Source organism: Halomonas sp. HAL1, from assembly GCF_030544485.1.
Classification (GTDB): domain Bacteria; phylum Pseudomonadota; class Gammaproteobacteria; order Pseudomonadales; family Halomonadaceae; genus Vreelandella; species Vreelandella arctica.
The window spans coordinates 1085171-1200513 of the sequence record NZ_CP130610.1; the positions used below are offsets into that span (position 1 = coordinate 1085171).

General features: G+C 55.3%; 102 protein-coding genes, 2 tRNA genes and 7 pseudogenes (2 of these 111 running past the window's edge). 75 read left to right on the forward strand and 36 right to left on the reverse strand.

Annotation, left to right across the window (positions count from 1 at the left end):
• From Q3Y66_RS05160 to Q3Y66_RS05190, 7 genes are all read left to right on the forward strand, one after another.
• Positions 1–315: the 3' portion of a glutathione S-transferase family protein gene (locus Q3Y66_RS05160; protein ID WP_008958225.1), read on the forward strand. It extends 381 nt beyond the left edge of the window; the window shows 315 of its 696 coding nt (coding positions 382–696); the start codon falls outside the window, past its left edge; it ends in the stop codon at positions 313–315.
• A 69-nt stretch (positions 316–384) separates the two neighbouring features.
• A complete protein-coding gene (locus Q3Y66_RS05165) occupies positions 385–924 on the forward strand; it encodes a YaeQ family protein (RefSeq protein ID WP_008958224.1) in 540 nt (179 codons plus the stop codon).
• 176 nt (positions 925–1100) lie between these two features.
• Complete coding sequence (locus Q3Y66_RS05170) at positions 1101–2090, forward strand: lipid A deacylase LpxR family protein (protein WP_008958223.1); 990 nt, start codon at positions 1101–1103, stop codon at positions 2088–2090.
• A 24-nt stretch (positions 2091–2114) separates the two neighbouring features.
• Positions 2115–2678: a sugar O-acetyltransferase gene (locus Q3Y66_RS05175; protein ID WP_008958222.1), complete on the forward strand. Its 564-nt coding sequence runs from the start codon at positions 2115–2117 to the stop codon at positions 2676–2678.
• A 10-nt stretch (positions 2679–2688) separates the two neighbouring features.
• Entirely contained in the window at positions 2689–3009 is a 321-nt protein-coding gene (locus Q3Y66_RS05180) for a hypothetical protein (protein WP_008958221.1), read from the forward strand.
• A 97-nt stretch (positions 3010–3106) separates the two neighbouring features.
• Positions 3107–3628 (forward strand): DUF421 domain-containing protein, encoded by a 522-nt coding sequence (locus Q3Y66_RS05185; protein ID WP_008958220.1) that lies wholly within the window; start codon positions 3107–3109, stop codon positions 3626–3628.
• Between the two features lie 130 nt (positions 3629–3758).
• Positions 3759–5870: a TonB-dependent siderophore receptor gene (locus Q3Y66_RS05190; protein WP_008958219.1), complete on the forward strand. Its 2112-nt coding sequence runs from the start codon at positions 3759–3761 to the stop codon at positions 5868–5870.
• Between the two features lie 103 nt (positions 5871–5973).
• On the opposite strand, the gene yghU is transcribed toward Q3Y66_RS05190, so the two are convergent.
• Positions 5974–6843, reverse strand: a complete 870-nt coding sequence (yghU, locus tag Q3Y66_RS05195) for a glutathione-dependent disulfide-bond oxidoreductase (RefSeq protein ID WP_008958218.1) — start codon at positions 6841–6843, stop codon at positions 5974–5976.
• A 164-nt stretch (positions 6844–7007) separates the two neighbouring features.
• Here yghU and Q3Y66_RS05200 point away from each other — a divergent pair, with 164 nt between their 5' ends.
• Complete coding sequence (locus Q3Y66_RS05200) at positions 7008–7700, forward strand: aspartate/glutamate racemase family protein (RefSeq protein WP_008958217.1); 693 nt, start codon at positions 7008–7010, stop codon at positions 7698–7700.
• 23 nt (positions 7701–7723) lie between these two features.
• Here Q3Y66_RS05200 and Q3Y66_RS05205 read toward each other — a convergent pair whose 3' ends face one another.
• The gene (locus Q3Y66_RS05205; protein WP_008958216.1) at positions 7724–8155 is read right to left on the reverse strand and encodes an organic hydroperoxide resistance protein; all 432 of its coding nucleotides are present in this window, start codon (positions 8153–8155) and stop codon (positions 7724–7726) included.
• Between the two features lie 148 nt (positions 8156–8303).
• Complete coding sequence (locus Q3Y66_RS05210; RefSeq protein WP_008958215.1) at positions 8304–8747, reverse strand: MarR family winged helix-turn-helix transcriptional regulator; 444 nt, start codon at positions 8745–8747, stop codon at positions 8304–8306.
• Positions 8748–8982: 235 nt separating this feature from the next.
• Here Q3Y66_RS05210 and Q3Y66_RS05215 point away from each other — a divergent pair, with 235 nt between their 5' ends.
• The 6 genes from Q3Y66_RS05215 (at position 8983) to Q3Y66_RS05240 (ending at position 14581) form a co-directional block, all read left to right on the forward strand.
• Positions 8983–10056 (forward strand): TRAP transporter substrate-binding protein, encoded by a 1074-nt coding sequence (locus Q3Y66_RS05215; protein WP_008958214.1) that lies wholly within the window; start codon positions 8983–8985, stop codon positions 10054–10056.
• Positions 10057–10125: 69 nt separating this feature from the next.
• Positions 10126–10719: a TRAP transporter small permease gene (locus Q3Y66_RS05220; RefSeq protein WP_035586904.1), complete on the forward strand. Its 594-nt coding sequence runs from the start codon at positions 10126–10128 to the stop codon at positions 10717–10719.
• A 2-nt stretch (positions 10720–10721) separates the two neighbouring features.
• Complete coding sequence (locus Q3Y66_RS05225) at positions 10722–12002, forward strand: TRAP transporter large permease (protein ID WP_008958212.1); 1281 nt, start codon at positions 10722–10724, stop codon at positions 12000–12002.
• 29 nt (positions 12003–12031) lie between these two features.
• Positions 12032–12559: a gluconokinase gene (locus tag Q3Y66_RS05230; RefSeq protein ID WP_008958211.1), complete on the forward strand. Its 528-nt coding sequence runs from the start codon at positions 12032–12034 to the stop codon at positions 12557–12559.
• A 93-nt stretch (positions 12560–12652) separates the two neighbouring features.
• Positions 12653–13648, forward strand: a complete 996-nt coding sequence (gene gntR / locus Q3Y66_RS05235) for a gluconate operon transcriptional repressor GntR (RefSeq protein WP_035586901.1) — start codon at positions 12653–12655, stop codon at positions 13646–13648.
• 84 nt (positions 13649–13732) lie between these two features.
• Positions 13733–14581, forward strand: coding sequence for an MOSC domain-containing protein (locus Q3Y66_RS05240; RefSeq protein WP_008958209.1), 849 nt, complete (start codon positions 13733–13735; stop codon positions 14579–14581).
• Here Q3Y66_RS05240 and Q3Y66_RS05245 read toward each other — a convergent pair.
• Positions 14535–15440 (reverse strand): DMT family transporter, encoded by a 906-nt coding sequence (locus tag Q3Y66_RS05245; protein WP_008958208.1) that lies wholly within the window; start codon positions 15438–15440, stop codon positions 14535–14537. The two genes, Q3Y66_RS05240 and Q3Y66_RS05245, sit on opposite strands and share 47 nt — an antisense overlap.
• 216 nt (positions 15441–15656) lie before the next feature.
• On the opposite strand from Q3Y66_RS05245, the gene Q3Y66_RS05250 reads away from it, so the two are divergent.
• On the forward strand, positions 15657–16079 hold the full coding sequence (locus Q3Y66_RS05250) for an OsmC family protein (protein ID WP_008958207.1): 423 nt from the start codon (positions 15657–15659) through the stop codon (positions 16077–16079).
• Positions 16080–16247: 168 nt separating this feature from the next.
• Here the strand turns inward: Q3Y66_RS05250 and Q3Y66_RS05255 are convergent, their stop codons facing one another.
• Positions 16248–16676, reverse strand: a complete 429-nt coding sequence (locus Q3Y66_RS05255) for a PRC-barrel domain-containing protein (RefSeq protein WP_008958206.1) — start codon at positions 16674–16676, stop codon at positions 16248–16250.
• A gap of 358 nt (positions 16677–17034) precedes the next feature.
• Here Q3Y66_RS05255 and Q3Y66_RS05260 point away from each other — a divergent pair, with 358 nt between their 5' ends.
• Complete coding sequence (locus tag Q3Y66_RS05260; RefSeq protein WP_008958205.1) at positions 17035–17994, forward strand: L,D-transpeptidase family protein; 960 nt, start codon at positions 17035–17037, stop codon at positions 17992–17994.
• A gap of 15 nt (positions 17995–18009) precedes the next feature.
• Here Q3Y66_RS05260 and Q3Y66_RS05265 read toward each other — a convergent pair whose 3' ends face one another.
• Positions 18010–18678 (reverse strand): 2OG-Fe(II) oxygenase, encoded by a 669-nt coding sequence (locus tag Q3Y66_RS05265; RefSeq protein ID WP_008958204.1) that lies wholly within the window; start codon positions 18676–18678, stop codon positions 18010–18012.
• The gene (locus Q3Y66_RS05270) at positions 18675–19346 is read right to left on the reverse strand and encodes a CoA pyrophosphatase (protein WP_008958203.1); all 672 of its coding nucleotides are present in this window, start codon (positions 19344–19346) and stop codon (positions 18675–18677) included. The genes Q3Y66_RS05265 and Q3Y66_RS05270 overlap by 4 nt, the downstream gene beginning before the upstream one ends.
• 94 nt (positions 19347–19440) lie before the next feature.
• Here Q3Y66_RS05270 and Q3Y66_RS05275 point away from each other — a divergent pair, with 94 nt between their 5' ends.
• A complete protein-coding gene (locus Q3Y66_RS05275; protein ID WP_008958202.1) occupies positions 19441–19998 on the forward strand; it encodes an NUDIX hydrolase in 558 nt (185 codons plus the stop codon).
• Between the two features lie 25 nt (positions 19999–20023).
• On the opposite strand, the gene Q3Y66_RS05280 is transcribed toward Q3Y66_RS05275, so the two are convergent.
• Positions 20024–20335, reverse strand: a complete 312-nt coding sequence (locus Q3Y66_RS05280) for an NIF3 1 (protein WP_008958201.1) — start codon at positions 20333–20335, stop codon at positions 20024–20026.
• 128 nt (positions 20336–20463) lie between these two features.
• Between Q3Y66_RS05280 and Q3Y66_RS05285 the strand changes: the two are divergent.
• Positions 20464–21048: pseudogene (locus tag Q3Y66_RS05285) on the forward strand (sugar-binding transcriptional regulator); the annotation flags it as partial.
• Between the two features lie 243 nt (positions 21049–21291).
• Here Q3Y66_RS05285 and arsB read toward each other — a convergent pair.
• The 4 genes and pseudogenes from arsB to Q3Y66_RS05305 all read right to left on the reverse strand — a co-directional run bounded on the left by arsB (position 21292) and on the right by Q3Y66_RS05305 (position 23912).
• Positions 21292–22407, reverse strand: a pseudogene (arsB, locus tag Q3Y66_RS05290) (ACR3 family arsenite efflux transporter).
• Between the two features lie 13 nt (positions 22408–22420).
• A pseudogene (arsH, locus tag Q3Y66_RS05295) lies at positions 22421–23132 on the reverse strand (arsenical resistance protein ArsH).
• Positions 23133–23143: 11 nt separating this feature from the next.
• Positions 23144–23555, reverse strand: a pseudogene (gene arsC, locus Q3Y66_RS05300) (arsenate reductase (glutaredoxin)).
• A 6-nt stretch (positions 23556–23561) separates the two neighbouring features.
• A complete protein-coding gene (locus Q3Y66_RS05305; RefSeq protein ID WP_008958326.1) occupies positions 23562–23912 on the reverse strand; it encodes a helix-turn-helix transcriptional regulator in 351 nt (116 codons plus the stop codon).
• A gap of 131 nt (positions 23913–24043) precedes the next feature.
• Between Q3Y66_RS05305 and Q3Y66_RS05310 the strand changes: the two genes are divergently transcribed.
• The 16 genes and pseudogenes from Q3Y66_RS05310 (at position 24044) to Q3Y66_RS05385 (ending at position 40430) form a co-directional block, all read left to right on the forward strand.
• Positions 24044–24469 (forward strand): arsenate reductase ArsC, encoded by a 426-nt coding sequence (locus Q3Y66_RS05310; protein WP_008958325.1) that lies wholly within the window; start codon positions 24044–24046, stop codon positions 24467–24469.
• Between the two features lie 46 nt (positions 24470–24515).
• A pseudogene (locus tag Q3Y66_RS05315) lies at positions 24516–25546 on the forward strand (ArsJ-associated glyceraldehyde-3-phosphate dehydrogenase).
• Positions 25539–26773, forward strand: a pseudogene (arsJ, locus tag Q3Y66_RS05320) (organoarsenical effux MFS transporter ArsJ). The pseudogenes Q3Y66_RS05315 and arsJ overlap by 8 nt, the downstream one beginning before the upstream one ends.
• A 311-nt stretch (positions 26774–27084) precedes the next feature.
• Positions 27085–28386 carry an ISL3 family transposase gene (locus Q3Y66_RS05325; RefSeq protein ID WP_008958322.1) on the forward strand — a complete coding sequence of 434 codons (1302 nt, stop codon included), beginning with the start codon at positions 27085–27087 and terminating at the stop codon, positions 28384–28386.
• A 55-nt stretch (positions 28387–28441) separates the two neighbouring features.
• Positions 28442–28801 (forward strand): annotated as a pseudogene (locus Q3Y66_RS05330) (sugar-binding domain-containing protein); the annotation flags it as partial.
• A gap of 174 nt (positions 28802–28975) precedes the next feature.
• Complete coding sequence (locus Q3Y66_RS05335; protein WP_008958199.1) at positions 28976–30298, forward strand: sugar ABC transporter substrate-binding protein; 1323 nt, start codon at positions 28976–28978, stop codon at positions 30296–30298.
• A gap of 110 nt (positions 30299–30408) precedes the next feature.
• The gene (locus tag Q3Y66_RS05340) at positions 30409–31299 is read left to right on the forward strand and encodes a carbohydrate ABC transporter permease (protein WP_008958198.1); all 891 of its coding nucleotides are present in this window, start codon (positions 30409–30411) and stop codon (positions 31297–31299) included.
• 104 nt (positions 31300–31403) lie between these two features.
• Positions 31404–32195: a carbohydrate ABC transporter permease gene (locus tag Q3Y66_RS05345; RefSeq protein ID WP_238528542.1), complete on the forward strand. Its 792-nt coding sequence runs from the start codon at positions 31404–31406 to the stop codon at positions 32193–32195.
• Positions 32196–32207: 12 nt separating this feature from the next.
• Entirely contained in the window at positions 32208–33359 is a 1152-nt protein-coding gene (locus Q3Y66_RS05350) for an ABC transporter ATP-binding protein (RefSeq protein WP_008958196.1), read from the forward strand.
• Positions 33356–34066 carry an HAD family phosphatase gene (locus Q3Y66_RS05355; protein WP_008958195.1) on the forward strand — a complete coding sequence of 237 codons (711 nt, stop codon included), beginning with the start codon at positions 33356–33358 and terminating at the stop codon, positions 34064–34066. Before Q3Y66_RS05350 ends, Q3Y66_RS05355 begins: the two co-directional genes overlap by 4 nt.
• A gap of 2 nt (positions 34067–34068) precedes the next feature.
• Positions 34069–34854 (forward strand): L-iditol 2-dehydrogenase, encoded by a 786-nt coding sequence (locus tag Q3Y66_RS05360; RefSeq protein WP_008958194.1) that lies wholly within the window; start codon positions 34069–34071, stop codon positions 34852–34854.
• Between the two features lie 7 nt (positions 34855–34861).
• Positions 34862–35482 (forward strand): fructose transporter, encoded by a 621-nt coding sequence (locus tag Q3Y66_RS05365; RefSeq protein ID WP_008958193.1) that lies wholly within the window; start codon positions 34862–34864, stop codon positions 35480–35482.
• A 71-nt stretch (positions 35483–35553) separates the two neighbouring features.
• The gene (locus tag Q3Y66_RS05370) at positions 35554–37041 is read left to right on the forward strand and encodes a mannitol dehydrogenase family protein (RefSeq protein WP_008958192.1); all 1488 of its coding nucleotides are present in this window, start codon (positions 35554–35556) and stop codon (positions 37039–37041) included.
• Positions 37041–38528 (forward strand): xylulokinase, encoded by a 1488-nt coding sequence (xylB, locus tag Q3Y66_RS05375; protein WP_008958191.1) that lies wholly within the window; start codon positions 37041–37043, stop codon positions 38526–38528. The genes Q3Y66_RS05370 and xylB overlap by 1 nt, the downstream gene beginning before the upstream one ends.
• Before the next feature lie 20 nt (positions 38529–38548).
• Positions 38549–39502 carry a transaldolase gene (tal, locus tag Q3Y66_RS05380; RefSeq protein ID WP_008958190.1) on the forward strand — a complete coding sequence of 318 codons (954 nt, stop codon included), beginning with the start codon at positions 38549–38551 and terminating at the stop codon, positions 39500–39502.
• Positions 39503–39590: 88 nt separating this feature from the next.
• Positions 39591–40430: a fructosamine kinase family protein gene (locus tag Q3Y66_RS05385; protein WP_008958189.1), complete on the forward strand. Its 840-nt coding sequence runs from the start codon at positions 39591–39593 to the stop codon at positions 40428–40430.
• A gap of 1 nt (position 40431) precedes the next feature.
• Here the strand turns inward: Q3Y66_RS05385 and cynS are convergent, their stop codons facing one another.
• Positions 40432–40872: a cyanase gene (cynS, locus tag Q3Y66_RS05390; protein WP_008958188.1), complete on the reverse strand. Its 441-nt coding sequence runs from the start codon at positions 40870–40872 to the stop codon at positions 40432–40434.
• A 58-nt stretch (positions 40873–40930) separates the two neighbouring features.
• Entirely contained in the window at positions 40931–41743 is an 813-nt protein-coding gene (locus tag Q3Y66_RS05395) for a formate/nitrite transporter family protein (protein WP_008958187.1), read from the reverse strand.
• Positions 41744–42123: 380 nt separating this feature from the next.
• Here Q3Y66_RS05395 and Q3Y66_RS05400 point away from each other — a divergent pair, with 380 nt between their 5' ends.
• The 5 genes from Q3Y66_RS05400 (at position 42124) to Q3Y66_RS05420 (ending at position 51197) form a co-directional block, all read left to right on the forward strand.
• Positions 42124–44112 carry a sigma-54-dependent Fis family transcriptional regulator gene (locus Q3Y66_RS05400; protein WP_035586918.1) on the forward strand — a complete coding sequence of 663 codons (1989 nt, stop codon included), beginning with the start codon at positions 42124–42126 and terminating at the stop codon, positions 44110–44112.
• A gap of 218 nt (positions 44113–44330) precedes the next feature.
• A complete protein-coding gene (locus Q3Y66_RS05405) occupies positions 44331–45794 on the forward strand; it encodes a TolC family outer membrane protein (protein ID WP_008958185.1) in 1464 nt (487 codons plus the stop codon).
• A 78-nt stretch (positions 45795–45872) separates the two neighbouring features.
• Positions 45873–47147 (forward strand): efflux RND transporter periplasmic adaptor subunit, encoded by a 1275-nt coding sequence (locus Q3Y66_RS05410; protein ID WP_008958184.1) that lies wholly within the window; start codon positions 45873–45875, stop codon positions 47145–47147.
• Positions 47147–50335 carry an efflux RND transporter permease subunit gene (locus tag Q3Y66_RS05415; RefSeq protein WP_008958183.1) on the forward strand — a complete coding sequence of 1063 codons (3189 nt, stop codon included), beginning with the start codon at positions 47147–47149 and terminating at the stop codon, positions 50333–50335. The genes Q3Y66_RS05410 and Q3Y66_RS05415 overlap by 1 nt, the downstream gene beginning before the upstream one ends.
• Before the next feature lie 175 nt (positions 50336–50510).
• Positions 50511–51197 carry a hypothetical protein gene (locus Q3Y66_RS05420; RefSeq protein WP_008958182.1) on the forward strand — a complete coding sequence of 229 codons (687 nt, stop codon included), beginning with the start codon at positions 50511–50513 and terminating at the stop codon, positions 51195–51197.
• Between the two features lie 56 nt (positions 51198–51253).
• Here the strand turns inward: Q3Y66_RS05420 and Q3Y66_RS05425 are convergent, their stop codons facing one another.
• Entirely contained in the window at positions 51254–52198 is a 945-nt protein-coding gene (locus Q3Y66_RS05425; protein WP_303319539.1) for an alpha/beta fold hydrolase, read from the reverse strand.
• 75 nt (positions 52199–52273) lie between these two features.
• The gene (locus Q3Y66_RS05430; RefSeq protein WP_008958577.1) at positions 52274–52885 is read right to left on the reverse strand and encodes a TetR family transcriptional regulator; all 612 of its coding nucleotides are present in this window, start codon (positions 52883–52885) and stop codon (positions 52274–52276) included.
• A 214-nt stretch (positions 52886–53099) separates the two neighbouring features.
• On the opposite strand from Q3Y66_RS05430, the gene Q3Y66_RS05435 reads away from it, so the two are divergent.
• Both Q3Y66_RS05435 and Q3Y66_RS05440 read left to right on the forward strand, forming a co-directional pair.
• A complete protein-coding gene (locus Q3Y66_RS05435) occupies positions 53100–54131 on the forward strand; it encodes a succinylglutamate desuccinylase/aspartoacylase family protein (RefSeq protein ID WP_008958576.1) in 1032 nt (343 codons plus the stop codon).
• 207 nt (positions 54132–54338) lie between these two features.
• Positions 54339–55811, forward strand: a complete 1473-nt coding sequence (locus tag Q3Y66_RS05440; protein WP_008958575.1) for a catalase — start codon at positions 54339–54341, stop codon at positions 55809–55811.
• A 50-nt stretch (positions 55812–55861) separates the two neighbouring features.
• On the opposite strand, the gene dusA is transcribed toward Q3Y66_RS05440, so the two are convergent.
• A complete protein-coding gene (dusA, locus tag Q3Y66_RS05445) occupies positions 55862–56875 on the reverse strand; it encodes a tRNA dihydrouridine(20/20a) synthase DusA (protein ID WP_008958574.1) in 1014 nt (337 codons plus the stop codon).
• 345 nt (positions 56876–57220) lie between these two features.
• Between dusA and Q3Y66_RS05450 the strand changes: the two genes are divergently transcribed.
• Positions 57221–57490: a hypothetical protein gene (locus Q3Y66_RS05450; protein WP_008958573.1), complete on the forward strand. Its 270-nt coding sequence runs from the start codon at positions 57221–57223 to the stop codon at positions 57488–57490.
• A gap of 143 nt (positions 57491–57633) precedes the next feature.
• Here the strand turns inward: Q3Y66_RS05450 and Q3Y66_RS05455 are convergent, their stop codons facing one another.
• On the reverse strand, positions 57634–58440 hold the full coding sequence (locus Q3Y66_RS05455) for a sulfite exporter TauE/SafE family protein (protein ID WP_008958572.1): 807 nt from the start codon (positions 58438–58440) through the stop codon (positions 57634–57636).
• Positions 58441–58586: 146 nt separating this feature from the next.
• On the opposite strand from Q3Y66_RS05455, the gene Q3Y66_RS05460 reads away from it, so the two are divergent.
• Positions 58587–59183 (forward strand): hypothetical protein, encoded by a 597-nt coding sequence (locus tag Q3Y66_RS05460; protein WP_008958571.1) that lies wholly within the window; start codon positions 58587–58589, stop codon positions 59181–59183.
• A gap of 5 nt (positions 59184–59188) precedes the next feature.
• On the opposite strand, the gene Q3Y66_RS05465 is transcribed toward Q3Y66_RS05460, so the two are convergent.
• Complete coding sequence (locus Q3Y66_RS05465; RefSeq protein WP_008958570.1) at positions 59189–59713, reverse strand: helix-turn-helix domain-containing protein; 525 nt, start codon at positions 59711–59713, stop codon at positions 59189–59191.
• Positions 59714–60015: 302 nt separating this feature from the next.
• On the opposite strand from Q3Y66_RS05465, the gene gltX reads away from it, so the two are divergent.
• From gltX to Q3Y66_RS05480, 3 genes are all read left to right on the forward strand, one after another.
• Entirely contained in the window at positions 60016–61518 is a 1503-nt protein-coding gene (gene gltX, locus Q3Y66_RS05470) for a glutamate--tRNA ligase (protein ID WP_008958569.1), read from the forward strand.
• A gap of 129 nt (positions 61519–61647) precedes the next feature.
• A tRNA-Ala gene (locus Q3Y66_RS05475) sits at positions 61648–61723 on the forward strand.
• Between the two features lie 66 nt (positions 61724–61789).
• A tRNA-Glu gene (locus tag Q3Y66_RS05480) sits at positions 61790–61865 on the forward strand.
• A 671-nt stretch (positions 61866–62536) separates the two neighbouring features.
• On the opposite strand, the gene gltA is transcribed toward Q3Y66_RS05480, so the two are convergent.
• Positions 62537–63823 carry a citrate synthase gene (gene gltA / locus Q3Y66_RS05485; RefSeq protein WP_008958568.1) on the reverse strand — a complete coding sequence of 429 codons (1287 nt, stop codon included), beginning with the start codon at positions 63821–63823 and terminating at the stop codon, positions 62537–62539.
• A gap of 500 nt (positions 63824–64323) precedes the next feature.
• On the opposite strand from gltA, the gene sdhC reads away from it, so the two are divergent.
• From sdhC to sucD, 9 genes are all read left to right on the forward strand, one after another.
• Positions 64324–64701, forward strand: coding sequence for a succinate dehydrogenase, cytochrome b556 subunit (sdhC, locus tag Q3Y66_RS05490; RefSeq protein WP_202945549.1), 378 nt, complete (start codon positions 64324–64326; stop codon positions 64699–64701).
• Complete coding sequence (gene sdhD, locus Q3Y66_RS05495) at positions 64695–65042, forward strand: succinate dehydrogenase, hydrophobic membrane anchor protein (RefSeq protein ID WP_008958566.1); 348 nt, start codon at positions 64695–64697, stop codon at positions 65040–65042. Before sdhC ends, sdhD begins: the two co-directional genes overlap by 7 nt.
• A 4-nt stretch (positions 65043–65046) precedes the next feature.
• Complete coding sequence (gene sdhA / locus Q3Y66_RS05500) at positions 65047–66819, forward strand: succinate dehydrogenase flavoprotein subunit (protein WP_008958565.1); 1773 nt, start codon at positions 65047–65049, stop codon at positions 66817–66819.
• A gap of 27 nt (positions 66820–66846) precedes the next feature.
• The gene (locus Q3Y66_RS05505; RefSeq protein ID WP_008958564.1) at positions 66847–67557 is read left to right on the forward strand and encodes a succinate dehydrogenase iron-sulfur subunit; all 711 of its coding nucleotides are present in this window, start codon (positions 66847–66849) and stop codon (positions 67555–67557) included.
• Between the two features lie 365 nt (positions 67558–67922).
• Positions 67923–70757, forward strand: coding sequence for a 2-oxoglutarate dehydrogenase E1 component (locus Q3Y66_RS05510; RefSeq protein ID WP_008958563.1), 2835 nt, complete (start codon positions 67923–67925; stop codon positions 70755–70757).
• Between the two features lie 38 nt (positions 70758–70795).
• On the forward strand, positions 70796–72397 hold the full coding sequence (odhB, locus tag Q3Y66_RS05515; protein WP_008958562.1) for a 2-oxoglutarate dehydrogenase complex dihydrolipoyllysine-residue succinyltransferase: 1602 nt from the start codon (positions 70796–70798) through the stop codon (positions 72395–72397).
• A 128-nt stretch (positions 72398–72525) separates the two neighbouring features.
• On the forward strand, positions 72526–73965 hold the full coding sequence (gene lpdA, locus Q3Y66_RS05520; RefSeq protein WP_008958561.1) for a dihydrolipoyl dehydrogenase: 1440 nt from the start codon (positions 72526–72528) through the stop codon (positions 73963–73965).
• A gap of 180 nt (positions 73966–74145) precedes the next feature.
• On the forward strand, positions 74146–75312 hold the full coding sequence (gene sucC / locus Q3Y66_RS05525) for an ADP-forming succinate--CoA ligase subunit beta (protein WP_008958560.1): 1167 nt from the start codon (positions 74146–74148) through the stop codon (positions 75310–75312).
• On the forward strand, positions 75312–76184 hold the full coding sequence (gene sucD, locus Q3Y66_RS05530; protein ID WP_008958559.1) for a succinate--CoA ligase subunit alpha: 873 nt from the start codon (positions 75312–75314) through the stop codon (positions 76182–76184). Before sucC ends, sucD begins: the two co-directional genes overlap by 1 nt.
• A gap of 80 nt (positions 76185–76264) precedes the next feature.
• Here sucD and Q3Y66_RS05535 read toward each other — a convergent pair whose 3' ends face one another.
• On the reverse strand, positions 76265–77290 hold the full coding sequence (locus Q3Y66_RS05535) for a lysylphosphatidylglycerol synthase transmembrane domain-containing protein (RefSeq protein ID WP_008958558.1): 1026 nt from the start codon (positions 77288–77290) through the stop codon (positions 76265–76267).
• Positions 77268–78386, reverse strand: a complete 1119-nt coding sequence (locus Q3Y66_RS05540; protein WP_008958557.1) for a glycosyltransferase family 1 protein — start codon at positions 78384–78386, stop codon at positions 77268–77270. The genes Q3Y66_RS05535 and Q3Y66_RS05540 overlap by 23 nt, the downstream gene beginning before the upstream one ends.
• A gap of 316 nt (positions 78387–78702) precedes the next feature.
• Here Q3Y66_RS05540 and Q3Y66_RS05545 point away from each other — a divergent pair, with 316 nt between their 5' ends.
• The 7 genes from Q3Y66_RS05545 (at position 78703) to Q3Y66_RS05575 (ending at position 86665) form a co-directional block, all read left to right on the forward strand.
• The gene (locus Q3Y66_RS05545; protein ID WP_008958556.1) at positions 78703–79119 is read left to right on the forward strand and encodes a CopG family transcriptional regulator; all 417 of its coding nucleotides are present in this window, start codon (positions 78703–78705) and stop codon (positions 79117–79119) included.
• A gap of 53 nt (positions 79120–79172) precedes the next feature.
• Positions 79173–80396: a PHB depolymerase family esterase gene (locus Q3Y66_RS05550; RefSeq protein WP_008958555.1), complete on the forward strand. Its 1224-nt coding sequence runs from the start codon at positions 79173–79175 to the stop codon at positions 80394–80396.
• Positions 80397–80650: 254 nt separating this feature from the next.
• On the forward strand, positions 80651–81496 hold the full coding sequence (locus Q3Y66_RS05555; protein WP_008958554.1) for an ABC transporter ATP-binding protein: 846 nt from the start codon (positions 80651–80653) through the stop codon (positions 81494–81496).
• Positions 81493–82329: an ABC transporter permease gene (locus Q3Y66_RS05560; RefSeq protein ID WP_008958553.1), complete on the forward strand. Its 837-nt coding sequence runs from the start codon at positions 81493–81495 to the stop codon at positions 82327–82329. The genes Q3Y66_RS05555 and Q3Y66_RS05560 overlap by 4 nt, the downstream gene beginning before the upstream one ends.
• A gap of 64 nt (positions 82330–82393) precedes the next feature.
• Positions 82394–83374, forward strand: coding sequence for an ABC transporter substrate-binding protein (locus Q3Y66_RS05565; RefSeq protein WP_008958552.1), 981 nt, complete (start codon positions 82394–82396; stop codon positions 83372–83374).
• A gap of 111 nt (positions 83375–83485) precedes the next feature.
• A complete protein-coding gene (locus Q3Y66_RS05570) occupies positions 83486–84757 on the forward strand; it encodes an amidase (protein ID WP_008958551.1) in 1272 nt (423 codons plus the stop codon).
• 282 nt (positions 84758–85039) lie between these two features.
• The gene (locus tag Q3Y66_RS05575) at positions 85040–86665 is read left to right on the forward strand and encodes a methyl-accepting chemotaxis protein (protein ID WP_008958550.1); all 1626 of its coding nucleotides are present in this window, start codon (positions 85040–85042) and stop codon (positions 86663–86665) included.
• Positions 86666–86796: 131 nt separating this feature from the next.
• On the opposite strand, the gene Q3Y66_RS05580 is transcribed toward Q3Y66_RS05575, so the two are convergent.
• On the reverse strand, positions 86797–88737 hold the full coding sequence (locus tag Q3Y66_RS05580; RefSeq protein WP_008958549.1) for an exoribonuclease II: 1941 nt from the start codon (positions 88735–88737) through the stop codon (positions 86797–86799).
• A gap of 173 nt (positions 88738–88910) precedes the next feature.
• Here Q3Y66_RS05580 and Q3Y66_RS05585 point away from each other — a divergent pair, with 173 nt between their 5' ends.
• The 7 genes from Q3Y66_RS05585 to Q3Y66_RS05615 all read left to right on the forward strand — a co-directional run bounded on the left by Q3Y66_RS05585 (position 88911) and on the right by Q3Y66_RS05615 (position 96718).
• Complete coding sequence (locus Q3Y66_RS05585; protein WP_008958548.1) at positions 88911–89708, forward strand: Cof-type HAD-IIB family hydrolase; 798 nt, start codon at positions 88911–88913, stop codon at positions 89706–89708.
• A 115-nt stretch (positions 89709–89823) separates the two neighbouring features.
• Complete coding sequence (locus Q3Y66_RS05590; RefSeq protein ID WP_008958547.1) at positions 89824–90549, forward strand: response regulator; 726 nt, start codon at positions 89824–89826, stop codon at positions 90547–90549.
• Positions 90546–92057, forward strand: coding sequence for an ATP-binding protein (locus Q3Y66_RS05595; protein WP_008958546.1), 1512 nt, complete (start codon positions 90546–90548; stop codon positions 92055–92057). The genes Q3Y66_RS05590 and Q3Y66_RS05595 overlap by 4 nt, the downstream gene beginning before the upstream one ends.
• A 111-nt stretch (positions 92058–92168) precedes the next feature.
• Positions 92169–93428, forward strand: a complete 1260-nt coding sequence (locus tag Q3Y66_RS05600; protein WP_008958545.1) for an ABC transporter substrate-binding protein — start codon at positions 92169–92171, stop codon at positions 93426–93428.
• A 135-nt stretch (positions 93429–93563) separates the two neighbouring features.
• Positions 93564–94490, forward strand: a complete 927-nt coding sequence (locus Q3Y66_RS05605; RefSeq protein WP_008958544.1) for a carbohydrate ABC transporter permease — start codon at positions 93564–93566, stop codon at positions 94488–94490.
• A complete protein-coding gene (locus Q3Y66_RS05610; RefSeq protein ID WP_008958543.1) occupies positions 94483–95361 on the forward strand; it encodes a carbohydrate ABC transporter permease in 879 nt (292 codons plus the stop codon). The genes Q3Y66_RS05605 and Q3Y66_RS05610 overlap by 8 nt, the downstream gene beginning before the upstream one ends.
• Positions 95362–95596: 235 nt before the next feature.
• Positions 95597–96718 (forward strand): ABC transporter ATP-binding protein, encoded by a 1122-nt coding sequence (locus Q3Y66_RS05615; RefSeq protein WP_008958542.1) that lies wholly within the window; start codon positions 95597–95599, stop codon positions 96716–96718.
• 97 nt (positions 96719–96815) lie between these two features.
• On the opposite strand, the gene Q3Y66_RS05620 is transcribed toward Q3Y66_RS05615, so the two are convergent.
• From Q3Y66_RS05620 to Q3Y66_RS05640, 5 genes are all read right to left on the reverse strand, one after another.
• Positions 96816–98456: a BCCT family transporter gene (locus tag Q3Y66_RS05620; RefSeq protein WP_008958541.1), complete on the reverse strand. Its 1641-nt coding sequence runs from the start codon at positions 98454–98456 to the stop codon at positions 96816–96818.
• Between the two features lie 105 nt (positions 98457–98561).
• On the reverse strand, positions 98562–99602 hold the full coding sequence (locus Q3Y66_RS05625) for a YcjF family protein (protein ID WP_008958540.1): 1041 nt from the start codon (positions 99600–99602) through the stop codon (positions 98562–98564).
• Positions 99599–101002, reverse strand: a complete 1404-nt coding sequence (locus Q3Y66_RS05630) for a YcjX family protein (RefSeq protein WP_008958539.1) — start codon at positions 101000–101002, stop codon at positions 99599–99601. Before Q3Y66_RS05630 ends, Q3Y66_RS05625 begins: the two co-directional genes overlap by 4 nt.
• A gap of 77 nt (positions 101003–101079) precedes the next feature.
• Positions 101080–101271: a hypothetical protein gene (locus Q3Y66_RS05635; protein ID WP_008958538.1), complete on the reverse strand. Its 192-nt coding sequence runs from the start codon at positions 101269–101271 to the stop codon at positions 101080–101082.
• A gap of 61 nt (positions 101272–101332) precedes the next feature.
• Positions 101333–102202: a D-hexose-6-phosphate mutarotase gene (locus Q3Y66_RS05640; protein WP_008958537.1), complete on the reverse strand. Its 870-nt coding sequence runs from the start codon at positions 102200–102202 to the stop codon at positions 101333–101335.
• A gap of 172 nt (positions 102203–102374) precedes the next feature.
• Here Q3Y66_RS05640 and Q3Y66_RS05645 point away from each other — a divergent pair, with 172 nt between their 5' ends.
• The 4 genes from Q3Y66_RS05645 (at position 102375) to Q3Y66_RS05660 (ending at position 107187) form a co-directional block, all read left to right on the forward strand.
• Positions 102375–102617 (forward strand): GlsB/YeaQ/YmgE family stress response membrane protein, encoded by a 243-nt coding sequence (locus Q3Y66_RS05645; protein WP_008958536.1) that lies wholly within the window; start codon positions 102375–102377, stop codon positions 102615–102617.
• A gap of 155 nt (positions 102618–102772) precedes the next feature.
• Positions 102773–105238, forward strand: a complete 2466-nt coding sequence (locus tag Q3Y66_RS05650; RefSeq protein WP_008958535.1) for a YbeU/YbeR family protein — start codon at positions 102773–102775, stop codon at positions 105236–105238.
• A 199-nt stretch (positions 105239–105437) separates the two neighbouring features.
• Entirely contained in the window at positions 105438–105962 is a 525-nt protein-coding gene (locus tag Q3Y66_RS05655) for a C40 family peptidase (RefSeq protein WP_008958534.1), read from the forward strand.
• Between the two features lie 34 nt (positions 105963–105996).
• Positions 105997–107187 carry an MFS transporter gene (locus Q3Y66_RS05660; protein WP_008958533.1) on the forward strand — a complete coding sequence of 397 codons (1191 nt, stop codon included), beginning with the start codon at positions 105997–105999 and terminating at the stop codon, positions 107185–107187.
• Positions 107188–107197: 10 nt separating this feature from the next.
• Here Q3Y66_RS05660 and Q3Y66_RS05665 read toward each other — a convergent pair whose 3' ends face one another.
• From Q3Y66_RS05665 to Q3Y66_RS05685, 5 genes are read right to left on the reverse strand one after another with little or no spacing between them, the layout of a single operon-like run.
• Positions 107198–107812, reverse strand: coding sequence for an ABC transporter ATP-binding protein (locus Q3Y66_RS05665; RefSeq protein WP_008958532.1), 615 nt, complete (start codon positions 107810–107812; stop codon positions 107198–107200).
• A complete protein-coding gene (locus tag Q3Y66_RS05670; protein ID WP_008958531.1) occupies positions 107805–108638 on the reverse strand; it encodes an ATP-binding cassette domain-containing protein in 834 nt (277 codons plus the stop codon). The genes Q3Y66_RS05665 and Q3Y66_RS05670 overlap by 8 nt, the downstream gene beginning before the upstream one ends.
• 33 nt (positions 108639–108671) lie before the next feature.
• Positions 108672–109508 (reverse strand): ABC transporter permease, encoded by an 837-nt coding sequence (locus tag Q3Y66_RS05675; RefSeq protein ID WP_008958530.1) that lies wholly within the window; start codon positions 109506–109508, stop codon positions 108672–108674.
• Positions 109505–110485 (reverse strand): ABC transporter permease, encoded by a 981-nt coding sequence (locus Q3Y66_RS05680; protein ID WP_008958529.1) that lies wholly within the window; start codon positions 110483–110485, stop codon positions 109505–109507. The genes Q3Y66_RS05675 and Q3Y66_RS05680 overlap by 4 nt, the downstream gene beginning before the upstream one ends.
• Entirely contained in the window at positions 110476–112065 is a 1590-nt protein-coding gene (locus Q3Y66_RS05685; RefSeq protein ID WP_008958528.1) for an ABC transporter substrate-binding protein, read from the reverse strand. The genes Q3Y66_RS05680 and Q3Y66_RS05685 overlap by 10 nt, the downstream gene beginning before the upstream one ends.
• Positions 112066–112166: 101 nt before the next feature.
• Here Q3Y66_RS05685 and nikR point away from each other — a divergent pair, with 101 nt between their 5' ends.
• A complete protein-coding gene (gene nikR / locus Q3Y66_RS05690) occupies positions 112167–112568 on the forward strand; it encodes a nickel-responsive transcriptional regulator NikR (protein WP_008958527.1) in 402 nt (133 codons plus the stop codon).
• Positions 112569–112636: 68 nt separating this feature from the next.
• On the opposite strand, the gene Q3Y66_RS05695 is transcribed toward nikR, so the two are convergent.
• Complete coding sequence (locus Q3Y66_RS05695; protein ID WP_008958526.1) at positions 112637–113119, reverse strand: peptidylprolyl isomerase; 483 nt, start codon at positions 113117–113119, stop codon at positions 112637–112639.
• Between the two features lie 175 nt (positions 113120–113294).
• On the opposite strand from Q3Y66_RS05695, the gene Q3Y66_RS05700 reads away from it, so the two are divergent.
• Positions 113295–113576 (forward strand): hypothetical protein, encoded by a 282-nt coding sequence (locus Q3Y66_RS05700; protein WP_008958525.1) that lies wholly within the window; start codon positions 113295–113297, stop codon positions 113574–113576.
• Between the two features lie 101 nt (positions 113577–113677).
• Here Q3Y66_RS05700 and Q3Y66_RS05705 read toward each other — a convergent pair whose 3' ends face one another.
• The gene (locus tag Q3Y66_RS05705) at positions 113678–114148 is read right to left on the reverse strand and encodes a glycine zipper 2TM domain-containing protein (protein WP_008958443.1); all 471 of its coding nucleotides are present in this window, start codon (positions 114146–114148) and stop codon (positions 113678–113680) included.
• 293 nt (positions 114149–114441) lie between these two features.
• A protein-coding gene (locus Q3Y66_RS05710) for an isocitrate lyase (protein ID WP_008958442.1) crosses the window boundary here: on the reverse strand, positions 114442–115343 show its 3' portion. Its footprint extends 697 nt past the window's final position; 902 of the gene's 1599 nt are visible here — the last part of the coding sequence; its start codon lies beyond the right edge, outside the window; the stop codon is at positions 114442–114444.

Here is a 115343-nt window from a genome sequence, read left to right on the forward strand (position 1 = left end):
TCAACTAAACTCAAGGCCGATGTGGCCCGCTTAGATGCGTTGTGGCAACAGGGGCTTGAGCGCTTTGGTGGGCCGTTTTTAGCGGGTGAACACTTCTCAGCGGTAGACGCGTTTTATGCCCCAGTGGCCTTTCGCGTACAGACATTCAACCTACCGGTGAGTGAGGAATCCCAAGCCTATCTCGAGCGTCTACTAGCGCTACCTGCCATGCAGGCGTGGTATCAGGCCGCGCTAGAAGAGACATGGCGCGAGCCTATGCACGAAGCTGAAACGCTAAAGAATGGCACGCTGGAAGTTGATTACCGCACATCTTAACCTTGTGACAACTCACCAGGGACACCCGGCATCGGGTACACTGGCGCAAATTTTCGTTTGGAAACGTCCATGGCTCTTAGTGCAACGCCTTACAAAGTTGATATTAATCTGACGGACCTGGATCGCGGGGTGTATGAAACATTGCGCTTTACCGTGGCCCGCCACCCATCAGAAACCGAGGAGCGCATGACTGCGCGCTTACTCGCCTATGTACTGTGGTACAGCGAGACGCTGGCTTTCGGGCGTGGGCTTTCCGATGTAGACGAGCCAGCGCTGTGGGAGAAGAGTTTAGACGGTCGCTTGCTGCACTGGATTGAAGTCGGCCTGCCGGATGCCGAGCGTATCACCTGGTGTTCACGGCGGGCGGAGCGCGTGTCATTACTCGCCTACGGTCGGGTAGACCAGTGGGAGAGTAAGGTGCTGCCCAGTGTGGCGTCGCTGAAAAATGTGCATGTAGCGGGGTTGCCACAAGAAGCCCTTGCGACCATTGCGAAAGACCTGCCACGAGCGATTAATTGGGCCGTTATGATCAGCGAAGGGTCGCTGTTTATTACCGATGAACAGGGGCAGCATGAAATTACGCCCCAGTGGTTGTTGCGCGATCGCTAGAAATCATCAGACTTTCGTCTATCCTTTTATGCTAGAGGATTAAGCGATAGATAGATAAAGGGATGGCCAATGGGTCATCCCTTATTTTTTAAAAGTATGCTTGCTATCTTTTTGCACAATTACATACAATCAACAATGTTTGTTGTTGATCTAAAGTCTATCTCAAGGAACGAGTAATGAACGGAAATAACCCTTCGCGCTGGCAATTGCTCCCGCTGATAGCTGCTATTACTCTGATGTCTTCGCTGGCGCACGCCGACGATAGTGTGCTCTCGATTAAGCATGAAAATGATGGCTTGGCCAGCAGTGATGATGGCCACTTTACCAGTGGTTTTGAGCTTAATTGGGCGTTTGAACCCGAAGCGAAAAGCTGGACACAGCGGTTAGCCACTGTATTGCCGGATAGCATTATTGGTAACGCTGATATGGCAGCTTTCCGGCTGGTGCATCAAATTTATACGCCCAACAATATTGAGCAGCGCGGGCTAATTGAAGATGATCGCCCCTACGCCGGGATCGTTTATGGTGGGCTCTCGCTTTATGAAGATGTGCCAATGGGCAACTGGCGCCAAGCGACCGATCTGCATCTCGATATTGGTTTGGTAGGGCCGTCGTCACTGGCTGACAGCATTCAACGCGAAGTACACCGCATTACTGAGAGTGAACGCCCCAGTGGTTGGAACAACCAGCTGGGTGATGAAGCCATTGTGAATGTCGCAATGCGTCGCCAGTGGTGGCATAGCTCCCCATTTATCGGTAAGCAGTTTGCCCACGGCCCTAGCGTTAGCGCCGCTTTGGGGAACTTTTATACCTATGCAAGCGCTGGATATAGTGTGCGCTGGGGCGACGAGGCATCCGGCATCCCTACGCTAACGCCCAACCCCGGTAGCCGCCACCACATGACCGGAAAAGAGGGGTGGCAGTGGTACTTGTTTGCGAGTGTGGATGGTTACTACATGGCGCAAAACCTGACATTGGATGGCAACAGCTTCAGAAATAGCCACTCGGTTGACCGCAAAGAGTGGGTGGGTGACATTTCCGCAGGGCTGGCGCTGGCCTGGGAAGAGTGGCAAGTTACTTACGCCGCTGTTCAACGTTCTCGTGAGTTCGATGGCCAGGAAGAGCAAGACAAGTTTGGGGCCATTACGCTATCCCGGCGTTTTTAGGCACGGTTACCAAAAGGCTCAATCATGACTGAGCGTGAAAAAATGCTGGCGGGGGAGTGGTACAACGCCCAGGACGAAGAGTTACTAACGCTGCGCCGAAAGGCGCGGCTGACCATGCAAGCATTTAACGCTACCCGTGATGACGCTTGCGCTGAACGTACATCTCTCTTGCAGCAGCTGTTGCCTAATGCGGGCAGCAAATTATGGATAGAGCCACCATTCTACTGCGATTATGGTGAGCACATCGCCTTAGGTAATAACGTTTTCTTCAATTTTAACTGTGTGGTACTTGATGTTGCCTGGGTAACTATTGGCAATAATGTTCTATTCGGTCCTAACGTCCAACTTTACACCGCTACTCATCCACTGGACGCGCAACAGCGCCGCAGTGGTTTAGAAGCTGGTCGTCCGATCACTATTGGCAATGACTGCTGGATTGGCGGTAGCGTGATTATTAATCCTGGTATTACGGTGGGCGAGCGCAGTGTAATTGGCGCTGGCAGTGTCGTTACGAAGGATATTCCTGCAGATGTATTTGCGGCAGGTAATCCCTGTAAGGTAATTCGCTACTTACATAGCTCTCCGTAGGTGCTCGTTTATGGCTAATAAATATCCTCACACGCCTGATGGGCGCTACTTTGTGGCCAAAAATCGCCTGTGGCGCTGCACTGATCCGCGCTTAGGCGAAGACCAAAAGCGCATCCATATCAAAGAGTTGATGAAAGCCCGCCGGGCCGTCAGAACGGCCCAACAGCAAGAAGATGACGATGCGCTTCGCCAAGCCCGTGACGCGGTTCAAGCTGCTAAAGAAGCGCTTGGGGAGCGTGGCCCAGTGTGGTGGGATGATGATGCCCCCGATGAAGGCGGCCTTGCGCCCCATAACAGTTCCTACGCCAAGTGGTGGGAGAGCCAGCACTAAATATTTTCCTTGCGTATACAACTAGCACAGGAGTGCTAGCCTGGGCAGAGATGTGCAGCTGTTTGCATATCGCTTGATACCCAAGGAGAACACGCATATGGAACTGGTATTTTTTAACGGCTGGAGCAGTTTGTTTCGTATTTTGATTATCGGCCTATTGGCGTATGCAACGCTAATCCTCTTTCTGCGCCTATCGGGCAACCGTACGCTTTCAAAAATGAATGCCTTCGACTTAATCGTCACAGTAGCGCTGGGTTCCACGCTGGCAACCGTGCTGCTGTCTAAGGATGTGGCTTTGGCGGATGGAGCGGTCGCCTTAGCGCTACTAATTTCACTTCAATTTATAATCACCTGGACCAGTGTGCGATTTCGCTGGGTACGCCGATTAGTGACTGGCGAGCCGCTGATGCTGCTTTACCAAGGTGAGTTCCTTTTAACGTCATTGCGAAAAGCGCGGGTAACGCAAGACGAGGTACTTTCCGCCATTCGTAGCAGTGGCCTTAGTGATGTATCCGCAGTAGAAGCCGTCGTGCTAGAAACAGATGGCTCGTTAAGCATTGTCAAAAACCAGGCAGAGAGCGGCCAATCAAGTTTAGAAGGCGTTCGTGGCCCCTCATAAGTCTTAGTAAGCCCGTGGGGGAAGCGGTTAGTTGACACAGCATGATGAGATCCTTATATTTACACGAATAAAAATCACTCTCATTAATATTCGTGTTAATAACAGCATTATAATTTGCTCCGGGATCACTATGTACACTCCACATTTTCGTTTGCGCAAGCTAGCCCGCGCCATCGCGCTCGCCTCTTTGTGCGGTGCGTCGACTTATGCGCTCGCCCAAGAAGGATTAACCTCTCCTGCTGTTGAGCTAGACACTGTCGAGGTAACGGCAGCATCAGCGGGTCAATTCGGCTATATCGAAATGGAAGAGATGCCAAGCGTCGGCAAAATGAACGTGCCGATTAATGAGCAGCCTTTTTCGATGTCGGTGGTGGATGAAGAGTTTATCCAGGATAGCGGCGCTAAAAATATTCAAGAAGCGTTGTTGTACACACCCGGTGTTAACGCGGGTAACTACGGGTTTGATACTCGGATTGATAGTGCGACCGTGCGTGGCCTTGAAGCTGGCCGCTACCTAGACGGTTTGCGCCAGATTTACGGCTCTTACAACAGCGTGCGTAGCAATGTGTATGCGCTGGAAAGTGTAGAGGTTCTACGCGGCCCGTCTTCCATGCTTTACGGCCAGGCGGATTTAGGTGGCGTCATTAATGGGGTTTCCAAACTGCCTGAAGAGGAACGCAGCGGCGAAATATGGGCGCAGTACGGCTCGCATAATCGAAAACAGTTAGGGTTTGATTTTACCGGTGCTGCCGATGATGAGGGTAAGTTGCTATACCGCTTGGTGGGGTTGCAGCGCAATAGTGACACCCAGGTTGATCATGTCGAAGATGACGGCTACTTCATAGCACCGTCATTGACTTGGCGCCCTAGTGATGACACTAGCATTACGTTGTTGGTTAATCGGCAAGAGAGTGATAGCCAGGTCTCTGCTCAGTTTTTACCTCAGGTGGGCACGCTACAGCCAGGCTCCCAAGGCTTTATCGGTTCTGAGCGATTTGTCGGCGAGCCGGGCTGGGATCGTTATGATGGTGAGAAAAACGAAACCACGCTGTTCTTCGATCACCAGTTAAATAATAACTGGGCCTTTGCGGCTACCGCCCGCTATACCGATTCAAGTACCGAAACGCGCGAGCACTGGGTGGATATTCCCAGCGTGCCAGATGCCAACGGTGAAGTGTCACGTACTATTTTTACCGCTGACGCAGCTACCCAGATTCTGAACCTGGATGCACGAATGGAAGGTGAGTTTGACCTTGGCGCGACGAAGCACACGATGGTGGTCGGCTTGGATCGCCAGGATGCACGCTGGGAGCAGGACAACTACTTCTCTGGCGCTGGGTTGGGCGGCACTATCGATATCTACAATCCGCAGTACGGTAATTTACAGCTGGATGCATTGAATCCCACTGACCGGCCAGATAATGAAATTGAACAGGTAGGTGTTTACCTGGCCGATCATATCGAGCTGGGTCGGGTGGTGGTATCTGCAGGGCTACGTCATGACTGGGCTGAAAACCGCACTCTGGCACTGTCAGGGCCCGATACCGTAAGCGACCAAGAGGCGACGACTGGGCGTTTAGGCTTGATGTACCGCTTCGATAATGGTGTTTCACCGTATGTCAGCTACTCCGAAGCCTTCACCATGAACCTGGGGACGGATGGCACGGCGGCGGCGAATGCGCTCGATCCCACGACGGGGGATCAGCAGGAAGCAGGGGTAAAATACCTCTCTCCCGATCAGTCATTAGCGATCAGCGCCGCTTATTTTGATATCACTCAGCAGAACCGTGTTAGTGATGGCGTAACGCCAGGTGGTGTTGAGCAAACAGGCGCGGTGGTAGACGGTTGGGAGCTTCAAGTTAACAAGCGCTGGCAGAACTTTGAAACGCAGTTGGCTTACACCAATATGAATGCCACTGACGACAGTACCGGCGAGCGCCTGTCGGCGGTAGCGGAAGAGCAGGCCTCTTGGTGGAACCGGCTCTATGTAGGTAACCATTGGCGTGTTGGGGCCGGGGTACGTTACGTTGGCGATAATGTTGGCTTTGGTGGTTCGCCCGTGGTGCCCTCAAGCACCCTCTATGACGCTATGGTGGGCTATACGATTGATGAGTGGGATTTCTCAGTGGATGTTAAAAACCTCACCGACGATGAAACTATTTCCTGGTGCCGTTATGAGGGGGGAGACTGCGGTTACGGCGCACGCCGAAATGTGACGGCTAACGTGCGTTATCAGTTCTAAGTCTGGCAGCAAGAGTGGTTTAGCCGATAGACAGTCGTTAAAAAGGGCCTACGCTGAGTCAACACGCGTAGGCTCTTTTAGTTGCTGTGTGTTTAGCGGTTAGTTATTGGTCGTCAAGTTTGTCTTGAGTGCGAAGCTCGAAATCGCTGGCGTCATGGCGCTCATGCAACTGCTCGTGAGGTTCGCCCCAGGTGCGGTTGACCATGCGGCCACGTTTAACGGCGGGGCGCTCATCGATCTCTTCGGTCCAGCGTAGAACGTTTTTGTAAGTGTGTGCTTCCAAAAACTCCGCCGCTTCGTAAACGCGGTTTTTTACCAGCGCGCCGTACCAGGGGTGAATCGCCATATCGGCAATGGTGTACTCATCGCCTGCCATAAAGCGGTTTTCCGCCAAGTGGCGATCCAACACATCCAGCTGGCGCTTCACTTCCATGGTGTAGCGGTCAATTGGGTACTGATACTTTTCAGGTGCGTAGGCATAGAAATGACCAAAGCCGCCGCCTAGCATCGGCGCGCTACCCATTTGCCAAAATAGCCAGGAGAGACATTCGGTGCGCTTCGCTGGGTCTTTGGGTAGGAAAGCGTCAAATTTTTCAGCCAGATAAAGCAGGATGGCACCAGACTCAAACACCTGCTGGGGCGGCTGGGTGGAGTGATCCATCAGCGCAGGGATTTTAGAGTTGGGATTCACCTCGACAAAACCACTGCTGAACTGGTCGCCTTCGCCAATTTGAATCAGATAAGCGTCGTACTCAGCACCAGTCACACCTTTTTCTAACAGCTCTTCAAGCATCACGGTGACTTTGACACCGTTGGGGGTGGCTAAGGAGTAGAGTTGCAACGGGTGTTTACCTACCGGCAGTGCTTTGTCATGGGTGGGGCCCGCAATGGGGCGATTGATATTGGCAAATTTACCGCCATTGCCAGGTTCCCATTTCCAAACGCTCGGTGGGGTATAAGTGTTATCGCTCATTATTTCCTCGCTATTAACCGGTTATCGGTAACTGCTGGGTACAGGGATGAACCTCTTCTCTGTGCGACTATTCTAAGGTTATGGGGGTGATGAAAAGCCGCTACAAGGGTCGGCTGGTGATTAGCCTGTTAATAAAGTAGTCCAAGTTCTCTGGGAGGTTATGGATGCGTGTCATTGGCGTACTGGGCGGCATGAGCTGGGAGTCGAGTCAAAGCTACTACCGGGCCTTAAATGAAGGCGTTAAAGCGGCGCTAGGCGGCTTTCATTCGGCCAAGATCGTAATGATCAGTGTCGATTTTGCAGAGATAGAAGCCATGCAGCAGCGGGGCGATTGGGACGCGGCAGGCGAGCTACTCGCCAGCGCTGCTCAAGGAGTCGAACGTGCAGGTGCTAACTGTTTGTTGATTGCCACGAATACCATGCACAAAGTGGCGCCCGCGATTGAACAGGTGATTACCATTCCTCTGCTGCATATTGCCGACGCCACTGCTTTACAGCTACAAGCCGACGGAATTAATCGGGTGGGCCTATTAGGCACCCGCTTTACCATGGAGCAGGACTTTTATATTGGTCGATTAGAAGAGCAGTTCGGCATCAAGGTTGTGGTGCCGGGGCAATCTGAGCGCGACACTATTCATCAGGTGATCTTTGATGAGCTCTGCCAAGGCCGTATAGAAGATGTCTCCCGCCAACGCTATCTAGCCATTATCGATTCACTTTATGCGCAAGGCGCTCAGGCGGTGATTCTAGGCTGTACTGAAATCGCCATGCTAGTCAGCCAGCAAGATACCGCGGTGCCGCTTTATGACACCACCGCTCTGCATGTGCAGAGAGCGGTGGCATGGGCACTAACATGATGACTAAAACGAAATAACGACTCTTAGACCAACGTCAGCGTGACATTGATGTTGCCACGGGTGGCGTTTGAGTAGGGGCATACGGTGTGGGCTTTTTCGACCAACTGCTGAGCGACGTCCTGCTCCAGGCCTGGGAGGCTGATTTTTAGCTCGACTTCAATGCCAAAGCCGGTTGGGATTGCACCGATACCCACATGCCCATCAATTTTCGTCTCTTGGGGCAGCTTTACTTTTACCTGGCTCGCCACGTGCTTTAGCGCACCTAAAAAACAGGCCGAGTAGCCAGCTGCGAAGAGCTGCTCGGGGTTGGTGCCGTCACCGCCAGCGCCGCCCAACTCTTTCGGCGTGCTGAGTTTTACGTCCAATGCGCCGTCGGATGATTTGGCATGACCTTCGCGGCCACCCGTAGCGGTAGCATGGGCGCGATAAACAACTTTCTCGATAGTGGTCGTCATTCTTAATCTCCTGTTAACACGTTCATCATGGTTCTATTAATTATTGGTTTTGCGGAATGGACTTGCGGATTTAATTTAGCGCAGCTTTATTTTGCGCGCAAGATAAATAATGAAAAAGAGTCGAGATCCTTTGTGAGAGAACGAAGGGCTACTGATTTTTCTGCAAGCTATCGCGCAATCGCACCAGATCTTCTTTTAATGTGGTCAACGCTTCGATTGACTGATCGCTGGCATGCACTACACAGCTGGGGATGTGGTAGGCCTGTTCACGCAGCGCTTTGCCTTTATCGGTAAGGTAAAGTTCCACCACGCGTTCGTCTTGGTGACTGCGCTTGCGGTTCAATAGCTGGTCGGCTTCAAGGCGCTTGAGCAGTGGCGTAAGCGAACCAGGATCGGTTAGAAGCCGCTTACTCATCGCACCTACTGTCATACCGTCGTTTTGCCACAAGACCAGCATGGCAAGGTACTGCGGGTAGGTAAGTCCTAACTCTTTGAGCAGTGGCTTATATACCTTGGTCATCATCAATGAAGTTGAGTAGAGCGCAAAGCAGAGCTGATGATCGAGTTCTAAGTCGCTACAAGATGGTTGCACAAGTATGGGTTCCGATCCGAAATATGTAGGGTAATGTAGCGCGCGAAGCGGTGAGTGGCTATCCCTAGACGTTGGTCGTAAGTTGGCAGTTTTGTTTTGACACGCACTTGGCAGCTAGCTAGCCTTCGCATCATTAATGTTACCGGTAACAATTTGGCGCTCATTAAATTAGCCAGTAACAACTCAATTCATACCCATTCACCGTTAACAACAACGAATATTTGGAGATCACGCGATGACAACTATTTGGCGCAGCACGCTAACCCTGGTCGGTGCGACTACACTGACGTTTGGTATGGCGCATGCTCAGAGCCCAGAACTCTCTGATCCGCCTGAGATCGAGGGCGAGGTAGTCGGCGATCATGGTTCGCACACACTACGTATGGGCATCGGCCTTGCGGAAAGCTCGCCACAGTTCTTGTCTAGCCAATATTTTGGTGAGATTTTGGAGCAGCGTACCGACGGTCGCATTAAGGTTAACGTTTTCCCTAACAGCCAGTTAGGTGACGACGTTCAGATGTTGGAAATGCTGCAAACCGGTACGCTGGATATGACTTACCCCTCTAGCTCCGCCACTACTGGCTACGTTGAACAGCTTTCTGCTTTTGACCTGCCGTTCCTGCTGCCTAGCCGTGAAGCCGCGGTTGCCGTCATGCAGAGCGAAGTGGCCCAAGGCATGCTGGACGCCTTTGATGGCACCGGCCTAAAAGCACTCGCGTTTTCTGAGAATGGCTATCGCCAGCTCTCTAACAGTGCTCGCCCGGTAGCAAGTCCTGACGACGTAGCAGGTCTTGATGTGCGCGGTTTAAGCGTTCGTACCATGGAAAACCCGGTGCATCTGGCAATTTGGGAAGCCTTAGGCGCTAACCCAACGCCGATGGCTTTTGGTGAGCTTTTCTCTGCGATGGAGCAGGGCGTGGTAGATGGCCAGGAAAACCCTTGGAGCACCATCCTTACCTCGAATTTTAATGAAGTTCAGGATTATGGCACCGAAACACGCCACGTCTATACTCCCTTTATCATGATGCTTTCCGAGCGTACTTGGGAGCGCATGGCACCCGAATATCAGGAACTGGTACTGGAAGCAGCGCGTCAGTCAGCCGACTATGAAATTCAGCTGTCAGCTGAGTACGATGACTGGTCACGTGATCAGTTGGCAGAGCGCGGTATGGAAATTACCCGCCTGGACGACGAGCAGTTAGCCGCTTTCCAAGATGCCGTTCAGCCTGTATATGCAGAGTGGGCGCCGCGCATTGGTGAAGACCTGATCGCCGATATCCAAAAGATCGTTGAAGAGAGCAGCAACTAAACCTTACGTTTAGCGCGCCATCGGGCAGGCAACGTGCCTGCCCGATGTGTTAGTGCCCCTGGAGTTCCTATGTCACTCTCCTCTACACCCCCTAACTCTCCTACGCCGATTGAAGATCCTTCGGTGTATCTAGACGACCCCAACCGCAAGCTTCTGGAAATCGATACCGATGCCCGCCAAGGCCCGGCGCTGTTCCGCTGGCTTACCTTAGGTATGGAGTATCTTATCGGCGCTATTTTAGCGGCGTTGATTGTGTCCGTTTCTTGCAACGTGGTAGGGCGCGCGCTGTTTAATTACTCCCTGCCGTGGGCGGATGAGCTGGCGCGTATGCTGTTTATATGGCTGGTGTTTATCGGGGCCGCCGCGGCGTTTTCCCGTTACGAGCACATTGCCGTTGATGCCTTGGTGCGGCGCTTGCCGCTGCGCTTGGCGCACATGCTCTATTTACTGCAGCACCTGATTATTACCGGCCTAATGGTGGTAATGATTTGGGGTGGCTACCAAGTGCTGTCGCGTTCAAGCGGGCGCTCAGCGATTATGGATGTGCCATTGAGTTTTATCAGCCTTTCGCTGGTGCTGTGTGTCATCTTTATTGCGGTGGTAGCGGTGTGGCGGATGTGGGTCAGCCTTAACGTTATTCGCCACTCTGAGCGGGAGCGCTAATCATGCTATGGATTTTCCTGGCCATTTTATTGGTCTCTATCGTTATTGGGCTGCCCATTGCCTTTGGTTTAGGCGTGGCGGCGCTGGTCATGGCGGTACTTTCAGATATTCCGCTGTCGATCATGATCGAACAGTCGATTCGTGGGGTGAACAGCTTTCCGCTGCTCGCCATCCCGTTCTTTATTTTAGTCGGTGAGGTGATGAGTAATGGTGGCATCGCTCGTCGCTTGATGGAACTGGCTGGCGCTATGGTCGGCTTTATGCGCGGTGGGCTAGGGCAGGTTGCCATTACCGGTTCGATGTTCTTTGGTGGCATCAGTGGCTCAGCGGTGGCCGATACGGCCGCTACCGGCGCGATGATGATTCCCTCCATGAAAGAGCAGGGCTACACCGCGGCGAATGCAACCGCGATCAACACCGTGTCCTCGGTGATCGGGATCATTATTCCGCCCTCCATCCCGCTGATTCTGTACGGCATCGTCACTGAAACCTCGATTAGCCGCCTGTTTATTGCCGGTATCATTCCGGGTCTGTTGATTGGCTTTGCGCTGATGGTGACCACCTATATTCTTGCCAAAAAAGATGGCGGCGGTGTGCAGAAGTTCCGCTGGGATCGCCTCTGGAAAGCCTTCAAAGACGCTTGGCTTGCGCTGGTACTCCCGGTCATCGTGATTGGCGGTATTATTGGCGGTGTATTTACCGCGACCGAAGCGGCCGTAGCGGCACTGCTTTATGCGCTGGCTATCTCGCTGGTGGTTTACCGTGAGTTCAAGATCAAAGAGCTCGGCGGTATGCTGATTCGTACTGCTCGTTTGACCGGCATGGTCATGATGCTGCTGGCATTCGCTACGGTGATTGCCTGGTTCCTGACCATCAATATGGTGCCGCAGACCCTGGTCAGCCAAGTGCAGGCGATTACCCAAGACCCGTTCCTACTACTGCTGATTGTGGCAACGTTGCTGCTGTTGGTGGGCTTTGTCATGGACTTAACCCCGGCCATGGTCATCATGGCGCCTATGCTTGCACCGATCGTGACCTCGGTAGGTGTTGATGCTGCTTACTTTGGCGTACTAATGGCCTTTGTATTGGGCATCGGGCTGCTAACCCCACCGGTTGGCACCTGCCTTTACGTCGGTTGTGGTGTGGGTAAAGTCTCTATGGAGTCGTTGGTCAAAGCGATGCTGCCGTACTACGCAGCGCTCCTCGTCGTGCTGGTGATCCTGATCGCCTTCCCGGGTATCGTTACTTGGCTGCCGGATTTGACTGCCGTGCGCGGTAACTGAGGTTCTTGGTAATGAATAGGAGAGCTTCTGTGAAGACCCTCTCACATCGCATTTTAGTAATGGGTGTGTCTGGCTCTGGAAAGTCGCACATTGGCCGCCAGTTGGCCCAAACCGTAGGGGCGACGTTCATTGACGGCGACGATTACCATTCGCCCGCCAATGTAGCCAAAATGGCCAGTGGCACACCGCTCAATGACGATGACCGGAGCGAGTGGCTCGATACGTTGGCGGCGCTATTCGCCGAGTATCGGGCCAGAGATGCGTCGCTAGTGATTGCCTGCTCAGGGTTGAAAAGGCGCTACCGTGACCGACTGCGCCAAGGTGACTCAGCGCTGCAGATTCTCTACTTAGAGGGCACGCAAGAGCTGCTGCTTGAGCGGCTAGAGACCCGAGCAGGGCACTTCTTCAAAGGCGATACCATGTTGGCCAGTCAATTGGCTGATTTAGAACCGCCTGATGAAGAGGAGGCGTTTAACGCCTCCATTGCCCTGTCGCCCATGCAAATCGTCGATCAATTTGCTGCCACGTTACTGCTACCCAGCCGCACACTAGGCTAACGCTCACTAGGCAAAAGCGTTAATAGGTATTGAGGCCGCCGCTGATTGAAGGGCGGCCTCAATGCTCCCTCACTGCATAAGGCAGTTACCCCCTTGAAGAAAAAACGCCCCACCCTCCAGGACATTGCCGACCACGTAGGGGCTACCAAAATGACGGTCAGCCGCTGCCTGCGCGAACCTGAAACGGTTTCGGAAGGGCTTCGTGAGCGCATTTTCTCGATTGCCGAACAGATCGGCTATATTCCCAACCGTGCGCCCGATTTACTTTCCAGGGCCACCAGTCATTCGATTGGCGTGCTGGTGCCGTCGCTGACCAACCAAGTGTTCGCCGATATCATTGTCGGCATTGAGGCGTTAACGGAACCCGCGGGCTATCACTTAATGCTCTCTCACTATGGCTATAGCCCTGAGCTTGAAGAGCGCAGCCTAGCGTCATTGCTCTCCTATAACGTCGATGGCGTTATCCTTTCTGACCGTGATCACACGCCGCGTAGCCTGCGTATGCTGGAAACCGCCGGTATCCCGATTGTCGAAATCATGGACACCCATCGCCCTCCGCTACAACAGACCGTGGGCTACGACAACGTACAAGCCGCCTATGACATGGTGAGTGAGATGATCCGCCGCGGTCGTCGCCAAGTGATTTATCTGGCGGTGCGGTTGGATGAACGTACCCGGCAGCGTGAGTTGGGCTACCGTCGTGCCATGGAAGAGCACGGATTACCGCCGGTGACGCTGCAAAGCACCCAACGCTCTTCTTACAGCGTGGGAGCTGCCCTACTCAAGCAGGTGTTAGTTGACTACCCAGCGGCGGATGGCCTGTTTTGTACCAATGACGACGTTGCCGTAGGCGCTTACTTTGAATGCCAACGACGCGGTATTGAGGTGCCTGGGCGCATCGCCTTGGCGGGCTTTCATGGCCACGATGTGGGCCATGTGATGACACCACGCTTGGCCAGCGTGGTGACACCGCGTCAGGCCATTGGCGAAGCTGCAGCGGGTCAGCTGTTAGCGCGTATTCGCGGTGAGCCACTGACCCAGAAAGTGGTGGATTTAGGCTACCGTATCGAAACAGGCATGACGCTATAGGCTACGTTTTATAAACCATGCTTTCGAGTAGCGATCGCCATCATGAGTGGCTAAAGTAGTCTTTTTACTTGTCGCGAGGCTGCCGTGCAGATTACTCAACTCACCATCTACCCCGTTAAATCGCTAAAAGGCATCAGCGTTGACCAAAGTGTCCTGCAAGAGCACGGGCTTGAGTGGGATCGCCGCTGGATGCTGGTCGACGCTCATCAGCGCTTTATGACCCAACGCCAGCTACCGGCGCTGGCGACCATTGAGGTAGCCCTCACCGACGAGTACTTGGTGCTTTCACACCCCAGCGTTGAGCCGATGAAAGTACCGCTGGCCGAGCCTGAGGGGAATCTGCGCCTGGTCAGCGTGTGGAGCGATCATTGTAAAGCGCTGCCAGAAAGCGAAGACATCTCACGCTGGCTGGTTGCCGCGCTGGGCGATCAGGCCCAAGGGCTTAGCTTAGTGCGTTTTGCCACCGAGTTTACCCGGGCAGTGGAAGAGGATTTTCTTGACGGTGGAGCGGCGCATACCTACTTTTCCGATGGTTACCCGTTTCTGATAACGTCCACGGGCTCGTTGGATGCACTCAATCAGGCGTTGGTGGCAAAAGGGGGCGCGCCAGTGCCCATGAACCGTTTCCGGCCCAATATTGTAGTAGAGAGCGATGAAGCGTGGGCTGAAGACCGTTGGGCGACGCTTTCTGAGCAAGAGGGAGCTTTCCAACTAGCGCTGCGCAAGCCCTGCAAGCGCTGCAAGATCACTACTATCGATCAGCATACGGCGGCAGTACCAGCCCCTGCTGAGCCGCTAAAAACCTTGATTGAGCTTAATACTCAGCCCGCCTTGAAAGGCGCCCACTTTGGCCAGAACGCCACGCTGATCGAAGGCGCAGGTAGCATTATTCGTGTGGGGGATAGACTGGTGGCGGCGTTTCGCGACGCTTGACGCGTAGCAGTTTAGTGGCGATTGCCGTGCCGATGAGGGTAATGACCATGCCCGCGATAATCTGAGCGTTTAGCGTCTCTCCGAGCAGTAGATAACCCCATATTAGCGCGCTTACCGGCACCAGGAACGTCACCGTTGAGGTGGCGGTGGCGCCCGCGCTGGCGAGTAAGCCAAAGTAGAGCAGGAAGGCCAGGGTGGTGCTTAGCGCTGCCAGTGCCAGTGCGTTTCCCCAGGCCAGAGTGCTAATGGGCTCGCTTGGCCATAATAGAATGCCAGGAATCAGCAGCACTAACGCTGACATGGCGCTACTGCCTGCGGCGAGTACACGTGTGGGTAGGTGACCAAGGCGCGTTTTAGAATAATTGCCTGCAATGCCGTAGCAAAACGTGGCGCCTAAGACAGCCAAAATAAACCAGCCGTCGCCGCCCAGGGCGAAATCGAGTCGATCCGCAGAGAGTACATAGACCCCCAGCAGTGCCAGGGCGAGGCCTAAGTACTGCTGGCGCTGTATGGCGGTAGCGAAAAACAGCGCGCCGATCAGCGCAGTAAAAATCGGCGTGGTAGCATTAATTAATGAGGTAAAGCCCGCCTCTAGTCGCGTAGTGGCAAGTGCCAGTAACGAAAAAGGCAGCACGTGATTCACAATACCTAAAAAAAGCAGCGGGCCCTTATGCTGCCAAATCAACCGCAGGTAATGCAGGCTGATCAACAGCGGCATGAGCAGCAGTGCGCCAATTCCCATACGTACCAATACTAACGGTACCGCGCCAAATTCGGGGGCGGCTACGCGCATAAAGATAAACGAAAGGCCCCACAGAGAAGAGAGCAGTATCAAACGCAGCGCATCAGCCGACGACATGGCGAGTCCTTAACATCAAATAAGTAACGCAGTTAGGTAGCTAACTAGCTTACGGCTGAACGAGAGTTGATGGAAGCGATGGAAGTAAGGGGGGCGGCAGAGAAACAAAAAATCAGCTACGCTGGTGAGGTGGTCAAGCGGCAATCCTCGCCGAACCCACACTGACACTTACACTGACAATATGTTTACGCATATTGGCACACACAAGGAGTTGTTATGGATCGTACAGCTAGCGCACGTTGGGAAGGTGGTCTTAAGGATGGCAAAGGCACCATTTCAACCGAGAGTGGCGTTTTAGATGCCAGTTACTCCTTCAGCAAGCGCTTTGAAGATGAAAAAGGCACTAATCCTGAGGAACTGATTGGCGCAGCACACGCCAGCTGCTTCTCCATGGCGCTCTCCATGATTTTAGGTGAGAAAGGCTATACCGCTGATTCTATTGAAACCAGCGCTAAAGTCACTCTTTCCCAGAGCGATGCAGGATTTGATATTTCTAAAATCCATCTGGATGTAGTCGCCGCCATCAGTGGCGCCGACGACGCAGCTTTCCAGGAAGCGGCGGAAACGGCGAAAGCTAATTGCCCCGTTTCAAAAGTGCTTAAAGCTGACATTAGCATGACGGCTAAGTTAAAGGGCTAATTTAATCAGCGTTCTGGTTCACGCATCGCGATTATGTGTGAACCTTTATGGCTTTTAAATAAAAGCTAGCCATAAAGTAATTCTTTAAGTACTAAATTAAAAGCAATAAAAAAGCCTTGGCAATTGCCAAGGCTTTTTGTATGACTGTCTTATATGACTGAAGTAAGCTTATTCGTCTTCCAAGTCGCCGTTACGGTTATACTCTTCTGCAGATTCTAGTGCGTCTTGTGAAGCATTAACGGTAATGATGTAATCTTCACCATCTTCGTCTTTGGTTAATTCAAGTGAATCCCATTCGATAGCGACATTTTTCTCGCCCATACCTAGGAAACCACCAACGCCTACTACCACCGCATTAATTTGGCCATCTTCACCGATGACAAGGTCAGTGATGGTGCCGATGTCTTCGTCATCTTCGACACTACTCTTGACTTGATTGCCGGTTAAGGCATCAGCATGAAAAGTACCTTCTGGTGTTTCGGTCAGGTAGGTTGCTTCCATGGTAGTGGTATTCTCTTCGGCATTAACGGTGCCTGCAGCAAACATAACGGCTGGAACCATGAGAGTACCTAGAAAGGCGGGTTTGATCATTTTCATTTTACTTGCTCCTTGCGATTTCATTGGGCTTAACGACTCCGCGAAATAGCCCGCATAAATCAATAGCAGAGGGTGTTAGCTGTGCTTTAAAGTAGCTTTACAACGCCAGTGCTATTACTCCTGTGTATGTTAATTACGCTTGAGTAATTAACGCCGCCATGCGCGTCACTGCGCTAAGACAATTAATAGATTAGTCGTTGTGATCAAAAATACAACCAATTCACTAAAACTTTTAGTTGGCTACGTTTATGGCAGTGCAGCACGTGAGGCTGTCCCCGCGTCATTGTGCGACAGTCTGTCGAATTGACCTGCTTCGCCCCAGTCGTCATATTCCTACCCTAAAAGGAGAAACCTGACGATGATTTCCCAGTACCACCCTTTACGACGTATAAAGCAGGTCTGTGTCAGTAGTGTCGCGCTGGGAGCATGGCTATTAGCGTCCACTGCCGCCGCTGACAGCAGTGAACTGCCCAAAGGTCATTTCCCGCTTCCGGAGCAAGGCAATATGGTGGGCGAGGTATATACCGTCACCGCCAGCGAAGAAGATACGCTGATGGATATTGCCCGAGCGCATAATGTTGGCTACGAAGAAATTCGTATGGCCAATCCGGATACCAGCCTCTGGGTGCCGGGCGAAGGCACCGAGGTGACGATTCCCGGTCAGTTTATTCTGCCCGATGAAGCGCGTACCGGCATTGTCATTAACGTGGCGGAGCTTCGCCTCTATTATTACCCCGAGGTAGAAGAGGGCGAAACGCCGCGGGTAGAAACCTATCCCATTGGTATTGGACGCGATGCCTATAACACCCCGCTGGGAATTACCGAAACCACTATGCGGCTTGAAAACCCAGCCTGGTATCCGCCTGAGTCGATTCGCCGTGAAGCCGCCGAACGTGGCGACCCCGCGCCATCAGTTGTACCGCCTGGTGCTGATAACCCGCTAGGGCAGTACGCTATTTTGCTGGATATCCCCGGTTACCTGATCCATGGCACCAACCAGCCGGACGGCATTGGCATGCGGGCCAGCCGCGGCTGTATTCGTATGCACCCGGAAGATATTGAAGCGGTATTCTGGCGTGTGCCGGTGGGCACCCAAGTCAATATTATCGATTCACCGATCAAGGTAGGCTGGGATGCCGCTGAGCGAGGTTATGTCCAGGCGTTTACCGCCACGGATGAAACCGCTTATGGCATGGACACGCTGTTGGACGTCGTCGGCCTTATAGAGCACCACGAGGGTGGCCCCAGCAGCGCGGATTACGAACAGGTACGTGAAGTGCTGGAGCGGGCTAACGGTCAAATTGTACCGTTAACCTGATAAGGCTTGGGCGTGTTAGCGCGCGGGGTCAAGCACACCACCCAGCGAGGCATTGCGCCGAAACCAGCCCGCAATACTGGTGCGCGGGCAGCGAGTAGGCAGCACTTCATGGGGAATGGTTTCAGATAGAAAGCAGGCGAAGGTGCCCGCTTCGGGTATGACACGGGCGACCTCTTGGCTGGGGTCGTCAGGATGGTAAATCACCATTTCACCGCCGCCATCGCTTGGCCAGTCGGGCGTCAGATAACCCACGGTAGAGATCACGCGGTTAGCGCGGCCGCGGAAGCTATCCACATGGCGCTGATAAAAAGCGCCGGGTGGGTAGTGAGCGAAGTGGGCTTCGTACTCAAATAAACCCAAAAACAACGCATGGTTGAGCGCCTGCTGCAATTCGCGCATGGCATCTAAATAACGCCGCTGGGCGGCGCTTTCACGGTCCAGCCAATGAATGGCGTCACCGCGGATATCCTTACGCAACAGGTGCTGCTGGCCGCGGCCAATGCCCGCTTCGTCCAACCCGTTATAGGCCGCTCGATGCAGTAGTTCATGGTTCAGTGCTTCACAGAGCTCAAGGTCAATCACCTCGCGGCCCACATACCAGCCCTGCTCAACCAGCGCATCGACAAGGGCAACTTGCGTCGCTGGCTGGAGCGCAGGCGAAAACGTAGCAACACTGGGGGTCATTTGTTGGATCTCGATGGGGCTGGGCGGGAAGTGTTAGTAGATGGAGAAGAGAGACGAGTTTTACGTTCCGGATAATGGCGCAGCGGGCCCAAGGGGCGTTGATACAGATCAATCGGCATCCCAAAGCCTTCGGCCAATAGCTCCACCAGCATCATCGCTGAAAGTCCCCAGATGACATGGCCGTCCACGTGATAGCTGGGCACGTAGTGCGCCACGCCATCGACAGTGATGACATCGGTATGGGTGCGATGGTCGTCCAGGAAGTGGCTGAGCGGCACTTCAAAAATAGCGTCTAGCTCACCTGGGTCGGCCACCAGCGGTAAATCAGGCGGAATGATACCGACCCAAGGGGTAACGCGAATGCCGTGCAGCGAAATAACATCCGACAGCCGCCCCAGGGGTTGTACCAGGGTTGGGTCGAGGGCAATCTCTTCCTCTGCTTCGCGCAGCGCAGTGGCGTAAAGATCAGTATCGAAGGGCTCGCGCTTACCACCAGGAAATGCTACTTGGCCGCTATGCGTACTCAAATGGCTGGCGCGGCGGGTAAACAGCAGGGTAGGTGCTGGCCGGTCGACAATGGGCAATAGTACCGCAGCCTCGGGCATTACCACGTGGTCTAAGCGTTGAGGCGTCAGTTGTTGCAGCTGATTGCGAAGTTTCTCTAACATAGGGCATCCAGTAACTTTGTTCTCTTTTACCCAGCAGCGGTCATTGACGTCAAGCGCGTCGAGGCTTCTATTCACTAGCCGTTGAGAATACGCGATGAACTTTTGTAGCCACTGTGGTGATAAGGTGCGTTTTGCAGTCCCCGAAGGCGATGATCGCCCACGCTACCTGTGCGATGCCTGCGGGACGATTCACTATCAGAATCCACGTATTGTGGCCGGCACGCTGCCCGTTAGCGGTAGCAAGGTATTGCTCTGTAAGCGTGCAATTTCACCGCGCAAAGGCTACTGGACGCTGCCTGCTGGCTATATGGAAAACGCTGAATCAACCCAGCAGGCTGCCGCCAGAGAGACCCGCGAAGAGGCCTGTGCCGAGGTCAAACTGGCCAACCTCTATACCCTGATTGATTTACCGCATATCAATCAGGTTTATATGATTTTTCGTGCCGAATTAATCGGCGGCTTCAGCGCCGGACCGGAAAGCCTGGAAGTTGCGCTATTTGAGGAACACGAAATTCCCTGGGATGAACTGGCCTTTACGACCATTGAGCGCACGCTACGGCACTTCTACGCTGACCGCCCCCATAACGAGTTTCCGCTGCATATCAGCATGGTGACGCCTGAAGATCGGGAACGCTATTTTGGCAGTGCATAAGGCACACTGCCACTGCGTCAACTCGCTATAGATCGGCTAATTGCCACACATCATAAGCGACTTCTTCGTAGGGATGGGCAAGTTTCAAGGCCTCGATAGCACCATGGATGTGTGCGTCATCACAGACTAGTTCCACTTTGAACTCTTCGACTTTTTCTAGGCTGCCCACCGAACCAATGTGCGGGTGGGCACCTTCGGTCGGGCGAAACTGCCCCGTACCACGGGTTTGAAAACAGACACTCTCGTACGCACCCATACGCCCGGCACCAGCTTCAAACACGGCTTGCTTAACGCTGTCGGCATCTTCCACGGGAACAAAAAAAGCCAATTTGTACATGCTAATCCCCTCTGCAATCCATTCATCATCAAGCGCTGTACTACACGTATGTTAGCGGATAGACGACTACTGGTCGCGGGCTTAGCTTTGTATGATGATGTTTCAGTACTCATTAAGTGAGCCATTATATGGATAAATTTGAGGTAAAGCTGGACCAGGCGGCCAGGGCCGCCTGGATGTCTTACGTGGGGGGAATGACCCAGGATGAGATCGCCAGCCAGTTGGGTGTTTCACGGCCAGGCGTGCAGCGCTTGTTAGCCTTGGCTCGCCAGGAGGGGCTGGTGAAAGTGCATATTGATCACCCGATCTCTAACTGTATGGCGCTAGGCAGCACGTTGCGTGATCACTTTGGTTTGACCTACTGCGACGTGGTTCCTGCCGATAACCACGCCGCCGAAAGTGCGGCTTCTTACCTAGCCGTGGCAGCCGCCGAGCGGGTGGCGCAGTTGGTTGAACGCAGTGAGCCGTTGACGCTTTCGTTAGGCACCGGGCGTTCGGTGCGGGCAGCGGTAGAAGCGCTAAGCCGTGTTGAGCGGCCTCAGCATCGCTTTGTCTCGTTAGTGGGGAATGTTGCCCGGGACGGCTCGGCTAACCGTTACGATGCGGTGATGGTGATGGCGGATAAAACCGGCGGTGAACGCTTTTTGCTACCCGCACCAGTGGTGGCGGAAACGCTTGTTGAAAAAGAGGCGATGCTGACGCAGCGGTTATTTAAAAAAGGGTATCCGGATTATCTGGTTGCTATGCGAAATTGAAAGGTGGGCGACAAGCAAAACTCACAACGGATTAACTGGTTGATAGGCCCTACATAACCACACTTGAAGCCATAGCCGCTTACTTGGCCGCCGTTGATAAAGCGAAGGAGAACCGGACTACCTGGTTCATGCTCGGGAAGCTGTGGAATTGGCCAGGACAAGAGGGACTACGCTGGGTGATGGCTCGCCAGGCTACCCTGATCACGTAGCTTCTCGGCTAGGCGTTGACTTTCTCAGCATCCCGTGTGAACCGTGGCGAACGACGGGGAACCCCCGTGTGTTGTTGGCGATTCTGATTCTGACATGATTGGCACCTCCACAGCACCAGCACCCCGTGGGCCAGCGCCGCGCCGGACTGCAGGCCGAACAGGGCAATGGCGGCGGCCACGGCTAGCTCGAAGAAGTTGCTGGCACCGATCATCGCTCCCGGGGCGGCGACATTGTGGGGCACTTTCCACGCCTTGGCCCAGCCGTAGGCAATGAAGAAGATCAGGAAGGTCTGGATGATCAGCGGGATGGCGATCAGCACGATGTGCAGCGGGTTGTTGAGTATGACATCGCCCTGGAAGGCGAATAACAGCACCAGGGTGATAATCAGGCCGATGGGCGTGATCGGTCCTACCTTTTTCATGAAGACGTTGTCGTACCACTCGATGCCGCGACGGGCGATCAGGGTGCGCCGGGTCAGGTAACCGGCGGCCAGCGGGATGACGATGTAGAGCACCACCGACAGCGCCACCGTGTCGTAGGGTACCTGGATGTTCGACACGCCGAGCAGCAGGATCACGATGGGGGCGAAGGCGAACAGCATGATCAGGTCGTTGACCGCCACCTGGACAAGAGTGTAAGCAGCATCGCCGCGGGTCAGGTAACTCCACACGAAGACCATAGCGGTACATGGCGCGGTCCCCAGCAGGATGGCACCGGCAAGGTACTGGCTGGCCAGCTCTTCGGGAATGAAGGGCCTGAACAGCACCATCAGGAAAAACCAGGCGATGGCGAACATGGTGAAGGGCTTGATCAGCCAGTTCACCGTGGTAGTGATGACAAGCCCCTTGGGCTGGCGGCGCACACCGAGCACAGCGGTAAAGTCGATCTGCGCCATCATCGGGAAGATCATCGCCCAGATGAGGATGGCTACTGGGATCGACACCTGGGCGACTTCGAAGCGCGAGAGGGTTTCGGGCACCGCCGGGCGAACTGGCCCAGCAGTACGCCGGCGACGATGGCCATCGCCACCCATACCGAAAGATAACGCTCGAAACGACCCATGCCCTCGGTGGCGCTTGGGGCTTGGGATTCTTGGAGTGCGGTCATGGTGTGACTCCTATCAGATGGCACATTGATTCACGCGCCGAGAAACGTCTTCCGCGCTTTCCACTCGCTCAGAGTAGCGGTCTGTCAAGTAGTCGCTTCGTCCTCGGATCATCAGGGTGAACTTGGTCAGTTCCTCGCAAACATCCACTATGCGGAGGTACAGAGGAGAGGGCTTCATGCGGCCATCTTCGTCGAATTCATTGAAAGCTTTCGGTACCGAAGACTGATTGGGGATCGTCACCATGCGCATCCAACGACCGAGGATGCGCATTTGGTTAACCGCGTTAAAGCTCTGGCTCCCGCCTGATACCTGTATCACGGCCAGGGTCTTCCCTGAGTGGGACGAATGCCGCCTAGTGACAACGGAATCCAGTCGATCTGGGCCTTCATGATGGCCGTCATGGCACCATGGCGTTCGGGACTGACCCACAGCATGCCTTCCGACCACTCGGCCAACTCGCGTAACTCCTGAACCTTGGGGTGGTCAGCCCCCGCATCATCCGGCAAGGGCAGGCCGCTAGGGTTGTAAGTCCGCACCTCGCATCCGAACCAACGCAGCAGTCGCCCGGCTTCCTCGGCAACGAAACGTGAGTAGGATCGTTCTCGCAGGGATCCGTAGAGCACCAAAATACGTGGCGCATGCTGGGGGTCTCGGGGCCTGCCAACAGTGTCGTGTCGATGGAACGCAACTGGGAAGGATCAATATTGGGGAGGTCTGCCGGCATCTTGATGTCTTTCATGGCGCGATTCCTGGGTAATGGATGACTTCACCATCTTCCTTGATGAAGTGCGCTACTGGGTGGTCAAGGAGATCCAGCACCGTCTCCGATGGTCGGCATAGCCTGGCACCCTTCAGTGTCACCACGATCGGTCGATTGATCAGAATCGGTTCCGCCAGCATGGCATCGATCAGCTGATCATCCGTCAACGCCGGGTCGTCCAGCCCCAATGCCTCGTAGGGGTTCCCTTGCGCCGCAGTAGATCCCGAGGGCAGATACCCATCTTCGCCAGCAGCTCCACGATGCGTTCCCGGCTTGGGGCGTATTGAGATATTCGATGATCTCGGGAGGTTCACCAGAGGCCCTCATCATCGCCAAGGTATTGCGTGATGTGCCGCAGTTCGGGTTGTGATAGATCTGGGGAAGCATACTGTTTCATTCCTTATCTTGATTCGGAGTGTAACCGATCAGGGACTCCGCTAAGGGGCCACACACCTCCGGATGCCCCGCGCAGCAGTCGCGCACCAGGAAGCGGATGGCTTCCTGCATGTGGTTTAGATTCGCCCGATAGATGATCGAGCGCCCCTGACGACGGGATACCACCAGACCTGCCCGCGACAGCACAGACAGGTGCGCCGACATCGTGGCATGGGGCACCGATAGCTGCCGTGCGAGCTCGCCGGCGGCGAGCCCATCCGGTTCCTGGCGTACCAGCAGGCGAAAGACCGCCAGGCGTGTCTCCTGGGCAAGAGCGGAAAAGCTCTCGATTACGTTTGATGTTTCCATATTTCCAAAATTATGGAATTATTGGGGGCGTGTCAAGTCGTTCACTCAAGGTAGAAGCGTAGAACGTCCTAGCAGCACGCAACATCTTTCTATCCGCACATATGCAAGCCCGCATCAATGAGGGTCAACTGATGAGACTGCGACGTGTTCTGTTCCTGTGCAATGCCAACTCGGCCAGGTCCCTGATGGGCGAAGCCCTGTTACGTCACCTGGCGGGAGACCGCTTTGAGGCGTTCAGCGCTGGTTCCGAGCCGGATCGCCCCCATGAGATCACCTTGGCTACCTTGAGCAAGCTAGGTATCGACACTCAGGGGCTCGCCAGCAAGTCCCTGGGCGATTTCGCCGGTGAGCATTTCGATTCGGTGATCGTGCTTTGTGACAAGGCCCAGCAGGCATGCCGTGACTGGCAGGGCAGCAGTGATGAGTATCTCTACTGGGATATCCGCGATCCTCGCCTTATCGAGCGGTGGGATGCCTACGAGCAGGCGCTGGCCGAAATCCGTCATCGGCTATTGCTCTGGCTGGAGATCCAGGAGCGCGACGACATCGAGCGCTGAACCTCGATCCATCGAGACCCACGACTAAATTCAAAGCGAGGTAACTATGACTCTGCGTATTGGTATCAATGGCTTCGGACGCATTGGCAGATTGACGCTGCGCAGCCTCTGGCGCTCCGTCGAATCGGGCGAGGTCGAGATCGGCTTGATCAACGATCCGGGCGGTGACGCTGCCACCTTCGCCCACCTGCTGGAGTTCGACTCGGTGCATGGCCACTGGGCACCGGGAAAGGGAATCGACGCCACCGAGGCGGACATCCTCATCGACGGTCGGCGCCTGGCTTTTACCTCCAAGGTCGCCACGGCCGACAGCGACTGGTCGGGCTGCGACGTTGTCATCGAGTGTTCGGGCAAGATCAAGACCCGCGAGAAACTGCAGGCCTACCTGGACCAGGGCGTCGGTCGGGTGGTGGTAAGCGCGCCGGTGAAGGAAGAGGGCGTGCTGAACGTGGTGATGGGGGTCAATGACGACCGCTACGATCCTGAGACACACCGCATCGTCACCGCGGCGAGCTGCACCACCAACTGCCTGGCGCCGGTGGTCAAGGTTATCCACGAGACCTATGGCATCCGCCACGGCTCCATGACCACCGTCCACGATATCACCAATACCCAGACCATCCTCGACGCCCCCCACAAGGACTTGCGCCGAGCCCGTGCCTGCGGCATGAGCCTGATTCCCACCACCACCGGCTCGGCCAAGGCGATCACCGCCATCTTTCCCGAGCTCGAGGGCAAGCTGAACGGCCACGCCGTGCGGGTGCCCCTGGCCAACGCCTCGCTCACCGACATGGTCTTCGAACTCGAACGCGAGGTGACGGTGGACGAGGTCAATGCTGCTCTGAAGGCCGCCGCCGAGGGCCGCTAGCCGGCATCCTGGGCTACGAGGAGCGCCCGCTGGTCTCCATCGACTACCGTACCGATCCGCGCAGCTCGATCATCGACGCGCTTTCGACCATGGTGGTCAACGGCACCCAGCTCAAGCTCTACGCCTGGTATGACAACGAGTGGGGCTACGCCAACCGGACCGCCGAGCTGGCGATGAAGGTGGGGAGTGAGCAGGTGGGCCATGTCTGAGGCAGGGAAGCTCGGGATCCGCTTGAAGGGGCTGCCCTTCGAGGTGCGCCAGTACCTGCTGATCACCGGCAACTACTGGGCCTTCACCCTCACCGACGGTGCCCTGCGCATGTTGGTGGTGCTCTACTTCCATCAGTTGGGCTACTCACCGCTGGAGGTGGCGCTGCTGTTCCTCTTCTACGAGGCCTTCGGCGTAGTCACCAACCTGGTGGGGGCTGGCTGGGGGCACGCCTGGGCCTCAACCGCACCATGAACGTGGGCCTCGGCCTGCAGATCGTCGCGCTGGTCATGCTGATGGTGCCCGCCGCGGCGCTAACCGTGCCCTGGGTGATGGCCGCCCAAGCGCTCTCGGGCATCGCCAAGGACCTCAACAAGATGAGCGCCAAGAGCGCGGTCAAGGTGCTGGTGCCCAAGGACAGCCCTAGTGCCGGCAGTGCCCTCTACCGCTGGGTAGCGATCCTCACCGGTTCCAAGAACGCGCTGAAGGGGGCCGGTTTCTTCCTCGGCGGCCTGCTGCTGACTCTGATCGGCTTCCGCGGTGCGGTCATCGCCATGGCATTGATGCTCGTCGCGGTGTTGACGCTGTCGCTGATAAGGCTCAAGGCTGACCTGGGTCGCCAGAAGCGCAAGCCCAAGTTCACCGAGGTGTTCTCCAAGTCCCGGGCCATCAACGTGCTCTCGGCGGCGCGGCTATGCCTGTTCGCCTCCCGGGACGTGTGGTTCGTGGTGGCGTTGCCGGTGTTCCTCTACGACCAGCACGGCTGGAGCCATTGGACGGTGGGCGGCCTGCTGGCTATCTGGGTGATCGGCTATGGTGGGGTGCAGACCCAGGCGCCGCGCCTCACCGGCCTGGTCAAGGGCGGGGCGCGGGCCGTCACCGTGTTCTGGGCGTTGGCCCTGGCCGGCTTGCCAGCGCTGCTGGCCCTGCTGCCCCTGGCCGAAGTGGGCTGGTTGGTGACGGGGCTTTTGGCCTTCGGCGTGCTCTTCGCCGTCAACTCCAGCTGGCACAGCTACCTGATCGTGCACTATGCCCGCGCCGATGGCGTCTCCATGGACGTGGGCTTCTATTACATGGCCAACGCCATGGGCCGCCTCGCCGGCACACTACTCTCCGGTTGGGTGTACCAGGTGTATGGCCTGGCCGCCTGTCTGTGGATCTCGGCCGCTCTGGTGGCGGCCAGCGCCCTGATGGCTCTTGCGCTGCCACAGGAGGCGTCTGGGGAATGATGTGGGGCTACCCGACGCTGACCTTGCCCCACGGCTATCGACTGAGCCCCAGGACCCTCTACCCCATGCTGCATTCGATGGAGCGCAAGGGGGCCTGCCCTCCGTGATTAGTACAAGGGAAGCACACGACGCAGGCTCTACCGTCGCTGTTCGCGCTGGGCGCCGCCGTGCTCAACGGTCCCCTCAACCAGGGGATCATCCACGGCCTCAAGGTCAGTGGCGGCATTCTCGTCACCATGTAGCTGGCATCGTCCTCAATGCCAAACAGGCACTATCCCGATAAACATACTTGCCACGAAAACGCCCAAGATATGACGCACTTTTCTGACAACATTCTCCACCTGCCGGAATACCACGTCCTGGGCACCAAGGTGGAAGAGCATGATCTCCACTACCAGATCGAAGCTCCTGAGCCTCTAGCTTGCGAGGAATGCGGCGTTGAGAATGAGTTTGTCAGGTTCGGCAAGCGCGATGTGGCCTATCGTGACCTACCCATCCACGGCAAGCGGGTCACCCTCTGGGTGGTCCGTCGCCGGTACACATGTCGAGCCTGCGGAAAGACATTCCGTCCGACGCTCCCCGAGATGGTGGACACTCATCGCATGACGCGGAGGCTTTACAGCCATGTTGAAAAGGAGGCCTTCAACCACCCCTACGCCTATGTAGCCGATACCACGGGCCTCGATGAGAAGACCATACGCGAAATCTTCAAGAAAAAGGCTGAGTTCCTGGCGATTTGGCACCGCTTCGAGACTCCTCGTTGCCTGGGCATCGACGAGCTGTACCTGAATCGCCGCTACCGCTGCATCCTGACCAACTTGGAGGAGCGTACTCTGTTAGACCTGCTGCCCGGTCGTCAGCAGGACGCGGTGACGAAGCGGCTCATGAGCATGACTGAGCGCGACAAGGTCGAGATCGTCAGCATGGACATGTGGAAGCCCTACCGCCGTGCCGTTCAGGCGGTGCTGCCACAGGCCCGCATTGTGGTCGATAAGTTCCATGTGGTGCGTATGGCCAACGAAGCCCTGGAGAAGGTCCGCAAGGGGCTCAGGAAGGAGTTGACGGCCAACCAGCGACGAACCCTTAAGGGCGACCGGAAGATCCTGCTGAAGCGGGCTCACGACGTCTCAGACCGCGAGCGTCTCATCATGGAAACCTGGACAGGGGCCTTCCCCCAGCTCCTGGCAGCCTATGAGCACAAGGAGCGGTTCTACCACATCTGGGGCTGTGCCACCCGGCGGGATGCTGAGAAGGCGTTGGCTGCCTGGGTTGACGGCATCCCGCAGGGGCAGAAGGAGGTCTGGAAGGATCTCGTTAGCGCCGTCAGTGGCTGGCGTGAGGAGGTGCTGACCTACTTCGAGACCGACATCCCAATCACCAACGCCTTCACGGAGTCGATCAACCGGCTGGCCAAGGACAAGAACCGCGATGGCCGGGGCTATTCATTCGAGGTGATGCGGGCCCGGATGCTCTACACCACCAAGCACAAGAAGAAGACGCCACAGACCAAGGAATCTCCGTTCCTGGGCAAGGCCACCATGACCTACAGCATGGGTCTCCCCGAGGCCGAGAAGAACTACGGCGTCGATCTATCAACCTTCTGGGAGGATTAAGGTTTTGGTGGATCAGAGGGGATCATCAACCACTTAATCCGGATACCCTAAAAAAATTGCCGATGTGGCGCGCGAGTCCGAGGCTGCTTTTATTGGCGTTGGGCGCATCGACCGCCAGGCCACGCTGTTTCAAGATCACTTTATTAGCGAAAGCGAACTAGATGAGTTGCTGGGTTTGGCAGCGGTAGGGGAGTTGCTTGGCTGGCCGCTGAATAGCGACGGCGAGGTGATCGACTGCTCGATTACCCGGCGGGTCACTAGTCTGCCCCTGGAGCGCTTTGGCAAGCACCATATGGTGGCGATAGCGGGAGGACGTGAAAAAGCCCCGGCGATTCATGCCGCGCTGCGTGGCAGTTGGTTAAAAGGGTTGGTGACTGACGAAGTGGCCGCTCGACAAATTGTCGACGCGCTATAGGAGGTTTCAAACCTAGGTGCGTGCACTGCAACATGCAGTAAGGGTAATAAGTTAGCGTAAAGTCTAATCCGATCGGCTTTGCTTTTTTTTGTCTTACGTACGATCATTTGTTCGGTTGATGATCAATAAGATCAAGGCGACAACAATGCCAATACAAGCCCATAGGAGTGCTTTATGCGACTCGCACGTCACTTGCCCGTCACCACGCTAGCGGCCGCCATTGCCATATCGAGCCATGCCCAGGCGCAAACCGAAATCACCGTGGCCACGGTTAACAACAACGATATGGTGATTATGCAGAGCCTCACCGAGGCTTTTGAAGAAGCTCACCCCGACATCACCTTGGATTGGGTGGTGCTTGAGGAGAACGTTCTGCGTCAACGCATGACCACCGATATTGCCACTGGTGGCGGCCAATTTGACGTCATGACCATCGGTACTTACGAAGTGCCCATCTGGGCAGAGCGCGGCTGGCTGTCACCACTGGATAATCTACCCGACAACTACAACGAAGACGACCTGCTCGCCTCAGTGCGCGATGGCTTGAGTCTGGATGGTACGCTTCACGCGCTGCCGTTTTACGCCGAAAGCTCGATGATGTACTACCGCCAGGATCTGTTTGATAAAGCGGGTATTGAGATGACCGAACAGCCCACCTGGGAAGAGGTGCGTGAGTGGGCGGGCGAATTGCACGGCAGCGAAGAAGGGCTGGCTGGCATCTGCCTGCGCGGCAAGCCGGGCTGGGGCGAGAACATGGCTTTCATCACCACGCTCGTGAACACCTACGGTGGTCGCTGGTTCGATGAAGAGTGGAATCCAGAGCTTAACTCCGAGCCATGGACGAACGCTGTCCAGTTCTATGTCGACCTGCTGAATGATTACGGCCCGCCAGGGGCAAGCTCTAACGGCTTTAACGAAAATCTGGCGCTGTTCGCACGCGGTAACTGTGCAATGTGGGTAGATGCCACTTCAGCCGCTGGCAAACTGTTCGACGAAAATGAGTCCGATGTAGCAGACAGCTTAGGTTTTGCACCAGCACCGATAGCAGAAACCCCCAAAGGCTCACACTGGTTATGGTCTTGGGCGCTCGCGATTCCGGCCTCTTCCGAAAAACAGGAAGCAGCGCTTGAGTTCATTACCTGGGCCACCTCAGAAGACTACATTGAGCTGGTGGGTGAAACGGAAGGCTGGACCAGCGTTCCCCCGGGCACTCGTGAGTCTACTTACGCGAACGAGCAGTACACCGAAGCGGCACCTTTTGCTGATTTCGTTTTAAAGGCCATTCAAGAAACCGACCCGAATGACTCAACCCTAGAACCCAACCCCTACGTTGGCGTACAGACGGTCAACATCCCCGAGTTCCAGTCCATCGGTACTCAGGTCGGTCAGACTATCGCCGCTGCGTTAACCGGCGACACGACGGTAGAGCAGGCGCTAGATAACGCCCAGCGTGCCACTGAACGCACGATGCAGCGGGCGGGCTACATCGAACGCTAAAACGAGACCAGCGCCTGCCTGTTCACTTGGTTACTGACAGTGAGGGCAGGCGCTTTATCGATGTTGTCTAGCCGTTTTCGTATAAAGCCTCGTATTTCGCAGGTAATCCCATGACTAAAACCCGTGCTTCCGGCCGTACTGTTGGCGGGCTGAGAACGCTTGCACTTCAAGCCCCAGCCGTGACGCTACTGTTGCTCTGGATGATTGTGCCGTTAGGCATGACGCTATGGTTCTCCTTTCAGTACTACAACCTGCTAATGCCCGACATGACCGGCTTTGCCGGGGTGGAAAACTATGAATATCTGTTAACCGACCCCGCGCTATGGAAAGCCATGGGCAATACGCTGCTGTTGGTGGGTTGGGTGCTGGTGATTACCGTTGTGGGTGGCACGCTGTTAGCCGTGCTGTTTCAACAAGAGTTTGCGGGTCGTGGTATTGCTCGTGTACTGGCAATTTCACCGTTCTTTATCATGCCCACCGTCAGCGCACTGGTGTGGAAAAATATGATGATGCACCCGTCAAACGGGGTGCTGTCTTGGCTGTTTGAGTCCGTTGGGCTGCCTGCATTGGACTGGTTCTCTGCATTACCGCTGACCTCCATTGTGATCATCGTCGCGTGGCAATGGCTGCCCTTTGCACTGTTGATTCTTCTGACGGCGATGCAGTCGCTGGATGAAGATCAAGTCGAAGCCGCCCGCATGGATGGCGCGGGCCCTGTCGCCATCTTCTTCTTTATTACCCTGCCGCATTTAAGGCGCGCGATCAGCGTGGTGATCATGATTGAAATGATCTTCCTGCTGACTATTTTCGCGGAAATTTTTGTGACGACGTCGGGGGGGCCTGGTTTAGCGACGACGAATCTGGCCTATCTGATTTACATCCGTGCGCTACTTGATTTTGACGTGGGCACTGCGTCCGCCGGTGGGGTGATCGCGATCATCCTGGCCAATATCGTGGCGATCTTCCTGGTCCGTATGGTGGCCAAAAACCTGGAAGACTAGACCGGCACTTGTGTCCTGGGAGCACTTCGATGACAACTTTAGGTTCCAAAACAGCTGCGCCACGCTCGACAACGGGGTGGCGGTCAGCACAGGCCAAACGGGCCATGATAACGGTGCTGGGCTGGTCGGTCGCCCTGGTCATCTTCTTTCCGATTTTCTGGATGATATTGACCGGGTTTAAAACGGAAACGGCGGCGATCGCCGACCCAACGCTGATTTTTTCGCCCACTCTGGAAAGTTACCAAGAGGTACAGGAGCGCTCGGGCTATGCGCGGTTTGCGCTCAATAGCGTTGCGGTAGCCTTTGGCTCTACCTTCTTCGCGCTGTTAATTGCTATTCCCTGCGCCTACGCCATGGCTTTTTTGCCGACTAAACGTACCAAGGGCACGCTGCTATGGATGCTCTCCACCAAAATGCTGCCCTCTGTGGGCGTACTGGTGCCGATATATCTGATTTTTCGCGATGTTGGCCTGCTCGATACCCGAACGGGGCTGATCATCGTCTACACCCTAATGAACCTGCCGATTGTGGTGTGGATGCTTTACACCTTCTTCAAGGATATGCCCAAGGACATTCTTGAAGCAGGGCGTATGGATGGCGCTTCGACACTTCAGGAGGTGATGTTTCTATTGCTGCCGCTGACGCTGCCGGGCATCGCTTCAACGGGCTTGCTATCGGTGATTTTGAGTTGGAACGAGGCGTTCTGGAGTCTCAACCTGACCACCTCAAATGCCGCCCCGTTAACCGCTTACATCGCCTCATTCTCAAGCCCTGAGGGGCTGTTCTGGGCCAAACTATCTGCCGCTTCCACCATGGCGATTGCGCCTATTTTGATACTTGGTTGGATGACGCAAAAACAAATGGTACGTGGCCTGACCTTTGGCGCCGTCAAGTAAAGGATCTTCCTCATGGCAACACTACAACTGCACAATATTACCAAGCGTTTTGGCGACACCGAGGTGATCAAGGGCATCGATCTCGAGGTGAATGACCGCGAGTTTGTCGTCTTCGTTGGTCCTTCTGGCTGTGGTAAATCGACCCTGATGCGCATGATCGCCGGGCTGGAGAGCGCTACCGACGGCGATATTTTGATCGACGGACAGCGTATCAATGACGTTGGCCCAGCGGACCGCGGCCTCGCCATGGTATTTCAGAGCTACGCGCTTTACCCACATATGACGGTAGAAGGCAATATGGGCTTCAGCATGCGCTTGGCGGGGGTTCCCAAAGAGGAGCGCCGTGCCAAGGTGCTGGAAGCGGCCAAGATTCTGCAGCTAGAGCCGCTGTTAGACCGTAAGCCCAAAGCGCTCTCCGGCGGTCAGCGCCAGCGGGTGGCTATTGGCCGTGCGATTGTGCGTAACCCCAGCATCTTCCTGTTCGACGAACCGCTCTCCAACCTGGATGCCGCGCTGCGTGTGCAGATGCGCATCGAATTGGCGCGGCTTCATGATGAGCTGGACGCCACCATGATCTACGTGACCCACGATCAGATCGAAGCGATGACCATGGCGGACAAGATCGTTGTGCTCCACGACGGGGTAGTAGAGCAAGTGGGGTCGCCGATGGCGCTCTATCATCACCCCTGCAATCGCTTTGTGGCGGGGTTTATTGGCTCACCGAAAATGAACTTCCTGCCGGTAACGCTGACCGGCGTAACGTCTGACGGGGTGGCTATTCGCTTGCCCGGTGGCGGTGAGCGCAGCGTTCCTGTCGACGGCCAGCATCTGGCGTCCAACGCCACGCTTGAACTAGGCGTTCGTCCAGAACACTTGGTGCTTGATGAACAGGGGCCGCTGAGCGGTGAAATCAAGGTGTTGGAGCGCCTCGGCGGCCAAACTTCACTCTATGTTCAGATGGATGACGAACTCATCACCATCATGGCCGATGGCGATGTGGCCTACCGGGTCAACGATACGGTCCATTTCGGCTTCGCCCCCGAGCGCGCCCACTTGTTTGATGCTAACGGGCTAGCCTTACCAAGCCTGGAGCAGCACCCGCTAGCAGGGCTGACCCGCCAAGATAACCGTGCCCCTGGCTCGCCTTCTGAGGAGCCTGCATGAGGACGCTCATCTTTGACTGCGATGGCGTGCTGGTCGACAGCGAAGCCATCGCGGAAGGCACGCTGGTGACGTACCTCTCCCGTTGGCTGCCTGACCTGAATATCGACCAGGCGCTGGGCCAGGCCTTGGGAATGACCACGGCGGCTATTCTTGCGCATCTCGAAGCGTTAAGTGCCCACACACTGCCGCTTGATGCCACCGAACAGGTGGATACTGCCATTGAGGCGCGCCTTGCGCGGGAACTGAAAGCGATAGAGGGGGCGGATAAGGCCGTTCGCGGCATTGCGTTGGAAAAAGCGGTAGTTTCCAACAGTCGGCGCAGCCGCGTACTGGCGTCATTGGCGAATACGCGGTTGGCAGAAGCCTTTGGCGACGTGCCTATCTTTACTGCTGATCAGGTGGCCAATCCCAAACCTGACCCCGCGCTCTACCAATTGGCCGCCTCCCAGTTAGGCCAAGTGCCACGAGACTGCCTGGTGGTGGAAGACAGCGTTGCTGGCGTGACTGCCGCCCATGCCGCAGGCATGTGCGTGATCGGTTTTGTCGGTGCAAGCCACGTGGATGCTGAACAGTCGGCGCGCCTTACCCAGGCCGGTGCCTGGCGCATTTTAGAGCATATGCACGGCTTGGCAGCGTTGGTGGACGAATGGCAGGCGCATGGCGCCAGCTTGCCAAATGCTAACGGTGTGCCCACTCCTCGGAGATAGCTATGAAACTGATCGATAAAACCGCGGTGATTACCGGTGGCGCTCGCGGCATCGGCCTGGCCATTGCCCAGCGCTACCTTTCAGAAGGCGCGAGTGTCGTGGTGGCCGATATTGACCGTGGCGCCATCGACGATGCCGTGGCGACACTGCAGCAGCTGGGGCTCGCCGAGAAAGTAATGGGGGTGGCACTAAATGTCTGCGATCAAAGCTCGATTGACGCCATGGTAGAAGCGGTGACGCAGCGCTTCGGCGGTATCGATATTTTGGTCAATAACGCCGCAGTATTTGATATGGCGCCCGTGCTTGAGGTGACCGAGGCGAGCTTCGACAAGCAGTTCGCGGTCAATACCAAGGGCATGTTTTTTACTCTACAGGCGGTTGCCCGTTCCATGGTAGCCCGTGGTCAAGGCGGGAAAATTATCAATATAGCCTCCCAGGCAGGTCGCCGTGGTGAAGCCCTGGTGAGTGTTTACTGCGCCAGCAAGTCGGCCGTCATCAGCCTCACACAATCCTGCGGGTTGGACCTGATCAAACATGGCATCAACGTCAACGGCATCGCTCCCGGCGTGGTGGATACGCCGATGTGGGAGGAGGTCGACGCACTATTTGCCCGTTATGAGAACCGTCCGCTTGGCGAGAAGAAACGTCTGGTAGGCGAAGCGGTTCCATTTGGGCGCATGGGTCTGCCGGAAGAGCATACCGGCGCAGCGGTTTTTCTGGCCAGCCAGGACAGCGATTACGTGGTCGCCCAGACACTCAATGTCGATGGCGGCAACTGGATGAGCTGAGGTGGCCATGACGCCTGATCTTGATGCCTTAGCACAACAGATTATTCGCGCCGCTGACGGTGCATCGCGCTACTTGGTAGCGCTAGCAGGGCCGCCGGGGGCAGGGAAATCCTATCGCAGCGCCCAGCTCTGCGATGCCATTAATCAGCGCTTGCCGGGCCAAGCCGGTCTGGTGCCTATGGACGGCTACCACTTCGATAACGCCGTGCTGGGCGAGCAGCAGGTGCCGGTAAAGGGCGCGCCCCACACATTCGATGCGGAGGGGCTGCGCTGCGATCTCGAACGCATCCGCCAAGCCGTTCACCCGGTAGCGGTACCGGTCTTTGATCGCCCGCTGGATCTCGCCCGTGCGGGTGGGCGCCTGATCACTCTTGAGCAGCGCATCGTGATCGTCGAGGGCAACTATCTGCTGCTGGATCGCTCTCCCTGGCGCGAACTGCGTCCGCTATTTGATTGGACGCTATTTCTAGACGTCGATGACGACGTACTGGTTGAGCGGCTGATCCAGCGCTGGCTTGAGATGGGCCAGGACCGCGCCGGGGCGCTGGAGCGTACCCACCACGAAGACATGCTCAACGCGCAATTGGTAAAACGCTGCTGTTTAACGCCTGACCAGCGCTGGCGCTAGCGTGTTTGTAACCGTTTTAGTCACTTTTATTATCCCCATCGTGCCAAGTAGGCCTTGGCTGGAGAGCTCCCATGACCCAACTTAACAATCACAACCTGGGCAATCTAACCGCCGATGTTGCTGTGCCTCACTATGACCGCAAGGCGCTCACACCCGGTATTGTGCATATCGGCGTAGGCGGCTTTCACCGTGCCCACCAGGCGATGTATCTGGATGCGCTGATGAGCCAGGGCGAAGCGCTGGATTGGGGGATTGTTGGCGTGGGCGTGATGCCCGGCGACAAGCGCATGCAGCAGGCGCTGGCAGCGCAGGATCATCTCTACACCCTGGTGGTGAAACACCCTGATGGCCAGTACGAGCCCAGGGTCATTGGCAGTATGGTGAATTACCTATTTGCACCGGACGATACCGAGGCTGTGATTGAGCAGATGGCCGACCCGGCGATTCGTATCGTATCGCTGACCGTGACCGAAGGCGGTTACAACTTTCATCCGGTGAGCGGCGAGTTCGATCTCGATAACCCTCAGGTGCGCGCCGACCTAGCCAATCCCACCCAGCCGACCACCACCTTTGGGCTCGTGGTGGAGGCGCTGGCCCGCCGCCGCGCGCGAGGCATTGCACCCTTTACCGTTATGTCCTGCGATAATATTCAAGGCAACGGTGATGTCGCTAAACGCATGTTTAGCGCCTATGCCCAAGCGAGGGATGCCGAGTTAGGTGCCTGGCTTGCCTGCGAGGTGGCGTTTCCCAATGCCATGGTGGATCGCATTACCCCGGTGACATCACCTACCGATATTGATGAGCTTAATCAGCGCTTTGGCGTCGAGGACGCCTGGCCAGTGGTTTGCGAACCCTTTACGCAATGGGTGCTGGAGGACCACTTTCCCCTTGGCCGCCCAGCGTTTGAAAAGGTAGGCGTTCAAGTTGTTGAGGATGTCGAACCCTACGAGCTGATGAAGCTGCGCCTACTCAACGCCAGCCATCAGGCGCTGACCTACTTTGGTTATTTAGCGGGATACCGCTACGCCCATGAGGTATGCCAAGATCCGCTGTTTGTTGATTTTCTCTTGGGCTATATGCGCGAGGAGGGCACACCAACATTGGCGCCAGTGCCGGGGGTTGATCTTGAAGATTATCGCTTAACGCTGATTGAGCGTTTTGCCAACCCGCAAATCAAAGATACCCTGGCACGGCTCTGCGCCGAGAGCTCTGACCGGATTCCCAAATGGCTAGTGCCGGTGATTCGCCAGCAGTTGGCCCAGGGTGGCGAGATAGAGCGCAGTGCCGCCGTGGTGGCCAGCTGGGCGCGCTACGCTGAGGGGGTAGACGAGCAGGGCGAGCCGATTGAGATTGTTGATCGTTTGAAGGCACCGCTAATGGCCATTGCGGCCGAGAACCGCACTCGACCCACGGCCTTTATCGAAAACCGTGAACTGTTTGGTGACTTGATCGATAGCGCCCGCTTTGTTGAAGCCTATATAGCAACTCTAAGTTCACTGCACGAACGTGGCGCACGCGCTACGCTAGAGGGTCTGGCGTCATCCAAAGGAACAGTGTGATGTATATCGGGGTAGATTGCGGTACCCAAAGTACCAAGGTGGTGGTGGTCGACGTTGAACGAGGCATGATTCTGTCGGAAGCAAGCCGCCCCCATCGCTTGGAAGAGGGCGAAAATGGCCGCCGCGAGCAGGCACCGGCCGAGTGGTTGGCGGCCCTGAAAGGCGCATTCTTTGCCGCCCTCGATAAAGCCGGGGTTTCGGCGAGTGAGGTGCGTGGTATCGGCGTTTCCGGCCAGCAGCACGGTATGGTGGCGCTGGATGCGGATGGTGCGCCGGTCTACCCCGCCAAGCTGTGGTGCGATACTGAAACCAGCGCCCAGAATGCCGAATTGGTTGCCCGCCTGGGCGGTGAAACGGGCTGCCTGGAAAAACTGGGGTTAGTGCTGCAAACCGGCTATACCGCCTCAAAGGTTGCCTGGCTGCGTGAGCATCACCCAGATGCGTACCACCGCATCGAAAGCCTGCTGCTACCCCACGACTATCTCAATTTCTGGCTTACCGGCGAGCGGGTCACCGAAGCGGGCGATGCCTCGGGTACCGGCTACTTCGATACCCGCAAACGCTGCTGGCAGTTGCAGGTATTTGAGGAAATAGCTCCCGAGCTAGACCCTGCACGGGTGCTGCCCCGTTTGCTGGAAGCCCATGAGCCGGTTGGCGTGGTGCGACAGGTAGTGGCACGTGAGCTGGGCCTTGGTGATCATGTCGTTGTCTCTTCCGGTGGCGGCGACAACATGCTGGGCGCCATTGGCACTGGCAATATTACCCCAGGGTTGATCACACTGAGCTTGGGCACCTCCGGCACCGTTTGCGCCTACTCGGCTACACCTGTCGAGTGCGATAACGCCATGGTCGCCAACTTCTGCTCCAGCACAGGAGGCTGGCTGCCGTTGATCTGCACCATGAATGTCACCTCGGCCACCACGCGGGTTCGCGAGCTGTTCGGTTTGGATTTAGCCGCGTTTGGCGAAAAAGTGGCCAGTGCGCCCATCGGCGCCGAAGGCGTTACCGTGCTGCCGTTTTTCAATGGCGAGCGGGTGCCGATGTTGCCCAACGCCTCCGCTGACTTTCTTGGCCTGACCAGTTTGAATACCACCCAGGCTAATTTATGCCGCGCCGTGGTGGAAGGCGCCACTTTCGGGCTACGCTATGGGCTGGAATTATTGGGTGATTTAACCGCAGGGGCTAGCCAGATCCGCCTGATCGGCGGAGGTGCGAATAGCCCAGTATGGCGACAGATGGTGGCGGACATTACTGGTACCCAAGTGATTTGCCCCGAAATTACCGACGCGGCTGCCCTAGGGGCGGCGATACAGGCGGCATGGTGCGACCAGCGTGCAGAGGGCGTTATGTTGGAATCACTGTGTGAAAAGTTAGTCCACCTGGATGCCCAGTCACTTGCTGACCCCCATCCTGCCCGTGTGGCCGCGTACCAACCGATTTATGCACGTTATTGCGCAGCACTTGAACAACGCCATGGCGGCGCTTAAAAGCATATCAAGGAGATTTTATGACCAGCCAGCTGCAACAGTTAAAACAACATTCGCTTGTCGTCGCCGACACCGGCGATCTTGAGGCCATTCGTCGCTATCAGCCACAAGATGCCACGACCAACCCATCACTGCTGCTCAAAGCGTTTAGTTTGTCCGGTTATCAAGCGCTAATCGACGAAGAGTTAAGCACTGTAAAAGCCTCTGGCGGCAGCCGTGAAGAGCAAATCAAACACGCCGTTGATCGCCTTGCCGTGGCCATGGGTAGTGAGATTTCGGCGGTTGTGCCGGGGCGTGTTTCCACCGAAGTGGCTGCTCGTTTGTCGTTTGATACCCAGGCCAGCATTGCCAAGGCCCATGAACTCATCGAGCTGTACGATGCCCGTGGCGTGGCACGCGATCGTGTGTTGATCAAGCTGGCATCTACCTGGGAAGGCATTCGTGCCGCCGAGGTACTCGAGCGTGAGGGCATTCAGTGCAACCTGACGCTGCTGTTCAGCGAAGCACAGGCCCAGGCATGTTTCGACGCTGGCGTTTTTCTAATCTCACCCTTCGTGGGCCGAGTGACCGATTGGTACAAAAAAGAGACCGGCAGTAAGTACACGCCAGAAAACGACCCGGGTGTTCAGTTTGTTCAGGGCGTGTGTGAGCGAGCCAACCAGGGTGGTTACGACACCGTGGTAATGGGTGCGAGCTTCCGCACCACCGGCCAAGTGCTCGCGCTGGCAGGTTGCCCACGGCTGACCATTTCGCCAGCGTTACTGGAAGAGCTAGAGGCGACGGAAGGCAGCGTTACTGCGCAAATCCGTGCCGGGGAAGGTACGGGTAAACCCACTGCGTCGCTTAACGAAGCCGCTTTCCGCTGGGGGCATAACCAGGATGCCATGGCCAATGACAAGCTAGCTGAAGGTATCCGCCGCTTCCACGACGACCAGCTGGAACTTGAATCGTTGATCGATAAACGGCTAGGCTGAAATATACGTTAGCCCATGGTTTAAGTGCGTCGGGGTTAGGGTAAGCCCTGGCGTCGGCGACGTGATATTCAGATATGGGGAGTGAGACATGGATGCCACTCTGCGGCAGTTACTGGAGTCTATTAAGCTGACCCCGAGCGGTGATTTGCAGCCGCTAAGTGGGGGTGATATCGCTGCTGTTTATCGCCTGGAGACGCGCCAGGGGCCGGTGGTGATCAAGCATGACGACGCTGCTCGGTTGCGTGGTGAGGCAGAAGGCTTGCGTACCCTGCGCAATGCCTGTGCGAAGCTAGTGGTGCCGGAAGTGCTCGGATTGGCAGACGGCTGGCTGGTCATTGAGTCGTTAGACACGGTGCCCGGGCCGCAGAACGCAACTGCGCTTGGCGAAGGGCTGCGCAGCTTGCACGAAGTGATTGGCGATGCCCACGGCTGGCATCAGGATAATGCCTGTGGGCTCACTCCCCAGCCTAATGCGCCGCTTAGTGATGGGCGGGCTTTCCAGCGTGAACGCCGCCTGCTCCCCCTTAGCGAGGCGTGCTACCAGCAAGGGCTGCTGGATAGCCAGCTGCGCGAGCGCATCGAGCGCTTGGCCGAAGATCTAGAGCGCTGGCTGCCCGATGCACCACCCAGCCTGCTGCATGGTGATTGTTGGTCGGGGAATGTACTCACCACCCCGCAGGGGCCCGCTCTGATAGACCCCGCGATATATCGCCACTACCCGGAAGTGGATTTAGCGATGCTGACCTTGTTTGGCTCGCCCGGCGAGGCCTTTTTTGACGCCTACTGGAACGGCGACGCCCCGACCGACTGGCCGAGGCGTGAAGCGCTGTTTCAGCTTTACCCGCTGTTGAATCACCTGCTGCTGTTCGGCGCCGGTTATCGCTCGGCGGTTGAGCGCAGCGTGGCGAGGGTCGAGTCCTTCGCTTGAGTTACCAAGACTTATAGGGCAAAAACTTGCCGTTTAACGTTAGCAAAACCCGGTCGCCTTTGGGGTCTTCGATTTTGTCGACTTCCATGGTGAAGTCGATGGCGCTCATGATGCCGTCGCCGAACTTCTCCTGCACGACGTCCTTCAAGGTTTCCCCATAAACGCCGACCACTTCATACAGGCGGTAGATGAAGGGGTCCTGGGGAATTGCTTCGTCCCAGGCCTTGGTGGGAAACGCCACTAACGCTTCGGCGACATCGCTTTCCACACCTAGCGTATCGCATATCTGATGAGCAACATCGCTGCTGGCGCTGTTCATGCCGTAGCAGGCGGAAGCGACCCATACTGGCGACATGCCGACCGCTTTACCAATATCGTCCCAGCTCATTTTTTTACGCGCTTTGGCGGCGAGCAGAGTATGACGCATTTCGAGCTTATCCATGATGGTTCTCCTTTAGAGTTAAGGGCGTTTGACGCCCTTTTTGCCTAATAAACTGTGATTAAGAAAATACTTTTTTAGCTTGAGTACGGACGTGGGTGGTGTAGAGAACCAAGCCAACCAGCGTCAAACCGCCTACCAGGTTGCCCAGTACGGTGGGAATTTCGTTCCACATAATGTATTGATACAGAGTGAAGTCAGCGCCCATCATCAGACCAATCGGGAACAGGAACATGTTGACAACGGAGTGCTCAAAACCGAGATAGAAGAAGACAATAATCGGCATCCACATGGCCATGATTTTGCCGGAAACCGTTGTAGAGATGGCAGCGCCCACCACGCCCATGGACACCATCCAGTTGCAGAACATGCCTCTTAGGAAGAGCACGATCCAACCGGCAATGCCGGCATCCTGATAACCCACCGTTCGGCTTTCACCGACGGTCATCATCGTTTGGCCGACAGCGTTGATCTCTTCAGTGCCGCCCATGGTGAAGTTCAAGTAACCGAAGGTGGCGATAAATAGGGCACCCCCAAGATTGCCGAGCCCTACCAGCCCCCAGCACTTCAGCATTCGGGGTAGTGTGACGCCAGGCCGCTTGTCGAGCCATGCAAGAGGCACCAGTGTAAAAACACCCGTGAGCAGGTCATAGCCCATCAGGTAAAGCATCACAAAGCCGACCGGAAAGAGCAGTGCCCCTATCAAGAAGTTGCCTGTTTGTGTCGCTATGGTAATGGCAAAAATAACGGCCAACGCCAGGGTAGCTCCCGCCATAAAGGAGCGAATAAGTGTATCCCGGGTGCCCATATAGATTTTTGATTCACCCTGATCCACCAGCTTGGTGACAAATTCACTGGGCATTAGATAAGACATAAGCATGTCTCCTGTGTCATTTCGGTTAGTTAACGCTTAACCCAAGAGTTTTAGAGTTTCCTGCTAGGAGCAATAAATAGGAGCAATAAAACCGATGGCTGCGCCGTCCTGGTGCAAAAGAGATTAAGCGTGTGGCGCTATCGCACTATCACTGTTTGTATTGCGATTTATGTGCCAACTCTTGATTGTGCTGATTAACCGTTTGTTTTTAATTGATTAATTTATTTTTTTGGCATTGGTTATGAATCACCCGAATAGTTACGAAAAATCGTAAATAACGATATTTCGTTGTTTTATTAACGAAATATCGTAACTGGCGTGGGAATTGAATGGTTCATTAGTGAAGATCACCTTGAACCCTGAGGTAGTAGCTAATGCTTATGCAGGAAACCACGCACGCCACAGCCTCTGCACTCATGGGCGGCTACTCACCGCTTGCCATGATTGTGATCGACCCCTTTACCGATCAGCTATTGGCTGCCAATCCGGCTGCCTGTGAGCTGCTATGCATTGAACAGCTATGTACTGAGCAAACAGGTATTGAGCAAGGCATGCCTCTAGCGGCTCCCTTTAGCCACCGTTTGAGTGCGTCACTGCCGCTATGGGTGAGCTTTACGGATGAGGCGCTGGTGCAAAAAACTGCCTGGTCGGATGATTTGGTGATACTCGATATGCTGCGCCAGCCCTACCGGGTAGAGGTTTATGCCCAGTGCATTGAAGACTCTGAACAGCTTCTGTTAACGCTGATTGATCGTAATAAAGCCGAGCAGCGACGTGCCAAGGCAGAGCTTGGTCGCCAGCACCGCCAGGGTGAAGTGGGCTGGCAGCGTGTCGAGCAGGTCTTCGAGCGCATTGAGAAGCAGAACCAGCTGATTCTCGGCGCGGCAGGCGAGGGCATTTATGGCCTGGATGCCGAGGGTAAAACCACCTTTGTTAATCCCGCCGCGGAGCGCATTTTAGGCTGGAGTACCGAGGACATGGTGGGCCACGACGCGCATCTGATGTTCCATCACACCCACGCCGATGGCAGCCAATTTTCGGTGCAGCAGTGCCCGATTCATGCCTCGTTTAGTGATGGCCAGGTTCATCACGTCGATAACGAAGTGTTTTGGCATAAAAACGGCGAAGCGATCCCGGTCGAGTACACCAGTACACCGATTTTCGAGATGGGCCGTTTGGTCGGGGCAGTAGTGTTGTTTCGTGATATTCGTGAGCGTAAGCGCGCCGAGCAGCAGCTGCGCGATGCGCTGGCTGAAGTGGAGACGCTCAAACAGCGCCTAGAGCTAGAGAACGAATACCTCCAAGAAGAGATAAAAGCGGAGTTAAATCACCGCGATATCGTGGGCAATAGCCCGGCGGTGGCACAACTGATTAAACAGATAGAGATGGTCGCGCCCACTAGTGCCAATGTCTTGATTAGCGGCGAATCCGGTACTGGCAAAGAGCTGATCGCCCGGGCTATTCATGCGGGCAATGCGCGCAGCGATCGGCCGCTGATCCGCGTGAACTGCGCCGCTATCCCGCGAGATCTTTTCGAGAGTGAGTTTTTCGGCCATGTAAAAGGCGCCTTTACCGGTGCCGTGCAGGATCGTCCCGGGCGTTTTGAGCTGGCCCACGGCGGTACGCTGTTTTTAGATGAAGTCGGTGAAATTCCCTTGGAGCTGCAGAGTAAGCTGCTGCGTGTATTGCAGGACCAGCAGTTTGAAAGGGTGGGTGACAACCGCACACGGAAGGTCGATGTGCGGGTCATTGCAGCGACCAACCGTGAACTGCGTGACATGATCGAAGCGGGCCACTTTCGGGAAGACCTCTACTTCCGCCTTAACGTCTTTCCCATTGATTCGGTGCCACTACGTAAGCGGATTGAGGATGTGCCGCTACTAGCGCGTCATTTTTTGCACCGTGCCTGTCTTAAATTCAATAAGCCCGGCGTGCGTATTCCTCCCGCCCAATTAGAAATTCTCCAGCGTTACCCCTGGCCCGGCAACATTCGTGAGCTGGAAAACGTCATTGAGCGACAGGTGATCGTCACCCAGGACCGGCGCCTGGTATTTGATGACCTGCTGCTGAGTGAACCGCCACGTTCGTTAAGCCGCAATAACTCGGTGCACTCGGTGGCTCATTCTAGTTGGCAACAAAGTGAAGCACCGCTGCTAACCGAACATGCGCTTAGCCAGCGCCAGCAAGAAAGCACCATTGCCGCTCTATCCAAGGCGGGCGGCAAAGTGTCTGGGGCGGGCGGCGCTGCGGAGCTACTGGGGATCAAGCCAACCACGTTAGCGTCACGGCTAACAAAGTGGGGCATTGATCCAAGGGAATTTCGTAAAAGAAAGCCGCATCTATCGTCAAAGTCTCATGCTTTGGACTAAGGTAAGCTGGATGCGACTTGACAATAGGCCGTACACACAATTTTAGATTGTTCAAGGCTAGCATACATACATGAATGTAACTATAATGCTCATCTTTCTGAGTGGCTTAATGCGCTGAGTGAGTTTGTAAGCTTAGATTCTTTGTAAGCTGAGAGACTTCGTAAGATGAGAAGCTTAGTTCGTTCGCCATCCTGACGCTGATACTTAGAGGCAACCCCATGCGACTGGCACACTGGGCAGTCAATGCCCCTTTACGACCCTTACTGTTAGCGGTATTCACAGCTTCTTTTGTGTTGCCTGCTCAAGCTGCTGACCTCCTCACGATTACCCGTGATGCGTTAGACAATAATGCGGCATTAGCATCGGCACGTTCCGAATATTTAGGCGTTGAAGCTGGCCGAGATGTGGCACGCAGTGGTTTGCTCCCCCAAGTTAACGCAACCGGTACTGTTGCCCACAACCAGCAGTACGAAAGTCAGACATCGTCGCGTGCAGGTACTGGCACAGGCACCGGTAATGTGAGTACCGGTGATGACCGTTACAACACCGTATCGCTCACCTTAGAAGCCACCCAGGCGCTTTATAACGAGGTGACACGCAGAGAAGTCACTCAGGCCGAGCGTCAGATTGACCAGCAGGTATATCTGCTAGCGGCCACCGAACAGCAGCTACTGATTGATACCGCCAGTGCCTATTTTGATATTCTGCGCGCCCATGAAATATTAGAAGCACGTTTCGCTCAAGAGCGGGCGATTGGCCGTCAGCTTGAGCAAGCCGGCGAGCAGTTTGAAGTTGGCTTGATTGCGATTACCGAAGTCGAAGAAGCGCGTGCCACCTTTGACCAGTCTCGTGCTGACCGCATTGCCGCAGAAAGTAATCTTCAAGTGGCTTTTGAAGCATTGGAGCAGCTGACCGGCCAACGTTATGCCAGCATTGAAGCACTGGGCGACAGCATGCCGGTTGGCCTTCCCGAGCCAAGTAGTCGCGACTACTGGGTTGAACAGGCCCTTGAGCTTAACCCGCAGGTATTGGCCCAACAGGCCGGTATTGAGGTAGCACGCAGCGGCGTAGAAATTGCCCGGGCGGGCAACTTACCTACGCTTCAAGCGTTTGGTAATTATCAATACAGTGACAGTGATGTTGATAATACCACCGGTGAAGATTCCTCTAGCCAGGTGGGCTTAAGCGCTAATTTGCCGATTTATACCGGCGGCCGTACCAGCGCCAGTATCCGTCAAGGGACCTATCAACTGGAAAGCAGCCAGTATGATTTCGAGTCTCAGCGTCGCTCTTCGATCCAGCAAGTCCGCTCGCTGTATACCCAAGTCAGCAATGATGTGGAAACCGTTGAAGCCCGCCAGCAGGCTATTGTCTCCAACCAAAGCGCCTTAGAGGCTACCCGCGCCGGTTACGAGGTTGGTACCCGTAACATCGTGGATGTGTTGAACGCTGAGCAAAACCTTTACAACGCGATCGCCAACTACGCGGAAGCTCGCTACGACTATGTGGTGAATTTGCTCTCGCTGCGCCAACAAGCCGGTCGCCTGGACGTTGAAGCCATTGAGGAAGTCAATGCGTGGTTAACCGGCGATGAGGTGAACTTTATCTTGCCAGAAAGTGACGGCAACGACCGCTATGACAGTGCTCTCGACATTGGTGCACCACCCCAGCCGGGTATGTAATTTGCTGCTGCTTTGGGAATGACCCAGGTGCGCAAGTGCTATCAGTCGACTTTTAAAAGATACATGGGAATTTAACGTATGAAGAAGATGATTCACTCACACCGAGCGAGTCTAGTAACGCTGGTAGCCGCGCTGGCACTCGCGGCCTGTGGTCAAGAGCAACAAACCGAGGCATCCCAGCAGGGCGCTGAGCAAGAATCCCCGCCCCATCAGGTAGAAGTAACTGAAATGGCGCGTCAGGATATACCGCTGGATAAATCGTATCCCTCTTTGCTACGCAGTGATAGTGAAGTCACTTTGGTGGCACGTGTAAATGGTTTTCTTGAAGAGCGCCACTTTGAACCAGGCCAAATGGTAGAAGAGGGCGATCGTCTTTATACCATTGAGCCGGATCTTTATCAGGCGACCGTTAACCAGCGTGAAGCTGACCTGCAAAGCGCGCGGGCTGAACTTTCCCGCGCCCAGCGTGATGCCCAGCGTTTCGAGCAATTACTAAGTCAGAACTCGGTCAGCCGTCAGCAGTATGACCAAGCACTCGCTGACCAGCGTGTCGCCCAAGCAAACGTAGCGCAGGCAGAGGCAGCGTTAACCAGTGCCAATCTCGACCTAGGTTACTCGCAGGTGACTGCACCGGTGTCAGGCATGATCAGCTTAAGCCAGATTAACGTGGGCAACTTGGTGACCTCCGGCACTGAGCTAGCCACGGTTACGCCGCTTGATCCTTTAGAAGTACGTTTCCAGCTGCCTCAGCGCGACGCTTTTGAGCTACGCCGCCAGTTAAGCGAAAGCGGTGAGACATCGGATATTCGTGCGCGGTTGAGCGTTCCAGGTGTTAGCGGTGGCAGTGATTCTGAACTGGAAGGCCATTTAGACTTCCTGGGGTCACGAGTCGACAGCGGTACCAGTACCGTTCAAGCGTCCGCCACGTTTGAAAATCCTGAGGCGAGCATACTGCCCGGCCAATTTGTGCGTGTCCGGATTGAAGGCTTGAAACGCTTTGACGTGATGGCAGTGCCAGAAATTGCTGTGACGCAAGGCTTAATGGGCCCCCAAGTGTATGTGCTGGATGATGAAAATAAGGCTCGTGAGCAGACGGTCTCTTTAGGCGAAGTGGCAGGCCCTTGGCAGTTGATTCGTGAGGGCTTGGAGCCGGGTGATCGAGTGATTGTCGGTGATCCCGCTGGTTTAGAGCCGGGTATGGCGATTGACCCGCAGCCGTTTGATGGCAATGCAGGATCGGTGGTCGAAGACGTCGAGCAAGAAGAGGCGCAGGAACAGGCCGAGGCGGCACAAGCGATGGAAGCGGGAGCAGCCGATGGACAGCCCGCTGAAGGAGAAGAGGGTGCGCAATAATGAACTTCTCTAACTTCTTCATCAGCCGCCCGATCTTTGCCACGGTGTTGGCAATTATCGTGACGTTGGTGGGCGTTATGTCGATGCGGATACTGCCGATTGAGCAGTATCCCAGCGTAGTGCCGCCGACGGTATCAGTGCAGGCCCAGTTCCCGGGTGCGGATGCAGAAACCGTTGCGCAAACGGTTGCAGCACCGCTTGCAGAGGCCATTAACGGCGTGGAAGACATGCTGTACATGACCTCTAACAGCGCTGATAACGGCACCATGAGCCTGAGTGTAGCCTTTAATATCGGCACTGATGGCGATATCAATACCATCAATGTTAACAATCGGGTTCAAGGGGCGCTTTCGCAGTTGCCTGAAGCCGTGCAGTCCCAAGGCGTGACCGTGGAGCTGCGCTCGGACTCTATTTTGATGTTTATAGCGCTGACGTCGCCGAGCGGTGACTACAACAACATCTACATGCAGAACTACGCCACGCTGAACGTGCTTGATGAACTGCGTCAGGTGCCTGGGGTGGGTAATGCTGAGGTGTTGGGTGGTGGTGAATTCGCCATGCGTATCTGGATGGACCCGGATAAATTGGCGCAGTACGACCTGACGCCTAGCGAAGTGGCGAGTGCAATTAGAGCGCAAAATACTGAGATCCCGGCCGGTAGCTTGGCATCAACGCCGCAAAGCGAACCGCGCTCCTACACCTATACGATTACCGCGGGTGGTCGACTGAATGACGTCGATGATTTCCGCAATATTTACCTGCGCACCAACAGCGACGGCTCCTCACTCCGCTTAAAGGACGTAGCGCGTATTGAACTTGGGGCATCCTTTTATGGGGTGGATGCACGCTTGAACGGCTCTACCATGACGCCGATCATCATTAACCAGCAGCCTGGGGCCAATGCGTTAGCAACGGCGAATGGTGTACGTGCCGCCATGGATGAGTTGGAAAGTCGCTTTCCCCCTGGGCTTGAATACGTAGCGCCTTACGACACGACGCTATTCATTGATGCCTCGGTTGAGACCGTACTTAAAACCTTCATTGAAGCTTTCCTGATCGTTATCGTCATTCTGTTTATCTTCCTACAGAACTGGCGCTTTACGGTCATTGCCATGTCGGTCGTGCCCGTCGCGGTGGTAGGTACCTTTGCCGGTTTCTACCTGTTTGGCTTCTCGATCAACCTGCTGACGCTGTTTGCCTTGGTGTTATCGATAGGGATAGTGGTCGACGATGCCATCCTGGTGGTGGAGAACGTCGAACGTGTGCTGAGTGAAGAAGATGATATCAGCGTGCGGGATGCCACTATCCGGGCCATGAAAGAGGTCGGTGGGCCGGTTATCGCCACCTCGCTGATTATGGCCGCGGTCTTTATTCCCGTAGCCTTTCTGGGGGGCTTCACCGGGCAGATTTATCAGCAGTTTGCGATTACCGTGGCGATTTCGGTAGCGCTCTCGGCGGTCATGGCGCTGACCTTCACACCGGCCCTATCGGCGATCTTTATTAAACATAAAATCGCTGGCGCAGGGCAGTCCAAGGTCAAGCGCGCTTTAAACACACCTTTCCGCCTGTTTGACCGCATGTTTGCGGGTATTACCGCCGCTTACATGGCGGTCGTAAAAGTGCTGGTACGTTTTTGGGTGTTGGCGTTGGCGCTTACGGTGCTAACCGGGGTGGGGTCGTACTGGCTGTACGCCAACACGCCTTCAACCCTGGTACCTGAGACTGATCAGGGGATTGTGCTGGTAAGCGTATCGCTGCCCGATGCGGCGTCGCTTGACCGTACCCAGCGCTACATGGAAAAACTCAGCGCCGAAGTGGAAGCCATTCCAGGTGTTGAATACTCCTCGGCTGTGGCGGGGTACGACATTCTGTCGAGCGCCGTTAACACTGCTCGGGGCATCATGTTCGTCAATATGCACCCCTGGGCGGAGCGCGAACTGACCGCTGACGAGTTAGTGGGCCGCATTATGGGCCTGGGTGCCAGTATCGACGGTGGTTCGGCAATGGCCTTTAACGTGCCGCCCATTATGGGGCTTTCGACCACGGGTGGTTTCACCGGTTATTTGCAATCTTTTGAAGGGGCAACGCCGCGGGAACTGTACGAAGCTTCGCTGCAAATTATGCAGAAGGCTAATGAGCACCCTGCGCTTAACCAGGTGTTTTCAACCTTCAACGTGAACGTACCGTCGTATCGGGCGAACATTGATCAGCAGAAGGCGCTCAGTTACGGCGTGGCACTAGAGAACATTAACTCGGCCTTATCCAACACCTTTGGTAACGGCTTTGTGAACTACTTCAGCTACCAAAACCGTAATTTCCAGGTTTATCTGCAAAACGAAGACGAATTTCGTAAAACACCGGAAGACGTCAGCAGCGTTTATGTACGCGGCGGCAACGGAGAGCGTATTCCGCTTTCCGAGTTTGTCGAGCTTGAACGCCAAACCGGCCCGGCTGTAGTGTCGCGGTTCGGGGTTTACGCCGGTGCTCAGTTCCAGGGTAATCCCGCATCTGGCTATAGCTCGGCGCAGGCGATTGAAGCGATGGAGCAGGTGGTTCAAGAAACGCTGGGAACCAACTGGGGCATGGGCTGGACCGGTACGGCGTACCAGGAGTCGAACCTGGGTAATGCCGCGACTCTGGCGATTGTCTTCGGGCTGTTGATGGTGTTCCTGATTCTGGCGGCTCAGTATGAAAGTTGGTCGTTACCGCTGGCGGTTCTGACCGCAACACCCTTTGCCTTCCTGGGTGGTATTGGTGGCATCGTGCTGCGCGGGCTGGACACCAGTGTGTATGTGCAGATCGGTATGCTGGTGGTGGTCGGGCTTGCGGCGAAGAACGCTATTCTGATCGTCGAGTTCGCCGAGCTTCAGCGTAAAGAGCAGGGTAAAACCATTCGTGAGGCGGCGATTACCGCAGCAGAGCTGCGTTTCCGCCCAATCGTAATGACCTCCCTGGCGTTTATCTTCGGTACCTTGCCGTTGGCCTTGGCGACTGGCGCCAGCGACGTGAGCAGCCATCACATTGGTACCACGGTAGCAATGGGCATGTTCTCTGTTGCCACCTTGGGTAGCCTGTTTATTCCCAGCTTCTACGCCATGATTGCGACAGCCTCTGATTGGTTGGGCCGCAAGATGAAGGGGAAAAAGCATGACGCCAATCAGCCAGCGTTGGAGCACGACCAGCACTAACGCTTAGCGATTTATGCGGTGTGAAAGGTTGAGAACAAGCGGGTGTCATCTTCGGATGGCACCCGTTTTTTATTGTGATGACTGAGATCAAGGTAGTGGTGGCGCCCGAAAGCTAATCTGGACTAAGCTGGGAGTAACAATACATCGTCGGCTAAGTACCGGGAGAGGAGTCGCCATGAACCATTTAGTGCACGCTGCTACGCAATTTCCAACCATTGTCTTTACAGTGCTACTCGGGCTGTTAGCCCTTTACTGGCTATTAGTGATTATCCGCTTAGCCCCTTTAGAGTTGTTTGAACGCGATAGCCTCAAAGAAGATCACACGGCGAGCACGCTGGTGTCTTTAGGTTTCGCTGGGGTGCCCGCTACGCTTGCATTAACGATCATTCTGACCATTGCTGCGGCACTGACACTCGCGATCGAACTACTGGTGTTGCGCTGGCTGCCGCTTGGCTTGATACGTATTCCGGTAGGGGTGGTGGTGCTCTGGGCCACGCTGGTCATTGCTTCGCCAGTGGCGGCGATGCTCTGTCAGGCGTTGCATCGTGGGCTGCACCGTTACCGTCCTTTCACCCGGCGCTGCCTGCTAGGCCAAACGGTTGTAGTGACTGGGTATCAGGGTACCGGTGAACAGGCGTTTGCAGTGATTGATAATGAGCCCAATAGCACGGTGAAGCTGCTTTGCAAATGCGATGCCCTGCCTGTACAGGGAGAGCGCCGAGTCCTGGTGAAGTACTTACCTGATGAGGGAGCTTACCGCAGTGTCACTGAGCAAGAGTATCTGGAGACACGTGTTCGTTTAAATAAACTGCGGTTAAGCCAAAAACATCACCCTGCTAGCCATTACTCGGCCTCTCACTGAGTTATCACACGCATTGTGGGTCGCCGCCGGGAGGCCCAAATCTTGAGCTTCCCGGTTTATTTCCACCACCGCCGCCACTGATGAGCCAACCACTGCACTGGGTGATGCCAGAAGCAATGCCAGCCAGTGCCGGTTTGCGATGAGCTGCCTGGAATGGGGCGTGGTACAGGGCGGTTTAGAAAGTGGCGAATGGGGTCGACCTGTGCAGATTGATCCAACATGGGGGCGTGGCCGCAGTTAGGTACGGTCAGGGTGACAAGCGTAGGCTGTGCTTCAGCCATGCGGGGCAGCGTTTCGGCATCTAACAGGGTTGATTCTTCGCCGCGAATAACCATCACCGGGCAGCGGATACTCGCCCAGTCGGCCCAGGTGTCGCGCGGTGTGTCGTGTACAAACTGCTCGCCAATGCGTGGGTCAAAGTGATATGTCCAGCTACCGTCTGGCAACCGACGGGCACTGTTAAGCGCTAGTTCACGCCAAGCGGACTCCTTAGTGATGCCGAAACTTGCGTAGTGCTGAATGAGTTCTTGATGGAGCTCGCTAAAGCTAGAGAAACGGTGGGTAACGCCAAAGTAGCTGGAAAGGGCAATTAGCCCCTGTTTGTTCAGTTCAGGCCCTACATCGTTCAGGATTAGCCGAGAAATACGTGCGCTGTGGTCTGAATCAGCAGCGATCAGCATGCCTAACAGGCCACCCATCGATGTGCCCAGCCAATCAACGTGATCAAGTTTAAAGTGATCTAATAGAGCGATGGCGACCGTCACGTAATGGCTATAAAGGTAGTCGTGAGCCGGAAATAATGACCAACTCGATAACCCGCGGCCGGGTGTATCGGGTGCAAGAATACGCCATTCGCTGCCCAGTTCACGCGCCAGTGCACTAAAGTCGCCGCCGTGGCGAGCAAGACCATGCCAGGCGATAAGCGTGCGGGGGGCGGAAGGGTTCCAAATGCGTACGGCAACTTCTAATTCGCGTACGCGAACAAACTCTAGGGTATCCATAGAATGCTCACACGGCTAGACATAGCGCCAGTAGTAGCATACTTGCTGCATTGCAGCGAGGAATGGGTGAGATGTTTAACGCTGCATCATACGAATAGAGGTATCGATCAGTTCGCCGCCGCGTTCACGTATTGAAAAAGCGTCAGGATTACGCAACCAGTCATGGAAAAGACCACCCAGCATGGATTGCATTAGCCGTGTTGCTACTTCCGGGCTTAAATCTTCGCGCAGTAGTTGCTGCTCTTTAGCCTGTACAAATACCGCCAGCATTTCCTGGTAACACTCGATACCGATCTCTTCTTGCATATCAAGCGGGTTAATATCGCTGAAGAACTCGCAGCGGTGCAGTAAAATCGACAGTATCCGTTGGTACGACGGTTGTTCAAGGCGCACCAAGCCCGCATGGCAGGCAAGACGTATCGCTTCTAACGGTGATAGCGCGGTGTCCGTTTTGTCGACTTCATCCATTAACGACTGGAAGGGCATGCGTACCTGTTCAACCAATGCCATGAACAGGTCGCCTTTATTTTTGAAATGCCAATAGACGGCACCACGGGTGAGGCCCGCATGGCGAGCAATTTGCTCAAGCGATGTGCGTGCCACGCCTTTGGCAAAAAATACCTCTTCTGCAGCTTCAAGCAGCGCTTCGCGAGTAGCAGCAGCTTCAGCTTTGGTCTTTCTTGCCATGGAAACGGAACCTCGTTATCAACTCTGTATGGTCATATTTTAACCTAAGCGAGTGAGTATTTACATTCAAAACTGTATGGATAATTGACTCAACGCATAACGTAAGTTAACAAATTCGTCATTTTGCCAGTGACAGCGTATAAACAGGCAATGTTACTAGCTTTGAATCATACAAACATCGCGAAAATAACCGATTAAAAACAGGACATAAAGCATGGCGCGAGCTCCTTTTCAGTTGGGCGAACATACCATTATGCCCGGCCAACGCTTACAAGTGGATGTGCCGGTGGCGCGTTTATATACCCATACGCCGCTGCATATCCCCGTGGAAGTTGTTCACGGCCGTAAGGATGGCCCCGTGCTGTTGGTGTGTGGCGGTATTCACGGTGATGAAATCAACGGGGTGGAAATTGTTCGCCGGGTGCTACGCGCAAAAGCGATCAATAGCATTCGCGGCACTTTAATTGCTGTGCCGGTGGTGAATGTGTTTGGTTTCTTACAGCAAACACGTTACTTGCCTGATCGGCGCGATCTTAATCGCTGCTTTCCAGGCAGTGAATCGGGTTCGCTAGGCGGGCGCATTGCCGCGCTGTTCCGCGAACAAATCGTCGATCACGCCACCCATATTATTGACCTACACACAGGCGCCATTCATCGCACTAACCTGCCACAAATCCGTGCTCAATTGCGCCCAGGCAGTGAAACCGAGCGTATGGCCGATGCCTTCGGTGCGCCCGTGGTACTCAATGCGGAACTGCGTGAAAGCAGCCTTCGCCATTACGCCCAGAGCCGTGGCATTCCGGTATTGACCTATGAAGCAGGCGAAGCGTTGCGTTTTGACGAGTGGGCGATTGCCCCCGGCGTGCGCGGTGTGCTGCGAGTAATGCGGCGCCTAGGCATGCTGACCGGCGAGCAGCGCCGCCGCACGCCAGCGCCCGCCGAATTGGCCAATGGGTCAAGCTGGGCGCGTGCGCCTATCGACGGCATTTTGCGCCCCAAGGTGCGCCTGGGCGCCCGTGTTGCCAAAGGCGAAGTGCTGGGCAAAGTGGCAGACCCCTTTGGTAATGACGAGGGCGAAGTGCGTGCTGTGGCGGATGGTATCGTGATTGGGATGAGCCGCTTGCCATTGGCCAACGAAGGCGAAGCGCTGTTTCATATTGCCCGTTTTGATGAAATTGAAGAGGCCGAAACCGCCGTTGAAAGCTTTAATTCCAGCTTAGTGCCGCCCACTGATTCGTTCTCTTAAATACTTATTGATAAATAAAAACTATTGAGCTGATAGGCAAGCGATAGCCTTCGCGAATGGCAAGTTAGTGACTCGTTGACTATACCTATGATGGGCTTTGTTAGCGGCTATGAAAATGACAACAATGAGGATAAATAGCCAAGCTTTCATCGTACTAGAACGAGTGGCGATCATACGCCACGTCTGCCGTGACATGGAGGAAAAGCGATGACGAGCGATAAACCAAAACACACCACAACGGATGCGGGTATACCGGTTACCAGTGATGAGCACTCACTCTCAGTAGGCCCCGATGGGCCGATTGTTCTGCATGATCACTACTTGATGGAGCAGATGGCTGCCTTTAATCGGGAAATGATTCCGAATCGTCAGCCCCACGCAAAAGGGAGTGGCGCCTTTGGTCACTTCCAAGTAACTCACGACGTTAGCCAATACACCAAAGCTGATTTCCTCCAGCCGGGCAAGAAAACCGAGATGTTGGCTCGTTTTTCGACGGTGGCCGGTGAGGCGGGTAGCCCGGACACTTGGCGCGATCCTCGTGGCTTCTCCCTGAAGTTCTACACCGAAGAGGGCAACTTCGACATGGTGGGTAATAATACCCCTGTGTTCTTCGTTCGCGATCCGCTCAAATTCCAGCACTTTATCCACTCACAAAAGCGTCGAGCGGATAACGGCTTGCGTGATCACGATATGCAGTGGGACTTCTGGACGCTTTCTCCCCAATCTGCCCACCAGGTAACCTGGCTAATGGGCGATCGTGGTATCCCCGCCAGTTGGCGCCACATGAATGGCTATTCCAGCCATACCTATATGTGGGTGAACGCTGCAGGCGAGCGCTTTTGGGTGAAGTACCACTTCAAAACTGACCAGGGCATTAAATGCATGACCCAGGAACAGGCCGATAAAATGGCGGGTGCGGATGCCGACTACCATCGCCGCGACCTGTTCGATGCCATCAAACGTGGCGATTATCCCACCTGGACGCTGCAAGTTCAGATTATGCCGTTTGAAGATGCGAAGACTTACCACATCAACCCTTTCGATTTGACCAAGGTGTGGCCGCACGGCGACTACCCGCTGCAAGAAGTCGGTAAGATGACGTTGGATCGCAACCCCGTCGATTTCCACAGCCAAATCGAACAGGCAGCGTTTCAGCCCAGCAACTCGGTACCGGGCACCGGTTTCTCGCCGGATAAAATGCTGTTGGCGCGGGTAATCTCCTACGCTGATGCGCACCGCGCGCGTTTAGGGGTGAACTACCAACATATCCCCGTTAACGCGCCCAAGGTCCCGGTTAACAGCTACAGCCAGGGTGGTCAGATGCGTATTAACCACTCCACCGACCCGGTGTACGCACCTAATAGCAAAGGGGGCGCGCACGCCAACCCGGAAAGGTACCCGGAAGATGCGGTATGGGAGACTGACGGCGAGTTGGTTCGCGCTGCCTATACGCTGCGCCCGGGCGATGGCGACTTCAACCAAGCCAATGACCTGGTCAATAAGGTAATGGATGATGCTGCCCGCGACCGATTGGTAAACAACATTGTGGGCCACGTTTCCGACGGTGTTGAAGAGCCGGTGCTATCACGGGTATTTGAATACTGGAAAAACGTTGACCAAACGATCGGCGAGCGTGTTGAGCAGGGCGTAATGGCGAACCGCCGGGAAAACGGTCAGTAAGCTTACGCTAGTAGGAAAGCGAACCCGCTACGCTTGCGTAGCGGGTTTTTTTATACAACGCACTCGGGTTCGTGCACCAAGCTAAGCGCGTCATCAAATAGGCGTAATCCTGCGCCTTCTTTATGCGCGTGTTCCGACAAATGACGCCGAAAACGCCGGCCGCCCGGGCAACCCTGGAACAAACCCAGCAGGTGACGCGTAATGTGATTCAGCTTCGCGCCTTCATCCAAGCGCTGCTGAATATAAGGCCGGAATGCGTTCGCAGCATCCAAACGGCTCGCCGCGGGGCCTTTTTCACCAAACAGCTGCTCATCGACGCCTGCCAGCAGCCAAGGGTTCTGATACGCCTCACGCCCCACCATCACGCTATCCACATGGGTAAGCTGTTCACGGCACTCGGCAAGCGTTTTAATGCCGCCGTTAATGCCAATATGCAATTCAGGTCGGCTCTGCTTTAAACGATGAACGCGGGGGTAATTAAGCGGCGGCACATCACGGTTTTGCTTAGGCGACAAACCCTGCAGCCACGCCTTACGGGCGTGAACGGTAAACACTTCGCAGCCTGCGTCCGCAACGATAGCGATAAACCGTTCAAGGTCAGCGTCTTCATCTTGATCATCGATGCCAATACGGCACTTCACCGTGACTGGAACAGACACCGCGGCCTGCATCGCCCGCACGGCATCGGCCACCTTTTCGGGGTAACCCATCAAGCACGCGCCAATCATATTGTTCTGCACGCGGTCGCTCGGGCAACCCACGTTCAGGTTCACCTCATCGTAGCCCCACGCCTCGGCAATCGCCGCGCACTCCGCCAGCTCACCGGCATCGCTGCCGCCCAGCTGCAGCGCAAGCGGATGCTCCACCTCGCTGTAGCCCAAAAAGCGCTCACGGGGCGTTCCGTGCAAAATCGCACCGGTCGTCACCATTTCGGTATACAGCAGCGTCCGCTTGGTTAAGGTGCGGGCAAATGCTCTATAGTCCTTTGTAGTCCAATCCATCATCGGGGCCACAGAAAAAAGCCGCCCACGATCTGCACTATTTTCTTTAAGTAAATTAGTCATTTAGTAACACTGTTGCTGCACTGAGTGCAGTCATTGCCTCTTAAAACCGTAATTCACGCACCTGATGTACCAAATTGTACCAAGCAGTTTTAACAGCTGATGCCTAAAAAACCTGGTACACCTTGAGAACTTTTTCAGAGGTAGTGTGATGTATGCGCGCCATTGTACGTAAGCGCGCCATTGTACGTAAGAAAGGGCGCGCAGCACATAGCAGGGTATATGCCACAGCGCCGTGATTGGGCGAGCATAAATGAAATTCTTTGCTACGCTGGGGGTGTCGCCATGAAGGAAGCGGCTACGGCCCCAGGTTTTAGGGGCGATTTCATTGGATGAACGAGGTGCTAAATGGCTAATTTTACTCAAACGAACATGAGCCTGGATCATTACACTTGGGACGCAGCGCCTAGCGATGATCCACGCGTCACGGGTGAGCCTGACAGCACGCTATTTAACCGCCAGCAGGGTTACGAAGTGCTTTATATGCTGAACACGGTGCTGTCCGCTTCCGCTCCCATCACGGCGCTTCACAAGGGTGAAGAGATGATCCGTGATGAATTGCCGAGTGATACACGCGAGCAGTTGGACGTGAAAAAGTGGCTTGATCAACGCCTGTGATCGACTGACCGCAGGCAGCGTTCAGGTTAGCGCTCGATAGATGTAAAATGCCCCGGCCATAAAAGATGGTCGGGGCATTTTTTTGGCTGCGCTGCGCACGCACCGCCAAAGGGCGCGCTTGTATTAGCGCTATCCGCTCTCCCTCACGCCGTAAACACCGCATACACCATCTGCAGTGCCAGCCCCATCAACATAAACGCGAAAACGCGCTTGAGTAGGGCGACGGGCAATTTATGGGCGAGCCTTGCACCGATGGGAGCGGTGAGAATGCTGAACGGCGCCATTAGTAGAAACGCGGGAAGATAAACATAGCCTAGCGCGGCACTCGGCAGCCCGGCTGTACTCCAACCATTAATGATGTAACCCAGCGCCCCGGCGACGGCAATGGGTAGCCCGACGGCTGCCGAGGTGCCAATCGCGCGGGGGAGTTTAACATTGCACCAGGTGAGGAAGGGCACGGTTAGTGAGCCGCCACCAATCGCCACGAGCGCTGAAATACCACCGATGCCCAGGCCCACACCGCTTACTCCCATAGGGCTAGGTAGGCCGCGGTTCGGTTTGGGCTTGATGTTTGCCAGCATCTGGAGTGACATTAGCACCATAAAACAGGCGAAAAAGATGGCTAGGCTTCGGGTGGGGATCAGCGCGGCGATAAAGGTGGCTAAAAACGTGCCGACTAAAATGCCGGGGGTAATAAACCGCACGATGTCCCAGCGCACCGCACCGTGCCGATGGTGGGAAAGCAAGCTGGCGGTAGACGCAGGAATAATAGACGCCATGGCAGTGCCTAACGCCAAGTGGGCGAGATGTTCATGGGGCACACCTTGAAGTACAAATAGCGACGTTAAAATCGGCACCATAATGCCACCGCCGCCAATCCCTAATAAGCCTGCCATTAAGCCAACAAAGCCGCCGAGTGCTACATATGCCAACCACCAGATGATGTCCAAATCCGCTGCTCCTAAAAGTGTCTTGTTAGCACGATAAGCACATTGTACCGGAAGCGGCGCGTGTAGCGGGGCCAAAGTCGAGTATTCGACTGTGGTAGCGGCGATGCAGTGGTAAGCTGCAGGACAAGTAATGTTTCGGAGTTCGTATGCGTAAGGTAATAGGCAATGTTGGCATTTTGGTAGTGGTAGTTGCGCTATTGGTAGGCTGTAGCGACATGGAGGAGCCGTCAACTGAAACGGTTTCCTCCGCGCAACCTGAGGCCACCCCTGAAGCCCCGGTGACGGAGTCGGAAATTGCTGAGGTAGAAGTAGAGCCGCTTGTTGTCGAGATATCGACGCAGGTCGCCTTACGTAGCGATCGGCGCTTAATGGTGGAAGGCAAAAGCAATTTACCGGATGGCACCCAAGTACGCATTGTAGTTGAGCGTGAGATCAGCCGGGTGCGTTGGCAGGCAAGAACGCAAATCGAAAATGGCCAGTTTGCAGCCGGCCCGTTTGGCTCTGGCAGTGGGCTGCCCGATGGCGGCTACGATGTCCGTGTAGAAGTTTCGGAGGGCAGCGTGCAGCCAGTCGCCGTGCAGGCGCGTATTGGCCACGAGGGCCAGCACCTGGCGGGAGAGCTTGTTAGCCAATCCCGCCACGGGCTGGGCCAGGTGGCCACCTACTCACAGCGTTTCTTGGTGGGGAGTGAGCCAAGGCAAACGCGTGACCAGGTGGAGGTGCTAGAGAGTCCGGTGAGGTAGACGCTTTAGGCAGGATGCCAATGGGCTAAAAGTACTGCATGAATCGATGTGTCGCTGGGGGCTTTGGCGAAGTGCTCAATGACGAAACGATCGCCGCGTTGCACCACGTAGTGGCCCGCTTTATGAAACACATGGGTAGGCCCGAGCAGCAGTAAGTCGCCAGCGTTAACGGGCGAAAAATCTGTACCTTGGCCGGGTGTTGCCATCACACATGGTGCTTTCCAGTCGATGTTCAACGGCAAATGACTGGGCACTTTAATGGTGGTTGCCTGTACCTGTTCCCAGGGGAGGGGACCAGTATGGGTCAACGTTAATAGCTCGGGTGCGCTATCACCTTCCAATAGTGTTGCCAGGGAGCAGTCGAGGGCGTCAGCGAGCGCAACTAAGCGTTCGTGACCGATCTGTTTGATCGCCCCGGATTCCCAATAAGAAATGGTGACATCTGACACGCCAACTTTGCGTGCAAGGGCAGCTTTGTTGAGCTTGGCCCTAAGCCGCAGTTGCTTGATACGTGAGCCTAGCGATTCCATTTCGTTTTCCTGATGATGAGCTCAAAAGCTCGTGAATGTCTTCCACTATAGTCGTCTTTTTCAATATAAATAGTGGCGCTACTAACATACGTTATTGCTCTGCTTCAGTCTTGAGGTATGCGCTCAAGGTGTTGCTGCAGTGCCATACTAAGCGATTGTGCTTTAGCGCGCATTAGTGGACAAATAACGTTGAGTTAATTTCTCTGACGCTTTCTTACGCGAGTTGTTCCCTGGGTGCCGCTGTTGGTTGCGCCTAAGGTGCGTATAATATCGCCATGCTTTTTTGCCAATAGGACGTTTTCATGACCGTACGTACTCGCATCGCGCCTTCTCCGACAGGGGACCCCCACGTTGGTACGGCTTACATCGCGCTTTTTAATCTATGTTTTGCTCGTCAGCATGGCGGCCAATTTATCCTTCGTATTGAAGACACTGATCGGGTGCGTTCTACGCCTGAATCAGAGCAGATGATTCTCGATTCATTGAGCTGGCTGGGTCTTGAATGGGATGAAGGCCCTGATGTGGGTGGCCCCTATGGCCCCTATCGGCAGAGCGAGCGTGGCGACATTTATGCGCAACACGCTCAACAACTTTTGGATGCCGGTCATGCGTTTAAGTGTTACCGCACCAGTGAAGAGCTTGATGAGCTGCGTGAGACACGCAAAGCAGCAGGATTGCAGCTGGCCTTAAAACCTGCGGATTTAGCGCTGGATGAACAAGAGCAAGCCCGCCGTGAGCAAGAGGGCTGGCCTTATGTAGTACGCATGAACGTGCCCGCCGAAGGCGTGTGCGTTGTTAAGGACATGCTGCGTGGTACGATTGAGGTGGAGTGGGCGCAGGTAGACGCGCAAATTTTGCTCAAATCAGATGGCATGCCTACCTACCATTTAGCTAATGTGGTCGACGACCATTTAATGGCAATCACTCATGTATTGCGTGGAGAGGAGTGGATTAACTCCGCACCAAAGCACCAGTTGCTGTATGAGTATTTTGGTTGGGAAATGCCGCAACTTTGTCATATGCCGCTGCTGCGCAACCCAGATAAATCCAAACTCTCCAAGCGCAAGAACCCAACGTCGATCAACTATTATCGTCGAATGGGCTTTTTACCCCAGGCCGTCACCAATTATTTGGGGCGGATGGGTTGGTCAATGCCCGATGAACGCGAGAAATTCAGCCTGCCAGAAATGATGGCAGAATTTGATGTGCAGCGTGTCTCGTTAGGTGGCCCCGTCTTCGACCTGGAGAAGCTGACCTGGCTGAACGGCGTATATATCCGTGAAGACCTGGATGACGATGCGCTGTTAAGCGCGCTGCGTGAATGGGCTTTCAATGAAGCCTATATTAAGCAGATTCTGCCGCAGGTGCGGCCGCGGGTAGAGACGCTCTCTCAGGTCATGCCGTTGGCAGGGCACTTCTTTTCGGGCTTACCGACACTGACTAAAGCGTCGTTTGAGAGTGTGAAGCTGGAGGAAGAGGAGCTGGTAAAACTGCTCCAGTTCCTTGTTTGGCGGTTTGAAGGCGTCTCAGCTTGGAATAAAGAGGCGCTGCTAAGCGACGTTAAGCTGCTGTCCGAGCATTTTGATTTGAAAATGAAAGCGTTCTTGGCACCGGTGTTTATTGCGATTACCGGCAGTACGTCCAGCACCTCGGTTATGGATGCCATGGCGATTCTTGGCTCCGACGTTACCCGGGCCCGCCTGCGCAGCGCGATAGAGGTGTTGGGTGGCGTTTCCAAAAAACAGGCGAAGCGTTTTGAAAAAGAGTTTCGTGAAATAGCTTTGTTAAATAGCTTTGTGAAATAGCTTAGTAAAATCAGCTAACCACAATTGATATAGCGCTAGCGCCAATTTCTTATCTTTAAGGAATTGGCGTTTTTCATGTTGACGAAGGTCGGCGGAATCAGTATTATACGCTCCGTCTTCGCGACATGTGGGGCCTTAGCTCAGCTGGGAGAGCGCAACACTGGCAGTGTTGAGGTCAGCGGTTCGATCCCGCTAGGCTCCACCAATTCAGCGGCATGTGAATAGTTGCTCGGGAAGACACGCTTTTAGCGTTATATGTCTAGTGTTATACGTCCCATTCGTCTAGTGGTCTAGGACACCGCCCTTTCACGGCGGTAACAGGGGTTCGAACCCCCTATGGGACGCCACTACTTACTATTCCCTTTCTAATGTTTTTTTCTGGCAATGAGTCTTCTCATCTGCTGGATTTCTGCGTTCCCGCCGTTCACAAAAAAGCTACAAATCGCCACTTTTTGGGCGATTTTATGCTTGACTTGTCCACTTTTGCGATTCTGATTTCAAGGTTGTGCACAACCCCTTGTTGTTGACGCAAAAAATATTGAACAGAACTTAAATCGTTTAAAAACAGCTACTTACATTAGGTCAAAAAATGACCAATTTAAGGCTGGCCCACTGCCCATGGCGATTGCGGGACGTTTTAAAGTGGTTGTGAACAGGGTTATCCACAGATAGTGTGGAAAACCCTGAGCGAGGCCGAGAGGCAAAAATGTCAAGCGATATTAGGGGGTGTTCAGGCGTTTTAATGGTGGTGATTTAGCGCAATGGCTGATTCAAAATTGACTAAGTAATGGTGCTATCCAGGGAAGTCAGTTGGGGGTGGTTACCACGGGTATCATAGAAGCGCGTCAGGCGGTGAGCTTGCTCAAGCCCTCGTTGGTGTAGCGGCGCAAGCTGCAAACCGTGTAGAAGCCGTTGTTAGCACAAGTCGCTGGTAGGTAGCTTGACGTAATGTCAGCGTGAAAGGGGCCGTACGCAAAAGGCCACCCGAAGGTGGCCTTTGATCAAGCGGGGTGTTGATTTATTTTTTCGGGTAGTCGCGTTGGTCGTGACCAATGTAGAGCTGACGCGGACGGCCGATTTTGTAGCTTTCGCTGAGCATTTCGTGCCAATGAGAGATCCAGCCAATGGTGCGCGATACCGCGAAGATCACGGTGAACATATTGGTGGGGATACCCATCGCTTTCAGAATGATGCCTGAATAGAAATCGACGTTGGGGTACAGCTTACGCTCGATGAAGTATTCGTCTTCAAGGGCGATCTGCTCAAGTCGCTTGGCAATTTTAAGCTGTGGGTCGTCGGCCATGCCGAGCTCGGCGAGGACTTCGTCGCAGGTCTCTTTCATTACCTTGGCGCGCGGATCAAAGTTGCGATAAACGCGGTGACCGAAGCCCATCAGCTTGAACGGGTCGTCTTTATCCTTGGCTTTATCAACAAAGCGCTGGATGTTCTCTTCCGAGTCTTCGCCGATTTCGTCAAGCATGGCCAGCACGGCTTCGTTAGCACCGCCGTGAGCGGGGCCCCAAAGTGCCGCGATACCTGCGCTGATACAGGCGAACGGGTTAGCGCCCGTGGAGCCTGCCAGGCGTACCGTAGAGGTAGAAGCGTTCTGCTCATGATCCGCATGTAGCATAAAGATGCGGTCCATGGCTTTCGCGTATACCGGGTTGATTTTGTACTCTTCGCACGGGTTGCTGAACATCATGTAGAGGAAGTTCTCTGCATAGCTCAGGTCGTTGCGCGGATAGTTGAACGGCTGACCCACATTATACTTGTGCGACATTGCTGCCAGCGTCGGCATTTTAGCAATCAAACGGATCGCGCTGATGATGCGATCTTCTTCTTGAGTGATGTCCATATGGTCGTGATAGAAAGCGGCTAGGCCACCTACTACGCCACACAGGATAGACATCGGGTGCGCGTCGCGGCGAAACCCTTTAAAGAAGTTGTTGATTTGATCGTGAACCATCGTGTGGTTACGAATGCGCGATTCAAAATCAGCGTACTGCTCATCGTTAGGTAGCTCACCAAACAGCAGGGTGTAGCACACTTCTACGAAATTAGACTCTTTGGCCAGCTGGTCGATGGGGTAGCCGCGGTGAAGCAGTACGCCCTTGCCGCCATCAATATAGGTGATGGCAGACTGGCAGGAAGAGGTGGCCATGAAGCCGGGATCGTAGGTGAACAGGCCTTCAGCGCCTAAACCGCGTACGTCGATGACGTCGGGGCCAAGTGTGCCGGAATACATGGGTAGCTCGATCGGTTTATCAAGACCGTCTACCGTCAATGTCGCTTTCCTGTCAGCCATGCTGGCCTCCTTTCGAATTCGGGTTGGGACGTAAAGTCATTGCTGCGCATACCGCGCCGGCGAAAAGGCCTGCCCACTATAGAAGTGTGCGACATTTTGTCAATTAGCCTAAGCGCTAGCTGCGTATTGTACGAAAATTGTTATTATGATGAGGTTTGTATAAGAATTAAAAGTCTACAATATGACAAAGCGTTAAAAGTCCGACGATATTTTAACAATAGTTTAACATGAGATGTTAACAGGCTTATCAAATTGCTACTCTATCGTCACTATAGCGATGCTGCAGCGCAAAATCGAATCCGAATGATGGCAATTTTCTTGCACCATAGTCGAGTTCGGTTTGTAAGCGAGGGCGAAGGTTCTTATAATCCACGGCGCGCGACCGGCAGGTAGGTGGTCGTGCCCGACTTGGCAACGGCCGAGCCCCTTCCAGCAACCACCGCCCGCTCGGGCCATGCCCGACCTGTCGTAGAGCGGGCCAAGAGAGTGTGTACAAAGCCGTGAATAGCAAACGACCCGTAAACCTAGACCTTACTACGATCCATTTCCCACTCCCGGCCCTGACGTCGATCGCACACCGTATCACGGGTGTCATCCTGTTCGTTGGCCTGATTTTCGCTTTTTGGGCGCTGGGTAAATCCTTGTCATCTCCGGCGGGTTTTGACGCCGTTAGCGATGTGCTGGCCAATAATTTCTTGGCTAAGTTAATCGCTTGGGGGCTGTTGTCCGCCCTGGCATTCCACTTTGTCGCAGGCATTAAGCACCTGCTGATGGATGTCGACATTGGTGTGACCCTTGAAGGTGGCGTACAAAAAGCGCAGATCACCGTCGTGGTCAGTGCCGTTCTGATTATTCTGGCAGGAGTTTGGGTATGGTAACTAACATCACAAGTTTTGGCCGTAGTGGGCTTTCTGACTGGCTGATGCAGCGCGTTTCTGCGGTGATTCTGGCCGTCTACACGGTCTTTATCGTTGCCTTTCTGCTGTTTAATCCCGATCTCGATTACTACGCGTGGAGCGGCCTGTTCAACCAAACGTGGATGCGGATTTTCTCGCTATTGGCCTTTGTCGCCTTAGCTGCACACGCCTGGATCGGCCTGTGGACCGTCACCACCGACTATCTCAAGTCCACTCGCCTGCGCGTGGGTGTCCAAGCTGTCATCATCCTGGGCATTTTCGTGTACTTGGTGTGGGGCATTCAAATTCTGTGGGGAGCTTGAATACATGTCTAATCTGCGTAGCCTGACGTTTGACGCCATTATCATTGGTGGTGGTGGCTCTGGCCTGCGAGCCGCTTTGGAACTGGCGAAGTCTGGTAAAAAGACGGCCGTGTTATCGAAAGTTTTCCCGACCCGCTCTCACACCGTATCTGCCCAGGGTGGCATCACCTGTGCGATCGCGTCCGATGACCCGAATGATGACTGGCGCTGGCACATGTACGACACCGTTAAAGGCGGCGATTATATCGCTGACCAGGACGCGGCCGAGTACATGTGTTCTGAAGGCCCGAAAGCGGTATTTGAGCTCGAGCACATGGGGTTGCCGTTCTCGCGTTTAGATAACGGTCGTATTTATCAGCGTCCGTTCGGTGGTCAGTCGAAGAACTTTGGTGAAGGCGGTCAGGCGGCACGTACCTGTGCAGCCGCCGACCGTACCGGCCACGCACTGTTGCACACGCTTTATCAGAATAACTTGAAGAACGACACCGTGTTCCTCAACGAGTGGTACGCGGTGGATCTGGTCAAGAACGCCAGCGGTGATGTGGTTGGCTGTATCGCCATGTGCATCGAGACGGGTGAAGTGGTTCACGTTAAATCCAAGGCCACGGTACTCGCGACCGGTGGTGCAGGCCGTATTTATGCTTCTACTACTAACGCCTTGATCAATACCGGTGACGGTATCGGCATGGCGCTGCGTGCTGGCTTCCCGATGCAGGACATGGAAATGTGGCAGTTCCACCCGACCGGTATTTACGGTGCGGGCACGCTGGTCACAGAAGGTTGCCGTGGTGAAGGTGGCTACCTGATCAATAAAGACGGCGAGCGGTTCATGGAGCGCTACGCGCCGAACGCCAAAGATTTGGCCGGTCGTGACGTTGTAGCTCGTTCGATGGTTATGGAAATCCTCGAAGGTCGTGGCTGCGGCGAGAAGGGCGATCACGTCTTCTTGAAGCTTGATCACCTGGGTGAAGAAGTGCTTGGCAAGCGTCTGCCCGGTATCGTTGAGCTTTCTAAGACCTTTGCTCACGTCGACCCGGCAAAAGACCCGATCCCGGTCGTGCCGACTTGCCACTATATGATGGGCGGTATTCCGACCAATATTCATGGTCAGGCGATTACCCAGGATGAGAGCGGTAACGATCATATCGTTAACGGTCTGTTTGCCTGTGGTGAAGCGGCGTGTGTATCTGTTCACGGTGCTAACCGCTTGGGCGGTAACTCACTGCTGGATCTCGTGGTCTTCGGCCGTGCCGCTGGCATGTTTATCGAAGGCGCGCTGAACGCAGGCATTGAGTACCTGGACGCTTCCGAGTCTGATATTGAGTCAGCCATGAAGCGGATCACGCGCTGGAACGAGTCTGAAGGCGGCGAAAGCATTCCTGAGCTGAAAGCTGAGCTTCAGGACATCATGCAGACCTCCTTCGGCGTATTCCGCGAAGAGAAAAACATGCTGGAAGGCGTCGATAAGCTAGCGCAACTGCGTGAGCGTATCGCTAATGCCCACCTGCCTGACAAGTCCAATGCCTTTAACACCGCGCGTGTCGAAGCGTTAGAGCTTGATAACTTGATGGAAGTGGCAGAAGCGACGGCGATCGCTGCCCTTGAGCGTAAAGAGAGCCGCGGCGCCCACTCGCGCTACGACTATCCAGACCGTGATGACGTCAACTGGCTGAAGCACTCACTCTTCTTCCCGCTGACTAAGCAGTTGAAGAAGCGTGACGTTAACTTCAAGCCGAAAACTGTTGATACGTTCGAGCCTAAGGTTCGTACCTACTAAACGCCGCATAGACGAGAGGGAGTCACTATGTCCAATCTTCAGGTATCCGTATACCGCTACAATCCGGAAACCGACTCCGCACCTTACATGCAGGAGTTTCAGGTCGATACCAAAGGCCGCGATGTGATGGTGCTGGATGTTCTTCATATGATGAAAGAACAAGACAGCGGTTTGGCGTTTCGCCGCAGCTGCCGTGAAGGCGTCTGCGGTTCCGACGGCATGAACATGAACGGCAAAAATGGCTTGGCGTGTATTACGCCTTTGTCAGACGTTGTGAAAAACAACAAGCTGGTGCTGCGTCCGCTGCCAGGCTTGCCGGTTATTCGCGATATGGTCGTCGATATGGGCTTGTTCTATAAGCAGTACGAGCGTATTCAGCCGTATCTGCAAAATGACACGCCGCCGCCTGCCATTGAGCGCCTGCAGTCGCCGGAAGAGCGCGACAAGCTAGATGGCTTATATGAGTGTATTCTGTGCGCATGCTGCTCAACGTCTTGCCCGTCGTTCTGGTGGAACCCAGAGAAGTTCGTTGGCCCAGCCGGTTTGCTGCAATCTTACCGTTTCCTGGCCGACTCCCGTGACACGGCTACCAGCGAGCGGTTGAGCAATCTGGAAGATCCGTTCTCGGTGTTCCGTTGCCGTGGCATCATGAACTGTGTGGCGGTTTGCCCAAAAGGCCTTAATCCCACTCGGGCGATCGGTAAAATCCGCGAAATGCTTCTTGCAGATGCTACCTAAGTCTATGACATTTGAGTAAAAAAGCGTGTGCCACTTAAGTTGGGTAATAATGCCACTTAAATCATAGCGCTTCGCTTGTTATCATAGGGTTTGTCACGTGGTGCGGCGTCACGTCGCACCGCTGGTCAGACAAGTTTGAAAGCCGGTGCCTTGGGTACCGGCTTTCGAGCATGAACTGAAGACGAAACACCGTATGACGCGTTAGATGATGAATAGCTTGATGATGTATAGCTAGATGAACAGGGTTTCCGGCCGTTGGCCGGCGCCGCCGGCAAATGTCCCGCCCCGCCGGCAGGGCAATAGCGATGTCGCCGCACGTTTGCGACGATACCGATACCACCCCATCAGTGCAGGGTGACCGAGAGATGCAACAAGGCATAATGGAGTTGATGTGGCGTTCCTCTCACGTTAGTGGCGGCAATGTTCACTACGTGGAAGCGCTTTACGAGCAGTACCTCGCCGATCCTGAGTCTGTCCCTGACGAATGGCGCAGCTATTTTGATGAGTTGCCGCGTCCCGAGGGCAGTGCCTCCCACGATGTTCCACTAAGCCCAGTCCGTGATCAGTTCTACCAGCTGGGGCGCGAAAGTCGTCCGGGCCGTGTAGTTGCCGCTGCCGATAGCGGTGAAAACAAAAAGCAGGTAAAAGTCCTGCAGCTGATTAACGCTTACCGCTTCCGTGGCCATCAAAAGGCCAATATCGACCCGCTAGGACTGCGTAATCCCACCCCCGTCCCCGATCTCGACCTGTCCTTTCATCAGCTCTCAAAAGCTGATTTGGACACCGAGTTCCAAACCGGTTCTTTCTTTTTAGGTATCGACAAAGCGCCATTGCGTGACATCGTTGATGCGTTGGAGCGCACGTATTGCCGCTCCATCGGCTGCGAGATCATGCATATCGTCGATACGGAAGAGAAACGTTGGTTACAGCGACGTTTCGAGTCGGTACGCAGTGCGCCTGATTTCAGTGCTGATGTGCGTAAGCACGTACTGGAGCGTTTGACGGCCGCTGAAGGTTTGGAGAATTACCTGGCATCCAAATATCCAGGTACCAAACGCTTTGGTCTTGAAGGCGGTGAAACGTTTGTGCCAATGATGGATGAACTCATCCAGCGTGCCGGCGGTTATGGCACCAAGGAGGTGGTCATCGGCATGGCACACCGTGGGCGACTCAATCTGTTGGTCAATATTTTGGGTAAAAACCCAGCTGACTTGATTGATGAGTTTGATGGCAAGAAAGTTATTGAGCGTGGCTCAGGTGATGTGAAGTACCACCAGGGCTTCAGTTCGAACGTCATGTCCCCGGGCGGCGAAGTCCATTTGGCGATGTCGTTTAACCCATCGCACCTGGAAATCGTCGCACCCGTAGTGGAAGGTTCGGTGCGTGCACGTCAGGACCGTCGTAACGACGAAGAGGGTAGCAAAGTGCTGCCAATCAACGTCCACGGCGATGCGGCGTTTGCCGGTCAAGGCGTGGTGATGGAGACATTCCAGATGTCCCAGACCCGTGCTTATAAAACCGGTGGCACGATTCATATTGTGATCAACAACCAAGTGGGTTTCACCACATCACACCCACTGGATGCTCGCTCTACCGAATACTGCACTGATATTGCCAAGATGGTTCAAGCGCCTATTTTTCATGTCAATGGCGATGATCCTGATGCAGTGCTGCACGCTACCCAAGTTGCTCTTGACTATCGCCAGCAGTTCAAGAAAGACGTGGTGATTGATCTTGTTTGCTACCGTCGTCGTGGCCACAACGAAGCTGACGAGCCGTCAGGCACGCAGCCGATGATGTATGCCAAGATCAAAGATCACCCCTCTGCGCGCTCGCTTTATGCCAAGCGCCTGGTTGATCAGGGTGTGCTCTCTGAAGAGGCCGCCAAAGCGATGGTTGAAACCTATCGTGATGACTTGGTGGCGGGTAACCACGTAGCCAATGCGTTGGTGCAAGAGCCTAATGCCTCTCTATTCGTTGACTGGGCGCCTTACCTCGGCCACGAGTGGACCGGCGATGCAGACACGACGATTGATATGAAGCGTCTGCAGCAGTTGGCTGCCCGTATGTGCGAGGTGCCGGATGGTGTCGACGTGCAGCGTCAAGTGGCCAAGATTTATGAAGACCGCCGTAAAATGCAGGCCGGTGGGCTGGGGCTTAACTGGGGCTTTGCTGAAACGCTGGCCTACGCCACGCTGCTGGATCAGGGGCATCCGATTCGGATTACCGGGCAAGACGTCGGGCGCGGTACGTTCTCCCACCGTCATGCTGTGGTGCATAACCAGAAAGATGGTTCCACCTATGTGCCGCTGCAGAACATGGCCGATGGTCAGCCGCGTTTCACCATTCATGACTCCTTCCTTTCGGAAGAAGCGGTACTGGCATTTGAGTATGGCTACTCAACCACAGCGCCGAATGATTTGGTGATCTGGGAAGCCCAGTTTGGTGACTTCTTTAACGGTGCCCAGGTGGTCGTTGACCAGTTCATCTCTTCAGGTGAAACGAAGTGGGGCCGGGTGTGTGGTCTAACCATGCTGTTACCCCACGGGTATGAAGGCCAGGGCCCGGAGCACTCTTCGGCGCGCTTGGAGCGTTTCCTGCAAATGTGTGCTGAGCACAATATGCAGGTGTGTGTACCGACGACTCCCGCACAGATTTATCATCTATTGCGTCGTCAGGTGATTCGTCCGCTGCGTAAGCCGCTCATCGTAATGACGCCTAAATCACTACTGCGTCATAAAGAAGCGACGTCGAGCCTTGAAGATCTGGCCCACGGCAAGTTCCATATGGTGCTCGCTGATCAAGCCGATCTTGCGCCTGAGAAGGTCACCCGCGTTGTGCTTTGTGCTGGCAAGGTCTACTACGACTTAGCCGCTTGGCGCGCCGAGAATGAGCGTCATGACACGGCAATCTTACGTCTTGAACAGCTTTATCCCTTCCCGAAAGAAGAACTTCTGGAAGCGCTGCAAGGCTATACCAACGTAGAAGACATTGTGTGGTGCCAGGAAGAGCCGCTTAATCAGGGCGCTTGGTACTCCAGTCAGCACAATATGCGTGCAGTGGCCGATATGCTGAAAGATGGCTTCGGACGCGAGTTGAAATTTGCAGGACGTCCTGCCTCTGCTGCACCAGCAGCTGGCTATATGTCCGTCCATACTGAACAGCAGCGCCAGCTGGTGGAAGACGCTTTTAATTTATAAGCGGCCACCGGATTTAGAGAACACATAAGGGAAACGACATGGCTACTGAGATCAAAGCGCCAACCTTTCCGGAATCCGTTGCCGAAGGCACAGTGGCGGCGTGGCATAAAAAGCCGGGTGACAGCGTTGAGCGTGACGAGCTGATTGTTGAGATTGAAACCGACAAAGTGGTGCTTGAAGTCGTCGCACCGGAAGCGGGTACCCTGACCGACGTGATGGCCGAAGAGGGCGATACCGTTCAGTCAGAGCAGGTGCTGGGCAAAATCGGTGAAGGCAGTGCGTCAGGCAGCAAAGAAGAGAAATCTTCTAGCGATGATAGCGCTGAAAAATCCGAAGAGAAGTCCGACGCTAAGGCGTCGGAAGAGAAGCAAGAAAAGCCTGCCAGTGGCGGTAGCGGTGGCGGCAAGCAGCACGACGTAAAAGCCCCGAGCTTCCCTGAGTCGATTCAGGAAGGCACCGTGGCCACTTGGCACAAAAAAGTCGGCGAAGCGGTCAAGCGCGATGAGGTGCTGGCCGACATCGAAACCGATAAAGTCGTACTGGAAGTGGTTGCTCCGGCCGATGGCGCTCTGGCTGAAATTAAAGCCGAAGAGGGCAGCCAGGTCGAATCCGAAGCGATTCTCGCGACCTTCACCGAAGGCGCCGGTGGCGACAGCAGTGGCAGCGAAAGCGGCGGCGATTCAGCGCCTGCTAAAGCTGACACCAGCAGCGACGACGATGGCGCCGATGAGAAAGTCGGTGACAAGATCCTCGCTCCGGCTGCCCGTAAAATGGTGGCTGAGCACGACCTCGACGTTGCCAAGATTAAGGGCACCGGAAAAGGTGGCCGCATCCTGAAAGAAGACGTACAGAAAGCGGTCAACGACGGTTCCGCCAAGAAAGCAGCCAAATCGGCTGCACCGGCGAAATCGGCTGCTGCTGCACCGGCTGCTGAAGGTGAGCGCATCGAGAAGCGCGTGCCGATGAGCCGCCTGCGTCAAACCATCGCCAAGCGCTTGGTTCAGGCGCAGCAAACTGCGGCGATGCTGACTACTTATAACGAAGTGGACATGACCGAGATCATGGCCCTGCGTGCGCAGTACAAAGAGACGTTCTTAAAAGCTCACGACATTAAGTTGGGCTTTATGGGCTTCTTTGTAAAAGCAGCTTCTGAAGCGCTCAAGCGATTCCCGGACGTTAACGCCTCTATCGACGGTACCGATATCGTTTATCACGGTTATCAGGATATCGGCGTTGCGGTCTCCACCGACCGTGGCTTGGTTGTGCCGGTACTGCGTGACACTGACAGCATGAAAATTGCTGACGTCGAGCGCAAAATTGTCGATTTCGGCAAGCGTGGTCGTGACGGTAAGCTGGGCATGGACGACATGATCGGCGGCACCTTTACCATCACCAACGGCGGTACCTTTGGCTCGCTGATGTCGACTCCGATCATCAACCCGCCGCAAACCGCCATTTTGGGCATGCACAAGATCCAAGATCGTCCGATGGCAGTCAACGGCAAGGTCGAGATTCGTCCGATGATGTATCTGGCGCTCTCCTATGACCACCGCATGATCGACGGCAAAGACGCCGTTCAATTCTTGGTTACTTTAAAAGAATTGCTGGAAGACCCAGCACGTTTGCTGCTGGACGTCTAAAAAGAGCATAAGCGTCATATTCATTAATTACGCTACTGCTTAACCAGGATTTATCTGCAATCGTACACAGCCTGCTCCCCGCTTCGAATTTAAGCGGGGGGAGAGGCCAGCAAGCTAAAGGAGCCAACATGGCTGATAAGTTTGATGTGATCGTTATTGGTGCCGGCCCTGGCGGTTACGTTGCCGCCATTCGTGCCGCACAGATGGGCCTGAAAGCGGCCTGTGTTGAAAAATGGGTTGGTAAAGAAGGCAATGTTGTTCACGGCGGCACCTGCTTGAACGTAGGCTGCATCCCGTCTAAAGCATTGCTTGAAGCGTCGCACAAGTTCGTCGAAGCCAAGCACGATTTCGATGACATGGGTATTCAGGCTGGCGACGTTTCGATGGACGTTACCAAAATGATGGCGCGCAAGGACAAGATCGTTAAGAACTTGACCGGCGGCATCTCTGGCTTGTTCAAAGCCAACGGCGTAACGGCGATCGAAGGTACCGGTAAAGTGGTTTCCGGTAAGCAGGTTGAAGTCACTGATACCGATGGCAAGACCACCACTTACGATGCCGATAATATTGTTATCGCAGCGGGTTCAGTGCCGGTAGAAATTCCGCCGACGCCGCTGACCGAAGGTCTGATTGTTGATTCAACCGGCGCACTTGAATTCACTGAAACACCCAAGCGTTTGGGTGTGATTGGTGCCGGTATTATCGGCCTTGAGCTGGGCAGTGTATGGAACCGTTTGGGCTCAGAAGTCACCGTGCTTGAAGCCATGGACTCCTTCCTGCCGATGGTGGATGCCACCGTTGCCAAAGAGACTCAGAAGCTGCTTAAGAAGCAGGGTCTGGATATCAAACTGGGCGCTCGCGTGACCGGTTCTGAGGTCAAAGGCGACGAAGTCGTTGTGAAGTACAGCGATGGCAACGGCGAACAAGAGATGACGTTTGATAAACTCATCGTTTGTGTCGGCCGTCGTCCGTACACCAAAGGCGTAATTGCCGACGGTGTTAGCGTTGAGCTGGATGAGCGTGGCTTTATCTTTGTTGACGACCAGTGCCGTACCAACGTCCCGGGCGTTTACGCCATTGGTGACTGTGTACGCGGCCCAATGCTGGCGCACAAAGCCTCTGAAGAGGGCATTATGGTGGCGGACATCATCGCTGGCCATAAAGCCGAGATGAACTACGACACCATTCCTAGCGTTATCTACACCTACCCAGAAGTGGCTTGGGTCGGTATGACCGAGCAAGACGCTAAAGCGAAAGGCATCGAAGTCAAAACCGGCACCTTCCCGTTTGCGGCAAGCGGCCGCGCGATGGCTAACAACGCCACCGAAGGCAGCGCCAAAATTATCGCCGATGCGGAAACTGACCGTATTCTCGGTATGCATATCGTAGGTCAACACGCTGGCGAAATGATCGCCCAAGGCGTGATTGCCATGGAATTCGGTTCTAGCGCCGAAGACCTGGCCCTGACCTGCTACGCGCACCCGACCATGTCGGAAGCTGTTCACGAAGCAGCACTTGCGGTGGAAGGCCACGCGATTCATATGGCCAATCGCAAGAAGCGTAAGTAATTCAGTAAGCAACAACGAAGCGCCACCTTATTATGGGTGGCGCAAACTTTCGGCTTTGTCTTAATCCGCAAAGATCGAAAGAACGGGGATGGCCAGTTCTTTTAAGACCGTTATTGTAAGATGGCTCTTAAAAAAGAACTGATCATCGTTCGAGTCACATGCAACCAATGGCATGAATCGATGAATCTTCACGAGTATCAAGGTAAACAGCTGTTTGCCGATTATGGTTTACCAGTGTCTAAAGGCTTTGCAGTCGACACTCCCGAAGAAGCGGAAGAGGCTTGCAAAAAAATCGGTGGTGACATGTGGGTGGTTAAAGCCCAGGTGCACGCCGGTGGCCGTGGTAAAGCGGGTGGCGTTAAGCTGATCAAAGATCCTGCTGAAGCCAAAGCATTTGCTGAAAAGTGGCTAGGCAAGAACTTGGTCACCTTCCAGACTGACGAAAAAGGTCAGCCGGTTGCCAAGATTTTGGTTGAAACCTGCACTGACATCGCCGATGAGCTCTATCTCGGTGCCGTTGTCGACCGTACTACCCGTCGTGTGGTCTTCATGGCCTCTACCGAAGGTGGTGTAGAGATCGAGACGGTTGCAGAAGAGACGCCGGAAAAGATTCTCAAAGCTGAAATCGATCCGCTGGTCGGCGCACAGCCGTACCAAGCGCGTGAGCTAGCCTTTGCGCTGGGCCTGAAAGGCGACCAGATCAAGCAGTTCACCAAGATTTTCTTAGGTCTGTCTCAGTTGTTCCACGACAAAGACCTAGCCCTGCTGGAAATTAACCCGCTGGTCGTCACTGAAGAAGGCAATCTGCACTGCCTCGACGCCAAACTGGGGCTGGATAGCAACGCGCTATACCGTCACCCTGACCTGCAGGCCATGCGTGATCCTTCGCAAGAAGATCAGCGTGAAGCCGATGCGGCGAAGTGGGAACTTAACTATGTCGCGCTTGATGGCAACATCGGCTGCATGGTTAACGGCGCAGGTTTGGCCATGGGTACCATGGACATCGTCAACCTGAGCGGCGGCAAGCCCGCTAACTTCTTGGACGTTGGCGGCGGCGCCACCAAGGAGCGCGTGGCAGAAGCGTTCAAAATCATCCTGTCGGATGACAATGTTAAAGCCGTACTGGTTAACATTTTCGGCGGTATCGTACGTTGCGACATGATTGCTGAAGGCATTATCGGTGCCGTTGAGCAAGTAGGCGTCAATGTACCGGTAGTCGTACGTCTGGAAGGTAACAACGCCGAACTGGGTGCTGAAAAACTGGCATCTAGCGGTCTGAACATTATCGCGGCTACTAGTCTGACCGACGCGGCTCAGCAGGTCGTTAAAGCGGCGGAGGGCAAGTAATGAGCATCCTGATCGATAAGAACACCAAGGTCATCTGCCAGGGCTTTACCGGTGGCCAGGGCACGTTCCACTCCGAGCAGGCGATTGCCTATGGCACGAAGATGGTCGGTGGTGTTACGCCGGGCAAAGGCGGCCAAGAGCACCTCGGTCTGCCCGTTTTCAATACCGTGAAAGAAGCGGTAGCGAAAACCGGCGCGGAAGCCAGCGTTATCTACGTACCGGCGCCGTTCTGTAAAGACTCAATCCTTGAAGCGGCCAACTCCGGTATCAAGCTGATTGTGTGCATCACTGAAGGCATCGCTACGCTCGACATGCTCGAAGCGAAAGTGAAGTGTGACGAGCTGGGCGTACGCCTGATCGGTCCGAACTGCCCCGGTGTTATCACCCCAGGCGAATGCAAAATCGGCATCATGCCGGGTCACATTCACCAGCCGGGCCGCGTCGGTATCGTATCTCGTTCTGGTACCTTGACCTATGAAGCCGTTAAGCAGACTACTGATCACGGTTTTGGTCAGTCTACCTGTGTGGGTATCGGCGGCGACCCGATTCCGGGCTCTAACTTCATCGACATCCTTGAGATGTTCGAGAAAGACCCGAAAACCGAAGCCATCGTTATGATCGGTGAAATCGGCGGTACGGCTGAAGAAGAAGCCGCGGCTTACATCAAAGCCAACGTTTCCAAGCCAGTGGTTTCCTACATTGCCGGTGTGACTGCACCTCCTGGCAAGCGTATGGGCCACGCGGGCGCAATCATCTCTGGCGGTAAAGGCACCGCTGACGAGAAGTTTGCTGCGCTAGAAGACGCCGGTGTTAAAACCGTACGCTCTTTGGCTGAAATCGGTGATGCGCTGAAAGAAGTGACTGGCTGGTAAGCCATGAACGTTTAGCTGCACGCTATAAGGGCGCCCCTCGGGGCGCCCTTATTTATTTCTGCGTGCTATAAATAATACTGCTATGGCGCCGGTGAGCGACGCAGCATGCGATAGCTATACAGCACAAACAGCGGTGCACCTGCCGCCAAGTAAAGATGGTAGCTGACCAACCGCCACACCAATACCGCTGCAGCGGCCTGTTCGCGCTCCATTAACGGCAACAACAGACCACCCACGCCCACCTCCGCAGCGCCCGCGCCCCCAGGCAGAAAGCTAAGTTGACTCGCGGCCATCGCCAGCATTTGAGTCAGGAAGGTCCACATCCAATCTGCATGGCCGCCCACTCCCCGTACCGCCAAATAAAGCAAGCTGTAGCGCATCAGCCAATGGGCAGTGGTCAAAAGCATCATCGCGAGCAGCGTCGTGCGCGGCAGCTCTAGCGTCACCTTGAGTGCATGCCGACAACGCAGTAGGCGCCGTGCGAGCCAGCGTCGGCGATACTGGCTTGGCCACGGCGTTTTCACGCCAGGTGAGCGCAGTAGACTTGGCAGATAGCGCATGACCACACTCACCAGCGTCGCCATGAACGCTAATCCCACCAGCGCCCACTGTACGAGTGATTGGTGTGGCCACTGGGCGTCACTGAGCATCGAAAAGAGCACCAGGCCGCTCAACATGGCCAAGAAGAACAGTAAGTCACAGCCTTGATCAATCAGAAACACTGCCGCGCCTTTGGCCGGTGGAAAGCCGCGCCGTGCAAGCAACAACAGCAGGGTCGCCGGGCCACCGCTGCCACCTGGTGTGGCGCACAGCGCAAACTTAGACGCCAATTCAATCCCTAGCGCACCGCGCTGGCCGAGCCTGCCGGCACGGCCGCCCAGCATCAGTCGAAGCCTTGCTGCATTTAGGTTCCAGCACAGAAAGGCCATCACCAGCATCAGTAGCAGCAACCCAAGCGGAAAGTGTTTGACGCGCTGAAGCGCCTCGGCTCCACCCAGCCAGGCGGTGAGCACCAGTGGCGCAATCAGCGCCAAGGCAATCATCACGCCGTGGATAGGCCGCCACTTTAGTAGCTGGCGACGGCTAGTGGTGTTGGTGGAGTGCATAGGGTTGGCTGCCGTGGCAAAGCTGCTGATAGTGCTCAAGCAGAGAGTGCATCACGCCATCCCAGTTGAAATGACGCTCGACATGGCGGCGCGCATAGCGCCCGCTAGCAGCGACATCATTACTAAACAGCGCTACACAGGCTTCAGCCATGGCAGTGGGGTCAAGCGGTTTGCATAAAATACCCGCTCCCAGTGGCACGTTTTCGGCCAGCGCCCCGGCCCTGGCTGCCACCACCGGAATGCCGCAGGCCATGGCTTCCTGAGCAATTAAGCCGAAGGTTTCTCGGGTGCCTGCGTGCAATAGGGCATCGCTACTGGCCAGCGCTGTCGCAACTTCGTGGGCGCCACAGCAGCGATCCACAATGGTGACGTTGCTGGGTACGTGATGCGGCATGCCGGGGCCCATCAGCAGCAAATGGTAATCGCTGCCTAGCTGACGCATCGTTGAAAGCAGCACATCAATATTTTTCTCGCGTGAGTTGCGTCCCACAAAGATGAGCAGTTTTTTATCGCTGGGTATGCCCATGGTCTGTCGAAAAGTCGGGTCACGCTGCTGGGGATTAAATTGCGCTAAATCGACCCCCAACGGCTGCACGCGAACATTATCGACGCCCCAGTCGCGCAGCCGATTTGCCATCGCGTTACAGGGCGCCAATACGCTATCGAACCGACTATAAAGATCTGCTACATAGCGGGTTAAGCGCTTCTCAACGTAGCGCCCCAAGCGATCACCCATCAAACGCGGAAGATCAGAGTGATAGAAGCCCACCACAGGTACGCCGAGCCGTTGACCTGCTGCAAGCGCAGCCCAAGCGGTTACATAAGGGTCGCCAGCCTCAATAAGATCAGGCTTTAGATCAACCAGGGCATCCCGCCAGGGGGCGGAACGTAATGGAAAACGATAGCCCTGACCTAAAGGCAGGTGTAGCGCTGGTAAGGTGTGGTGATCGCCCAAACTATCGCGCTCCGCCCCCGGTACCAGCAGGCTGGTGCGCAGTTGGGGGATACGCGAAAAAACACGGTGTTTGGCCTGTAAATAGGTACGCACACCGCCGCTGGCGGGTGCATGGAACATCGTCACATCGGCAATGTGCAAGCTAACCTCCAACCATCGAGAATGTCATCGTTTCACCATAAAGGAGAAATAAGTCAGTTCAGCGACAGTTGAGCCGAGGCTCTTCCTTCCTGTTAATCCCTTTCAACGCCTCCTTCCTTCACTTCTATTCCGGCCACCTCCTTGGGATTTATGTGCCGTTCTCTTTTGCTTATTAGTTGACTCTTAGCAGAGTTGGACTAATATACCATCCATATAGATGGTATATGGAATCCATTTGGATGACTTTAAGGTCTGTCTAGATGTTTTAAGCCACAGCTAAAAGTCCCTGGCTACTAAGCACAACGAGGAACGACACATGAGCGTGCATGAAATGCGCCGCAAGGGCGGTGATTCCAGTGAGAAAATCACTATCAACCTTGGGGTGGTCGACCTGGGGCAGATCGATCTGTTGGTTCAGGAAGGTTTTTACTCCAACCGGACCGATCTGATTCGCACCGCTATCCGCAATCAATTGTCGACCCATGCCGAGGTCGTTAAGGAAACCGTGACCCGTAAGGCGTTTGTGTTGGGTCTTGAGCATTACAGCCGTGCAGATCTTGAGGCCCTGCAGTCAGCCGGGGAGAAATTACAGATCCAGGTGCTGGGCATGGCCAGCATTGCCGACGACGTGACGCCTGAGCTTGCCCTCGCCACCATTGAATCCGTGGTGGTTCTGGGCGCCTTGAACGCCAGCAAAGCGGTTAAGGTCGCTCTGGCAGATCGCATCCACTGAATAAATCACTCAGTAAACACTTAATACGTAATCATTGAATAAGGATATTGAAAATGATCGATGCCACGATGACGAAGCGAATGGAAGAAGCGACGCGGCTAACCCGAGCGGGAAAACTGCAAGAGGCGATGGCTATTCTCCAGGGCAGCGCACCTGAATCGAGAGGCGCTGAAACGCCGAATACATCCTACCAGGAAGGCAATACCTTCGACGGAACCTGCGAGGTCATCGACGAAGAAGCCACCGAATCGAAGCCAGAGCCTGCTGAGGCGCCATCCGGCGCATTCACACCCGGCGATATTAAGGTGCCTGCTGCATGGCGCGACAAGTGGATGAAGTTTCGCGGTGGTATGGCGCAACCCGAGCAAGCACCGAGTGCGAGCGAGGAACCACAGCCCGGGGCGTTTACTGCCGGTCGGTTTACCAACTATGTGGGCTCGCGTGATTACAAACTGTATATCCCTAGCGGTTATACCGGTCAGGCGCTGCCGCTGGTGGTGATGCTGCATGGCTGCACACAGAACCCTGAAGACTTCGCTGCCGGAACCGAGATGAACCGGCTGGCCGAAGAGCAGCTGTGTTGTGTGCTCTATCCGGCCCAGCCGATGACCGCTAACAGCTCGAAATGCTGGAACTGGTTCAAAGCCGAAGATCAACAGCGCGAGGGCGGTGAACCCGCGATTATTGCGGGCATGACCCGCCAGATCATTGAGACCCATGGCCTTGATGAATCCCGCGTCTATGTCGCAGGCCTGTCGGCAGGCGCCGCCATGGCAACCACTCTGGCGATGACCTACCCGGATCTGTTTGCGGCGGTGGGCGTGCACTCCGGGCTACCCCACGGCGTGGCCCAAAGTCTTCCCGACGCCTTGGGCGCAATGCAGGGTGGCACAGGGCCTCTTGGCGGTGGTAAAGCGAAAGGGGCCGGTTGGGCATCGGCAGTGCCCGCGATTATCTTTCATGGCGACCGCGACACTACCGTGCACCCCAGCAATGCGGATCGAGTGGCCGCCCAGTACAGCACATCACGCCAAGCAGGGGCGAAGGTAGAGCAGGGAAAGGTGGCTAATGGCCATGCCTATACGCGTACCACACACCACAATGCGAAGGGCGAACCACACATGGAGCAGTGGCGCATTCATGGAGCTGGCCACGCCTGGTCAGGAGGCAGCACCCAAGGCAGCTATACCGACCCGAAAGGCCCCGATGCCACCAAGGAAATGCTACGTTTCTTCTTACTTCACCAGTATCGTGAGCGTAACGATAGTTCAGCATAGTTAGATGCTGAATTGGTTAACTACTGACGCTTATCGAGTTAATTAGAAATAGGTCTAACTTAATAACGAATAAATGCATTCATTATGGTGCATGCAAACTTAAAAGTAGGGAGAGTTTTAGAGCATTGCTAACTCGTAAAGAGACTTGATATTGCTGGTTTTAAAGGAAGATATTGATTTTTTATTATTAAATCGATTTTTGGCATATTAAATGCAGATTCAAGGAGACTCCGGCATCCCCAAAGGTTCTAACGATGAACGCGTCAATTGCTATCGCAACTCCCCCCGCCCCGACGCTTAATGATCAAGGTATGCACCGCCAGAGCGTTATTTCTCTAAGCGGTGTTAAGAAGGCCTTCACAAGCCCCAGCGGTGAATCAATTCCTGTTATCGAAGATATCACTTTAGACATCAAGCAAGAGGAGTTCATCAGCATCGTAGGGCCAAGCGGCTGTGGTAAGAGCACGATGTTCAATATCATCGCCAGTTTGCTCGAACCCAGCGATGGCAGTATTACCTTACGTGGTCGCGATCCAGCATGCGGTGCGCGTATTGGATATATGTTGCAGCGTGATTTGCTCTTTCCATGGCGCACCATTATCGACAACGTGTGCTTGGGGTTGGAAATTCAAGGCGTAGCCAAAGCTAAGCGCTATGCAATGGCCCGCGAACAACTGGCTCGTTATGGTTTGGCAGATTTCGCTGATCAATACCCCAGTACGCTGTCAGGTGGTATGCGTCAGCGGGTTGCACTGATTCGTACGTTAATTACTGATCCAGACCTTATTCTTCTTGATGAGCCATTCTCAGCGCTCGACTACCAGACACGCTTGGTGCTTGAAGAAGAGATCGTCTCAATTCTTAAAGAGCACCATAAAACGGTGGTGTTGATTACCCACGATATTGGCGAAGCTATTGCTATGTCAGATCGGGTGGCGGTAATGACACAGCGTCCTACGTCAGTAAAGAAAATCTATGATGTGGGCCTATCCCGCGAACTTGGCTCCTGTTTAAAAGCGCGAAGTGATATCCGTTACCAGAATTACTTTGACAAAATTTGGGACGATCTAGATATCCAAATTTCGGGGGCCGAGCAATGAGCGAAGCACAGTTCTATACCCATACTATTCGTGCCGGGAGTATTAAAGAGAACGATGAGCAGCGCGCGCGAAGTAGCTTCGTAACTGACAATTTATGGCGTGTTGCTGGCATAGGGTTAGTGGTTGTCTTATGGCAAATTGGCGTAATGACTGACTGGATTAATCCCTTTTTGATGGGTTCGCCAATGGGTATTGCGGCAGAAGCTTGGCGTCTGATTCAGTCTGGCCAGTTACTTAATGACACCATTGCGACGGTTTATGCCACCGTTGTGGGGTTTCTGCTAGGCAGTATTCTAGGTTCTATCAGTGGGTTGCTGCTGTGGTTCTCGCGGACTACCGCTCGTATTATTGACCCCTTCATGGTGGCTCTCAACGGCCTACCCAAGATTGCTCTGGCGCCGATGATTATCATCTGGTTTGGCTCCGGCATGCTGTCAAAAATTGCTCTCGCCTTCGTAGCCACCTTTGTTGTCGCTCTGCTCTCTGCCTATCAAGGTACGCATCAAATAGATCGCAACCTTATTAACTTGATGCGCTCGATGGGTGCCAGTCGTCGTGAAGTGTTTACCAAAGTAGTTGCGCCAGCGTCGTTACCTTGGATCATTTCCGCTTTCCGCTTAAATATTGGATTTGCCTTGATTGCTGAAATTGGCGGTGAGTTTATCTCTTCTGATCGGGGGTTGGGCCGCATGATTTTTGTCGCAGGCAACCTGTTTAATCTTAACGTCGTTTGGGTGGGCGTAATCACATTAATGATTGTGGCCATCGTGCTGTACGTCATCGTATCTCAGGTTGAGAAGCGCTTATTGCCATGGGAACAAGGCCAACGATAGATGCAGCGAAGTAGGTAGTGCATCACCACTGTTCGTCAATCGATAACCTCAAGAGGCAGACAAGATGAAATTTTCTTCCGTCTATAAGCATGCTGTTTTCGGTACTGGGCTACTCGCATTAAGCCCAACTGCACCGCTCCAAGCCGACGATATGGATACTATTTTAATTAATGAAGCCTTTCATTCGCTGCTCTATTTGCCGGTCTATGTCGCTAAACATGAAGGCATTTTCAATAATCATAATATTGACGTGCCGGTGGTGCGCTCAGCGGGATCAGGGCCTGCTGCTTTAGCATCAGTATTAGCGGGAGAATCACAGTTTTCTGTTCATGGACCTGAGCACGTAGGTTTTGCTCAGGAGCAGGGGGGCAGCGGAAAAGCGATCAGTGCCGTGGCCAACAGTGCGCCTGTATGGGTCCTGGCTCATCCAGATCTCGACTATGACTCGCCTGCGGACTTGGCAGGCAAAGAGGTAGTCGTTGGGCTGGCGCCTGGTACCTCGAATACACTTATACGCAGGTTGATCGCCGATGCAGGGCTTGAAGGGGAAGTGGATGTCACCGAAGTACAGAATGGTTCTGAGCTGGGCCCTGTGCTCTCAGGGCGCGGTGATATTGCGGTTGCTTATCAGCCACAGGTTGAACAAGGCATATCTCAAGGTTTGGAGATTATTCATGCCTTTACCGATGACTATCCCGAGTATGCCTTTTCAACTATTAACACTTCTCAAGAGATGATTGATGAAAACCCTGATTTAGTAAAACGGTTTGTGATGGCGATTAATGATTCACTGGAGTTGATTCACTCTGATGTTGATATTGCAAAAGCAGTAGCACGGCTTGAATTTGGTGACCTGCAGGGAGAGGTGGTGGACGCTGCCGTTCAGCGTATGATTGAAAATAGTGTCTATCCAGAGAGCGTAATGATTACTGAAGACGCTTTTACCAACGCGATTGAAATGCAGCAGTTCGTGGGCAATATTAAAGGCGATATGTACTACGAGGATATTGTCGATGCCTCATTTGCCAGTGAGGTAGTCCAGTAGTTTTCTTGTTTATAAAAAAGGGCAATCAAGTGGTGCTAGCGCGTGCCACTTGATTTGTTCACAGGCATGAGCTGTTAGTAATAGCCTTTGATAGTTTTACAGGAGAGTGTTGTGACCATTGACCCCCATTTGACCATCGAGAACTATCAAGCTGCTTTAAAAGAGGGCAGTGCCGAGCCCTACGACTGGTGGCATTACTGCGCGGCCTATATAGAAAAACGCGAGCCCGAGGTACAAGCCTGGGAGGCGCTGGCACCACGCTTGCCAGCGTTGCCTTCAGATGTAGATGTTGGCAGCGTGCCACTGTATGGAGTGCCTGTTGGTATTAAGGACATTATCGACACCACTGATATGCCCATTACCTGGGGCACTCGCGGTTATCTTAGCTCTCCTGGCTCACAATTAAACGCCGCGCTGGTCACGCTGTTGGAGGAGAATGGCGCGTTGATCATGGGTAAGACGGTGTCTACGGAGTTCGCCTATTTTACGCCGGGCAAGACCCATAATCCCCATGACCCGACGCGCACCCCCGGAGGCTCTTCAAGCGGTTCGGCTGCGGCCGTGGCGGCTGGGATGGTGCCGCTGGCATTTGGTACGCAAACGGCTGGCAGCATGATTCGACCAGCGAGCTATTGTGGCGTGTTTGGCTTTAAACCTACCTTTGGCACGCTTAGCTGTGACGGTGTTAAACCCTTTGCAGCTTCATTAGATACGTTAGGCTGGTTTACACGCCACATCGACGATGTCTGTACGACATTCTCGGCGCTGACCAAGGCGCCTCCAATCTCCGCACTGGATAACCTCCAAGGCGTTCGTGTCGGCATACATAGCTTGCCGTTTGATGAACCGCTGGCGCCGGATGTTAAGCAGGCCCTGGCAAATGCCCAAGAGCGCTTTGAACAAGCGGGGGCAGAGATAGTGCCGTTAAGCCTGGATGCGCGATACGAAGCGCTGGTGGAGCATCAAAAAGTGGTGCTGGCCTACGAAGCGGCCCAATCGCTGGTGAGTGCATATCATGACTATGCCGCTAAGATGGGGGAAAAGCTGGTTGAGCTAATCGAGCAGGGCAGGGTGACTAGCTTTAATCGCTATATCGAAGCAAAACGCGCCACCCGTGATATGCAGCAGGCGCTCTCGCAGGTATTTAGCGAGCAGGTAGATATCATTCTCGCCGCTAGTGCTCAAGGCGAAGCGCCGAAAGGCCTCGATGCAACTGGCGACCCGATTTACTGTCGGGCATGGACACTGTTGGGAGTGCCGTGCCTCAATTTACCGTTGAGCCAAGGTAGTGCCGGTATGTCGGTCGGTGTCCAGATAATCGCCGACCGCTGGCAGGATGTGAAGCTTTTACAGGTCGCCCTCACGTTGATGAAGGCGGGCTAAAAAGCCCAAACGACAAAGGCGCCTTTGGGGCGCCTTTGTCTTTTATTGTTAGCCACTAAGAAGAAGCTGCGTTCTTTGCACACATCGAGACTGCTTTGTAGCGGTAGTATCTAAGTGCGTAGGGAGTGCTTGTAAAAAGATTTACCGCGCTTTCTTGTCATCGTTATTGCTGACGCATCTTAATCAAGTATTTCAATTAGTAATAAATATTCTATTTATAGAACTAAAGTCCATATAGTTTGTGCCGATAACTACACCTCTCTTACTTATTAGGAAGTTGCCATGCTTTCACGGTTCAAGATCGGTACACGGCTCGCAATGGCTTTTGGCTTGGTCTCGCTATTTCTTTTGGGCACTTTAATAGCTGGGATCATGGGTATCACCTTTACGAAGAATACTGCCCAAAAAACCTTGGATACGGATGTAGCGCTAGCAAGCAATGCAGCGGAAATTCAGCGCCTTTCGCTGCAAGCCCGACGCTTTGAAAAGGATATTTTTATCAACATCAACAGTCCCGAGCGGGTAGCGGACTATCAGCAGCGTTGGGTGGCGACTATCGATGAAATTCAGGCTTCCTTCCAAGCGGGAAGCCAAATTGCCGATAAAGATAGCCTCAATGCGCTGTACCAACAGGCAGATAGCGCACTACAGGGGTATGAAGAAGGATTTATGTCGGTCTATCGTCAAATTGAACAGGGCGATATTACCGAAACCTCTCAAGCCAATCTAGCTTTCGGAGAGCATAAAGATAGCATCTACCAGCTTGAGGAATTGGCTGATGAAATTAGCCTAGTGGCTGATGCGGGAGTAAGTGTTGCTAATGAGGCAATAGATGCCGAGTATCGTTTAGCTATTTGGCAACTTTGTATTTTTGCTGGGGTGGCGCTGTTAATGGCCGCGGCGTTGGCTATTACCATAACGCGCAGTATCGTACTGCCGTTGCGAAGAGCCGTTGAGGTCGCCCAGCGTGTAGCAGAAGGAGATTTACGCCACGATATTGTATTCACCGGACGTGATGAAACGGCACAGCTATTGAGTTCTATGGCTCATATGAGCAAAGAGCTTACGACGCTGGTCGCCTCGCTACGTGACTCAAGCGAAAATGTCTTGCACGGCGCCAATGAGATTGCCCAAGGTGGTCAGGAGCTCGCCGCTCGCACTGAGCAGCAGGCAGCGGCCTTGCAGGAAACGGCTTCAAGCATGGAAGAGATGACAGCAACGGTTCGCCAGAACAGCGATTCAACCAAAGAGGCTGATACGCTGGCCCATGCTTCGTCACAGCAGATGCACAGTGGTGGTGAAGAAGTTGCACACAGCGTGGAGTTGATGCGTGAAGTGGCGGCGGCCTCACTCAGTATGAACAAAATCGTCGAAGCCATTGATGCGATTGCCTTTCAAACCAATATTTTGGCCCTGAACGCCTCCGTTGAGGCGGCGCGTGCTGGTGAGAAAGGTCGCGGGTTTGCGGTAGTGGCTACCGAAGTTCGTTCGCTGGCAAGCCGCAGTGCCGCGTCAGCCAGCGAAATTCGTGGAATGCTGGATGATACGCGCAAAAAAATAAAGCTGTGTTCTGATCAAGCGGAGCGAGGAGCAACGACCATAGGAGAAACGGAAACGATGATCCAACGTCTTGCCCTGCTTATGGCTGAGGTGTCCTCTGCTACGCGAGAGCAAAGTAGTGGTATCGAGCAGATTAATACAGCGATCACTGAAATGGACTCAACAACTCAGCAAAATAGTGCGTTGGTTCAACAGTCGACGACCGCAGCATTTTCTCTGGAGGAACAGGCTGGGCGGCTTCGCGAGCTGGTAGCGGCGTTTCAAATTGATGATGCTAAGCTGAACCAGCTATCAGCACACACGCGTGCCATAGCTTTACCTTCGAGAGCCACACAGGCGGCGTTTTAATCAGCTAATGCGTGTGCGTATTCCACTAGGAAGTGAATCCACAAAGCTAATCAAAATACCGCCAGAACGATAGAAACAACAACGGCGCCCTAGGGCGCCGTTGTTGTTTACTGCGAGTAAACAAATACAGTTTATGCAGCGGGTTTAGCTACCAGCGAGCGGGTCTCTTCGCGGGCTTCGGTCAAGATGACGCGAAGCGGGTCGCCAAGCTTGTAGCGCTCTTCGCCTTCGATCTGGATACGTCCCTCTTTATCATCAATCACCACTTTGCTGCGGTCACTGTGCATTAAAGGGGCGGGAACAAAGGCGGTCGCGCCATTTTCCAGCAGACGAACGCGCATACCGCCACGGTTGATGGCCATGATTTCGGCCTCAAACGTATCCTGGTTCTGCGCAGCGGGTGTTAGGTAGCGCACGTAGAGCCAATCTTTCACATCGCGTTCGGCCATACGGTTCAGGCGGCGGCGCTCCGTCAGCTGCTCGGTGAGCTGCTGTGTGGCTTCGGCGGGCGCCTGTTCGCCTTTCAGTACGCGCTTGATCAGGCGGTGATTGACCATATCGCCATACTTACGAATCGGCGAGGTCCAGGTCGCGTAGGCAGCCAGGCCGAGGCCAAAGTGCGGACCGGGCTGTGCAGACATCATGGTGAAGCCCTGGAAGCGGCGCAGGCGCGCATCCAGCCAAGCGTCGTCGCGGCTTTCCAGTGCACGCTTCAGCTCGGTGTAGCGGGCAAGCTCAGTCAGCGCTTCGCGTTCGACCACAATCTCCTGGCCTGCCAGGAATTCCTGGGCAGCTTCGGCTTTCTCGGGCTCGAACGCGCGATGCACGTTAAAGATACCGTGGCCGATATGCTGGGCCAGGAAGTCCGCGCAGCAGGCATTCGCCACAATCATCGACTCTTCGATCATGCGGTTGGCAATGCGGCGCTCTTCAGTGCGCACCGCCAATACGTTGCCAGCGGGATCGAGATCAAACACGTAGTCAGGGCGGTCTTTAAACACCAACGCGTGTTCGTTGCGCCAAGCGGTACGCGCCTCGGTCAAATCACGCAGCGCGGTGAGCTGCTCGGCAATCTCACCTGCGGGCGCCCAATCGCCTTGGCCTTCGATCCAGTCGGAGACATTGTCGTAAACGAGCTTGGCGTGGGATTTAACGTTCGCCGCAAAAAAGCGATACTCGCCCAGGCTGCCGTCGGCATTGATATCCAGCGTACAAGCCAGCGCGGGGCGCTCTTTATCTTCCCACAGCGAGCAGAGATCATCCGCTAGCTGCTCTGGCAGCATAGTGACGTTCTGGCCAGGCAGATAAACGGTAAAGGCACGGGTGCGGGCCTCTAAGTCAGCCGCATGGCCCTCTTCCACATAAGCAGTGGGGTCGGCAATCGCGACACTCAACTGCCAGCCGCCTTCAGCGCGAGGTGCGACGTGCAGCGCATCGTCCATATCGCGGGTCTTCTCACCATCGATGGTGAAGAAGGGTGTGGCGGTTAAGTCTTCGCGAGTCAGGCCTTCATCCATCAGCGGCCAATCGGTACCCGCATCGGGGCACTCTTGCTCCAGCGCATGGCGGGCAAGTGTGACGCGCCACGGCACTGCCGGATCATCGCTTTTAGCGACCAGCTCATCAATCTGGGCAAAGAAAGCGCGGTCATCGGCTTTTAGCGGATGGCGTACCAAGCGGGCAACGACCCAGTCGCCGTCAGCAATGCTCGCTTCATCAAGGTTGTTCTTAATCCGCGCCTTGATAACATTTTTAATCGACGGATGGTCGGGCACCACGGCCAGACGGCCTTCGCGTTTCTGCACGCGGGAAACAAACCGATCCAGCCCCGCTTCAATCAGCTTTTCGGGCTCAACGGATTTTTTGTCACCGTTCTCGTGGATAACCGCTTCCACGCGATCCCCGTGAATCACGAGTTTCATGGCGGGCGGTGGCACGAAATAGGATTCACCGTCGTCGGTTTCGAGAAAACCGAAACCTTTGTCGGTGGCTTTGATCACCCCTTCAGCACGGGGGGTGGTTTGACGAATCTGTTGCTTGAGCTGGGCAAGCATGGCGTTATTCTGAAGCATGAGCTCAATCAGTTGGCGAGAGTTAGGGTGCCACTATACGGGTTCCCGCTTGCCACGCCAATTGCTGCTACGCGAAGTCGGCCCTAATGTTAGCGTTGGTAACGGCGCGTCAAAGGCTTACATGCGCTCAAAAGAATCGGTTAAGCTAAACGCCCATGCATATGGAGCGCGCTATGACACCCCGCCTGATTGTTTCTGACCTTGATGGCACTCTTTTAGGAAGCGACCACACCCTGCACAAAAGCACGGTTGAAGTGCTGCGGGCGCTGGTGAAGCAAGGCCACCATGTCGCGCTTGCTTCGGGGCGCCACTATCACGATATGAAGGTGTTTCGCGATCAGTTGGATATACCAGCACACTTGATCAGTACCAACGGCGCCTATGTGCACGACCCGAAAGGCACCTTACTGGCCGCTACCCATGTCGACCCTGAGCATGCACAAACGCTGATTAATCTCCCGCGCCCGCCTCAGGTGCGCTTGAACCTCTACCGCGAAAGCGGCTGGCATATTGATGCGGAAGCCCCGCATCTATTATCTCTTCACGCCTCTACCGGGTTTGGTTATGACGTCGTGCCGCCTGATCAGATGGACATTAACGGTGTTGGCAAAGTGCTCTATCTAGGCGACCCTGAGGCGCTGAAACAGCTGGAAGAACAGGCTCATAAGGCCCATGGCGATGCGCTGCATATCACCTACTCGACGATTGATTCCCTGGAGATCATGGCGGGCGGCGTTAACAAAGGCGTCGCGTTAGCCTCACTGCTTGAGCGTTTAGAATTAACGGCAGCCGAATGCATAGCATTTGGTGACAATCTCAACGACACCGAAATGCTTGTGTTAGCCGGGGAAGCCCAGGTAATGGCCAACGCCCACCTTGATCTATTCGACCGTATAAAAGGCGCCGAGCGTATCGGCCATCATGGTGAAGCTGCCGTTGCCGAGTGGTTGAAAAAGCGCTTTGGGCTATAATCTCCGCTGTTTAAAAACTAATGCAACCTTGGTCGTAGCGGTATTGCTACTCCTTACCCACTCCACCATCATCAAGGCCCCATAACGACAACAGTGTAGGGCGACAACCGCTACGATGACGACAACCCCTGCTACTTTGATTGTGGTCGACGATGACCCGGAAATTTGTGAGCTGCTCGCGGATTACCTGGGGCGGCACGGTTACCGGGTATTTAAGGCGGATGGTGCCCAAGCGCTGCATTCGCTGCGTGCTGAACATACCCCCGACTTGCTGATAGTCGATTTAATGCTCCCCGGTGACGACGGCTTTACCATCTGCCGCGACGTCCGCAAGCACAGCGACGTGCCGATTATCATGTTGACCGCCAGCGCCGATGAGACCGACCGCATCCTTGGTCTTGAACTGGGTGCGGATGACTACTTGGGCAAGCCGTTTAACCCCCGCGAACTACTGGCGCGCATCAAAGCGGTACTGCGACGTACCCGCTGTGCTCCGCCAGCGTTGCCCGCCGGGCAGGCGCGCTGGGTCACTTTCGGCAATTGGCAACTCGACCGTATGACTCGCGAGCTGATTGACCTGGAGGGCGAGCGCGCCGCGCTGTCTGGGGCTGATTTTCAGCTATTGCAGGTGTTTTTAGAGCATCCGGCGAAGGTGCTCACTCGGGATGATCTCTACGCGCTTACCCGTGGGCGGGACGCGCCGCCGCTTGATCGCTCCATTGATGTCCACGTTTGCCGCCTGCGCCAACGGCTGGGGGAAGATGCTCAGCACTCGCAGTTAATTCGAACGGTGCGCGGGGCAGGCTATGTGTTAACCGCTCAGGTCGATGCATTAACGTGAAACAAGTGGGCTGGGCCGAGACCAGGCGGCGTTTATCCAGACGAGTAGCCCGCTGGCTGCCGGCGTCGCTGCGCGGGCGCTTCGTGATCATCATGATCGCCGGAGTGCTGGTCGCCCAAGGGGCCAGTTACGCGATCTGGACTTCTCAGGTGCGCTCCAGCCACTTGGCTCAGTTGGATGAGCTGTCCACCAATATGGCGTTTAGCATCGCCTCCACCATGAAGTTTTTCCGCTCACTGCCCGTTGACTACCGCCACATCGTGCTGGATCAGCTGCGTAATATGGGCGGCACGCGCTTTTTTGTCAGCGTCAACGAACGCAGGCTGACCATTGACGATATCGGCTCGGGGCCGGAAAAACAGGTGGTGGTGAATAATGTGCGCTCAGTGCTCACCCAGCAGCTCAATATCGACGATGTGATTGTCGAGTTCTCCCGCCCGGAAAACCTGCGGGTGCTTAATAACGAAGTGCTGCTTTACGACCTGCCGCCCCGCTGGGGGCAGCACAGCCTGCTGATGGAGCCACTCTCCCCACCGATTTTAGTGGTTCAACTGGAGCTTGCCCCAGGCACCTGGCTGTATGTCGCCACGCTGCTAGGCGTACCCGATATTTTCAGCGGCTATCGCTGGCTTTCTGAGGAGCGTTTGCTGGTCGGGTTACTGGTGCTGCTGAGTGTGCTGGCGCTTTCGCTGTTAGGAATTACCAGCGTGACCCGGCCACTGGCGCGGCTTTCACGGGCAGCGAATCAGTTGGGCGATGACTTGGACATGCCGCCACTACGGGAGAGCGGCCCCAAAGAAGTGGCCGCCACCGCCGCGGCGTTCAATCGTATGCAGCGGCGTATTCGCGAGCAGATTGAGGAGCGAGAACGGCTGTTTTCGGCGATTTCCCATGATTTAAAGACCCCCTTAACCCGCATGCGCCTGCGCGCTGAAATGCTCGAAGACGACTATCAGCGCGAGCGTTTTTGCGCCTCACTGGATGAACTGGATAGCTTAGTTAAAGGCGCCTTGGCCTCAGTGAAAGGCTTGGATCTGCACGAAGAGCCCGCGCCCGTTGATCTAACGAACATGGTCGAAGAGCTGGCCGAGGAGCTTAGCCTTCAAGGCGGTAAGGTCACTATCGAGACTAAAAGCGGTAACCCTATTCCACCGCTGATTGCCAAACCGCTGGCGCTTAAGCGCTGCCTGGCAAACCTGCTTGAGAACGCGGTGTTCTATGGAAAGCAGGCCGATGTGCAGCTAATCGATCACGGCAATGTTGTCACCATGCGTATTCGTGACCACGGCCCAGGTATACCCGAAGAGCAGCTGGGGCGGGTGTTTTCGCCCTTTGTGCGCTTAGAACCCTCACGCAGCCGACATACTGGTGGTAGTGGCCTCGGGTTGGGCATTGCCCGGCATATTGCCCGTGCCCATGGCGGCGATATCACGCTCGCCAACCATGCTGATGGTGGGCTGGTGGTGACTCTCTCGCTACCCCGCCAGGAAACTATTACAGGTTTGTAATAAAACCCCAACACTATGCAGTACTCGGTAACTCCCGTTGACGCACACCTTGGCGTAACCTCTTGGATATCGCACGTCCGAGAGGACAATAACAATATAAGGAGTGACTCCATGTCGACGTTTAAGAAGACAACCCTCGTGCTTGCTCTGGCAGGAGCCTCGCTCGCCAGTACCGCCCAGGCCAATGAAGTCGAAGTGCTGCACTGGTGGACGTCCGGTGGTGAAGCTCGCGCTGCCAACGTGCTTAAAGAGTTAATGGAAGCTGAAGGCTACGGCTGGCAGGACTTTGCCGTGGCTGGTGGCGGCGGTGAAACCGTCATGACGGTGCTTAAATCTCGTGCCATGTCGGGCAACCCACCCTCTGCCGCCCAAATCAAAGGCCCCGAAATTCAGGAGTGGGGTGAGCTTGGTTTGCTCGGTGACCTGAACGGCGTTGCCGAGGCGGAAGGCTGGGATGAGCTGCTGCCGGAAGTCGTGGCCGATATCATGCGCCATGATGGTCAATACGTGGCGGTACCCGTCAACGTACACCGGGTAAACTGGTTGTGGGCCAACCCCGAAGTGCTCGAAGCGGCAGGGGTAGAGATGCCTACCACGCTAGATGAGCTATTCGAGGCAGGTGAGGCTATCCGAGAAGCGGGCTTCGTACCGCTGGCTCATGGCGGCCAATCCTGGCAGGACGCTACGGTCTTCGAAAGCGTACTGTTAGGTGGTCAGGGTAGCGAGTTTTATCAGCAGGCATTGGTAGAACTAGACCCTGAAGCCCTGGGCGGCGAACAGATGATCGATGCCCTTGAGGATTTCAAGCGTACCCGTGAGCTGATGGATGAGGGCATGCCCGGGCGCGACTGGAACATTGCCACTGCCATGGTGATCGATGGAGTGGCAGGCTTTCAGCTGATGGGCGATTGGGCGAAAGGTGAGTTCACCGCGGCAGGGCTGACCGCCGGGGAAGATTACCTCTGTGCAGCAGCGCCGGGCACCGAAGATGCGTTCACCTTCAATATCGATAGCCTGGCCATGTTCCGGGTCACCGACGACGAGGAGCGCGAAGCGCAGCAAGCGTTAGCGCGTCTGGTGCTTGAGCCTACTTTCCAGGAAGCGTTTAACCTTGCCAAAGGCTCGATTCCGGCGCGGCCTGATCTGGACATGAGCGAATTCGATAGCTGCGCCCAGCAGTCGTTGGCTGATTTCCAGCGCACCGCGGAAGAGGGTGGCCTAGTGCCCAGTATGGCTCACGGTATGGCCGTGCGTGCGGATGTACAGGGTGCCATTTTTGATGTGGTTACCAACTACTTCAACGACGCCGATATGCCTGCTGAAGAAGCGGCAGAACGTATGGTGAGCGCCGCCGAAGCGGCCTCTTTCTAGGATTTTCTAGTACTTGCGTTCTCAAGGCGCCGCCGCAACGGCGGCGTCTATTCTGCTTAGCAAGAACACTATTTTGCTTAGTAAGAACATTATGCTGCTTGGCAAGGATACTTCTCAATGAGAGATTCCCTCCCCATGAAAAATACCTCTGCGACGCCTTTAGGGGCTGGCGCTAAGCGGTCGACGCCATCCGGTGGTTTGCAGGCGTGGCTGCCGCGCTTGGTGCTGGCACCGTCGGTGGCGATTTCGCTGTTCTTTGTTTACGGCTTCATGCTGTGGACGTTCGTGCTCTCGTTGACCAGCTCGCGCATGCTGCCCAGCTACGACTTTGTCGGCTTTGGCCAGTATTCACGCCTGATGGATAATGAGCGCTGGTGGGTAGCCTCGACCAACCTGATGATTTTTGGCGTGCTGTTCGTGTTGATTTGTCTGGTGATTGGCTCGCTGCTGGCCATTCTGCTTGATCAGAAAATTCGCCAAGAGGGTGCGCTGCGCACGATCTACCTCTATCCCATGGCGCTGTCGTTTATCGTTACTGGGGTGGTGTGGAAGTGGCTGCTTAACCCGCAGTTGGGCATACAAGCGATGGTTCAAGGCTGGGGCTTTGAGTCATTTCGCTTTGACTGGATTGTCGATCCGGATATGGCGATTTATACCCTGGTGATTGCCGCCGTATGGCAGGCGTCAGGCTTTGTGATGGCGCTGTTTTTAGCCGGGCTGCGGGGTATCGACGACAGTATTATCAAGGCCGCACAACTAGATGGCGCTAGCCTGCCGCGGATTTATCTGCGCGTGGTGATGCCGTGCCTGCGCCCAGTGGTGTTCAGTGCGGTGATGATCTTGGCGCATATTGCGATTAAGAGCTTTGACCTGGTCGTCGCACTCACCGGCGGTGGGCCTGGTTACGCCACCGATTTGCCCGCCACCTTTATGTACGCTCACGCCTTTACCCGGGCGCAGATAGGTTTGGGCTCGGCCAGCGCCATGCTGATGTTGGGCGGCGTACTGGCGATTTTGATTCCTTACCTCTACTCCGAACTAAGGAGCCGCAAGCATGGCTAATGTGATTCGTCGTCAGACGCCCGCTGCGCGGCTGGGCCGTGGCCTGCTCTATGGCGTGCTGATACTCGCTGCGCTGTTCTATATTCTACCGCTGGTGGTCATGTTGATGACGTCAGTGAAGCCACTGAGCGAAATCAGCGCCGGGTCGCTGCTCTCGTTTCCGCAAAATCCCACCCTCGCGCCATGGACGAAAGCCTGGGGTGAAGCCTGCACCGGCATGCGCTGCGAGGGTGTCGGTGGCTACTTCTGGAACTCCTTTGCGATCGTGATTCCAGCGGTGCTGATCTCAACCACTATTGGCGCCCTTAACGGCTACGCGCTAACCAAATGGCGCTTCAAAGGCTCTGAATTAGTCTTCGCACTAATGCTTTTTGGCTGTTTTATTCCCTTCCAGGTGGTGCTGTTGCCTATGGCGCAAACCCTCGGCTGGCTGGGTATCTCCAGCTCTCGCGCCGGGTTGATCCTGGTCCACGTGGTCTTTGGCATTGCTTTCACCACGCTGTTTTTCCGCAACTTCTACGTGGGTATCCCTAATGAGTTGGTATCGGCGGCGAAGTTGGATGGCGCGGGCTTTTTCCGCATCTTCTGGCGCATTCTACTGCCGGTTTCCGCACCCATTATCGTTGTCTCGGTAATTTGGCAGTTCACTCAAATCTGGAACGACTTCCTGTTTGGCGTGGCGTTCTCGGCCCATAACACCCAGCCCGTTACCGTGGCGCTTAACAACCTAGTGAATACCTCCACCGGCGTTCGCGAGTACAACGTGGATATGGCGGCGGCAATGATTGCCGCGCTGCCCACCCTGGTGGTGTACGTGTTGGCGGGAAAATACTTCGTGCGCGGGCTGACTGCGGGTTCGGTTAAAGGCTAATAACAATCAGATTGATGACAACTTTCTAAAGATCGTCTTGGCAAGGTCAGATCAACCCGTAGCGGGGGTCTTTTTCCAGGGCCGGAAAATGTTCCCAACAATTCCGGCATTTCCGCCATCCGTGGCGGTCAGATGGAAAAAGTAGCGTCCAGGGAGGGATTTACAGCGCCCCCGCGAAGGGTTGTTCTGATCGGGCTAACAGCTTTGTCAGCAGTCTTATAATAGGATTTTCATTATGGCAGCGTTAGAAATCCACAACGTGCGCAAAGAGTTTGGCAGCGAGCGGGTGCTCAAAGACGTCAGCATCTCCATCGATTCCGGTGAGTTTTTGATTCTGGTCGGGCCGTCAGGCTGCGGTAAGTCCACGCTGATGAATGCCATTGCCGGGCTTGAACCGGTGACCTCTGGCAATATTTATATCGATGGTGAAGACGTAACCTGGCGCACTCCGGCGGATCGGGACATCGCCATGGTGTTTCAGTCCTACGCGCTTTACCCCAGCATGACCGTACGCCAGAACATCAGCTTCGGGCTTGAGATGCGCAAGGTGCCCAAACCCGAGCGGGAAGCAGCCGTGGAGCGGGTAGCCGACTTACTGCAAATTACCCACCTGCTGGAACGCAAGCCTGCGCAGCTCTCCGGCGGCCAGCGTCAGCGGGTAGCCATGGGGCGGGCGCTTGCTCGGGAGCCCAAGGTCTACCTGTTTGACGAGCCGCTCTCTAATCTGGATGCCAAGCTGCGCGTGGATATGCGCACCGAGATCAAAAAGCTCCACCAGCGTCTGGGCACCACCATTGTGTACGTCACCCATGACCAGGTCGAAGCCATGACCCTGGCGGACTGCATTGCAGTGATGCGCGACGGGCATATCCTGCAGCTCGGCACGCCGGACGAGGTTTACAACAACCCGGTGGATATGTTCGTAGCAGGCTTTATGGGCTCGCCATCGATGAACTTCATTCGCGCCACGCTGGAGGATGACAACGGCGGGTATCAACTGCGCATTGCCACGCCGGAAGAGGCTGACTTGGTTCTGCCCTGGCCGGAAGCGCGTATCGACGCAGACATGGCTGAACGGCTTAATCAGCCGGTCATCCTGGGGCTGCGGCCGGAGCACTTCAGCGAAGAGGACGAGCGGTTAACGTCCCAAGCCGAGGGAACACTATTGAGTGCCAATGTGGCGGTGGTAGAGCCTACCGGGGCGGATATCCTGCTGCGTTTGCCGCTGGGCGAACAGGAAGTGACTGCCCGTGTTGGGCCTAAATGCGCCGTGGTGGCAGGAGAGCGACTGGCGCTAAGGATAGATATGGGGCGAGCGATTTTATTCGATGCCAAAACCGAGCAGCGTATTGCGTAAACGACGTGGTTCAAACCTGTTGTGAAATAGTAAGGCCCTCTGCTGAAACCAGCAGAGGGCCTTTTTTACAGTTGCCTAAAGGTTTTAGCTGCAGGTATCACTTTCGGATAAGCCGCAACTCGCCATTGAGCGCCTTGATAATCGAGTAGCACAATAGCAACATCACAATCGAGAACGGAATAGCGGTGGCGGTGACCCCAGCCTGAAGCGCGGTCAGACCACCACCGATAAGCAGCACAATCGCGATCAGGCCCTCAATGACCGCCCAGAACATACGCTGTGGCCGCGGAGCGTCGATTTTACCACCGGCGGTGATGGTATCGATGACCAGAGAGCCGGAATCCGAGGAGGTGACAAAGAAGATCAGCGCCAGGACGATACCCAGGGTCGACATCAGGCCCGTCAACGGTAGCTCGTTCAGCATGCCGAACAGCGAAAGCTCGGGTCTGTAGTTGTCGATGACATACTCTTTCACCAGGCTGCCCGCCGGGTCAGCGTAGAGCTGTTCAAGGGCGGTCGAGCCAAAGACGCCCATCCAGATAAAGATAAACATACTGGGAACGAGCAAAACGCAGAGGATAAACTCACGCACCGTGCGCCCCCGGGAAACACGAGCAATAAACATCCCCACGAAAGGTGCCCAGCTAATCCACCACGCCCAGTAGAAAATCGTCCAGGACTGGCGGTAGGCATCGTCTTCACGGCCAAAGGGTGCGGAGAGAGGAATAAAGTCCGTCACATAGGTAGTAAGCCCCGACCAGAAGCCGCTTAGCGCCAAAAGCGTGGGACCAGCGAAGAGTACGAAAAAGAAGAACAGAACGGCCAGGATCATGTTGATCTCGGAGAGCTTCTTCAAACCGCCCTCAAGACCGCGCCAAACCGACACCAGCGCCACCGCCGTTACCAGAATGATGACGATGACCTGGGTTAAGGTGCTTACTTCCAGGCCGAAGACAAAGTTCATCCCCGCATTGGCCTGCTGGGCGCCGAGCCCGAGGGACGTTGCCAGCCCGAAGAGGGTGGAAAACACCGCCAGGATATCGATTACATGGCCCCACCAGCCCCAGACACGCTCACCAAGGATGGGAAAGAACGCCGAGCGAATCGAGAAGGGTAGGCCCTTGTTATAGGTAAACAGGCCCAGCGCCAGTGCCATGACGATATACACCGCCCAGCCATGAATACCCCAGTGGAGATAGGTGCCGGCAAGCCCTAAGGCACTGGCGTCAGCAATCGCCGCTGGATTTAGCTCACCGTCAGCACCAAACGGGGACTCGACGCCCAAGGGCAGCGAGACATTGGCGTGGTAAACCGGCTCGAGCACGCCGAAGAACAACAGGCCGATGCCGATGCCCGCGGTGAACAGCATAGCGAACCAGGAGAGGTAGCTGTGATCCGGTCGGGCATCGGCCCCGCCCAGCCTGACTGAGCCATAAGGCAGAACCACCAGCGCTAAGCAGAACAGAATAAAGAAATCGACCAGGATCATGAAATACCAGTCCAGCGTTCCCGTAGAGAAGGCGACAATGGACTGGAAAACGCTTTCCGCTCGCTCTGGAAACAGCAGGGTGAGGACGATGAAAATGGCCGAAGCAATCGCGGATACCACAAACACGCGGTTGTGGATGTCGAAACCGATGGGGCCAAACTGCCCCTTGATATTATCCTGCCCGACGACATAGTCGGTTTGCATGTCGCTCGTTTCAGAAGGCGACTCAGGATTGTTGGGATTGTTCATAAACTACGTCTCCTCACTGGAGGATGCTATGTTAAACATCCATCATGAGGATAAATAGCGTTGAATCCCATTTTATGACCGAATACAGGCTTGTCGTCGGTTGCTTCATTGGCGGCTCTGCGGAACCGTTTCTTTATCCAGCCGCTTGATCTGCCGCCAAAGGTCTTGGCGCAGGTCGGCGATCTTGGGTTGCTCCTCGGGGGTAAAAGGTACTGGTCGGCAGAGGCGCTGGGCACGCAATCCCAGCCTTGCGCTTAGAAGCCCGGTGGCCAGGCCCTGACCGGCACGGGCGGAGAGGCGGCTGGCTAAATCCAGCGAGAGCATATCCATACTGGCGTCGGTGGCCAGTTCGCTGGCACCGGCAAACGCCATGTTGTGCAGCACGTTACGAAACAGCCGCAGGCGGCTGGCGTAGCCCAGCTCAAGGCCATACAGACGGCAGAGCCTGTCTACCATCGCCAAACTCCGCCAGGCCACCAGCGCCATATCTACCAGCGTTAGCGGACTGATCGCCACCATAATCGCGGTTTCTCCTGACATGCGGGTAACCAAGCGCTGGGCTTCACGGTCGCGAGGTGCCAGCAGGTGGTAGCGCAGCAGCGTTTGGATCTCTTCCCCGCTATGGTGAGGCTGGCTGGCGCGTTGAAACCCCAGCCAGTGCGGATCGTCATCGGCAAGTTTAAGCTGGCGCCTCAACTGCTCGGCCATGGCTCGGGCCTGTTTCGGGGAGCGCAGCGGCAGCTCAGCCAAGTCGCTGCGCAGTTTGTCGTGGCGCTTTAGGCGCCGTAAACGTCCCAACTCTTTGAGCAGTGAAATACCGCCCAGGCCAATCAGGCTGATCCCGAATAGCTGCCAGGCAATGGCGAGCCACTGGGACTGAGCCAAGGCGTCGGGAATGCCGGTGACCAGTTCTGCCGTGCCGAGTCCGGCACCACCCACCAGGGCGAATAGCAGCCCCCAGCGGCGTTTACGCGGCGCCCCTAAACTGGCAGCAGGTAAGGCTTTATCTTCTGGAAGGGGCGCCAAGGGATGATGCTCGCTGGTGCCAGCAAAGGCTTCACGTTGGCGCAAATTCGAAGCCGCTTCGGCAGCCTCTTCGGGCGTGTCATCTAGCGTAAAGTGGCGCCGTGGCTGTGGGGTGGTCATGTCAGTTTGTCTCCAATCAGCCAATCGATGGCGGCGTCCATGCGAATATGATCCAGCGCTTCCGAAGTGGTTTGCATCGGGCGAAAGCCGGGAAAGTCGAAGCCCTGCTGCTGCCAAAAATCGGCAGTGGGCAGTCGGGCGGGCACATCGCCGGGGTAAACCAGGACGTCTTCCCCCTCCAGAGTCGTGCCGCGTAGAGCTGGTGAGCGCTTACCTTCGTGGGTGACTTCGCGGGCTTCGGTGGCACGAATGGAGGCCAGAGAAAACGCTTTGACCGGGACATTGGCAAAGCGCAGGTCTTTCAATGGTTCTGCCAGCAAGGCCTCTAGCAACTGCACCACGTGGCCGTGTTGGTCGGGAGTGACATGGTCGGCCTTGGTGGCCGCAATTGCCAGCCGGTCAATTTTAGGCGCGAACAGGCGCGTGAGCAGGCTGCGCTTGCCGTAGTCGAAGCTGTGCATTAACTGGCGCAGGGCGCGGGAAAGATCTTCAAACCGTTCAGGCCCGGCATTCAGCGCGCCAAGCACATCCACCAGCACAATCTGGCGGTCAAAGCGGCGGAAGTGATCGCGATAAAAGGGTTTCACCACCTGCTGCTGGTAGTAGCGAAAGCGAGCCGCCAGGGTAGCGTAAAGGCTATTGGCGGGCAGTGCTTCCAGCGCTTCTCTGGAGGTATCAAGTTGAGTTGAATTAAGCTGCGGTAGCGGGAAAAACTGCAGCACAGGCGCCCCTTCCAGCTCGCCCGGCAGCAAAAAACGCCCCGGCTGCAGGTCGGAGAAACCGGCCTTTTTGGCGCGGCGCAGGCCCTGGGCGTACTCCTCGGCCAGAGCGGCGAGCTGAGCCTCATCCGCCTCGCTTGCAGGGTCGAGTTGTTCCACCGCTGCCAGCCACTCACTGAAAAGACCGCGGCGTTGTTCACCTGCGTACATGGCCTGGGCTTTGCTCCAGCTGTAAAAGTCATGCTGCAACAGCGGTAAGTCGAGCAACCACTCGCCGGGGTAGTCGAATAGATCCAGGGTAAGGTGGGCAATTTCAGGGGTTAGCCAGCCGCTGCGGGCAGGGCGGTAACGCAGTTGCAAGCGCAGTTCACTGATCCCGCGTGTGGGCTCCGGCCAGCGCGGTGGCGTATCGCGCAGGGCGGCCATGCCGGGGTCATAAGGGAAACGTGGCACGCCTAAGTCGGGCTGATTGAGCCGCTGGGCGCCTAGCAGGCGGCCTTCGCGGGCAGCGGGCAGTAAATCGAGACGTGCTTCTACGCCGGCATGGCGCAGTTGATTGACCAGCGAGGTCAAAAAAGCGGTTTTGCCTGCTTGCGAGAGGCCCGTTACCGCTAAGCGCAACTGGCGATCCCGGCCCCGCTCTAACAAATTGCTCAGTTCGCGACTTAACGGCTGACGCATCCTTTCGATCCCTTTATGGCTCTTGCCAACTTAACGCGGTCCTGGCTCTCTTTAAAACAAGCAGGGCTGCATGACCATTACTGGCGAAACATTAATAGTAGCTGTGAAAGCATCGGTAGGGTGGCAATCAAAAAGCCGACCCCCGCCAGCGTGTAGCCCGGCCAGCGGCGAGTCATTTTCTGCGCCAAGGTAAGACCCACTAAACACACCACCATGCCGATTAAATTAAAGGCTAGCGTAGCGGCCTCTAGCCATTGCTGCGGATCCATCGGATCTCCCTAGCTCAAATGAAAGTGAGCGCATGATAGCAAAATATTGATGAACCGAAGGTTAACCGCGGCTTAGGGTGGTGCCTAATAGGTGTTGAGCACCGGGCACCAGCCAAACCGGGTCTAGGCGCGTATTGGCGGCTTCAACGCAAATAAAGTGGCGTGCCGCTTCAGCGGGTGTATCGCCAGGAAGGTCGTTGTTGGGATGCCACACCACAGTAGAGTCGCTGGACTGCTTGCCGATGCGCAGGCTGCGCTCGCCATCGTTGAGCAGTACGGCTTCATTGGTATGGTAAATGCGGTCAACGGCACCTTGAACAGCCAGCGTACCCTGCTGTTCACTTTCCGCAAAGTCGCGCAGTTTGTCGAGATAACGAGCGCCGGAAAGACCTTCCAGGCGGCACTGATGAATATCGGCAACGGCAAGGTAGGTGTGCAGTGCGCCACTGGTTTTAACGGGCGTCTCGCCGATGTTTTCGCTGATCAACTCAACGTTAAGCCGCTGTGCATTGGCTTGCACCACTAAACGTGCGGTGAGCTGTGTATGCAGGCGCTGTTCGGGAGAGAGATGAACTTCAATCCCTTCGGCATGCTCATCGACTGCGTCTAAGCGCCAGGCAGCGTGACGGGCAAGGCCATGAAAAGGGCCGTCACGGTTGGGGCTTTCATCGGCATAGCGCTCGTCGGCAAACCACGGCCAGCACAGTGGGATACCACCGCGGATAGCCCCTGGTAGCGCTTGAGGGGTTGGTGTCAGCCATAGCCAGTCGGTGTCGCCTTGAGGACTGAAATGAAGCACCTGCGCGCCTTGCAAGCTGATCGCCAACTCACCCCACGGCATATTGAAAAGCACCACATCGCGGCCTTCCCAGTTGGCCGTTTGTTGACCATCTGTGCTTTTAAGCAGTTGTTTGAGCGAGTCGGGGATCATGAATTTTCCTTTAAGAGTTGCCAAGCATCTACACCAATAGGCGCCGAACAGTAACGCTGTGTGCTATGGTAGAACAAGCATGATCGGTGGTAAAACACGTACTAACGTACGTAGCTAAATCCCGTAACTGAATTGGTATTTGAACCAGTACTTAAGATAGTAAGGAGACTATATGGGCTTTATTGCATGGTTAATCATTGGTGGTTTGGCTGGTTGGATTGCTGGCAACATCATGCGCGGTGGCGGTTTCGGCATCCTGGGTAATATTGGTGTCGGTATCGTGGGTGCCGTTATTGGCGGTTTTTTGTTCAGCCTTTTAGGACTCTCTTCAGGTGGCTTTATCGGTTCGCTGGTGACGGCAATCGTAGGTGCCGTGGTGCTCTTATGGGTGATTAGTAAGGTTAAAAAAGCGTAGCGATTTGGCTGTTACCCGTTTGACGACCGCCCGGCCTTGTGCCGGGCGGTGTCGTTTTATACGGATGCTATCGGTGTTTCGCGCCACTTCCGTTACACTGGGCGGCTTTATTCCGGCGCTTTGTCGGTGCCACTGTGTTTTTTTCGAGGTGCTTCTTGATCGACGCGTTAAATGCCTGGTGGGCCCAACAGCTAGTGCTGTGTGATTGGGCGTTTACCCCTCATCCGCTGGCGGTCGATGCAGGTGCTGCTGAGCAGCGTTTGCTGCAACTGGGAATTACCGATCGGGGGGAGCTGGCCGAGCAACTGTTCCACGGACTGGGCGCCCCTGCAGGTCGTGCCGATCGGCTATTGGGCGCGCTCGAGTGGGCTGCGCTTGCTGGCGCGGCGGGCTGGTTAGAAGCAGATCAGTCACGCGCCTGGGCGCACCATTTAACGCGGCGTATTACCCGCGATTACAGCGATCTGCGCGCATGGCTCGCCGATCTGCGTCGCGCCCTGGGCGTAAGAGGTTGGGAAGGCGGCGCTGATGACCGCTTTATCGATGCCTGCCAGGCGCTGGCCAATCTCGAAACCGATGGCGAAGGCGTTACATGGGAAGCACTTGAACATGCCCTGACGAAACTGCCTGCCCCTGCTTCCCTATGGCCGCAACAGCCAGCGGCTCAGAGCTGGCGACTATGCGCGCTGTTTCGGCCGATCATCGTCTACCCTGCAAGCCAAACCGACTGGCCCGACGCCGCTGAGTGGCTGGCCCACGTGTGGGATGTCCATGACCGTGATGCGCTGCTAGGCGCTATGCTTTGGTTAGGTGCTCAGGGCGAGCGCCAGCGCTGGGATATCGAAGCCCGTGAGCTATTGAGCATGGACACCGCCCAGCGTATGGAGTGGCAGCGTAGCGTAGTAGAAGAGTCGCCCTATGCGCCCGTATTGAATAAATTTGTTAGCCAGGGTGAGCCGCTGGAGTGGGCCGCCTGGGATTGGCTGCGGCTTGTCGAGCTTGCCTGGGCGGGCGCCTGCTGTGGCTGGCTTAGCCAAGAGGAAGCCGATGACTTGGCGGGGCACGCTGCTGATTTGATCAGCCGCCGCTACCATGACTGGTACGCCGTGCTGAACGCCTACGGGCGGGGGCAGAGTTTGTTTGATGGCATTGACCGGCGAGGCAAAACACCCAGCGAGCGGCATCAGCTACTGCTGCACAGCGCTTATAGCCCCTGGAAACGTTCACCGGGGGAACTGTTGGATGAGCCCACGCGGAAGGCCTCTCAAGCGCGCATTCGTCAATGGCGTAATACACCCCACCACTGGCTGCTGGCGCTGGCCAGCGTGCGTGAACCGGATGTGATGCTGCGCCAGATAGACCCGTCAGCTGCGCTACCGGAAGAGCAGCGTGCCGATGCGGCGCTCTATTTGCAGGAGTCGTTGGGCCTGCACACCGATGAAGGTGCTCACGCACTGGCGCGCTACTGGCTACCCGCTCAGGCGCATCATCTTAATCAACTGGCAGCCGACGCGGTGCATGGCGTTTTGCCACCCTCGCAAAGCTGGTTCGGCCAGCCGACCCCGGAAGAGCTTAAGCAGCGTAATGCCGTCAAGGGAGTGAGCCGCCACGCGGCGACTATCCATATGGCCGAGAAGTTCGCCTTCTATCTGCATATGTCCCTTGATAGCGGCTTATTGGATCGCGGGCCATTGATGGAGTATGCCAGCGCGCTGCGCAGCTGCCTGTGTCGCTTTTACCCCAATGCCAAGCGCTTGTTAGACGCCTGGTTTGCGTGGGAGAGCTGCCTGCCCGAGCCCGAGCATGCATCGCTAATTAACGAAATTATTTGGCATATCGAAGACCCCGGCAGCCTGTTCCACTGGCTCGATTGGCGCCACGACCCCTGGTGTGAGCCGGGCAGCCGTCCCACCTTAAGTCACTTCACCGCCATGTCCCTGGTCGGGCCTTTAAACAGTGCCGTATGGAGTGAACCACAGCCAGAAAGCGCCCGTGAGTGCGCTGAAATCCGCGAGTGGGTAGAGAGCCATTATCACTTGAGCAGCGCTGGGGATATGCAGGAATTTTTGACCTATATGCTCGAGGCGGGGGATCGCCAGGAGTATCAGATTAACTACGCTCCTTACACCCTCAATACCGAACGTTTAAGCGCTGAAATCGCCATTCTAGAATCTGGCGATTGCGCTGAAGACGAGCGCCACCATCTGCTACGTTTACGTCGGGTACGTGACAACGAAGATGGCTGTAATGAAGTCGATATGGCGGCCTGGGATATTGCCCAACTGGTCGATCTGGCGATTGCCGCACGGCAGCTTGGTTGGCTTGATAGCACTGCGTTTGCCAGCGTATTGGATCGCGCTTATCAGCTGGCGGCGGATCACTACGCCGGGTGGCAAGAGTATGCCATGGGCATGTACGCTGGCTTCTCGTTTTTTATGGGCGAAACCCCAGAGCGAGAGAGTTTTTTAGCCGGTTTTCGTCAGGCCCTGGTGGCCTGGGTATGTGGCGCACCGGTCTTGGCCGGGCCGTGGGTCAGTCTCGATTTTCCGGGGAATAAACCGCGCCATTTTGCGCCGCTGCACATAGATACATTGCCTGGTGATCAGCGCACCTTACATTGAGGCTCGCCAAGCATAGGATAACTAGCTTATAGTCATGCGTGGAAAAATGAGTTTTGTCATACCGACCCCTTATCAATGTCACGAGGTTTATCGCATGGTTGCGTTGCCACGCCCCGCTGTGACCGCTGTTCGTGTTGTAAGTGTTTGTTTTATAGTTACATTGGTGGCTGGCTGCGCAGGTTCCTCTCGACAGAGCAATATGCAGGCCCCTGAGAACTACTTCTCTATGTCGTTGCCGGGCATGGGGGCGAATCCGCAAATGTCGCCGGTCGATCCCATCGATGCGCAATTGCGCAGTATGCAAGTCCCGCCGCCAACAGTGGTGCGAGAGGCGCTGCTGGCCCAGCATCAGCGCTGGGCAGGAACGCCTTACCGGATTGGCGGCACGACAGAAAGAGGGATTGACTGCTCGGCCCTGGTTCGCAATGTTTACCGTGACACCTTTAATTTAGAGTTACCACGCTCCACTGGGGGGCAAATACACGAGGGACGCCCGATCGACCGCCAAGAGCTGCAGGCGGGCGATCTGGTGTTCTTCAGCCCTCCAGGTCGATATAACCATGTCGGCATTTATGTCGGTAATGGCTATTTTCTGCATGCCTCGACCTCGAAAGGGGTGATTATTTCCAGCTTGGATAATAGTTACTGGCGACGTTACTACTGGCAGGCGCGTCGTGCCCTGGAGCCAACGCATTTGGCCCAGCTAAGCGGAAGTGCTTTCTAGCCGTCAGGCCTCTCACTTTTTAGTTAGGAACGGCATGATTGAAGCCAAAACGCGCGCCTGGTGGCGCGCCACCTTGGCGCTTTGCCTCGGCTCATTTCTTGTTTTTATTAATCTCTATGCACCGCAGCCGCTGTTGCCTGGGTTAAAGGAGACGTACGATGTCTCGACCCTGGGCGTCAGCCTGCTCATGTCCGTATCGACCCTCTCTCTCGCCTTGGCACTGCTGGTATTCGGTCCCCTTTCGGATGCCATCGGTCGCGAAGGTATCATGCGTATAACCTTGCTGCTGGCAGGGGGCTGCTCCATTGCTTTGGCCTTCGCGCCCACCTTTGAAAGCTTGTTACTGCTTCGACTGGTGCAGGGCTTCGTGTTGGGTGGGTTGCCAGCAGTGGCGATCGCCTGGATGGGCGATGAGTTTGAGAAGCCAGCGCTATTAAGTGCAGTAGGGCTCTATATTGGCGCGAATTCGCTCGGCGGGATCAGTGGGCGTATTGTCGGTGGGGCCGCTGCCGAAATAGGAGGCCCCACCGCGGCATTTTTAGCGGTAGGTATCATGACGCTAATCGGCTGCATCGTCTTTTGGCGATTGTTGCCCAATAGTCGCGCCTTTACTCCCCAGCGCTTTGAGCTGCGTAAAGCGGCAAGCGATTTAGTCAGTCATCTGCGCAACCCGGTGCTGCTTGCCGCGTACTGCTTGGGTGGCATTAATTTCCTGATCTTTATCAACCAATACAGTTACATCACTTTCCGGTTAGCGGCGGCCCCCTATCAACTGGCGGCCAGCGGTTTGGGGCTGATTTTCTTAACCTATCTAGGCGGTACTTTTGGCTCGATGATTTCCGGGCGGTTAGCAGGGCGTTTGTCGCCAGCGGCATGCATGATGATGGGGGTGCTGATTTTAATGCTGGGCACGGCCATCACCTTATCAGAGTCGCTAGTGTTGATTATTGTCGGCTTAACCGTCAATGCCTTCGGCTTTTTCCTGACGCACTCATTGGCTTCCAGTTGGGTAGGGCGTTATGCCCAGGGCGCTCGGGGCAGCGCCTCGGCGCTCTATCTGGTGTTCTACTACGTGGGGGCCAGTTTGGGCGGCTTCTGGCTGGAGCCGTTCTGGCGCTGGGCCGGCTGGGCTGGGGTGAGTATTGGTTCGTGGCTACTGCTAAGCATTACGCTAATGATCGCTTTCGGCCTCTGGCGCTTTGAACGTCGCCAAGCGGTTAGCTAACTGTCATCAACTACCATGGGTTCAATTGACCACCGCTTAGGTGCAAGCGCTGTGGGCAAAGCCGTTCCAGTAGTGCGCTGTCGTGGCTAATCACCAGCACGCCAAGCTGGCGTTGTTCCGCCTCCTGTTTTAGCGCCTGCCACAGTTCAAGTTGAGTGATGGGGTCGAGCATCGTTGAGATTTCATCGGCGATTAGAAAGCGTACCTCTGGTGCAAGGGCGCGCAATACACATACGCGCTGTAGCTCTCCCCCTGATAACGATTGTGGAAAGCGAGATAGCCAGCTTGGCTGCACGCCAAACGCCTGGCACTGCGTTTCAGTAGGCGTCCACGCTTCGCGTAAAATCTTGCCGACTCGCCATCGGGGATTAACCGCCAGCTCCGGCGATTGCGGCAGCCATTGAACGGGCTGTACATCGCTTTTCGGCAGGGCCTTACCATCTAAGCTTACCTCTCCTTCAAACGGAGTTAAGTAGCCTGCCAGTAGTTTTCCCAACGTCGATTTGCCTGCCCCTGAGTCACCGCTCAATCCTACCCACTGGCCCGTGTTCAGCCTGAGTGAAACGGAATCAAACAAAGGCGCATCGGGTGAGAAATGAAAGTTGAGCTGGCGCGCTTCAAGCAACGGTGGCCTCCTGTTCCGTCTGTTGTGTTTGGCATGCCGCGTGGCTCGAAAAGTCATTGTCGGGCAGTGCTAACCACAATGCCTTGGCATAAGCATTGGCAAGCGAAGCGCCGCTGCCGTGAAAGGCGCCGGCCGGGGCCGTTTCAACCTGCTGGCCGTCGCGCATAATGGTAACGCGATCAGCAATCGGCAGGGCGTGGCGCAGGTCGTGGGTAATTAATATCACCGTTTTTCCTTGGTCGGCCAGTCCGCGCAGCGCATCCAAAACACGCTGGCGCTGAAGAGGGTCAAGGCCCACGGTGGGCTCATCGGCAATCACCAGTTGTGCCTGGCTGACATGGGCCATGGCCGTCAGCACGCGGCGGGCCATGCCGCCGGATAGCTCGTGGGCGTAAGCCTGCTGGGCGCGAGCATCTAGCTGGTAGTGGTCTAAGGCTTGTTGAGCGGAGTGTCGAGCGTGACGTGACGATTGTCCGGCCCGCTGGGCCGCCCAGGCCACTTGGCGCTGGGTGCGCGCCAGTGGGTCTAATGCGTTAAGCGACTGAGGAATAAGCGCCAGCTCCCGACCGCGAAGCTGGCGTTGGCGAGCTTCGTCGAGCGGTGTTCCTTGGTAGGCAAGCTGCCCATTCAAACGCGCAGATGAGGGTAGTAGGCCCATAATCGCATAGGCCAAGAGACTTTTTCCGGCGCCGGAGGCGCCCACCACGGCATGTACCTCCCCAGAGCCAAGCGTAAGCGAAAATTCATTCAGGCATGTGGCCCATTCACGCTTCCACCAGGAGACATATAACGGTAGCTGTAGCGACAGCCGATCAATCGTTAACACGGTAAGCCTCCATAAGAAATCTCCTTAAAAGCGCTAAAGGGCCCGGCGTAGATGAGTGGAAAGGCGCTCGAATCCCAGCACCATCAACAGCAGCCCCAGGCCGGGAAATACCCCCAGCCACCAGTAACCGCCGCTTAAATAGCGCATGGCATCGGCCAGCAGTACGCCAATAGCGGGCTGGCTGGGGCTCAAGCCAAAGCCCAAAAAGGTCAATGCCGCTTCGTGGAGAATGGCATGAGGGAACAGCAGTAGGGCGCCGACCAAACAGTGGGGGATTAGGTGAGGTAACAGGTGGCAGTGGAGCACAAACCAGCGTGATTTACCTAGCGCCCGGGAGATTCGCACATAGGGGGCCTGGCGTAATTGCAAAAGCTCGGCGCGCAGCACTCGGGCAAGGCTTGGCCAATGGGTCACCGCCACGGCAATAATCACCGCCTGGGTGCCGCCGCCCAGCGCAAAGGCGATCAATATCAATAAAATGAGATGCGGTACGCTAAGCAGTGTATCAATCAGCAAACTCACCAGTGTATCCAGCCGAGACGACAGCGTGGCTAGGGCAGCCAAGCTCAGCGCGATCAGTGTACTCAGTAGAGCGGCCAGGCAGCCCACCCAAAAGCTAAGTGCCAGCCCCGCCAGCGTGCGCGCCCAGAGTTCCCGGCCCAACGCGTCAGTGCCGAGCCAGTGATCAACGCTGGGCGGCGCTAGTCGAGCATCAAACTGCATCTGCTGGGGCGAATCGCCCAGCAGCCACTGGCTAGCGATTAACCCCATCACCAGCAGGGTGGTAACGACCAAGCTGAGTGCGGCACGAAGTCGTGGCTGTGAATAGAGATTGGGTGGTGGATAGCTGGTTGGTTGGCCTGAGTTCATAGGCCACCTGACGTCATGCGCGGGTCGATAGCGCTATACAGGCTATCGGCGATCATATTACCGACGCTAACAAACAGCGCGGTAAAGAGCGCAATGCCCAGCAGTAGGGGAACGTCGCTACGCAAGCCCGCTGCTACCGTGGCTTGCCCTAAACCGGGGTAAGCAAAGACTTGCTCGATGAGAATCGAGCCACCAAAGAGCTCCCCCAGCGAAGCAAACGCAAGCGTAATCGCCGGTAAGCTGGCGTGACGAATGCCGTGCCGCCAAGCGATATCAAACCGGCTAGCGCCCTGGGCGAAGGCGTGGGTTGCCACCTCAGAGCGCATTAGTTCCAGCATGCGGGCACGGGTATGCAGAGTGATATTGGCGATGCCCAGCAGTGCCAGAGTGATGACGGGCAGTAGCAGATGATGCAATCGGGCGGCAAGGGTGACATCTTGATTCAAGACCCCAGTGGGGCCTGCGCAGCAGGTGGGTGTCCAACCCAGGGTCACCGAAAATAGCAGCACGGCGAGTATCGCCAGCCAAAAAGCAGGCGTGGAGGCGGTAATATAGGCGTAGGTGCTAATGATGTTATCCAGCGTGGAGCCCTCTTTTGCACCTGCCACAACGCCTAGGCTAAACCCTAACAACGCTGCGAGTAGCCAGGCGCAGCCCAGAAGCATGATTGAGCGCTGAAATCGCTGACCAATAACCTCGCTGATCGGCTGGTTATAAACATGGCTCCAGCCTAAATCACCGCTTACCAGCTGGCGCAACCAGTGGCCAAATTGAACGGCGGGTGGCGCATCGAATCCCCAGCGTTCGGCAATCAGGGCACGCTGCTCAGGGCTGACTTGAGCCATCTGCGGCCCAAGGTAGGCATCCACGGGGTCGACGGGCGAGACCATCATCAGACCAAATGACACCAGGGCGACGCACAGCAGCACCAGCGTCAGGCGGCCAAGACGCCTTGCGATACGCGGGATTAATCGCATGTCCAGCGCCATTCAAGCAGGTTAGCAGTGATGGGCCAGCCGTGGCCATGGGGAGCAACGCCAAGCTCGCCAACGTCTAAACAGGTGTTGGCGAAGTAAACGTGTTCAAGGTTAACCAGCCACGCCCAGCTGCTATCGCCGCGTACGCCATAGCCAGTGCTGCCATCCCACTGGGCAGCGCGCCAGTACTGGTTAGCTGTTTCGACACTCTCCGAGGCCTGGGCGGCATCTAAATGTGTATCCACTTCAGCGTTGGCGTAGAAGCCGCTGTTATAAAAACCGTTACCGGCATGCTGACTGTGGAAAAGGTAGTAGACCTCCTGGGGGCTGTGACTGCCAAAGCCGAACATGATGGCGTCCTGATGAAGCGCTTCACGCTGGATTTCATCCCAGTGGCGGCCTGTTGGCTGCATCTCGATGCCCAATGGGCGAACCATCTCGGCACTCACTTCCGCAAGCAGTTGTCGGGTGGTATCGCTTGAGGGGTAGGTAAGCCGAAAACGAGCGGGTAGACCATCTTTATAGCGCAGGCCATCGTCGCCTCGCTGCCAGCCTGCTGCGTCGAGAAGCTCCTCAGCGCGGGTCATATCTGGTGCTTCAATGCGCTCTTCTTCACTGCTCCAAGAGAGCCCATCGGCAGGACCGTAGGCGGGGCGGCCGTAGCCATGCAGCGCTACCTCTACTAATGTCTGCCTGTCCACGGCGAGGTTAATCGCCTGACGAATCGCAAGATCCGCGGTCACGTCATTGCCAATCGGTGCGCCGGAAGCGGCGTGTTCGCCATTTGCAGGCTGCATGGGGAAAAGAATGCCGCGATTATCGACGCTCTCCATGGTGACCCGTTGCATATGCCCAGGCACATTGGCTGCCAACACCGGTGGAATGGATGCGATATCGACCTGGCCTGCATGGGCCGCACTGAGCGTGGCGTCTTCATTGGTAAACAGAAATATCAGGCGATCAAAGGCGGGGGCGGGGCCGTAAAAATAGGGATTGCGTTCAACTATCAGCTGTTCGCCTTCCTGCCACTCCACCAGTTGATAGGGTCCAGAGCCCAAGGGATGTCGGCCGTATTGCTCGCTATAGCCATTATCCCGCTTGGCGTGGGGCACAATGCCCAGCGTCATCAGTTGGTCTATAAAGGTAATTCGCGGGGTGTGAAGGCGAAGGGTAACGGTCTGATCATCGACGGCATTGGCCTCTTCGAGCGCGCTTAAGTCTGCCCGCCCACCTGCCTCTGCCGCGGTATTAAAGGTGTAGGCCACGTCTTCGGCGGTCAACGAGGTACCGTCGGCAAAGCGGGCGTCTTCACGTAGCGTTAGCGTCCAGGTGAGGCGATCTTCAGAGAGCGACCACTCGGTGGCTAATTCTGGCTGGGGTGAAAGGTCTCTGCCTCGTGAAAACAGCGTCGACTGAAACAGTGGATTGCCGTACTGCCCCCAACCCAAAAGTGGATCGAAGCCCTGTTCGGGTTCGCCACCAATGGCCAGAATTAACTGCTCTTTTGCCTCGGCGGTGCTGATGGCAGCTAAACAACTTAGCGCAATACCCAGTAAGATAGGCCGAGTTGGTGGAGCCATCGCTTTATCCTTTACGCTATTTAGTATGATGTTTTTACAATAACATCATACTAACGGTGGCGGCAGCACATGGAAAGCAGGTCTTATAAGAGGAGGCGTGAATGCAGCGTGTAACGGTAACGCTTGATGAGGAACTGGTGGCAGAGGTAGATGCGTTGATGCAAGAGCGCGGCTACCAAAATCGCTCAGAAGCGATTCGTGATTTAACCCGCAGTGGCTTAAAGCAGGTGAGAGAAGAGGCTGCACCGGATTCGCCCTGCATGGGCGCGCTGGTGTATGTCTACGATCATGCCGCTCGTGAGCTGTCCAAGCGCTTGACTCGCCATTCCCATGATCATCATGACCTCACGCTTTCGACCCTTCACGTGCATATCAATCATGACAGTTGCCTGGAGGTGGCGTTGCTCAAAGGGCAGGGGCGTGCGCTCAAACAGTTTGCCGCCGAAGTTACCTCGTCGCGAAGCGTGCGATACGGGCAGCTAGTACTGATACCCGATGAATAAGCAAATTTTTCGTTAGCCACAAAAAAGGTGACCCGCAGGTCACCTTTCTGGTCGGTAGCGCGAGCGTCTTAGTGCTCAACGCCGCCTTCGCCGTGCACGTGGCCGTGCTCAACTTCTTCACTACTCGCTTCACGTACTTCAGCGATCTCAACGTCAAAGTTGAGTTGCTGGCCTGCCAGCGGGTGGTTGCCATCAACAACGACCGTATCGCCTTCAACTTTCTTAACAGTAACCATCAGCGGGCCACCTTGAGTCTGGGCTTGGAATTGCATGCCCGGCTCAATGCTTTCTACGCCCTGGAACGCATCACGCGGTACTTCTTGCATTAGCTGCTCTTGCAGCTCGCCATAACCTTCTTCAGGAGAAACGCTAACGTTCAGCTTTTCGCCAGCAGCACGGCCTTCCAGCTCTTTCTCAAGGCCCGGAATAATGTTACCGGCGCCATGGAGGTAGGTAAGCGGCTCACGGCCTTCAGAACTGTCTAGCACTTCACCTGCATCGTTAGTCAGAGTGTAGTGAAACGCGACAACCGAGTTTTGCGCAATTTGCATGGAATAACCTTTCGGTGAGTGCATGTTCCAATATGGTAACGCGTGTAGGCTGACTTGTCAGGGGGTCGGAGCGCTTTTTCCTACCCACCACTTTCGACGGTATTGCGCGTCAGGGTGACCAGGGATACCCTACGGCCATCACTTTTTTCTTTGCCCTATCATTTTGGAGCATGCAATGACGATCTTGATTATTTGGCTTGTCGCCTTTTGCCTGATTGCTTATTTTGTCAATGAACGCTGGAACAAGGGCGTTAGCCAAGGGTTAGATAAGATGTTGCCCAGTGTGCTGAAGAGCCATGGCAACAATCGCTACTTATGGGTGATTTCGCTGGCAGTACTGGGTGCCACTACTCTGATCCAGCCCGTAGAGATGCTGTTGGTGGTCATTCTGCTAGCTCTTATTGGCTGGGCCATCATGGCACTGGCTAATTGGGCAAGTAACAAGACCCATCATTAAGTTAGCCGCCATAAAAGTCAGTTGCTATAAAAAAGCCCGGCCACCTTATTAGGTGGCCGGGCTTTTTTGATAACAAAATACTATTGACCAACAGCAATCAATTAATAAGGTGCAACACTCATGCTAGCGCCGCTACCAATTAAGCGTACCCGCTGACCCGCTTGGAACTGGCGATCTGCACGTTGTACAACGATAACGTCGGTACCGTCGTCACGACGAATTTCCATTTCCAGTGCGTCAACGCGGTTAGTCGCGTCTTCAGCCGCCGTACCCGCGACGGCACCACCGAGTGCGCCTGCTACGGTTGCCAACTGACGGCCTGAACCACCACCCACTTGGTTACCCAGAAGGCCGCCGATAATAGCGCCACCGCCGCTGCCTAAAAGGCCTCCAGCGCGGCTATCGGCTTGGATCTGTACCGGACGAATCGCCACGATAGTGCCGTAAGTAACACTTTGGCCGGTTTTTGCTTGGTTGCCGCTATAGACATCACCTGAGTATCCCGAGGTGTTGGCACATCCAGCCAACGTGAGAATACTTAAAGCTACAGCCGGTAGAAGAAGACGTTTCATTAAAACCTCCAAAGTATCTATTGAATTAACTGTCGCCCACACAGCCGTCGTTAAAAGGCAAAGTGAGGAACGATTTTAGTTATAGAACGGTGTTCGCTAAAGATAGCTGATGTGAACCGTTTTGACCAGCAATCGATGGAAAAGGTCAAAGCTGACAAAAAAGTAGTCAAGGGACATCATAACGGAGAGTGTAACAGCGTATTAAGAAAACAGTGTGCAAATACCCAGCGCGAACCAAAACAGGAGGCCGTTAGGCCTCCTGTGCAAGGATCAGAAAGTAACGTGGGTGATTACTACCCAAATTGATTCATGGTGTTGTCTTTGCCACCTGCCTTGAGCGCGGCATCACCGTGGAAGAACTCTTTATGATCATCACCGATATTGGAGCCTGCCATATCCTGGTGGCGAACCGTAGCGATACCCTGACGAATTTCCTGGCGCTGGACGCCTTTCACGTAAGCCAACATGCCTTCATCGCCGAAGTAGCCTTTCGCCAAGTTGTCAGTGGAGAGAGCGGCCGTGTGGTAAGTCGGCAGCGTAATCAGGTGATGGAAGATGCCTGCTTCGCGAGACGAGTCGCGCTGGAAGTTGCGTGTCCACTCATCGGCCAACTGACCAAGTTCGGTCTCGTCGTACTCAGCGCTCATCAGCTTGTCACGCTGGTAAGCTGACACATCTTTGCCCTCTTCCTGCCACGCATCGAACACCTGCTGACGGAAGTTCAGTGTCCAGTTGAACGACGGCGAGTTGTTGTAGACCAGTTTGGCATCCGGCACCACATCGCGAATCCGGTTAACCATGCTGGCGATCTGGCCCACGTGGGGTTTTTCGGTTTCGATCCACAGCAGGTCGGCGCCGTTTTGCAGGCTGGTGATGCAGTCAAGAATAACGCGGTCTTCGCCAGTGCCTGCCTTGAACTGGTAAAGGCCAGAGGCGAGGCGCTTGGGCTTAACCAGCTTACCGTTCTGCTTGATGACAACGTCGCCGTTATTAATGTCGGCGGCGTTTTCGATCACATCACCGTCGAGGAAGCTGTTGTACTGATCGCCCAGGTCGCCTGGCTCATTGGTGACAGCAATTTTTTGCGTCAAGCCTGCGCCGAGTGAGTCGGTACGTGCCACGATCACGCCGTCTTCAATACCGAGTTCGAGGAAGGCGTAACGCACGGCGTTAATTTTAGCCAGGAAGTCTTCGT

Bases quoted from the DNA above. Each gene is read 5' to 3' on its own strand.
- Q3Y66_RS05165 (WP_008958224.1), top strand. From the start codon at position 385: ATGGCTCTTAGTGCAACGCCTTACAAAGTTGATATTAATCTGACGGAC.
- Q3Y66_RS05170 (WP_008958223.1), top strand. From the start codon at position 1,101: ATGAACGGAAATAACCCTTCGCGCTGGCAATTGCTCCCGCTGATAGCT.
- Q3Y66_RS05175 (WP_008958222.1), top strand. From the start codon at position 2,115: ATGACTGAGCGTGAAAAAATGCTGGCGGGGGAGTGGTACAACGCCCAG.
- Q3Y66_RS05180 (WP_008958221.1), top strand. From the start codon at position 2,689: ATGGCTAATAAATATCCTCACACGCCTGATGGGCGCTACTTTGTGGCC.
- Q3Y66_RS05185 (WP_008958220.1), top strand. From the start codon at position 3,107: ATGGAACTGGTATTTTTTAACGGCTGGAGCAGTTTGTTTCGTATTTTG.
- Q3Y66_RS05190 (WP_008958219.1), top strand. From the start codon at position 3,759: ATGTACACTCCACATTTTCGTTTGCGCAAGCTAGCCCGCGCCATCGCG.
- yghU (WP_008958218.1), bottom strand. From the start codon at position 6,843: ATGAGCGATAACACTTATACCCCACCGAGCGTTTGGAAATGGGAACCT.
- Q3Y66_RS05200 (WP_008958217.1), top strand. From the start codon at position 7,008: ATGCGTGTCATTGGCGTACTGGGCGGCATGAGCTGGGAGTCGAGTCAA.
- Q3Y66_RS05205 (WP_008958216.1), bottom strand. From the start codon at position 8,155: ATGACGACCACTATCGAGAAAGTTGTTTATCGCGCCCATGCTACCGCT.
- Q3Y66_RS05215 (WP_008958214.1), top strand. From the start codon at position 8,983: ATGACAACTATTTGGCGCAGCACGCTAACCCTGGTCGGTGCGACTACA.
- Q3Y66_RS05220 (WP_035586904.1), top strand. From the start codon at position 10,126: ATGTCACTCTCCTCTACACCCCCTAACTCTCCTACGCCGATTGAAGAT.
- Q3Y66_RS05225 (WP_008958212.1), top strand. From the start codon at position 10,722: ATGCTATGGATTTTCCTGGCCATTTTATTGGTCTCTATCGTTATTGGG.
- Q3Y66_RS05245 (WP_008958208.1), bottom strand. From the start codon at position 15,440: ATGTCGTCGGCTGATGCGCTGCGTTTGATACTGCTCTCTTCTCTGTGG.
- Q3Y66_RS05250 (WP_008958207.1), top strand. From the start codon at position 15,657: ATGGATCGTACAGCTAGCGCACGTTGGGAAGGTGGTCTTAAGGATGGC.
- Q3Y66_RS05255 (WP_008958206.1), bottom strand. From the start codon at position 16,676: ATGAAAATGATCAAACCCGCCTTTCTAGGTACTCTCATGGTTCCAGCC.
- Q3Y66_RS05260 (WP_008958205.1), top strand. From the start codon at position 17,035: ATGATTTCCCAGTACCACCCTTTACGACGTATAAAGCAGGTCTGTGTC.
- Q3Y66_RS05265 (WP_008958204.1), bottom strand. From the start codon at position 18,678: ATGACCCCCAGTGTTGCTACGTTTTCGCCTGCGCTCCAGCCAGCGACG.
- Q3Y66_RS05270 (WP_008958203.1), bottom strand. From the start codon at position 19,346: ATGTTAGAGAAACTTCGCAATCAGCTGCAACAACTGACGCCTCAACGC.
- Q3Y66_RS05275 (WP_008958202.1), top strand. From the start codon at position 19,441: ATGAACTTTTGTAGCCACTGTGGTGATAAGGTGCGTTTTGCAGTCCCC.
- Q3Y66_RS05280 (WP_008958201.1), bottom strand. From the start codon at position 20,335: ATGTACAAATTGGCTTTTTTTGTTCCCGTGGAAGATGCCGACAGCGTT.
- Q3Y66_RS05305 (WP_008958326.1), bottom strand. From the start codon at position 23,912: ATGGAAACATCAAACGTAATCGAGAGCTTTTCCGCTCTTGCCCAGGAG.
- Q3Y66_RS05310 (WP_008958325.1), top strand. From the start codon at position 24,044: ATGAGACTGCGACGTGTTCTGTTCCTGTGCAATGCCAACTCGGCCAGG.
- Q3Y66_RS05325 (WP_008958322.1), top strand. From the start codon at position 27,085: ATGACGCACTTTTCTGACAACATTCTCCACCTGCCGGAATACCACGTC.
- Q3Y66_RS05335 (WP_008958199.1), top strand. From the start codon at position 28,976: ATGCGACTCGCACGTCACTTGCCCGTCACCACGCTAGCGGCCGCCATT.
- Q3Y66_RS05340 (WP_008958198.1), top strand. From the start codon at position 30,409: ATGACTAAAACCCGTGCTTCCGGCCGTACTGTTGGCGGGCTGAGAACG.
- Q3Y66_RS05345 (WP_238528542.1), top strand. From the start codon at position 31,404: ATGATAACGGTGCTGGGCTGGTCGGTCGCCCTGGTCATCTTCTTTCCG.
- Q3Y66_RS05350 (WP_008958196.1), top strand. From the start codon at position 32,208: ATGGCAACACTACAACTGCACAATATTACCAAGCGTTTTGGCGACACC.
- Q3Y66_RS05355 (WP_008958195.1), top strand. From the start codon at position 33,356: ATGAGGACGCTCATCTTTGACTGCGATGGCGTGCTGGTCGACAGCGAA.
- Q3Y66_RS05360 (WP_008958194.1), top strand. From the start codon at position 34,069: ATGAAACTGATCGATAAAACCGCGGTGATTACCGGTGGCGCTCGCGGC.
- Q3Y66_RS05365 (WP_008958193.1), top strand. From the start codon at position 34,862: ATGACGCCTGATCTTGATGCCTTAGCACAACAGATTATTCGCGCCGCT.
- Q3Y66_RS05370 (WP_008958192.1), top strand. From the start codon at position 35,554: ATGACCCAACTTAACAATCACAACCTGGGCAATCTAACCGCCGATGTT.
- xylB (WP_008958191.1), top strand. From the start codon at position 37,041: ATGTATATCGGGGTAGATTGCGGTACCCAAAGTACCAAGGTGGTGGTG.
- tal (WP_008958190.1), top strand. From the start codon at position 38,549: ATGACCAGCCAGCTGCAACAGTTAAAACAACATTCGCTTGTCGTCGCC.
- Q3Y66_RS05385 (WP_008958189.1), top strand. From the start codon at position 39,591: ATGGATGCCACTCTGCGGCAGTTACTGGAGTCTATTAAGCTGACCCCG.
- cynS (WP_008958188.1), bottom strand. From the start codon at position 40,872: ATGGATAAGCTCGAAATGCGTCATACTCTGCTCGCCGCCAAAGCGCGT.
- Q3Y66_RS05395 (WP_008958187.1), bottom strand. From the start codon at position 41,743: ATGTCTTATCTAATGCCCAGTGAATTTGTCACCAAGCTGGTGGATCAG.
- Q3Y66_RS05400 (WP_035586918.1), top strand. From the start codon at position 42,124: ATGCAGGAAACCACGCACGCCACAGCCTCTGCACTCATGGGCGGCTAC.
- Q3Y66_RS05405 (WP_008958185.1), top strand. From the start codon at position 44,331: ATGCGACTGGCACACTGGGCAGTCAATGCCCCTTTACGACCCTTACTG.
- Q3Y66_RS05410 (WP_008958184.1), top strand. From the start codon at position 45,873: ATGAAGAAGATGATTCACTCACACCGAGCGAGTCTAGTAACGCTGGTA.
- Q3Y66_RS05415 (WP_008958183.1), top strand. From the start codon at position 47,147: ATGAACTTCTCTAACTTCTTCATCAGCCGCCCGATCTTTGCCACGGTG.
- Q3Y66_RS05420 (WP_008958182.1), top strand. From the start codon at position 50,511: ATGAACCATTTAGTGCACGCTGCTACGCAATTTCCAACCATTGTCTTT.
- Q3Y66_RS05425 (WP_303319539.1), bottom strand. From the start codon at position 52,198: ATGGATACCCTAGAGTTTGTTCGCGTACGCGAATTAGAAGTTGCCGTA.
- Q3Y66_RS05430 (WP_008958577.1), bottom strand. From the start codon at position 52,885: ATGGCAAGAAAGACCAAAGCTGAAGCTGCTGCTACTCGCGAAGCGCTG.
- Q3Y66_RS05435 (WP_008958576.1), top strand. From the start codon at position 53,100: ATGGCGCGAGCTCCTTTTCAGTTGGGCGAACATACCATTATGCCCGGC.
- Q3Y66_RS05440 (WP_008958575.1), top strand. From the start codon at position 54,339: ATGACGAGCGATAAACCAAAACACACCACAACGGATGCGGGTATACCG.
- dusA (WP_008958574.1), bottom strand. From the start codon at position 56,875: ATGACTAATTTACTTAAAGAAAATAGTGCAGATCGTGGGCGGCTTTTT.
- Q3Y66_RS05450 (WP_008958573.1), top strand. From the start codon at position 57,221: ATGGCTAATTTTACTCAAACGAACATGAGCCTGGATCATTACACTTGG.
- Q3Y66_RS05460 (WP_008958571.1), top strand. From the start codon at position 58,587: ATGCGTAAGGTAATAGGCAATGTTGGCATTTTGGTAGTGGTAGTTGCG.
- Q3Y66_RS05465 (WP_008958570.1), bottom strand. From the start codon at position 59,713: ATGGAATCGCTAGGCTCACGTATCAAGCAACTGCGGCTTAGGGCCAAG.
- gltX (WP_008958569.1), top strand. From the start codon at position 60,016: ATGACCGTACGTACTCGCATCGCGCCTTCTCCGACAGGGGACCCCCAC.
- gltA (WP_008958568.1), bottom strand. From the start codon at position 63,823: ATGGCTGACAGGAAAGCGACATTGACGGTAGACGGTCTTGATAAACCG.
- sdhD (WP_008958566.1), top strand. From the start codon at position 64,695: ATGGTAACTAACATCACAAGTTTTGGCCGTAGTGGGCTTTCTGACTGG.
- sdhA (WP_008958565.1), top strand. From the start codon at position 65,047: ATGTCTAATCTGCGTAGCCTGACGTTTGACGCCATTATCATTGGTGGT.
- Q3Y66_RS05505 (WP_008958564.1), top strand. From the start codon at position 66,847: ATGTCCAATCTTCAGGTATCCGTATACCGCTACAATCCGGAAACCGAC.
- Q3Y66_RS05510 (WP_008958563.1), top strand. From the start codon at position 67,923: ATGCAACAAGGCATAATGGAGTTGATGTGGCGTTCCTCTCACGTTAGT.
- odhB (WP_008958562.1), top strand. From the start codon at position 70,796: ATGGCTACTGAGATCAAAGCGCCAACCTTTCCGGAATCCGTTGCCGAA.
- lpdA (WP_008958561.1), top strand. From the start codon at position 72,526: ATGGCTGATAAGTTTGATGTGATCGTTATTGGTGCCGGCCCTGGCGGT.
- sucC (WP_008958560.1), top strand. From the start codon at position 74,146: ATGAATCTTCACGAGTATCAAGGTAAACAGCTGTTTGCCGATTATGGT.
- sucD (WP_008958559.1), top strand. From the start codon at position 75,312: ATGAGCATCCTGATCGATAAGAACACCAAGGTCATCTGCCAGGGCTTT.
- Q3Y66_RS05535 (WP_008958558.1), bottom strand. From the start codon at position 77,290: ATGCACTCCACCAACACCACTAGCCGTCGCCAGCTACTAAAGTGGCGG.
- Q3Y66_RS05545 (WP_008958556.1), top strand. From the start codon at position 78,703: ATGAGCGTGCATGAAATGCGCCGCAAGGGCGGTGATTCCAGTGAGAAA.
- Q3Y66_RS05550 (WP_008958555.1), top strand. From the start codon at position 79,173: ATGATCGATGCCACGATGACGAAGCGAATGGAAGAAGCGACGCGGCTA.
- Q3Y66_RS05555 (WP_008958554.1), top strand. From the start codon at position 80,651: ATGAACGCGTCAATTGCTATCGCAACTCCCCCCGCCCCGACGCTTAAT.
- Q3Y66_RS05560 (WP_008958553.1), top strand. From the start codon at position 81,493: ATGAGCGAAGCACAGTTCTATACCCATACTATTCGTGCCGGGAGTATT.
- Q3Y66_RS05565 (WP_008958552.1), top strand. From the start codon at position 82,394: ATGAAATTTTCTTCCGTCTATAAGCATGCTGTTTTCGGTACTGGGCTA.
- Q3Y66_RS05575 (WP_008958550.1), top strand. From the start codon at position 85,040: ATGCTTTCACGGTTCAAGATCGGTACACGGCTCGCAATGGCTTTTGGC.
- Q3Y66_RS05580 (WP_008958549.1), bottom strand. From the start codon at position 88,737: ATGCTTCAGAATAACGCCATGCTTGCCCAGCTCAAGCAACAGATTCGT.
- Q3Y66_RS05585 (WP_008958548.1), top strand. From the start codon at position 88,911: ATGACACCCCGCCTGATTGTTTCTGACCTTGATGGCACTCTTTTAGGA.
- Q3Y66_RS05590 (WP_008958547.1), top strand. From the start codon at position 89,824: ATGACGACAACCCCTGCTACTTTGATTGTGGTCGACGATGACCCGGAA.
- Q3Y66_RS05600 (WP_008958545.1), top strand. From the start codon at position 92,169: ATGTCGACGTTTAAGAAGACAACCCTCGTGCTTGCTCTGGCAGGAGCC.
- Q3Y66_RS05605 (WP_008958544.1), top strand. From the start codon at position 93,564: ATGAAAAATACCTCTGCGACGCCTTTAGGGGCTGGCGCTAAGCGGTCG.
- Q3Y66_RS05610 (WP_008958543.1), top strand. From the start codon at position 94,483: ATGGCTAATGTGATTCGTCGTCAGACGCCCGCTGCGCGGCTGGGCCGT.
- Q3Y66_RS05615 (WP_008958542.1), top strand. From the start codon at position 95,597: ATGGCAGCGTTAGAAATCCACAACGTGCGCAAAGAGTTTGGCAGCGAG.
- Q3Y66_RS05620 (WP_008958541.1), bottom strand. From the start codon at position 98,456: ATGAACAATCCCAACAATCCTGAGTCGCCTTCTGAAACGAGCGACATG.
- Q3Y66_RS05625 (WP_008958540.1), bottom strand. From the start codon at position 99,602: ATGACCACCCCACAGCCACGGCGCCACTTTACGCTAGATGACACGCCC.
- Q3Y66_RS05630 (WP_008958539.1), bottom strand. From the start codon at position 101,002: ATGCGTCAGCCGTTAAGTCGCGAACTGAGCAATTTGTTAGAGCGGGGC.
- Q3Y66_RS05635 (WP_008958538.1), bottom strand. From the start codon at position 101,271: ATGGATCCGCAGCAATGGCTAGAGGCCGCTACGCTAGCCTTTAATTTA.
- Q3Y66_RS05640 (WP_008958537.1), bottom strand. From the start codon at position 102,202: ATGATCCCCGACTCGCTCAAACAACTGCTTAAAAGCACAGATGGTCAA.
- Q3Y66_RS05645 (WP_008958536.1), top strand. From the start codon at position 102,375: ATGGGCTTTATTGCATGGTTAATCATTGGTGGTTTGGCTGGTTGGATT.
- Q3Y66_RS05655 (WP_008958534.1), top strand. From the start codon at position 105,438: ATGCAGGCCCCTGAGAACTACTTCTCTATGTCGTTGCCGGGCATGGGG.
- Q3Y66_RS05660 (WP_008958533.1), top strand. From the start codon at position 105,997: ATGATTGAAGCCAAAACGCGCGCCTGGTGGCGCGCCACCTTGGCGCTT.
- Q3Y66_RS05675 (WP_008958530.1), bottom strand. From the start codon at position 109,508: ATGAACTCAGGCCAACCAACCAGCTATCCACCACCCAATCTCTATTCA.
- Q3Y66_RS05680 (WP_008958529.1), bottom strand. From the start codon at position 110,485: ATGCGATTAATCCCGCGTATCGCAAGGCGTCTTGGCCGCCTGACGCTG.
- Q3Y66_RS05685 (WP_008958528.1), bottom strand. From the start codon at position 112,065: ATGGCTCCACCAACTCGGCCTATCTTACTGGGTATTGCGCTAAGTTGT.
- nikR (WP_008958527.1), top strand. From the start codon at position 112,167: ATGCAGCGTGTAACGGTAACGCTTGATGAGGAACTGGTGGCAGAGGTA.
- Q3Y66_RS05695 (WP_008958526.1), bottom strand. From the start codon at position 113,119: ATGCAAATTGCGCAAAACTCGGTTGTCGCGTTTCACTACACTCTGACT.
- Q3Y66_RS05700 (WP_008958525.1), top strand. From the start codon at position 113,295: ATGACGATCTTGATTATTTGGCTTGTCGCCTTTTGCCTGATTGCTTAT.
- Q3Y66_RS05705 (WP_008958443.1), bottom strand. From the start codon at position 114,148: ATGAAACGTCTTCTTCTACCGGCTGTAGCTTTAAGTATTCTCACGTTG.